The organism is Aeromonas sp. A04, assembly GCF_047780465.1.
Taxonomy (GTDB): Bacteria; Pseudomonadota; Gammaproteobacteria; order Enterobacterales; family Aeromonadaceae; genus Aeromonas; species Aeromonas bestiarum.
Genome location: NZ_JBLNHP010000002.1, coordinates 685,853 through 769,814, shown reverse-complemented (window position 1 = coordinate 769,814; position 83,962 = coordinate 685,853). Strand labels below are relative to the sequence as shown.

General features: G+C 58.9%; 69 protein-coding genes (1 of these 69 only partly in view). 30 read left to right on the top strand and 39 right to left on the bottom strand.

The window, feature by feature from the left end; all coding sequences use genetic code 11:
* The 7 genes from ACM3N8_RS11245 to ACM3N8_RS11215 all read right to left on the bottom strand — a co-directional run.
* On the bottom strand, positions 1-1,971 hold a 1,971-nt coding region (locus tag ACM3N8_RS11245), incomplete at its 3' end, for a retention module-containing protein (protein WP_416016122.1).
* Positions 1,972-2,238: 267 nt separating this feature from the next.
* Positions 2,239-4,164 (bottom strand): EAL domain-containing protein, encoded by a 1,926-nt coding sequence (locus ACM3N8_RS11240; protein ID WP_290064786.1) that lies wholly within the window; start codon positions 4,162-4,164, stop codon positions 2,239-2,241.
* A 3-nt stretch (positions 4,165-4,167) separates the two neighbouring features.
* Complete coding sequence (locus ACM3N8_RS11235) at positions 4,168-4,929, bottom strand: transglutaminase-like cysteine peptidase (protein ID WP_416016121.1); 762 nt, start codon at positions 4,927-4,929, stop codon at positions 4,168-4,170.
* 118 nt (positions 4,930-5,047) lie between these two features.
* Positions 5,048-6,376, bottom strand: a complete 1,329-nt coding sequence (locus tag ACM3N8_RS11230; protein ID WP_043139314.1) for a TolC family outer membrane protein — start codon at positions 6,374-6,376, stop codon at positions 5,048-5,050.
* 35 nt (positions 6,377-6,411) lie between these two features.
* A complete protein-coding gene (locus ACM3N8_RS11225) occupies positions 6,412-7,830 on the bottom strand; it encodes an HlyD family type I secretion periplasmic adaptor subunit (protein WP_043139311.1) in 1,419 nt (472 codons plus the stop codon).
* On the bottom strand, positions 7,823-9,967 hold the full coding sequence (locus ACM3N8_RS11220; protein WP_241280932.1) for a type I secretion system permease/ATPase: 2,145 nt from the start codon (positions 9,965-9,967) through the stop codon (positions 7,823-7,825). The genes ACM3N8_RS11225 and ACM3N8_RS11220 overlap by 8 nt, the downstream gene beginning before the upstream one ends.
* A 389-nt stretch (positions 9,968-10,356) precedes the next feature.
* Positions 10,357-11,292 (bottom strand): TIGR01212 family radical SAM protein, encoded by a 936-nt coding sequence (locus ACM3N8_RS11215; RefSeq protein WP_042866258.1) that lies wholly within the window; start codon positions 11,290-11,292, stop codon positions 10,357-10,359.
* Positions 11,293-11,892: 600 nt separating this feature from the next.
* On the opposite strand from ACM3N8_RS11215, the gene gltB reads away from it, so the two are divergent.
* Positions 11,893-16,350, top strand: a complete 4,458-nt coding sequence (gene gltB / locus ACM3N8_RS11210; RefSeq protein ID WP_416016120.1) for a glutamate synthase large subunit — start codon at positions 11,893-11,895, stop codon at positions 16,348-16,350.
* A gap of 12 nt (positions 16,351-16,362) precedes the next feature.
* Positions 16,363-17,778, top strand: a complete 1,416-nt coding sequence (locus tag ACM3N8_RS11205) for an FAD-dependent oxidoreductase (RefSeq protein WP_042866254.1) — start codon at positions 16,363-16,365, stop codon at positions 17,776-17,778.
* Positions 17,779-17,861: 83 nt separating this feature from the next.
* On the opposite strand, the gene ACM3N8_RS11200 is transcribed toward ACM3N8_RS11205, so the two are convergent.
* The 6 genes from ACM3N8_RS11200 to soxR form a co-directional block, all read right to left on the bottom strand.
* On the bottom strand, positions 17,862-18,623 hold the full coding sequence (locus ACM3N8_RS11200; RefSeq protein ID WP_290019588.1) for an amino acid ABC transporter ATP-binding protein: 762 nt from the start codon (positions 18,621-18,623) through the stop codon (positions 17,862-17,864).
* A complete protein-coding gene (locus ACM3N8_RS11195) occupies positions 18,620-19,276 on the bottom strand; it encodes an amino acid ABC transporter permease (RefSeq protein WP_240485632.1) in 657 nt (218 codons plus the stop codon). Before ACM3N8_RS11195 ends, ACM3N8_RS11200 begins: the two co-directional genes overlap by 4 nt.
* Before the next feature lie 58 nt (positions 19,277-19,334).
* The gene (locus ACM3N8_RS11190) at positions 19,335-20,108 is read right to left on the bottom strand and encodes an amino acid ABC transporter substrate-binding protein (RefSeq protein ID WP_103472860.1); all 774 of its coding nucleotides are present in this window, start codon (positions 20,106-20,108) and stop codon (positions 19,335-19,337) included.
* Positions 20,109-20,409: 301 nt separating this feature from the next.
* Positions 20,410-20,820, bottom strand: a complete 411-nt coding sequence (locus ACM3N8_RS11185; protein WP_103472859.1) for a nuclear transport factor 2 family protein — start codon at positions 20,818-20,820, stop codon at positions 20,410-20,412.
* Between the two features lie 11 nt (positions 20,821-20,831).
* Entirely contained in the window at positions 20,832-21,410 is a 579-nt protein-coding gene (locus ACM3N8_RS11180; protein WP_416016119.1) for an O-methyltransferase, read from the bottom strand.
* A 79-nt stretch (positions 21,411-21,489) separates the two neighbouring features.
* Positions 21,490-21,954: a redox-sensitive transcriptional activator SoxR gene (gene soxR, locus ACM3N8_RS11175; RefSeq protein WP_098983670.1), complete on the bottom strand. Its 465-nt coding sequence runs from the start codon at positions 21,952-21,954 to the stop codon at positions 21,490-21,492.
* A gap of 66 nt (positions 21,955-22,020) precedes the next feature.
* Here soxR and ACM3N8_RS11170 point away from each other — a divergent pair, with 66 nt between their 5' ends.
* Positions 22,021-23,004: a questin oxidase family protein gene (locus ACM3N8_RS11170; RefSeq protein WP_416016118.1), complete on the top strand. Its 984-nt coding sequence runs from the start codon at positions 22,021-22,023 to the stop codon at positions 23,002-23,004.
* Here the strand turns inward: ACM3N8_RS11170 and ACM3N8_RS11165 are convergent.
* From ACM3N8_RS11165 to ACM3N8_RS11135, 7 genes are all read right to left on the bottom strand, one after another.
* Positions 23,001-23,435 carry a protease gene (locus ACM3N8_RS11165; protein WP_290022649.1) on the bottom strand — a complete coding sequence of 145 codons (435 nt, stop codon included), beginning with the start codon at positions 23,433-23,435 and terminating at the stop codon, positions 23,001-23,003. The two genes, ACM3N8_RS11170 and ACM3N8_RS11165, sit on opposite strands and share 4 nt — an antisense overlap.
* A 51-nt stretch (positions 23,436-23,486) precedes the next feature.
* Complete coding sequence (locus ACM3N8_RS11160; protein ID WP_416016117.1) at positions 23,487-24,527, bottom strand: M35 family metallo-endopeptidase; 1,041 nt, start codon at positions 24,525-24,527, stop codon at positions 23,487-23,489.
* A 318-nt stretch (positions 24,528-24,845) separates the two neighbouring features.
* Positions 24,846-25,490: a DUF2913 family protein gene (locus tag ACM3N8_RS11155; RefSeq protein ID WP_043139275.1), complete on the bottom strand. Its 645-nt coding sequence runs from the start codon at positions 25,488-25,490 to the stop codon at positions 24,846-24,848.
* Between the two features lie 137 nt (positions 25,491-25,627).
* Complete coding sequence (locus ACM3N8_RS11150; RefSeq protein ID WP_042866233.1) at positions 25,628-26,923, bottom strand: DEAD/DEAH box helicase; 1,296 nt, start codon at positions 26,921-26,923, stop codon at positions 25,628-25,630.
* A 275-nt stretch (positions 26,924-27,198) separates the two neighbouring features.
* Positions 27,199-27,732, bottom strand: a complete 534-nt coding sequence (gene speG, locus ACM3N8_RS11145; RefSeq protein ID WP_043139271.1) for a spermidine N1-acetyltransferase — start codon at positions 27,730-27,732, stop codon at positions 27,199-27,201.
* Positions 27,733-27,845: 113 nt separating this feature from the next.
* The gene (locus ACM3N8_RS11140; RefSeq protein WP_043139268.1) at positions 27,846-28,496 is read right to left on the bottom strand and encodes a DedA family protein; all 651 of its coding nucleotides are present in this window, start codon (positions 28,494-28,496) and stop codon (positions 27,846-27,848) included.
* Between the two features lie 259 nt (positions 28,497-28,755).
* Positions 28,756-30,339, bottom strand: a complete 1,584-nt coding sequence (locus tag ACM3N8_RS11135; protein ID WP_290065328.1) for a CHASE4 domain-containing protein — start codon at positions 30,337-30,339, stop codon at positions 28,756-28,758.
* Positions 30,340-30,677: 338 nt separating this feature from the next.
* Here ACM3N8_RS11135 and ACM3N8_RS11130 point away from each other — a divergent pair, with 338 nt between their 5' ends.
* Together ACM3N8_RS11130 and ACM3N8_RS11125 are read left to right on the top strand one after the other, a co-directional pair.
* Positions 30,678-31,631 carry a hypothetical protein gene (locus ACM3N8_RS11130; RefSeq protein ID WP_103472854.1) on the top strand — a complete coding sequence of 318 codons (954 nt, stop codon included), beginning with the start codon at positions 30,678-30,680 and terminating at the stop codon, positions 31,629-31,631.
* A 366-nt stretch (positions 31,632-31,997) separates the two neighbouring features.
* The gene (locus ACM3N8_RS11125) at positions 31,998-34,637 is read left to right on the top strand and encodes an SIR2 family protein (RefSeq protein WP_416016116.1); all 2,640 of its coding nucleotides are present in this window, start codon (positions 31,998-32,000) and stop codon (positions 34,635-34,637) included.
* A gap of 47 nt (positions 34,638-34,684) precedes the next feature.
* Here the strand turns inward: ACM3N8_RS11125 and ACM3N8_RS11120 are convergent, their stop codons facing one another.
* The 5 genes from ACM3N8_RS11120 to dapB form a co-directional block, all read right to left on the bottom strand.
* Positions 34,685-35,869: a DUF1615 domain-containing protein gene (locus ACM3N8_RS11120; protein WP_290064802.1), complete on the bottom strand. Its 1,185-nt coding sequence runs from the start codon at positions 35,867-35,869 to the stop codon at positions 34,685-34,687.
* A gap of 230 nt (positions 35,870-36,099) precedes the next feature.
* Complete coding sequence (leuA, locus tag ACM3N8_RS11115; RefSeq protein ID WP_416016115.1) at positions 36,100-37,758, bottom strand: 2-isopropylmalate synthase; 1,659 nt, start codon at positions 37,756-37,758, stop codon at positions 36,100-36,102.
* Positions 37,759-38,310: 552 nt separating this feature from the next.
* On the bottom strand, positions 38,311-41,535 hold the full coding sequence (carB, locus tag ACM3N8_RS11110; RefSeq protein WP_042866219.1) for a carbamoyl-phosphate synthase large subunit: 3,225 nt from the start codon (positions 41,533-41,535) through the stop codon (positions 38,311-38,313).
* Positions 41,536-41,551: 16 nt separating this feature from the next.
* Positions 41,552-42,688, bottom strand: coding sequence for a glutamine-hydrolyzing carbamoyl-phosphate synthase small subunit (gene carA, locus ACM3N8_RS11105; protein ID WP_416016114.1), 1,137 nt, complete (start codon positions 42,686-42,688; stop codon positions 41,552-41,554).
* Between the two features lie 676 nt (positions 42,689-43,364).
* A complete protein-coding gene (gene dapB / locus ACM3N8_RS11100) occupies positions 43,365-44,177 on the bottom strand; it encodes a 4-hydroxy-tetrahydrodipicolinate reductase (protein WP_416016113.1) in 813 nt (270 codons plus the stop codon).
* A gap of 249 nt (positions 44,178-44,426) precedes the next feature.
* Between dapB and ACM3N8_RS11095 the strand changes: the two genes are divergently transcribed.
* From ACM3N8_RS11095 to serA, 5 genes are all read left to right on the top strand, one after another.
* Positions 44,427-45,395, top strand: coding sequence for an alpha/beta hydrolase (locus ACM3N8_RS11095; protein WP_416016112.1), 969 nt, complete (start codon positions 44,427-44,429; stop codon positions 45,393-45,395).
* 417 nt (positions 45,396-45,812) lie between these two features.
* A complete protein-coding gene (locus tag ACM3N8_RS11090; RefSeq protein WP_274453953.1) occupies positions 45,813-47,147 on the top strand; it encodes a Na+/H+ antiporter NhaC family protein in 1,335 nt (444 codons plus the stop codon).
* Between the two features lie 156 nt (positions 47,148-47,303).
* Positions 47,304-47,903, top strand: coding sequence for a 5-formyltetrahydrofolate cyclo-ligase (locus ACM3N8_RS11085; protein WP_241326706.1), 600 nt, complete (start codon positions 47,304-47,306; stop codon positions 47,901-47,903).
* A gap of 240 nt (positions 47,904-48,143) precedes the next feature.
* Positions 48,144-48,797 carry a ribose-5-phosphate isomerase RpiA gene (gene rpiA / locus ACM3N8_RS11080; RefSeq protein ID WP_043139230.1) on the top strand — a complete coding sequence of 218 codons (654 nt, stop codon included), beginning with the start codon at positions 48,144-48,146 and terminating at the stop codon, positions 48,795-48,797.
* 488 nt (positions 48,798-49,285) lie between these two features.
* Positions 49,286-50,518 carry a phosphoglycerate dehydrogenase gene (serA, locus tag ACM3N8_RS11075; protein WP_043139225.1) on the top strand — a complete coding sequence of 411 codons (1,233 nt, stop codon included), beginning with the start codon at positions 49,286-49,288 and terminating at the stop codon, positions 50,516-50,518.
* A 182-nt stretch (positions 50,519-50,700) separates the two neighbouring features.
* On the opposite strand, the gene ACM3N8_RS11070 is transcribed toward serA, so the two are convergent.
* Positions 50,701-51,081 carry a diacylglycerol kinase gene (locus ACM3N8_RS11070; RefSeq protein WP_043139224.1) on the bottom strand — a complete coding sequence of 127 codons (381 nt, stop codon included), beginning with the start codon at positions 51,079-51,081 and terminating at the stop codon, positions 50,701-50,703.
* A 153-nt stretch (positions 51,082-51,234) separates the two neighbouring features.
* On the opposite strand from ACM3N8_RS11070, the gene ACM3N8_RS11065 reads away from it, so the two are divergent.
* Positions 51,235-52,299, top strand: coding sequence for a 3-deoxy-7-phosphoheptulonate synthase (locus tag ACM3N8_RS11065; protein WP_241280960.1), 1,065 nt, complete (start codon positions 51,235-51,237; stop codon positions 52,297-52,299).
* A 10-nt stretch (positions 52,300-52,309) separates the two neighbouring features.
* Complete coding sequence (aac(6'), locus tag ACM3N8_RS11060) at positions 52,310-52,771, top strand: aminoglycoside 6'-N-acetyltransferase (protein WP_241280961.1); 462 nt, start codon at positions 52,310-52,312, stop codon at positions 52,769-52,771.
* A gap of 22 nt (positions 52,772-52,793) precedes the next feature.
* Here the strand turns inward: aac(6') and ACM3N8_RS11055 are convergent, their stop codons facing one another.
* The 3 genes from ACM3N8_RS11055 to ACM3N8_RS11045 form a co-directional block, all read right to left on the bottom strand.
* The gene (locus tag ACM3N8_RS11055) at positions 52,794-53,603 is read right to left on the bottom strand and encodes an ATP-binding cassette domain-containing protein (RefSeq protein WP_416016111.1); all 810 of its coding nucleotides are present in this window, start codon (positions 53,601-53,603) and stop codon (positions 52,794-52,796) included.
* 59 nt (positions 53,604-53,662) lie between these two features.
* Complete coding sequence (gene btuC / locus ACM3N8_RS11050; RefSeq protein ID WP_098983659.1) at positions 53,663-54,670, bottom strand: vitamin B12 ABC transporter permease BtuC; 1,008 nt, start codon at positions 54,668-54,670, stop codon at positions 53,663-53,665.
* Positions 54,671-54,773: 103 nt separating this feature from the next.
* Positions 54,774-55,505 (bottom strand): substrate-binding periplasmic protein, encoded by a 732-nt coding sequence (locus ACM3N8_RS11045; RefSeq protein ID WP_416016110.1) that lies wholly within the window; start codon positions 55,503-55,505, stop codon positions 54,774-54,776.
* Between the two features lie 113 nt (positions 55,506-55,618).
* Here ACM3N8_RS11045 and ACM3N8_RS11040 point away from each other — a divergent pair, with 113 nt between their 5' ends.
* From ACM3N8_RS11040 to ACM3N8_RS11025, 4 genes are all read left to right on the top strand, one after another.
* On the top strand, positions 55,619-55,975 hold the full coding sequence (locus ACM3N8_RS11040) for a DMT family protein (RefSeq protein WP_042866201.1): 357 nt from the start codon (positions 55,619-55,621) through the stop codon (positions 55,973-55,975).
* Between the two features lie 59 nt (positions 55,976-56,034).
* Positions 56,035-57,174, top strand: a complete 1,140-nt coding sequence (gene tapW, locus ACM3N8_RS11035; RefSeq protein ID WP_416016109.1) for a type IVa pilus ATPase TapW — start codon at positions 56,035-56,037, stop codon at positions 57,172-57,174.
* Between the two features lie 274 nt (positions 57,175-57,448).
* On the top strand, positions 57,449-58,720 hold the full coding sequence (glgC, locus tag ACM3N8_RS11030; protein WP_043139205.1) for a glucose-1-phosphate adenylyltransferase: 1,272 nt from the start codon (positions 57,449-57,451) through the stop codon (positions 58,718-58,720).
* 139 nt (positions 58,721-58,859) lie between these two features.
* Entirely contained in the window at positions 58,860-59,339 is a 480-nt protein-coding gene (locus tag ACM3N8_RS11025; protein WP_416016108.1) for a WbuC family cupin fold metalloprotein, read from the top strand.
* Between the two features lie 104 nt (positions 59,340-59,443).
* Here the strand turns inward: ACM3N8_RS11025 and ACM3N8_RS11020 are convergent, their stop codons facing one another.
* Genes ACM3N8_RS11020 through ACM3N8_RS11010 form a run of 3 tightly spaced genes read right to left on the bottom strand, consistent with a single transcriptional unit; the run spans position 59,444 to position 62,177 of the window.
* Entirely contained in the window at positions 59,444-59,686 is a 243-nt protein-coding gene (locus ACM3N8_RS11020) for a FeoC-like transcriptional regulator (protein WP_065401178.1), read from the bottom strand.
* Positions 59,683-61,953, bottom strand: coding sequence for a Fe(2+) transporter permease subunit FeoB (gene feoB / locus ACM3N8_RS11015; RefSeq protein WP_416016107.1), 2,271 nt, complete (start codon positions 61,951-61,953; stop codon positions 59,683-59,685). Before feoB ends, ACM3N8_RS11020 begins: the two co-directional genes overlap by 4 nt.
* Entirely contained in the window at positions 61,950-62,177 is a 228-nt protein-coding gene (locus tag ACM3N8_RS11010) for a FeoA family protein (protein WP_042866070.1), read from the bottom strand. The genes feoB and ACM3N8_RS11010 overlap by 4 nt, the downstream gene beginning before the upstream one ends.
* 119 nt (positions 62,178-62,296) lie before the next feature.
* Between ACM3N8_RS11010 and ACM3N8_RS11005 the strand changes: the two genes are divergently transcribed.
* The 7 genes from ACM3N8_RS11005 (at position 62,297) to ACM3N8_RS10975 (ending at position 67,830) form a co-directional block, all read left to right on the top strand.
* Positions 62,297-62,626, top strand: a complete 330-nt coding sequence (locus ACM3N8_RS11005; protein ID WP_043556561.1) for a translation initiation factor — start codon at positions 62,297-62,299, stop codon at positions 62,624-62,626.
* 244 nt (positions 62,627-62,870) lie between these two features.
* Positions 62,871-63,428 carry a TMEM165/GDT1 family protein gene (locus ACM3N8_RS11000; RefSeq protein ID WP_042866068.1) on the top strand — a complete coding sequence of 186 codons (558 nt, stop codon included), beginning with the start codon at positions 62,871-62,873 and terminating at the stop codon, positions 63,426-63,428.
* 240 nt (positions 63,429-63,668) lie between these two features.
* Entirely contained in the window at positions 63,669-64,607 is a 939-nt protein-coding gene (locus tag ACM3N8_RS10995) for a DUF2157 domain-containing protein (RefSeq protein WP_416016106.1), read from the top strand.
* A 36-nt stretch (positions 64,608-64,643) separates the two neighbouring features.
* The gene (locus ACM3N8_RS10990; protein ID WP_274453928.1) at positions 64,644-65,651 is read left to right on the top strand and encodes a DUF4401 domain-containing protein; all 1,008 of its coding nucleotides are present in this window, start codon (positions 64,644-64,646) and stop codon (positions 65,649-65,651) included.
* Entirely contained in the window at positions 65,648-66,151 is a 504-nt protein-coding gene (locus ACM3N8_RS10985; RefSeq protein WP_274453927.1) for a GDYXXLXY domain-containing protein, read from the top strand. Before ACM3N8_RS10990 ends, ACM3N8_RS10985 begins: the two co-directional genes overlap by 4 nt.
* Before the next feature lie 72 nt (positions 66,152-66,223).
* A complete protein-coding gene (locus tag ACM3N8_RS10980) occupies positions 66,224-66,970 on the top strand; it encodes a substrate-binding periplasmic protein (protein WP_416016105.1) in 747 nt (248 codons plus the stop codon).
* A 113-nt stretch (positions 66,971-67,083) separates the two neighbouring features.
* Entirely contained in the window at positions 67,084-67,830 is a 747-nt protein-coding gene (locus ACM3N8_RS10975; RefSeq protein WP_416016104.1) for a substrate-binding periplasmic protein, read from the top strand.
* 58 nt (positions 67,831-67,888) lie between these two features.
* Here the strand turns inward: ACM3N8_RS10975 and ACM3N8_RS10970 are convergent, their stop codons facing one another.
* Together ACM3N8_RS10970 and ACM3N8_RS10965 are read right to left on the bottom strand one after the other, a co-directional pair.
* The gene (locus tag ACM3N8_RS10970; RefSeq protein WP_416016103.1) at positions 67,889-68,899 is read right to left on the bottom strand and encodes a GGDEF domain-containing protein; all 1,011 of its coding nucleotides are present in this window, start codon (positions 68,897-68,899) and stop codon (positions 67,889-67,891) included.
* Positions 68,900-69,772: 873 nt separating this feature from the next.
* The gene (locus ACM3N8_RS10965) at positions 69,773-70,081 is read right to left on the bottom strand and encodes a hypothetical protein (protein WP_416016102.1); all 309 of its coding nucleotides are present in this window, start codon (positions 70,079-70,081) and stop codon (positions 69,773-69,775) included.
* Between the two features lie 1,019 nt (positions 70,082-71,100).
* Here ACM3N8_RS10965 and ACM3N8_RS10960 point away from each other — a divergent pair.
* From ACM3N8_RS10960 to ACM3N8_RS10950, 3 genes are read left to right on the top strand one after another with little or no spacing between them, the layout of a single operon-like run.
* The gene (locus ACM3N8_RS10960; protein ID WP_416016101.1) at positions 71,101-72,273 is read left to right on the top strand and encodes a dsDNA nuclease domain-containing protein; all 1,173 of its coding nucleotides are present in this window, start codon (positions 71,101-71,103) and stop codon (positions 72,271-72,273) included.
* Positions 72,263-72,712, top strand: a complete 450-nt coding sequence (locus ACM3N8_RS10955) for a three component ABC system middle component (protein WP_416016100.1) — start codon at positions 72,263-72,265, stop codon at positions 72,710-72,712. Before ACM3N8_RS10960 ends, ACM3N8_RS10955 begins: the two co-directional genes overlap by 11 nt.
* Before the next feature lies 1 nt (position 72,713).
* Positions 72,714-74,519, top strand: coding sequence for a DUF3732 domain-containing protein (locus ACM3N8_RS10950; protein ID WP_416016099.1), 1,806 nt, complete (start codon positions 72,714-72,716; stop codon positions 74,517-74,519).
* Positions 74,520-75,261: 742 nt separating this feature from the next.
* Here ACM3N8_RS10950 and cysS read toward each other — a convergent pair.
* Entirely contained in the window at positions 75,262-76,638 is a 1,377-nt protein-coding gene (gene cysS, locus ACM3N8_RS10945) for a cysteine--tRNA ligase (protein WP_416016098.1), read from the bottom strand.
* A gap of 226 nt (positions 76,639-76,864) precedes the next feature.
* Between cysS and ACM3N8_RS10940 the strand changes: the two genes are divergently transcribed.
* Genes ACM3N8_RS10940 through lpxH form a run of 3 tightly spaced genes read left to right on the top strand, consistent with a single transcriptional unit; the run spans position 76,865 to position 78,766 of the window.
* The gene (locus tag ACM3N8_RS10940) at positions 76,865-77,362 is read left to right on the top strand and encodes a peptidylprolyl isomerase (protein WP_043140873.1); all 498 of its coding nucleotides are present in this window, start codon (positions 76,865-76,867) and stop codon (positions 77,360-77,362) included.
* Positions 77,352-78,032 carry a DUF4269 domain-containing protein gene (locus tag ACM3N8_RS10935; protein WP_416016097.1) on the top strand — a complete coding sequence of 227 codons (681 nt, stop codon included), beginning with the start codon at positions 77,352-77,354 and terminating at the stop codon, positions 78,030-78,032. Before ACM3N8_RS10940 ends, ACM3N8_RS10935 begins: the two co-directional genes overlap by 11 nt.
* The gene (gene lpxH, locus ACM3N8_RS10930) at positions 78,029-78,766 is read left to right on the top strand and encodes a UDP-2,3-diacylglucosamine diphosphatase (protein ID WP_416016096.1); all 738 of its coding nucleotides are present in this window, start codon (positions 78,029-78,031) and stop codon (positions 78,764-78,766) included. Before ACM3N8_RS10935 ends, lpxH begins: the two co-directional genes overlap by 4 nt.
* A 98-nt stretch (positions 78,767-78,864) precedes the next feature.
* Here lpxH and nrfD read toward each other — a convergent pair whose 3' ends face one another.
* From nrfD to pdsA, 4 genes are all read right to left on the bottom strand, one after another.
* Positions 78,865-79,818, bottom strand: a complete 954-nt coding sequence (nrfD, locus tag ACM3N8_RS10925) for a cytochrome c nitrite reductase subunit NrfD (RefSeq protein ID WP_339014714.1) — start codon at positions 79,816-79,818, stop codon at positions 78,865-78,867.
* 45 nt (positions 79,819-79,863) lie between these two features.
* Complete coding sequence (locus ACM3N8_RS10920) at positions 79,864-80,532, bottom strand: 4Fe-4S dicluster domain-containing protein (protein ID WP_416016095.1); 669 nt, start codon at positions 80,530-80,532, stop codon at positions 79,864-79,866.
* Positions 80,529-81,161, bottom strand: coding sequence for a cytochrome c nitrite reductase pentaheme subunit (nrfB, locus tag ACM3N8_RS10915; RefSeq protein ID WP_416016094.1), 633 nt, complete (start codon positions 81,159-81,161; stop codon positions 80,529-80,531). Before nrfB ends, ACM3N8_RS10920 begins: the two co-directional genes overlap by 4 nt.
* 160 nt (positions 81,162-81,321) lie before the next feature.
* Positions 81,322-81,933: a periplasmic diheme shuttle PdsA gene (gene pdsA, locus ACM3N8_RS10910; RefSeq protein ID WP_416016093.1), complete on the bottom strand. Its 612-nt coding sequence runs from the start codon at positions 81,931-81,933 to the stop codon at positions 81,322-81,324.
* 247 nt (positions 81,934-82,180) lie between these two features.
* On the opposite strand from pdsA, the gene ACM3N8_RS10905 reads away from it, so the two are divergent.
* A protein-coding gene (locus ACM3N8_RS10905; protein ID WP_416016092.1) for an OmcA/MtrC family decaheme c-type cytochrome crosses the window boundary here: on the top strand, positions 82,181-83,962 show its 5' portion. Its footprint extends 333 nt past the window's final position; only the first 1,782 of its 2,115 coding nucleotides appear in the window; the start codon lies at positions 82,181-82,183; the stop codon falls past the right edge of the window.

Here is an 83,962-nt window from a genome sequence, read left to right as displayed (position 1 = left end):
CAGCAGGGCAAGCGTCACTTCTCCGGTGCTCGGGTTGATGGTCAGCGTGAAGTAGTCCACCCCACCGGCACTGCCGGTGATAACGTTGCCCACCTGATTCAGCACGATGGCCTCGCCCTGTCCAGCGGGAGCCTGCGGATCTACCGCAAACAGGCCGCTGACCACGTTGCTGCCGGTGAGCGCCAGGCTGTAACCAATCGTGCCCGCCCCATCGGCCCCGAAGGCCGGATTGAACTGGGCCTGCACGCTGGCAGCACTCAGGCTGGCACTGGCCACTCCATCGTTGCCTGCGCCACCCAGGCTGACCATGCTTTCGTCCACGAACACACTGCCCACACCTTCCGATCCAGAGGTGAGCGTGACGCTCGGTACATCATCCAGGATCACCACATCCAGACTGCCACTGGTACTATCACCATCGGTGTCCACCAGTACCACACCGAAACTCTCACCCAGAGCCGCATCATTGACAGGCTTGGTATGATTTTCATTGTCACTCAGGGTGTAGCTGTAATTAACGCTGCCTAACCCGGTGACCGGGTTGTAATTAATGCCGGTCACTACCAGCTGATTACCCAGTGGGCTGGTAATCGCCTGAGGGAACACCGTAATAGCTTGCCCATTACTGATCAGAGTGACACCGCCCAGAGTCAAACTCTGTACACCATCTGCCGCATTGAAGGTAAACACGCCACTTTGTGTAAGAGCTGTTGCATTCGGGTTGCTGCCATCTGCCAATGCAGCTTCATTTAGCGTCAGCTCACCGCCTTCCAGCTGCAAACCAGCCAGACCAACCGGCTCATCAACCGAAGTGATGGCAATAGAGAGCGTGGACTGAACCGTGTCTGTGCCGTCTGTGACGGTATAATTCACTGTCGGAACCGGCCCATCGTAATTAGGTGCTGGCGTGAACAGATAGCTGCCATCGGCATTGACCACCAAGGTTCCCACCCCAGTCAGGGTTACGGGAGTGCCCAATGCAGGATTGATGATGGAACCCCAGCTAAACCCGGTAACAGACGGAGCCTGCGGTCCATCATTGTCGATGGTATTGGCCAACAAGTTGCCGGAGATAAGGGTGTCTTCTGTCGCAACAACACTCTCATTCTGATCGGAGATATCATTGGCAGGAATAATTGTCAGTTCCAGTGTTGACTGAACCGTGTCAGTGCCATCGGTGACGGTATAAGTGGCAGGAGGTACAGCGCCATCATAGTTGGGGGCAGGTGTGAAAGTGAAACTGCCATCAGCGTTAATGACGAGGCTGCCGACACCATCAATTGTGACGCTGGTACCTACAACAACGTTGACGTTATCCCCCCAGCTGAAGAACAGCACAGACGCCGCATCAGGACCATCAGCGTTGACTGTGTTGGTGAGAACATTGCCATTCAGTACCCCATCTTCGGGAACGGTCAACTGCTCACCTTGATCCGCCAATTCGTTGGTCAGCAGTGGTTCTGCCAGCTGCTGAGTATCGACCACTGGCTCGGTCTGGTAAGTGGTGTCAAACCCGGCTGCGGCAATCGTTGCATCACCGGTTCTATCTATGGTGACAAAGCCGCCGTTACCACTGGCGCCGGCGACTCCACCAATTCCACCGCCACCACCACCTGCAGCAGGTGCCCCACCGGCGGCAGATGCCTCAAAGTTCTGCGTCGGGTCAACCCCTTGCAAGATCGATTGTTGCAATGCGGCAATATCGGGAGAGGTCGCACTCCCTGCATCCGGAGCCTGTGGCTGTCCCGGCACCGGAGCATCCGGGGCTACGGCATCTGGCGTGGCGGAAGCAGGAGAATCGTCATAGGGGGACAGTATCAGCTTGGCGTCATCTGCAATATTGAGTTTGGCGCCGGGCTGAAGGATTTCACCTTTCTGCAGAGGGCGACTGCTACCATCGGCCAGCAATATTTGAACGTTGCCTTCAACAGAAGAAACCACCACGGTTTTGTCGATTACTTGGGTACGCATATCCATTGCTCCAACATGACAGATCTTGATGTCTACACCATAGATGCCTGTCCGCCTCGCTTCCGTTGCAAAAATGTACAAGATGGGTTCAAACCGGGAGCAATGCTGCGCATTAAATCGAAGGGTCTTTTTTTATATTGTTGAATCAGTCACTTGATAGGGATTCGAGTAAGCCCTTATGCGATTCCTCAGCCAAAAGTCTTAATACTTATTTTTAATTCACATAAAAAAAGGGCCCTCATGGGGCCCATTCTTGGCGCTAATGGCTCAGGACAAAGGAAAAGCGGGGTGTACGAAGCCCTGATAACCATCGATATGCAACTTGGAGAGCAACTCGACCTGATGCTGATCCTCAACACGGGTTGCGATGGTAGTCACACCCGCATTGTGAGCGGCGCGGCAAACTGCGGCCAGGAAGGAGGTATCGGCCCCTGGCTCCATGACCTGACTGGTATAACCATGGTCAACCTTGACATAGGCTGGCGCCAGCTCCTCCAGATACCCCAGAGACTGGAAGTGACGACCATAATGATCGACCCCCCACTCGAACCCATGCTCCTGCAAGGTGTTCACCAAGGCGATCACATGTTCCTTGTGCTTCATGATGGCGGCCTCAGGTATCTCAAACAGCAACCTCTCCTTCAATTCGGCGTGAGTCGACAGATACCCCGTCAGCCAGGTCAGAAACTCATCAGAACAGAGAGAGCCTGCCGTGATATTGATGGCCAGCACCAGATCTGATTGCCGTTCAAACAGGGGCACGCAGGCATCCAGTACTGCCTGATCAAACTCGCTGCCCAGCTTGAACTGCTCGATGGCTGGCAAGAATTGGCCGGCAAAATAGTCGGTACCATCGCGTGAAATAGAGGCAAACAACTCGGCATGCAGTCGCACCCCATTGTCGAAACGGCAAGCCGGCTGGGCCTTGAAGCGCCACAAGTGCCGGACAATGGCATCTTGCACCAGATCGCGCCAGGCCAGACGCCCCATCAAGCCCTGATCGGTACCGCCTTCCATCACCACGGCACCACGGCGCTCATTGCGCGCCTTGCCCAAGGCGTTGTCGGCCTTGGTCAGCAAGGCCGAGAGATCGTCATTACCGTCACGTCCCGCAATACCGATGACGGAGAGGGCATCCCCTTCTCCCATGGGATTCACGACCAGGTCGGCAATACGAGCGTTGATGGCTTCAGCCAGCTCCTTCAGCTGAGCCAGGTCATCGGTAGGGCACAGTAGCGCATATTCCGTAGCGGAGATCCGTGCCAAAGCCGAGCCATCCCACCCCTTCAACTGTTCTTTCAAGGTCTGTGCTATCGACTTGACCATGTTGTCCCGCGCGGCAAAGCCCTCTTCACGGTACAGGTCATCCAGCATATCGACCGCCACCAGCATGACACCACCTTGCCCCGCTTCGGCAATCCATGCGTTGACCTGCCCGACAAAATAGGCCCGGTTACCCAAGCCGGAAACGGCATCTACATAGACACGCTCCCGCAATTTTTCGGCCTCTTCCGCTTGCTCTTTAAACTGCAGTGCCAGCTTGCTGGAGAGGGTGTTGATGGCCTGCACCACCTGTTTCAACTCGTGGGTCTTGGGTTCTGGAATGGCGTGGCCAAAGTGGTGCAGTTCAATCTCCACCGCCTGCTCACAGATCTGTTTGAGCGGCTTGAGCAGATAATTCAATGCTCTCATCAACAAAATGGTGGTGATCAAAAAACCGATCAGGAACCAGCTTGCCAGTTCACTCATCCCTCGCCACAGCTCGTAATAGGCCTGCCCCGGGTGACCCACTACTTTCAATTTTCCCAGTTGCAGCCAGCCTGACGTCAGAATTGACTCGTTGGATACCTCGGGAAACAGACCCAGACCAATGAACCATTGCGGCACACCCTGAATGTTATTGGTGTTCTCCTGCTCGATGACATCCTTGGAAGCCAGCAGATCCAGCCGGATCAACCGGTAATAACCACCATCAAAGATGGCCTGGATCACTGATTCAGCCCCCACCTTGTCACCGTTTTCCAAATACGGGGTAAGCGCCAGCCCCAGCGAAGTAGCGGTATTGATGACGGTGGTTTCCTGTTGCTGCGCCAGATAGGTTCGAGTCGAATTGAACTGCACCCAATAAGTGGCCGCAAACAACAATCCGAACAGGATCAACATGGTTGCCAATAATTGTCTGTAGAGCGTCATAGGTTAATCATCCAAATTCACCACAGGCTGAGCCAATCGCCCTGAAGTCATGCGATTGCGTAAATCACTCCATAATCCCAAGCGTGACGACTGCCCGGCCAGTTCCCCTTGACCACGCGCCTTCATCAACCACAAGTGACTACCGTTAAAGCTGTATATCGGCACCAGATCCCTGCGCTGACTGGCAGGGCGGATCGAACCGATCAAATTATCCAAAATCACAGGCACTGAGGAAGGCGTGTCATAGTAGGCAACAACCATATGAAACTGGTTATAATCCAATGCCTTGACATATACCATCCGCATTTTTTCATCCGGAATGCCAAGCTCCAGCAGGGTGAAATACTTGGAAATGCTGAAGTCTTCGCAATCACCGCCTGCCGCCCCCAAAAACTCCAGCGGGGTGGCCCAGTAATCTTTTTTGCGCCACAACTTGATGTCATCGATGAAGCGCATCTGATTGAAAAACTGGTTTACCTTCTCCAGCTTCTGGCGCTCGTTCAGCCCCGCTGCACGATTTTGCATGACCAGCGTACGCCAGGTCGTCACACGCTTGCCCGCCCTGACCCCATAGGTTTCCTGAGCGCGCAGGACCAATTTGAGATCTTCGGGTGTCAGAGGCTGACTGGCACAGAGCAGCAGCGGAAGTGAAACCAGCAGCAACCACAGCGAGTAACGCAACCAGCGAGCGCGTAAACGCCGGCCCAACCCTGAGGCTGACACCCTGCTGCAACCGCTTGCCTTCCACCACACAGTCACGCTCATCCTCTGGCATCCAATGACAGTCACTGCACCGGTCTAGGGTGACCGTGAGAGACAAGGGATGGCGGCAGCACGGCTGCAACCATCCCTTTCAATCGCATCAAGCCTGATGCGATCTCCATTACTGTTTAGCTTGCCAGTCAGCCGGCTGCTGGACGTTAAACGCGTTGAGCAGACTGCCTGTGGCGTTGAGGATGCGATAGTCAGCCAGCAGAGCGTCATACTCGGCGGTGATGTAGCTGCGGCGCGCCTCAAACAGTTCGTTCTCGGTGTTCAACACGTCAAGCAAGGTACGCTGGCCCAGACCAAACTGCTTCTTGTACGCCTGTACAGTGTCATAGCTGGCGTCAACGTGCTCTTTCAGGAAGGTCTTCTGTTTGGTCAGCGACTCCTTGGCGTTCCAGGCCAGGCGTGTTCCCTCTTCAACCTGACGGAAAGCATTCATGTGAATGTCTTTCGCCTGGGAGTAAAGGGCCGAGGTTGCCTTGCTTTCGGCCAGATCAGATCCACCACGGAACAGGTTGTAACGCATCCTCACCATGGCGGTCAGATCGTCGTTATGACCCTTGACCGCATCTATATCCTCGTTCCAGTTCTGATCCACTTCGAACGACACATTCGGATAGAAACCGGATTTGGAGCCCTCATGCTGGTACTTGGCCGCTTCGATATCCTGCAGAGAGGAGAGCAGAGTCGGGTGCACTTCGGTAGCCGTTTTCAATGCGGCATCCAGACTGGCGGGAACAAGTTCTCCATTGGGAACGGGTTGTACCAGATCCTTTGGCATCTCGTTGACGACACGAATGAACTCACTCTCGGCATCGCGGTAGTTGTTCTCGGCGGCAGCCTGGTTGGCATAGGCACGGGCAACACGACCATCGATCTGGGTCTGGTCTGCGGTAGAGCCCAGGCCCGAGTCGGTCCGCTTGCTGATGTCGCTGCGGATCTGCTCATGGGTTTCCAGGTTCTGCTTGGACAGCTCCAGGATCTCCTGCTGGCGCAGCATGTTGAGGTAAACCTCGGCCACACGCAGCGCCGTGTTCTCCGCCTCGGAGATCATGGCCAGACGTTGGGCGTTGGCTTCGGCATCGGTCCGGGCCACGTTGCTGCTGACATTGAAACCGTCAAACAGCATCTGACGCAGGCTGATCCCGGCCTCTTTGCGGGTCATAGAGTCATCAATGGTGGTCGAGTTGGCACCTGCTGCACGGGTGGACGGGCTGTCGGTCTTTTCATAACCGACACCACCGCGCAGATCTATGGTGGGGTAATAACCGCCTTTGGCGCCATCATGCTGATACAGTCGAGCCTGATAGAGGTCAAAAGCTTCCTTGATTTTCGGATGGGTAGCCAGTGACTGTGCCACTGACTGTTCCAGCGTTTGAGCCTGGGTAAGGCCCGGGAACAGCACGGCGCCACTTACTAACATGGCAACAATCGTCTTCTTCATGGTATCTCCAGTCATGTTGTTTTTAGATTGTTGGCTTATCGTTCTCTCAGTGCCGACTGCCTAGCCCGTAATATCGGCTTAAGCAAATAGTCTAGGACACTTTTTTTACCAGTAATAATATCTGCACTGGCTAACATACCGGGGATGATGGGAAGTGCGTTAAGCTCATCGCCCAAGTAACTTTTCTCGGTGCGAACTCGTACCAGGTAGAAGGAGTTCCCCTCCTCATCCTGGATGGAGTCGGCACTTATCTGTTCAACCTTTCCATGTAATCCTCCATAGATAGTGAAGTCATAGGCAGTGATCTTGACCACGGCCTCGAGCCCTGGCCGCAAGAATGCAATGTCTTTCGGGGAGACCTTGGCCTCGACCAGCAGGGTGTCTTCCAGCGGCACTATCTCCATCAGATCCATCCCAGGTTGCACCACACCCCCAAGGGTATTGATCTTGAGCTTCTTGATGGTGCCTTTGAGCGGCGCAATCACGCTGGTACGGTCGACCCTGTCCCGCAGCCCTACCTGCCCCTCGGAGAGCTGGCTCAGTTTCCCCTGCCGCTCGTTGAGCTCCGTCTGTGAGTCGGCCCGAAACTTCAACGCTATGTCGTTGCGCTTGGAGATGGTCTCCCGCAGCACTGAGTTGAGTTTGGGGATCAGCAGCCGGTTGCTCTCCAGCTCCCCCTGCATCTCGTTGACCTGACGCTCCAGCTTGATGAGCTCGACCTGAGGTACTATCCCCTCCTTGGCCAGCGGGCGGCTGATATCCAGCTCCTGACGAGCCAGATCCACGCTGCGCCCGACGGTTCTGATCTTGGCGTTGAGCTCTATGGTCTCCTGCTCTTTTTGCTCGATCTGCTGGCCGAGTATATAGAGCTGGTTGTTCAGGTTGTTGAGTCGCTCATCCTGTACCGACTTTTCACGCGCAACGTACTCGGCAAACACGTTCTCGAATCCATCAGGAAAATCGATCGGCTGCTTGTCAATGGCCACTTGCTCACGCCAGCCCAGATTGGGCGCGGTCTTGACCACCACACTCTGGATCTCGGCCCTTAGCCGGGCGATATCGCCCTTGAGGATCACCAGCTCCTGCTCACGCTCCCGAAAATCGGAACGGAAACGGGTGTCATCGATGCGCAGCAGCGGCTGCCCTTTCTCGACGATATCCCCCTCCTTGACGAAGATCTCCTTGACGATCCCACCCTCGAGGTTCTGGATCACCTGCAACTGACGGGACGGGATCACCTTGCCCTGCCCGACCGTCACCTCGTCCAGCTCAGCCCAGGCTGCCCAGATGATGGCGCTCATGAAGAACAGGAAGCAGGCCCACAGCAGCGCTCTGGCCCGGGTCGGGGTAGTCAGCAGGACGGCGGCGGCGCCATCGTCGACAAACTCCAGATGCTCGGGGGCAGGCAGCACAGTATCGGACGGCGACTTCTTGAACAGGCCAAATCTAGCCATTGGACGCCTCCTGCACTCGCACCTTGCCTTCCTTCAACTGTTGCAACACCACCTCTTTGGGTCCATCTGCCACTATCTGCCCCTGCTCCACGACGATGACCCGCGATGCGACATCGAGCATGGAGGTCTTGTGAGTGATGAGGATCAGGGTGGTCTCCGGTCCCAGTCGTGCCAGCTCATGCTTGACCTGCATCTCTGACTGGTTATCCATGTTGGAAGTGGGTTCGTCCATCACCAGAATGGGGGGATCGTTGAGCAGGGCCCGGGCCAGCAGGATTGCCTGACGCTGACCGCCGGAGAGCTGCCGCCCCCCTTCACCTATCTGGCGGTCCAGACCGTTCGGGTCCCGGTTGGTGAAGTTGGTGACCCCGGCCCGCTTGGCCGCACGCATGACCCGCACATCGTCCACCAGCGGGTTGCCGAGCATTATGTTGTCGCGCACCGAGCCAAAAAACAGGGTCACGTCTTGCGGCACACAGCCTATGTTGCGCCGGATCACGGATGCCGGCAGCTGATCCAGCTCGAACCCGTCGATGCGCACCGAGCCATCGGTCGGCCGATACAGGCCCATCAGGATCTTCTCGAGGGTCGTCTTGCCCGCCCCGATCCGGCCTATGATGGCCACCTTCTCGCCCGGCTCGATCCGCAGATTGATGTTGTGCAGTGTGCTGCTTTCCATCCCTGGGTACTTGAACGACACATTGTCAAATTCGATCCGGCCGGCGATGACAGGGTGATGAATGTACTGCTTGCCCTCCTCCTGCTCGCCCGGCGTCATCATGATCTTCTCCAGGATCTCCAGCGCGGATTTGGCCTGGTTGTAGCGGGTGGAGAGCACAGAGAGTTGCACCATGGGGGCGATGGCGCGGCTCGACAGCATGACGGCGGCAATCATGCCGCCCATGGTAACCAGCCCTTCCGATATCTGATAGACACCGACGATCACCAGGCCCACTGTCACCACCTGCTGGATGTAGCTGGCCAGGGACGACATTGAGTTGGTGATGCGGCGCGTCTGCACGCCCCAGGTCGATATATGGGATACCGCCTGCTCCCAGCGGTGCTGGAACATGCTCTCGGCGCCAAAGATCTTGACGGTCTCCAGCCCGGAAATACTCTCGATCAGGTTGGCATTTTTCTGGGAGGCAAGCCGCGAGCCCTCTTCGATGGACTGCTTGAGGGGCGCCTGGATATAGAAGCTGTAGGCCACCAGGATCAACATGGCGACGATGGGCACCACCACCATGACGCCGGCAAACATCCAGATGATAAAGAGGAAGAAGACCGCAAAGGGCAGATCGATAAGGGTAGAAACCGTCGCGGAAGTGAAGAACTCCCGCACCGATTCGAACTCCTGCAGGTGTTTGGCAAAGGCGCCGGTAGAGGCCGGTCTTGACTCCATCCGCATGCCCATTACCTTGGCGAAGATCTTGGCCGACAGCAGCACGTCCGATTTCTTGCCCGCGATATCGATAAAATAGCTGCGCAACTGGCGCATCACGAAATCGAAGGTAAACACCACCATGGCGCCCGCCGCCAGCACCCAGAGCGACTCGAACGCCAGGTTGGGCACGATTTTGTCATAGACGTTCATGGTGAACAGCGGGCTGGCCACCGCAAACAGGTTGATCAAAATGGAGGCGATCAGCACATCACGATAGATGCCACGGGATTCAAACAAGGTGCTCCAGAACCAGTGTCCATCACGGGTCTCCAGCACCTTGGGGGAACGGTCATCAAACTTGAACTGTTTTTTGACGAAGAAGAGCCGGCCCAGATACTCATCACCCAGCTGGGCTATGCCAAGCCACTCGGCCGCATCCCCTGCCTGAGGAAAAATCACCTTGCCCTGGGTTCTGTCTTCGTTCCACTCCAGCAGTATGCAGGCACCGCCGTTGCGCATCTGCAGCACGCAAGGCAACAACAGGGAGGAGATATCGGCAAGGGGCTGGATCACTTCCCGTGCAGACAGCCCCCCCCGCTCGGCGGCGCGACTGAACAGGTTCGGGGTCAGCAGGCCGGATACCAGCGGCAATCCAGTGGTCAGAGCATCCCTGCTGTTGGGTACGCCATAAAAGCGGGTCAGGAAGACCAGGCACTCCAACAACTCATCAATACGGTTAGTTTCTGCTTGCATAGCATCCTGTCACTGCATGATTAGGCCGACTGTGGTGGTCACACATCGCTGTCCGGCGAACGCGATCTCGTGGAATAAATAACCCGGACTCCACGGCAAGAGATCAACAGCCTGATTAACGTTAAAGCACAGGTAAATGACACTGGATGTCATCGTCAGACCTGAGAGGCATTACGCCCAAAGGCGGTACGGCATGATCGGCACTCGATAGCGACACAAGATGGCGCCATGTCCGATATATCCCGCCTAAATTGGAAATAACACAAGCTTATTGATAATGATATCTTTTTCAAGCCCACTACTATATCAAGACAATTTTACCGAAACTATACTGCAAAGACTGAATTTCATCTAATAACCCTCTGTTTTTTTTGACGAAATTTGATTGCTCACTCAATACATCCTGCGAGGGAAAAAGGTCGCCCCAGGCTGTGTCCCTGAGCGCCGGAGCGAGCCAGTTCACTAGCAATACCAGCCATGGCTGTCCAGCGATTCTCGCACCAGACCGGCGCCAACAGGGTCGGACGACGAGCCGAAGCTGAGATGCGGTGATAGACCACCTCGGGGGGCGTGTGCTGGATCATGGCCACCGCCGCCTCCACGTATTGCTCCAGGGTCAGAACTTCAAGTCGACCCGCCTGCCAGGCCTTGCCGAGGGTACTCCCCTCCACCACGTGCAGCGGGTGCAGCTTTATCCCCTCCACGCCCGTCTCCACTATGCGGTGCAACGTATTCAGGCTGTCCATGGGCACTTCACCGGGCAGGCCGACGATCAGATGCGCGCAAACCTTGATGCCACGCCGATGGGCCCGCTCGACCGCATCGGCATAGGCCGCGTAGCCGTGCCCGCGGTTGATGCGCTGCAAAGTCTTGTCATTGGCGCTCTGCAGCCCCAGCTCCAGCCATACCTCATAGCCACGAGCCTGATAGCCGGCCAGCAAGTCCAGCACAGCATCCGGCACGCAATCGGGGCGAGTGCCGACACACAAGCCCACCATGTCGCTCACCGACAGCGCCTCTTCATACATGCGCTGCAGATATTCCACCTCGGCATAGGTGCTGGTATAAGCCTGAAAATAGGCGAGGTAGCGCTTGGCACGGGTCACTTCATCCCGGCGCGCCAGCAGTTGTTGCACCACGGAAAGCTGCTGGGCCGACTCGTCGGCAAAAGAGGAGACATTGCAGAAGGTGCAGCCACCGCGGCCCAGGGTGCCGTCCCGATTGGGGCAGGTAAAAGCGCCGTGAATGGAGAGCTTGTGGATCTTCTGGCCGTGGCGTTGCTTGAGATCCTGACCGAATGTATTGACGAGTTCGTGTAACTGCATGACACCTCCGCTAAAGGAGCGCCATTGTACGAGCTTGCACAAACAGGGCGCTGAGCTGGATCAAGGGAGACGAGGGTCAGAAAACATATAAATATTCACCAATATTTGGATAAATATCTGCAAGTAGGTAGTTATTGACGCTTTCGAAACCCGTCAGCTAAAAACAGCGCCCAGGCCACAACCGAATAACGACCAGCTAACCACCTGTTGAGCAATGAAATTTTCCTCATAGCCCCATTGGCGACAAATGCAAGACACAGGGTGCGTAATTGTGATCGCCACCTCTCACTGGCCGGATTGATTGGTAAAATTACTACAAATCACCGTCCCCACTGAGTCAACCAACAAAACCCAAGATATCAGTATTAAATCCTGCAAAAATAAAAACAGCCAGAGCAATAGCCACTTCAAGCCCCATATACACCCGCACCCCGACATTTTGTTATGACTTTGTAATAATGAAAACAGCCGGGATGTCCAATTGACCTTGCCGAAAAATCCCATTAGTTTGGAGATTCGCCACGTCAGGCGGACGGAACCACAAGAGCCAATCGCAATTTATGCAGTTTGCGATGCAAGGCCGAGCAAGGGAGAAATGCAATGTCACTATATGATCCAAAGCTGGAGAGGGATAACTGTGGCTTCGGCCTGTTGGCCCACATGGAAGGTGAAGCCAGCCACAAGCTTGTCCGTCTCGCGATGTCAGCATTGGCTCGCATGCAGCACCGCGGCGGCATCTCTGCCGACGGCAAGACCGGCGATGGCTGCGGTCTGCTGCTGCAAAAACCGGACAGCTTCTATCGCGCGATCGCCGAAGAGAAAGGATGGCACCTGGGCCGCAACTATGCGGTCGGCATGCTGTTCCTGAATCCGGACCCCCTGTTGGCCCAGCAGACCCGCGACATCATAGACGAGGAGCTGGAAAGAGAAACCTTGAGTCTGGTCGGTTGGCGCAAGGTGCCCATCGATACCAATGTGCTCGGTCCCATCGCCAAAGCCTCCCTGCCCAGCATCGAACAGGTCTTTGTCAACGCGCCCCCCGGCTGGGTCGACAAGGATCTCGAGCGCCGCCTCTATATAGTGCGTCGCCGCATCGAGAAGCGTATCAGCGACGACTACTTCTATGTGGTCAGCCTCTCCAATCTGGTCACAGTCTACAAAGGACTGTGCATGCCGGTGGACTTGCCGCGCTTCTATCTGGATCTCGCCGACATTCGCATGCAGGCGGCCATCTGCGTGTTCCACCAGCGCTTCTCCACCAACACCAGCCCGCGCTGGCCGTTGGCGCAGCCGTTCCGCTACCTGGCCCACAACGGCGAAATCAACACCATAGCCGGCAACCGCCAGTGGGCCAAGGCGCGCAGCTACAAGTTCGCCACTCCGCTCATCCCGGATCTGCAAGAGGCCGCCCCCTTTGTCAACACCACTGGGTCGGATTCCTCCAGCCTCGACAACATGCTGGACCTCTTCCTGGCCGGCGGCATGGACCTGTTCCGCGCCATGCGCCTGCTGATCCCGCCTGCATGGCAAAAACACCCGAACATGGATGACGACCTGCGCGCCTTCTATGACTTCAACTCCATGCACATGGAGCCCTGGGATGGCCCGGCCGGCATCGTCATGACAGATGGCCGCTACGCCACCTGCGCGCTGGACCGCAACGGCCTGCGCCCGGCACGTTATGTCATCACCAAGGACAAGTTCATCACCCTCGCGTCTGAGGTCGGCACCTGGGACTACACCCCGGACGAGGTGCTGGAGAAGGGCCGGGTAGGCCCGGGCGAGCTGTTCGTAGTGGATACCCGCAACGGCAAGGTGTGGACCAGCTTCGAGATCGATGACGATCTCAAGAGCCGTCACACCTACAAGCAGTGGATGGACAAGCATTGCAAACGGCTGGTGCCGTTCGAGCAGATGGATGACGCCAGCACAGGCGCCCGCGAGTTCTCGGACGACCAGCTCAAGACCTATCAGAAGCTGTTTGGCTACTCCTACGAGGAGCTGGATCAAATCATCCGCGTGCTCGGCGAGAACGGCCAGGAGGCGGTCGGCTCCATGGGGGATGACACCCCGATGGCGGTGCTCTCCTCCAGCCAGCGTACCCTGTATGACTACTTCCGCCAGATGTTCGCCCAGGTGACCAACCCGCCCATAGATCCGCTGCGGGAAAACCACGTGATGTCGCTGGCCACCTGTATCGGGCGCGAGCAGAACGTCTTCAACGAGACCTTCGGCCACGCCCACCGGGTGCTGTTCCAGTCGCCTATCCTGCTCTACTCCGACTTCCATCAGCTGCTGGCGCTGGAAGGGGAACACTATCGTCATGCGGTGCTGAGCCTGAACTACCAGCCGGAAGAGGGGCTACAAGCGGCCCTTGAACGGCTGTGCAAGGACGCCGCCGACAAGGCGCGCGGCGGTACAGTGCTGCTGATCCTGTCGGATCGGGACGTCAGCGCCAATACCCTGCCCATTCCGGCTGCCATGGCGGTGGGCGCGGTGCAACGCACCCTGGTGGACAACAACCTGCGCTGCGACGCCAACATTTTGGTGGAGACCGCGAGCGTGCGCGATCCGCACCACTTCTCCGTGCTGCTGGGCTTTGGCGCCACCGCCATCTACCCCTATCTGGCCTATGAAACCCTAGCCAAACAGGTCGAGGAAGGCGTGCTCAAGATGAGCCTGCGCCAGGCCATGCTCAACTACCGCAACGGCATCAACAAGGGGCTCTACAAGGTGATGTCCAAGATGGGCATCAGCACGGTCGCCAGCTACCGCTGCTCCCAGCTGTTCGAGGCGGTGGGGCTCTCCAGCGCCGTGGTCGCCATGTGCTTCCGCGGCGTCTCCAGCCGCATCCAGGGCGCCGATTTTGCCGACATCCAGCAGGATCAGCTCAATCTGGCCCGTCAGGCCTGGTTGGCGCGCAAGTCCCTCACCCAGGGCGGCCTGCTCAAATTTGTCCACGGTGGCGAGTACCACACCTACAACCCGGACGTGGTGCAGACCCTGCAAACCGCGGTGCGCTCCGGCGACTACGCCGATTACAAGGAGTACGCCCGTCTGGTGAACGAGCGCCCTGTCTCCACCCTGCGTGATCTGCTCGCCCTGAAGAAGGTCGACAACCCGGTGGCGCTGGAGCAAGTCGAGCCTGCGGCCAAGCTGTTCCCCCGCTTCGACTCCGCCGCCATGTCCATAGGCGCGCTGGGCCCTGAGGCCCACGAGGCACTGGCGGTGGCCATGAACCGGCTCGGCGGCAAGAGCAACTCGGGCGAGGGTGGCGAAGATCCCAAGCGTTTCGGCACCGAGAAAAATTCGCGCATCAAGCAGGTGGCCTCGGGGCGCTTCGGCGTCACCCCCCACTACCTGATGAACGCGGACGTGGTGCAGATCAAGGTGGCCCAGGGCGCCAAGCCAGGCGAAGGGGGTCAGCTGCCCGGTGACAAGGTGACGGCCCAGATTGCCAAGCTGCGTTATTCGGTGCCCGGCGTGACCCTGATCTCACCGCCGCCGCACCACGACATCTACTCCATCGAGGATCTGGCTCAGCTCATCTTCGACATCAAGCAGATCAACCCGGACTGCCTGGTGTCGGTCAAGCTGGTGTCCGAGCCCGGTGTCGGCACCATCGCCTGCGGCGTGGCCAAGGCCTATGCGGACTTCATCACGGTCTCCGGTTATGACGGCGGCACAGGTGCCAGCCCGCTGAGTTCGGTCAAATATGCCGGCTCTCCCTGGGAGCTGGGCCTGGCCGAGACCCAACAGGCCCTGGTGGCCAACGGTCTGCGCCACAAGGTGCGGCTGCAGGTGGATGGCGGTCTCAAGACCGGTCTGGACATCATCAAGGCGGCCATCCTCGGCGCCGAGAGCTTCGGTTTCGGTACAGGCCCCATGGTGGCGCTCGGCTGCAAATACCTGCGTATCTGTCACCTGAACAACTGCGCCACCGGCGTCGCCACTCAGGATGAGAAGCTGCGCCGCGAGCACTTCACCGGCCTGCCGGAGATGGTGATGAACTACTTCCAGTTCATCGCCGAGGAGACTCGCGAGCTGATGGCTCAGCTGGGGGTGACCCAGCTGACGGATCTGATCGGTCGCACCGATTTGCTTGAGGCCCTGCCCGGCCTCACCGCCCGTCAGGCCAAGCTGGATCTCTCCGGCCTGCTGGCGAGCCCGGTGGCACCGGCAGGCTCCAGCCTGTTCAGCCAGCAGCACAACCCGACCTTCGACAAGGGTCCGCTCAACCTCAAGATGGTGGAAGACCTGCTGGAGGCGGTCGAGCACAAGTCTGGCGGCGAATTCCGCTATGACATCCGCAACACGGATCGCTCCGTGGGTGCCCGTCTCTCCGGCGAGATAGTCAAACGGCACGGCAACCAGGGCATGGCGGCCGATCCGGTGCGGGTTCACTTCAACGGCACCGCAGGCCAGAGCTTCGGCGTCTGGAACGCGGGTGGCCTCGAGATGATACTCACGGGTGACGCCAACGACTACGTGGGCAAAGGCATGACAGGCGGCAAGCTGGTGGTCAAACCCCACGTCGGCGTGGCGTTCAAGTCCCACGAGGCGGCCATCATAGGCAACACCTGCCTCTATGGCGCCACCGGCGGCAAGCTCTACGCGGCAGGCACGGCGGGCGAGCGCTTCGCGGTGCGCAACTCCGGCGCCCTGGCGGTGGTCGAGGGAATTGGTGACAACGGTTGTGAATATATGACAGGCGGCATAGTCACCGTGCTCGGCACCACCGGCGTCAACTTCGCGGCGGGCATGACCGGCGGCTTCGCCTACGTGCTCGACGAGTGCGGCAACTTTGCCAAGCGCACCAACCCCGAGCTGGTGGAACTGCTGGACGTGGCGGATCTCGCCATCCACCAGGAGCACCTGCGCGGCATCATAACGGCGCACCTCAATGAGACCGGCAGCTCGCGCGCCGAGGAGATCCTGGCCCATTTCGACGCCTATGTGCCCAAGTTCAAGCTGATCAAACCCAAGTCCAGCGACGTCAAATCCCTGCTTGGCCACACCAGCCGTTCCAGTGCAGAACTCAGAATCCAGGCGCAATAAGGAGGGAACCCTATGAGCCAGAACGTATTCCAGTTTATCGATGTCCAGCGGGTCGACCCGCCCAAGAAGCCGCTCAAGATCCGCAAGATCCAGTTTGTGGAGATCTACGAGCCCTTCAACCAGGCCCAGGTCGGCATGCAGGCGGATCGCTGCCTCGACTGCGGCAACCCCTATTGCGAGTGGAAGTGCCCGGTGCACAACTACATCCCCAACTGGCTGAAACTGGCCAACGAGGGGCGCATCCTGGAGGCGGTGGAGCTCTCCCACCAGACCAACAGCCTGCCGGAAGTGTGCGGCCGGGTCTGCCCGCAAGACAGACTGTGCGAGGGTGCCTGCACCCTGAACGATCGCTTCGGCGCCGTCACCATAGGCAACATCGAGAAATACATCACCGACAAGGCGTTCGAGATGGGCTGGCGCCCGGATCTCTCCAAGGTGATCAAGACAGACAAACGGGTCGCCGTCATAGGTGCGGGCCCCGCCGGGCTCGCCTGCGCCGACGTGCTGGCGCGCAGCGGTGTCAGCGCCGTGGTGTTTGACAAGTATCCGGAGATCGGCGGCCTGCTCACCTTCGGCATCCCCTCCTTCAAGCTGGAAAAAGAGGTGATGCAGCGTCGGCGCGAGATCTTCGAGGGCATGGGGATCGAGTTCCGCCTCGAGACCGAGGTGGGCAAGGATGTCACCTTCGCCGACCTGCTCGGCGAGTTCGATGCCGTCTTCCTCGGGGTCGGCACCTACAAGTACATGAAGGGCGGCTTCGACAACGAGACGGCCCCTGGTGTGTACGACGCCCTGCCCTACCTCATCTCCAACGCCAACCGGCTGCTGGGCTTTGAGAAGGCACAGGCCGATTACATCGACTTCGCCGGCAAGCAGGTGGTGGTACTCGGTGGCGGCGATACCGCCATGGACTGCGTCCGTACCGCCATCCGCCAGGGCGCCGACAAGGTGATCTGCGCCTACCGTCGCGACGCCGAGAACATGCCGGGCTCCAAGCGGGAGGTGAAGAACGCCCAGGAGGAAGGGGTGGAATTCATGTTCAACCTGCAGCCGGTCGGCGTCGAACTCGATGCCCATGGCCGTACCTGCGGCATTAAGGTGGTGAGCACCGAGCTCAGTGCGCCCGATGCCAACGGCCGCCGCAATCCTGTGGTGATCGCAGGCTCCGAGCAGGTGCTGGCCGCCGATGCCGTGGTGATGGCGTTCGGCTTCCAGCCCAACCCCCAGCCCTGGATGGCGGAGTACGGTATCGAGCTCGACAGCCGGGATAGGATCAAGGCCCCCGAGCAGGCCGAACATGCCTTCCAGACCAGCAACCCCAAGGTGTTCGCCGGTGGCGACGCTGTGCGTGGCTCGGATCTGGTGGTCACCGCCATCTACGAGGGTCGCAAGGCCGCCGAGGGGATCATGGACTACCTGGCCGTGTAAACTGCCGTCCAAGGCTTCCCCAAGCAAACAGCCCCGCATCTGCGGGGCTGTTTTTTATATGGCTGTCGTCCGGGCAAGCGCCGCTAGATGCTCCAGCTCTCCGGCAACCGCTCGGTCAGGGTGGAGATGTACTCGAAGGTGCGGGCCCGCTTGGGAGTGGTGAACATCTGGCGCGCACTGCCCGCCTCCACCACCTCGCCGGATTCCAGAAAGATCACCTGTTGCGCTATCTGGGATGCCAGCCGCAAGTCGTGGGTGGCGATCAGCATGGTGGTGCCTTCACGTGCCAGCTGGCGCAGCACGGCCACCACCTCCAGCGCGAGCTCGGGATCCAGCGCCGAGGTGGGCTCGTCACAGAGCAGCACCTTGGGTGACTGGGCCAGTGCCCGCGCGATGGCGACTCTCTGCTGCTGGCCGCCGGAGAGGGTGGCGGGCACAGTCTCGGCCTTGTGGCTGAGCCCCACCTTGTCCAGCAAGGCCAAGCCCCTCGCCACCGCCTTCTCCTTTGGCCACTTCAGCACTGTCACCAGCCCCTCAATCACGTTCTCCAGCACCGTCATGTGCGGGAACAGCTGGAAGTTCTGAAACACCATGCCGGTCTGCTGGCGCAGGCTCAGCACGCTCTGACGCGACAGATGGCGCGAGAAATCGAGCTCGCTCCCCCCCAGCACCAGCGTCCCCGCATCCGGCCGCTCCAGCAGGTTCACGCAGCGCAGCAAGGTGCTCTTGCCGCTGCCGGAGGGACCTATCAGGGCGGTGACGCTGCCCGCTGCCATGGCCAGATCCACTCCCTTCAGCACCTTCTGAGCGCCAAACTGCTTCTCGATGCCGCTCAATCGGATCATAGGGCAAGCTCCCGGGTCTCTTTGTGGGTCAGTCTGCGCTCCAGCCTGTCTTGCAGGGTGGAGAGCACAGAGCTGAACAGCAGGTAGATGATGGCCGTCTCGACATAGAGGATGAGCGGCTCATAGGTGACGGAGGCGAGTCGCTGGGCCGCCTGAAACAGCTCGGGCACAGTCACCGCCGCCGCCAGCGAGGTGTCCTTGACCAGCGAGATGAAGGTGTTGGAGAGAGGTGGCACAGCGATGCGCGCCGCCTGCGGCAGGATCACCCGCCACATCACCTGGGGCCAGTTCATGCCGATGGAGTAGGCCGCCTCCCACTGCCCCTTGGGGATGGCGGCCAGGGTGGCGCGGATGATCTCCGAGCTGTAGGCACCTATGTTGAGGGTGAAACCGATGACGGCGGCGGTAAAGGCATCCAGCACTATGCCGGCACTCGGCAAACCATAAAAAATCAGAAAGAGCTGCACCAGCAGCGGCGTGCCCCGAATAAGCCAGACATAGAAGCGGACCAAGGCGACCAGCGGAGCGGGACCATATAATCTTGCCAGTGCCACCAGGAAACCGAGCAATATTCCCAATACGAAGGTGATCAGGGTCAAGGGCACGGTAAAAATAAGCCCCGCACTGAGCAGGGGCCAAAAAGAGTCGATCATTAACTGCAACCAGGCTGGCACGTTAATTCCCCTTTATTGTTATTATTCGGCCAAGTTATTAATTCGAGACGTCAGTGCCAAAATATTTCAGCGATATCTTCTGATAGGCACCGTCTTGCTTGGCGGTGCGCAGCGTCTGATTGATGGCGGCCAGCAATTCCGGTTGTCCCTTGGCGAGCAGGGCGGCCGATTGATCCCCCTTCGGCTCGGTCGCCGCCACCTTCAACTTGGCATCCGGCTTCTGCTTCTTGAAGTCCAGGTAGGAGAGGCTGTCGTTGATGGTGGCATCCACCCGCCCGGTCAGCACCAGCTCAAGGGACTGGTTGAAGCCCTCGGTGGCCACCACCTCGGCCCCCGATTTTTTGGCCAGCTGGGCAAAGTTGCTGGTCAGGGACTGGGAGGACTTCTTGCCCTTCAGATCCGCGAAGCTCTTGATGGTGCCGTTGTCGCTGTGTACCACCACCACTGCTTTGGAGGTGATGTAGGGGTCTGAAAAGTCATATTTTTTCAGCCGCTCCGGGGTGATGGCCACTTCGTTGAGCACCAGATCGTAGCGCTTGGCATCCACCCCGGCGATGAGCCCGTCCCACTTGCCCTCGACGAACTCGGGCTTCACCCCGAGACCGCGTGCGATCAGCTCGCCAATCTCAACGTCAAAACCCACCAGTTTGCCGCTCTTGTCGTGGTAGGTAAACGGAGGATAGGCCCCTTCCGTGCCTATCTTGATCACCCCGGCACTCTGAATGGCGGCGAGGCTGGATTGGGCCTCGGCCGAGGTCATCAGAGCCAGCGGAAGCGCCGCCAGCAAAAACAGGGAACGTACTTTTTTCATGAATCACCTCGTTATATTTATAAATACCCAGAACGCTTGCCAAATAAAATATATTGGCGCCATGCAATTATTATTTTCCGAACCTGAATTCGTAGCGGGCCGATTGATATCATTCGCTGCAACATCACAGATTAATCCGGCTGACTATCGGCATGGACAAAACATAACGCGGGCCATTCCATTGCCAAACAATGAAATGTGGGGATATTTAGCGAAATTATGGATAACGAGGATAAAAGCAAGGTAACAAGACAAAATAATCATTCCCCCAGGGTGGCATGGCTCACCCTGGGGGCCGGGATCAGGCGAGTTGCGACTCCCGGGGGATCGGGGTCACCCAGGGTCGACGCCAGTGGGGGGCCTCGTAGAGATCGGGCCAGAACTCGGTCTGGTGCAGGATGGCGTCTCCGCGCACAGTGTGAAAAGTGATGGCGCGGGCCTGCACCTGGCCATCGGTGATCAACACCTCTGTCACCACCTCCCGCCCCTGCTCCAGCAGCCGGACCACCTCAAAATTCCAGGGGCCCGCCGCCGGATAGCGGCGGTTGATCTCGATGAAGTTGCAGCGCCCCGCGATCCGCTCGCCCGACTGCGGCCAGTCACAGACATAATCCTCGCACAGCCACCTGGCCGCCTTGGCAAAATCGTTGCTCTGCATGGCCTGCCAATAGGCCTCTACCACAGCTCTTGGTTCCATGGTCTTGAATTCCATGCTCACTCTCCCTACAGACGCACCACCAGCCACTCCCCCTTGCCCACCGGCACCAGCGTGCTCTGGAAGGCCGGATCGCGCTGCACCTCACTCATCCACTCGACCATCTCGTCCCGATGGGAGATGGCGTTGTCCACCACCAGCAGGCCGCGAGGGGCCAGCAGGCGCCGGATCTGCGGCCACCAGGTCCGATAGTGCTGACGATCTGAATCCAGGAAGATCAGCTGATAACCTTCCGTCGGCAGCTCGGCCAGCAGGGCCCCCGCCTCGCCCGCCAGCTGGCTGATCCAGGGGCCTAGGCCGGCGCGCTGGAAGTTGGCGGCCGCCATGGTCCGTTTGCCCTCGTCCAGCTCTATGGTGGTGACCCGGCCCCCCAGCCGCTTCACTGCCTCGGCCAGCCAGAGGGTGGAGTAACCGTTGGAGGTGCCTATCTCCAGCACGGCGTCTGCCCCCCTGGTCTGCACCAGCACCGCCAGCAGCTCGCCGGTATCGCGGGTGATGTTGAGCATCTTGCTGCCACGGGTCTGCTGCTGGCTGTCGTTGTATTCGCCAAACTGCTCCAATTCCCGTTTAAGCTGTTCCAGTGCCATGTCTCCTCCTTGACGGTTAAACGAGTCGGCCCTGTGCATGGCATGGCTGGGTCGACACTCATGTTCATCATGTTGCTGATCACTCGTCGGACGGCGGCGCATCCCCCAGCAGATAGCGGGGGCCGGCGCCCTGTCTTGCGGCCTGATCATCCGGGTTGTAAAGGGCGCAGTGCTCGAGCGACAGGCAACCGCAGCCGATGCAGGAGGTGAGCTTGCCCTTGAGCTGCAGCAGAGCCTCGATGCGCTGATCGAGCAGCCCCTGCCACTGGCTGGCGATCTGCTCCCAGTCGCGACGATCCGGTGTGCGGCCATCGGGCAAACCGGCGAGGGCATCGGCAATGTCGCCAAGGCTCAACCCCATCCCCTGCGCCACCCGGATGAAGGCGATCCGGCGCAGCGCATCCTGCGGATAGAGGCGCTGACCTCCATGGCTGCGCACGCTGCGAAGCAGCCCCTTCTGCTCGTAAAAACGCAAGGCACTGGCGTTGACGCCGGAGCGCCTGGCTATCTGGCCTATGGCTAACCACTTGCGATCCGTATCCATCCTTGACCTCAAGTTAGCTTTAACTTGCACAATCCTGTCTCCCTTAATGAAAGGAGTCAAACGATTATGCATCATCTTCATCGCCTGCTCGATGCCAACCGTGCTTTTGCCCTCAATGGCCGGGGCACCACCAACCACTGCCCGATGGCGCTGCACGCCCTGCACGAGATGGGCGCCAGCCCCCGCCAGCTGCAGCATTTCTTCGATCACTGGCAGGCAACCCATGCGCTGCCGAGCGGGGAAACAAGTCAGGGGGAGGATGAAATCAGCTTCGTTCGGCTGCGTCAGCAGCTGGCAAACCGGCTCGCTACCCAAGGCTGGCAGCCCACCTTTGAGACACTGCTGGCACGCCGACTCTCACCGGCGGGAGGGGCCTTTCACCCCCTGATCCGCTTCGCCTGCGCCCTGGAAAATGGCCATCTGGGGGAGCAGGCCGCGGCACTGGCCGCCTGGCAGTGCCGTCCCCTGATACTGCCTGCCGGAGAGGCCGCTCCCAGCCGGGATGTCGCCAGCCTGCTGGCCGGGCTTTCCGAACAGTGGGAGGGTGCGAGCTGGCAGGGCGAGTGGATCACGGGTCGATTGCAGCAGGTGGCAGAGGCGCCGCGCTGGCCGGGCACACTGCCCCGCTCACTCGCCGAGTCATCGGCAGTATTCGCCCAGCTGGCCGAGATCGCCCTGCAACTCTATTGGCAGACCGGCAATTTCACCGTGTTGCACATGGTGACCGGCAGTAGGGCCGCCGCCCTGGTCGCGCAGCAGTTGCCCGGCGAGTGGCAAGCGCCGTGGCAAACCCTGATGTGGCAGGCGGTGGCGGCGGCTTATATCACGGTCGGGGCGCCCGCGTTGCGTTCCCTGCACTGGCCGGACGCCACAGGGCTGGATTGGCAGAGGGTATTGCCACTGGCGCTGGCCAGCCTGGACGATCATGTGATCAAGCTGGTGCACTGCTGCTGGCGGGAGCGGGACACATCGCCTCGTTATCTGGCGGTGGCGGCCCGCGCTGTGGAGCTGCTGGATGCGAGCAGCGGCAAGGCGTGTCTGCCCGCCTAGGGCGTAGCCAGGCGACTGAAGCTGATGGCGGGGCAGCGCGGGGCAACCCCCTGGGTCAGGGTCAAGGGCTGGGCGCGATAATTGAGGTGATAGAGGCCTGGGCGCGACAGATCGTAGACCTGGGTCAGATCCGCATCCGCCTGGCTCTGCTGGCCCGGCCCCAGTATGAAGAAATCCTCGGCCGCGGGAGCACCACGCTTGGCGAGCGGCCCCTTGTAGGCCAGCGGCTGGTTATCCAGGGTAAGTTCGATGGCATCGGCAAACCAGCCCTCGAACGGGGTGAACCAGCTCAGCACCTCGAGCGGCCCCTCCCCCTTGTTGGTCAAGGTCATCACCAGGGGCAAGGGCTCGTCCACCCGGCTTTGTGCCTTGACCGACAGCTCGCACTGCAGGGGGGCGAGTGCGAGGGTCGTGAGCAAGAGTGTCATCATGGCGCCTCCTTCAACATCAAAAAAAGGGGCCTGGCGGCCCCTGTCAGCGGATCAATTTTCGCTCGGGGTATTTTCGGCGAAGTATTCGTGGTTGTCGGCGTTGTTGAGCGCCTTGACCGGCTCCGTCTTCGCCAGATTGCGGGCATTGGCCTGACCGTAACCCAGATCGTCGGTGCCTGCCACCACGGTGAAGTGGCTCAGCTCATGAACTATGGTGCCGGCACGGGAGTCGGTCCCGGTGACGGGCGCGGTCCAGAAGCTCTTGCACAGATAGACCTTGTAGGGCTGATCCGGGTAGACGTAGGCAAAGTAGCTCTGCTTGCAGCCGCAGTCGAAGGTGAGCGGCTTGTTGTCGATGGCATCCTTGATCTTGCTGAAGTGCCCCTCGGCCTGGTCCCAGCGGGAGGCGTCATAGGCGCCAAACCAGCTGCGATAACGCTGGCCATCGGGCTTGTCCACCGCCAGATAGCTGCTGGAGTTGTTGCTGATGCCGCTGGCGGCATCGAGCGCGGCCAGAATATCGCTCTTCTGGGTGTTGGTGCAGCGGCCGCTGAAGCTGACCGAGGCGGTGACGGCCTGAGGGTCGGCGGCGGCCACCTTGGCCTGAACTCGCTCATCGTTCACCCCCTCAACCCACAGGGTGATGGCGTTGGACTCGCTCGCCTGAGCCTGTTTGGCCTTGGTGGCCTTCGCCTCCTGCGGCAGGGTCGGCAGCTGATAACGGATGCTGTATTGACCCTGGGCGCTCATGTCATAGAGACCCGACACCTCCGCCTGCACCGTCAGGCTCTGGCCGGCCTTGAGCAGCTGGAAGTCCTTGTCGGTCGGCGCCGCCCGCTTGATCAGGGCCCCCTCGTAGCTGACCGGCAGGCCATCCCGTTCCACCAGGAACAGGGGCGCATCTTCGCTGCCCGGCAGTTGCCACTTGAGCAGGCGGATCGGCTTGTCGCCCGTGTTGGTCAGCGTCAGGTTGACGCGCACATCGTCTGTGCTGCCATCCACCAGGGTAAGTTGGGCATCGAGCCCTGCGGCGCAGAGCGGAGAGGCCAGCACACCGGCCAGCAGCAGGGCAATGGGAGTCGCTTTCATCATGTTTCCTCATTCATTGAGTATCGCCATCAGGCGGTTTGCTTCCTTAAGGCCCTCTTTGGGGCCAACCCACCCTAGAGCAGAAATTTTCCGCCACCATCCCACCATATGGGGGACGCCCCCCATCAGAGGGGGAAAGAGGAGGAAAGAGCCCGATGCGACAAACCATCCGCGACAAAAACGGGGCGAGCCAGTCCCGCTCCCCATCCCACTTGCCCCTGGCTCTCCTCGCCTCCCCGGCGCTCCCATCGCCGCTCGCCGCGCATAAAAAACCCCGGCGCCAGGCCGGGGTTTGGGAAGGACAGAGGAAGGGGCTCGCCGTCAGGCTTTCGCCTCGGCCAGCAGCGCCAGCGCGGGCTGCAGGTTGGCCGGCACCAGAGAATACGCCTTGTGGTGTTTGACAAGCGTGGTCTTCTTGTTGCCCTGGCTCAGCAGCAGACCATGGCGAAAGGCCGCCTCGGCCAGCTGGGTTTCGTCACAGCGCGCATAGAGGGTCAGCGGCTTGACAAGCTCCCCCTGGACCAGGTGCTCGCCATATTCGCGGCTGGAGATCACCAGGCTGGATTGGCCCTGCCCCTGCAGGCGCAGCTTGGCGCTCACCTCGCTGTCGGTAAACACCAACCAACCCGCGCTTTCCAGCTCGGCCAGCATGGCGGCCAGCCTGGTGCCGAGCTGCTGGGAGTCGGCCTGCACACGGGCGTACTGGAAGGCGATGCGCTCCAGCAAGCCCTTGAGATCGGCGCCGGCTCCCAGGGTGCGGCCCTGCTGGATCCAGCCTTTCAGATCCTCCATCACCAGCCGGGAGAAGCGCTTCTCCTTGAGGGAGTCCGCCATCCAGGTGCAGAGAAAATGGCTCTCCTGGGCCGGGGTGCGCTTGCCCGCCTTCTGCTCGGCGGTGCGCGCCAGCTCGGCAAGACTCTGGGTGGCCATGTCGAGCAGGGCCTGATTGTAGTTGGGAGGTGTCATCACGAGTCCTCAGAAAGACGGGCGGGCCAGAGGCCGGGTCATCAACAACATAAAGGCGCCAGTGGCGCCTTTATGTACTAAATCGCCCCTCCCGGCCTGCCCTGACAAGGGGAAGGCCGGGGCGGGGTTGGGCGTGCTTACTTCGGCTGACGCGGCTTCTTCATTGCCGCCAGACGCTTGAGACGCTGACCCTGCAGCTTGGCCTCGGCCATGGCCTGGGCGGCGGCGTTGTCATCGCGCTGGGGACGCTTGCCGAAGCGACGACGCTCCTGCAACTGTTTGATCAGCTCGTCACGGTTGCCCACCTGATAGCCCGGCACCATGACACGGCGGATCTTCTGGCCGATCAGCGCCTCGATCTCGAGCAGGGTGCGCTCTTCCTCGCGGCTGACGAAGGAGATAGCCATGCCGCTCTTGCCGGCGCGGCCGGTACGACCGATGCGGTGCACGTAGTCTTCGGCCAGGAACGGCAGATCATAGTTGACCACGTACTGCAGATCCGGGATGTCCAGACCACGGGCGGCCACTTCGGTGGCGACCAGCACCCGCACCTTGCCTTCGGTGAATTCGCGCAGGGCGCGGCGACGGCTGCCCTGGGCCTTGTCGCCATGCACCACGGCGGACTTGATGCCATCCAGGTTCAGCTCGGCCACCAGCTCGTCACAGCTTTCACGGGTACTGGCAAACACCAGCACCTGCGGCCAGTTCTGCTTGCCGATGAGCTCGGAGAGCAGCTCGCGCTTGCGCTTCTGCTCCACCGGATAGACGGTGTGGGTGACGGTGTCGGCGGTGGAGTTCTGCTTGTTGACGCTGATGATCTGCGGCTTGTCCAGCATGACGTTGGCCAGCTTCTTCACCCCGTCGGAGAAAGTGGCGGAGAACAGTAGGTTCTGGCGCTCCTTGTTGACCGCTTGCAGGATCTGCTGCACATCGGCGCTAAAGCCCATGTCGAGGATGCGATCCGCTTCGTCCAGCACCAGACACTCGACGCCGGAGAGGCTGAGGTTGCAGGCGGTCAGGTGCTCCAGCAGACGACCCGGGGTCGCCACTATGATGTGAGCACCCGCTTTCAGCTTCTTGGCCTGCACATCCTGCTTGCCGCCGCCAACGAGCGTCAGCACGGTAACATCCAGGTATTTGGCGAAGTCATTGATGTTGCTCGCCACCTGAGCCGCCAGCTCACGGGTCGGGGTCAGGATCAGCACACGGGCGTTGGACGGTTGCAGCTCGGCCGGCTTGTCCACCAGGCGCTGCAATATCGGCAGGGCGAAGGCGGCAGTCTTGCCGGTCCCGGTCTGGGCGCTGGCCAGCACATCGAGACCGCGACGTATGGTCGGGATCGCCTGGCGCTGCACAGGGGTCATCTCCTGATAACCGCAATCTGAGACGGCACGCAAAATCTCGGGGGCAAAATCGAACGATTCAAATCTCATAAATTGGGTTCCTGTGTTCCAGCTGGGCTGTGTTTGGCTTGCGGCTCGGCGTAGGCGAGGCGGAGGTTGATACCACCGGTGGCTGCGTCCGACATCAAGTCAGAAAGTGAGCCGGAAAATGGCGGGCGCGAAGTGTAACAGATAGGCATCACAAATTCTGCCTCAAATGACCTGAGTTTTTATCCTGCGGCCAAAACGCGCCGACCGGGGGAGAAGCCAGGCTGACACAGGCCGGCGCCGCCCTCCCCCCTGGGCACTCAGGGCGTCAGGCAACCTTAGTTCCGGTTTGCATCATCTGCCTTGAAATCACGCTGAAACAGGCACATGCGAATGGCGGTGCGATATTTGCCATCGATGAAGAACTCCTCTTTCAGCTCCCCCTCCGGCTCGAACCCCAACCCCTGATAGACGTGGATCGCCTTGGCGTTGTCCCGATCGACGATGAGATACAACTTGTGCAGGTTCAACACGTTGAAGGCGTACTTCATCCCCTTCAGGGTCGCCGTTCTGGCATAACCCAACCCCTGATAGGCGGGGGCTATGATGATCTGGAATTCGGCGCGGCGATGAATGCTGCGAATGTCCACCAGCTCCACCAGCCCGACCTGGGTGCCGGCCACCTCCAGGATGAAGCGGCGCTCGTGCTGATCGTGGATGTGCTTGTCATAGAGCTGGGCCAGCTCCATGTAAGCCTCGTAAGGCTCCTCGAACCAGTAGCGCATTATGCTGGCGTTGTTGTTGAGCTGATGCACGAATTTCAGATCCTCTCGCTCGAGGGGACGAAGGCTCAGGGTGTCATGACATGACATAAGGTACCTGCTTGAAGGTTGAGGGGCGACCCGAGCGGCCCGCTCGGGTCGCGCCAGGGTCAGGTGAATATTCACAAGAAATACGCGGGGCAGCCTTGGCCACCCGCAGCCGATCAGCGGATGCGGTTGGTCGGGCGCTTGAGCAGCCGGATGGCGATGGCCGCCATGGCGATGACGAACAGGCCGAGGGAGGTCACCAGCAGACACTTGGTCATCAGCTCGTGATACTGGGCAAACACGGGGGCCGCCATCACGAACTTGCCCACCAGACTCAACAGCAAGGCCCAGAGGAAGGCGCTGGCAAAGCTTGCCATCATCACCCGCGGCAGATGCAGGCGCGAGACCCCCATCAGCATGGGCGTCAGCACCCTGACGAAGGGCACGAAGCGGGAGGAGAACATGGCCCAGAAGCCGTAGCTGTGCAGCAGACGCGAGGCCCGTGGCAGGCTGCCGTCCGGGATCATCCGCTCCACATGGCCCATGAAGGAGGTGCCGTGCAGCGCATGGCCCTGCAGATAGGCGATCAGGCTGCCAAGCCCGGCAGCAAGCGGCATGTAAATCAGTGTGACTTCGGGGCCGAGCACCCCCATTCCCACCAGGCCACCGGCCAGCAGCACCAGACTGTCACCGGGCAGGGGCAAAAAGACGAAGCTCGATTCGAGAAAAAGGATCACCACCAGACAGGTGACGAGCAGGCCCACCGCCTGCATCTGGATCAATTGGTTAAAGTCCTGTTGCCATATGGCAAGCAGCATCTCCTGCATCTGGTGACTCCCATCAACATAGTGAGCATCCATAGTGGGTGACCCGAGGGCCACCGGTGCGGCAGACCCTCCCTGTCGCCATGCCCCTTCTCTCCATGAGGGAGGCCCGTTATACACCCTGCCAAGTGAACAAGAAATTAATGCAGGTCACGGATAGTGGAGATAATCGCTCTGGCGCGACGAAAGTTGCGCCTTGAGCCGTGTGTGCCTTGAGCATGTGTGCCTTGAACGCAAGGGAGGGCACCTGGCGAGGCGGCCCTCAGCTGCGCTTGAGTTGCTGCAATTTGGTGAGGGTGAGCAGGGTCTGGGCGGAGAGATCGCACACCGAGAGCACAAAGGCCGTCTCGTCCGGGTGCCACTCCTCCTTCAGACTGGCTCGTTCGGCGATGATGAAACCGAGCAGCTCATCCCCCTGCTTGAGGGGTGCCATCAGTATGGCGCCCGAGAGGGCATCGAGCCCGAGCTGGGCCAGCATGGCGCCAAACCGTGACAGATCATAGCGCTCGCGGATGATGAGGCAGGGGGCATGCTCGGGCTTGGAGACCTCGTAGCGGCCCTGGATCAAGGCATATGGCAGGTGAAAACCCTGCTGATGATGGCGCTTGGGCAGGAAGAAGAGATCCTGGCAGAACATGGATTGCTTGTCCTCGGCGCAGAACCAGACGCTGGCGCGGGCGGCCCCGGTGCCGGCGCACACCGCCTCGTTGATATGACGGGCGGCCTGCCCCGGATCCTCGCCGGTCAGCAGATCGCTCTTGGCCAGGTGGATCAGGGCCCCGTGCTGCAACTGTTGCCGGGTCCCGCTGTCGGCCTGCTGCTGACGCAGGCTGTCCAGATGATCGAGCATGCGATTGCAGTCGATGGCGACCTGGGAGATCTCGTCCTTGCCCTCCACCAGCAGCCGACGCACGGCGCCATCGTCAGCGATGAGGCGCAGGTTGGCACTCAACCGCTGCAGGCGGGCGGCTATGTAGCCGTTGAGGATCAGCAACACCAGAGCGGCAAACAGCAGGGTACCCAGGCTCAGCAACCAGAAGATGCGCTGCTCGATGGCCTTGCCCTCCAGCATCAGATCCCGTGGCAGGGTGAAGCGAAAGATGAGGGGTGACGTCTCCTGCAAGGTATCGATCTGGGCCAAGGTGAGCAGGCGATCCTCTTGCGGCAGGATCAGGCTGTCGCTGGCCATGAGTCGGGTCAGGGTCGGCGCCCCCAGGCTGGCGGCAAGCTGATCCGGGCTCAGGAAGGTGAGCGACAGGGCGGTGCGTTTTTGCAGCTGGCGGATGAATTTCGGGGTAAAAGCCTTGAACAGCAACAGGGTGCCGCGACTCGGCCCCTCCCCCTCACTGCTCAGGATCTGGGTGGCGGTCATCAGGTAATAGCGCTCGCCGTCGAACCAGATGCCGGCGTTGGGCTTGAGGGTGCCGTAGCGCATCAGGTAATCGGTCAAGGCCCCCAGCTGGGCCGGCGTCTGCGAGACCAGCTTGCCGGCCTGGTAGGCAAAGGCCACCTGCGGCTGCTTCTCCCTGTCGTAGAGTGCCAGCAGATCGATCCCCAGGGTCTCGAAGGTGCGCACGTTGAAGTTGGCATCCAGATAGGCCTGATCCCGGCGGGCCATGAAGGCATAGGTCTCGTCCCATTCGGACCAATCCTGCCCCAGCATGGTCAGCTGGCCCAGCTCGGCCTGCACCACGGCCCTGACCCGCTCGCGGTTGCGCTCCACGCTCATGCGCTCCAGCTCGCCGAACTTGTCGCTCACCACATAATGCAGGCCGACATAGCCAACCCCCTGCAACAGCAGCAGCGTCAGCACTATGGTCAGCGTAATCTTGCGGCTGATCTTCATCTCCACTCACACTCCCGAACAAGTGACCCATTGAGTTTAATGGATTTTTATTATCCGCCCGGACGCAGTGCGAAAAACCTGACCCGGCCGTCCGTGGCCCGCATCGGCAAACGGTGGCATCCACTCGCGCCCCACGAGCACACGGGCGGCACAACCAGGAGAGGCGCAGAGAACGCCGCCCGCCCTCGCCCGTTGCATCGCCAGCAAGCCGGCCCCTGATCTGGGGATCGCGTACGCCAGAAGAGTGCCATCCGGCTCATTATCCGGGCTGCCAAGCCGAGAAAAAATCGCTACAGTGTAATCGTGCCTCAGCCAACGAGGCTTCACGGGAACCCGGCATGCCCTCATACACCTCTCACACCAGCCTGCCCCTGCTGATCAGCCTGCTGCTCGGCACCAACGCCATGGCCGACGAGGACTCGCTGGTGCAGCAGCGCGCCAATGCTGTGGTGTCGCTGATGACCTTCACAGTCGTGCCCGACATCACCGCCAGCAACATCAATATCGGCAGCGGCACCAACCAGGCGGCGGCGCTCAACATGACCCAGGTCGGCGGCGGCGCCACCATGAGCGAGAGCGTGCCCATCTATCTGGAGGGGACCCTGGGCTTTAGCCGCTACGATCCCCAGTTCGTGGTGAGCAACGGCAGCGAGACCCGCACCATTCCCACCAAATGGAACAGTCTGACGGCCACCGGCGGGATTGGCTGGGACATAGGACTGCACCGGGACAAACACGGCGGCAACTGGGTGCTGCGTCCCCTCGGCAACGTCACCCTGGGCACAGTGGCCAGCGATCTGCGCATCGGCAACTGGCTGCTGGGCCAGTACACCGGCAAGAACCTCGACTTTCTCGATGGCGGCAGGCTCGATGTCTACGGTCTGGGCGGCGCCCTGATGCTCGACTATGAACTCTTCTCCCCAACCCAGGATATAGACGCCGAGCTGCGCTACTCCTACCAGCATCTGCAAAGTTTTGGCGGCACCTCGGCCAGCGTGACCGGCCAGGCCAATGCAGAAAACCTCGGCCTCTATCTGCGCCGCCGTGCCCCCATCGGCGATCTGACGCTGCTGAGTCGGCCGCTGCGCTACGTGATGGAAGGGGCTCGCACCGAATACCTCGGCGAGCAACGGGGCCTGCTCGGTTTCAACTCCCTCAACTCGCTGGGGCTCGGGATCGAGCTCGACAGCAGCAAGTACGACATCATAGTGACCCGCACCCGGCTGGTGGCCCGCTATATGTTCAGCCACAACACCAGTGGCTACGGCGTCGGGCTGGCGATGAGTTTCTAGTCCAACCTCGGTGAGCAAGCCCTGCCTCTCCTCCCTCCCTTCAGCCACTGTTTTTTGTACCGAACCCATAGGTGCAAATAAAAATTGCGGGATATGCAGTGGGCGGCATCCGTCACAATTTCTCATTAGGCAATCCGTTACAGTAGCTCAGTTTGGCGCCCATCCCCCGTATGACGCCACCAAAAACCTCACCCCGAAGATCAGCCTCTGTAGCCAAGGAGTGGCACCGGGGTTCAAAGGGGTTATTTGATAAGACTTGATCAAGTTCAGGCTCAAATTTATTTTATTTAATGGCCTATCAACATAAGCGCTGTAACTACCCCATAAAATAGATTACCTAAATTAAAATACAATGAGGCTAACAGAATGAAAGCGACCGAACTACTAAGGGATAAAGGTGAGTTGTCACATAAGTTACGGACAATTAATGACATTGTAAGGCATATTGGGACTAGAGAGGACAAAACTGCTAATTACAGCATTCTTCTCGGTGCAGGTGCATCAGTAACCTCGGGGATTTCATCTGCTGTTGACCTTATTGATACTTGGTTGATTGAACTTTACGAGCGATTTAATTCATCTATTGAACAAGATGCAAATAAAGCCAGGATATATTTTGAAAAAGAACATGCAAGTTGGTATAACCCGGCAAATCCATACTCCTCCCTATTTGAAAAAAAATATGATCTCCCATCTCAACGCCGCAGATTCGTTGAGAGTCAAGTTGATAAAAAGCTACCCTCCATTGGATATGCTTACTTAACGTCCTTGGTTGATGATGCATATTTTAATTCTATTTTCACAACAAACTTCGATGATCTAATCAATGAAGCCTTCTATCAGTTCTCTAACCAAAGACCGATACTATGTGCGCACGACTCATCAATACATTCCGTATCTATAACATCCAAGAGACCAAAAGTCATTAAGCTTCATGGCGATTACTTATTTGACGACATAAAAAGCACACTGCGAGAAACTGAATCCTTAGAACAAAACACAAAAGAAAAGCTAATTGAGTTCTGCAAAGAATATGGGCTTATCGTAGTTGGATATTCTGGTAGAGACCGCTCAATAATGGATGTGCTAGATTTTATTTCCAAGCAAGAAAATTATCTCAAGAATGGCGTTTATTGGTGTTTAAGACCTGATGACGAAGTTCCACATGCACTTAGAGACTTACTTTGGAAGGACAAAATATACCCAGTAATAATTGATGGCTTTGACTCACTCTTTGCGGAACTGCACGAGAAGCTTTCAAATAAGCCTCTAGGTATTGAGGTGAATATAAAGCACTCAAAGCTTCAGAGCACTATAAACAATATAATTGATGATAAATTCAACCTGTCATCCAATCCTATAATTTCATCTCAGATAGGTAAATTGAAATCAAGTAGAGAATCCCATGATTTCTCCTCCTTCTTCAATTCAATAATAAAAGATGGTGAAGATGCGTTAAAAATAAGTCCAACTGAATTGAAAAACATATTACAAATAGAAGCGTTGATATCAAGTAAAGAGTATGAGATAGCATATGATCTGTGTTTTGATTTTTATCAGAAGACATCTGACAGCAAAAATAAATCACACTATATTATAAAAATGATTAACATTTCAGAGTTAATAAATAATTCTACCCAGAAGTTATATTGGGCCGATAGGCTGGTCGAACTAGATTCGAATAATATAGGCTACCACCTATCAAAAGCAGAAGCTTTACCGTCAGAATTAGAAAAATCAAAATACTTATCAGATCTTCTATTACAATATGGACATAGCTATGATATTTACAACTCATTGATAAAAGCTAACCTCAAGCTATTTCAGACGTCACCAAAGAATCAGAAGTTAGACTACACGCTGTTACTTACATATTCAGATAAGAGTTTAAATTTAGATCCAAGTCTGTCAAATGAAGCATGGAACCTTAAGGTTTCCATTTATTTATTAACAAAAGAGAAGATTGATTTATCAGTTGAGTGCATAAGGGATATCGATGATAAATTAGATAAACATTTGGAGAAAGCTAGAGCTATAAACCCTGAGCACTCTAACTACTTCAGGTTGAAAAATAGAGTTGTCACCATAGATTATAATGCAGAGTCATTACGCCTTTTCATTTCTGAATTATATAACACCTACAAAAAATCATCCTTTTCAAAAAAAACAACCATAAACAACATAATCGATAACTGTCTACAAAGCAGCATGAATAATGACAGTTTTAATATGCAACAAGTGCGTGATATTTATGATGATTTCTATAATATTCACATGAGTAAAAACGACTATCAAGAGAGCACTAACATCTCTTTATCAAAGCTAAAACTTGATATTTCTAGCAAACATCACGATTCTGAACAAGCTAAAAAAACATTGGACTCATTAATAAATCGCCCTGATATGTTCAAGTCCATTGACGATGCAGTAACTATCTCTGCCATACTAGAAAACCATGAAATTGACAGTCTTGAAAAAATAGCCAATGAAAATAAAGAACGTCTGAATGACGAATACTATCATGAATGCTTATCTGAAATTTACACCGCAAGAAAAGAATATTCATTGGCATTAAAATCTTTAGAAGATGCCCTTAAAGAAGGAATGTCTATTGACTCCTATATTACGCATCGTTCTTACATACTCCTATGTGATAAAAAATATCAAGATGTTATATCACTAAATACAAGCCACCCTGGCTTACTTAAAGGTAAAGGATTTGAAACATTCTCTATCAACTACTTTTTTGCTATGAAAAACATCAATCCAGAGCAAGTAGATAAAACATATATCAGAAACCTAACTAGTAGCTCACAAAGTCGCGATGTGAGAATTTGTGCATTTTGTATTCTAAATAATAATAAAGATGCTCAACGATTGATAGACGAGGCTATTGAGTATAATTATTTCAAATTATATTCCTATCAGAAATGGCCAATTATACCAGATGATTTTTTAACAAAAAATATATATTCGAAAGAGGATAAATATCTATCCCTCGTGTGACTCCGTACATAGCAAAGGCGGCCTATTGGCCGCCTTTATTATTGCAATCACAGCGATCCCAGCCGTTTCAGGCAGGTCTGCTGGCGCCACTGCACCCGTTTGGCAAACCAGGCGGTGGTGAGGTTGCGGGTTATCTTGGGGCTCTTCAGGGAGATGCCCGGCAGCACGGCGCGGGGTTGCCGCTTGCCGGCCTGCTTGTCGGCCAGGGTAAAGACTCTGTGGTAGAGATCGCTCTGGGCAAATTCGGCGGTATCCCCCAGTTTCAGGCTCTGGTGAATGGCCTGCTTGCTCATGCTGAGGCGGCCGGCGACGGTATGAACCGCGAGCTCTGTCTTGCCCGGCAGCTCGGAGTCGTAGCGAATGAGATCCCCATCCAGCGCCAGCGGCTTGCCGCTCACGCGGCTGACCGCCGCCTGGAATGCGGCGTTGCGACTGGCATACCAGCCGGCGTTGAAGTCGGCGTAGCGGTAGAGGTGATCCGGATACTGGGCCGGGTAGTTGAGCAGATGGCGGGTGCCGAACCAGATGCCGCCGCGACGACTGAACACCTCGTGGCGAATGGACTCCTTGATCGGATAGGGATAGCCGTCGGTGTTGGCCTCGGCGAAGGCGATGCTGACCTGCATGGGGCCACCGGTACGCACCGGGTTCATGTTGCCGAACAGGGTCTTGCCCATGGGCACCTCCCCTATCATGTCCTCGAAGATCTCGCTCATCTCCCGCTCGGTGCGCAACTTGTCGATGCGCTCGGCATAGCTCTTGCCGGTGGGGGAATTGATGCTGAGCGCAGTGCGCACCACGAATTCTGGGATCAACAGCTTGCCGGCACGGGCGTTGATCTCCTGCCAGGCGATCTTGCCAAGGCCCGGCACCACGGGGTCTGCCTGGAAGGTGGACTCCTGCTCCGCCACCGCCAGCACGGAGCAGACGTTCTCGTCGGTCACCGCCAGCTCCTGTTTGGCGAGGGCCGTGACTATGTCCTGGGCCCAGCCGTTGCGATCCACGGTACGGGCCGGCAACAGCCGCACTATGCGCGACTGCATGCTGGCCGGAGCTCTGGGGATCTGGGCCTTGGGCAGGGGGGCGGGTTTGGTGATGGCCGGCCCCGTGATGGCCGCACTGCCAGGTTTGCGGGTATCGCCCTGGCTGGCCGGTTCGCTGGCACAGGCAGCCAGCAGCAAGGCGGCCAGCAGAGGCGCGACATGATGACGATAACGAATGAGATGATGCATGAAAGCTTCCCGATGGATGAGGCGCCGCTGGCTTGGCCAGACAAGCCCGGCCCCGGCAGCCAGGGCATTGTAGAGGATTGATCGGGGGATCAGAAGGCATGAGCATGGCCAGCCCGCGAGCGGCAGCCGCTGACACGACAAGGCCCCCGCCGGTTGGACGGGGGCCTTGCAGATGTATCGGGTCATGGCCAGGGGCAAAGACAGTGCCCGGCCGATGAGCTGGGGGCGGATCAGGCCGTTTGGCGCAGGGCCTGGATCTGGGCGGCGCCATTGATCACCGCCTGCAAGGAGGCGTTGACCACGTCGCGGCCGATGGCGACCCCGCACATGCGCTGGCCATCGACGCTCAGCAGCACATAGGCAGCGGCGCGAGACTCGGTGCCCGCGCTCAGGGCATGCTCCGAGTAGTCGAGCACGTCTATGTGCATGCCGGTCTGGCGCTCCCAGCCGTTGACCAGCGCAGTGATGGCCCCCTCCCCCTCGCCCCGCAGTTGCAGCGAGCCATCTGGGGTCTGCAGCTCGAGGTGCAGGCTCTCCTGGCCGTCGTGACCAAGCTGGAAGCGGCCGATGCGATAGCCGTGCACCGGCTCAAGATAATGTTGCTCAAACAGGGCGCGGATCTGCGCCGGGTTTATCTCGCTGCTGCTCGCCTCGGCCTGGGCCTGCACCCGACGGCTGAAGTCGATCTGCAGCCAGCGCGGCAGTTGCAGGCCAAGGTCGCGCTCCAGCAGATAGGTGACGCCACCCTTGCCGGACTGGCTGTTGATGCGGATCACCGCCTCGTAGCTGCGACCGAGATCGGCGGGGTCGATGGGCAGGTAGGCCACATCCCAATAGGTATCGGGCTTCTCGGCCGCCAGGGATTTGCGGATCGCATCCTGATGGCTGCCGGAAAACGCCGTGTAGACCAGCTCGCCTGCATAGGGGTGGCGCGGGTGCAGGGCTATCTGGGTGCAGGCGCCCACGGTCGCGACTATGGCATCCATGTCAGACAAGTCCAGCTCGGGATCTATGCCCTGGCTGTAGAGGTTCATGGCCATGGTGACTATGTCCATGTTGCCGGTGCGCTCGCCATTGCCGAGCAGGGTGCCCTCGATGCGATCGGCGCCCGCCAGCACAGCCAGCTCGGCGGCAGCCACACCACAGCCTCTGTCGTTGTGGGTGTGAATGGAGATGCTCACCTCGGGGCGCGCCTTGAGGTGGCGGCAGAACCACTCCACCTGATCCGCAAACACGTTGGGGGTGCTCACCTCCACCGTTGCTGGCAGGTTGAGGATCATGGGGCGAGCGGCGGGGCGCCACTCGTCGATCACTGCGTCGCACACCTCTACCGCGAACTCCACCTCTGTGCTGCTGAAGCTCTCGGGGGAATATTGGAAACTCCACTCTGTGCCCGGGTTCCTTGCCGCATGCTCCCGCACCCAGCGCGCCCCCTGCACGGCGATGGCCTTGACCCCCTCCTTCCCTGAGTTGAACACATAGTTGCGCTGGGTCGGGTTGACCGAGTTGTAGACGTGAACGATGGCGCGCTTGGCCCCCTTGAGGGATTCAAAGGTGCGGGCGATCAGATCTTCGCGGGCCTGCACCAGCACCTGAATGGTGACGTCATCGGGAATGAGATTGCGCTCGATCAGCTCACGCACGAAGTCAAAATCGGGCTGGGAGGCGGCCGGGAAGCCCACCTCGATATGCTTGAAGCCGACATGGACCATCAGTGCCCACATCTGCAGCTTCTGGGCCACCGTCATGGGTTCGACCAGCGCCTGGTTGCCATCGCGCAAGTCCACGGCACACCAGAGCGGCGCACGCTCCAGCACCCGGTTGGGCCATTGGCGATCGGCCAGATTAATCACGGGGGCTGGGCGGTATTTGCGATGATCGAAGCTCATATTCAGATTCCCTTGGCTGATGTCCTTGAGGTGCGGCGCCGTTGCGGGCTATGAGGGTGAGCAACGACGCGACTGGGCAGGCAAGCAGACGGGGTAAGGAGGGGGAAGCAGGCTGGCGCGGTAACGCTGGCCCTGACGGTTGCGCGGGTGGTAACCCCACAACCGGTTTCCTGTGGCCCCTCTGGGTAAAAGGGGACGGCCTTCGCTGCCGGATAAGCAACTGGCCCTGATCCTCGCACCCCGCTGTTGCGGGCGCAGACGACCTTATGTGATGAGAAACCAGTATATAGAGGCGGCTCGGGTGAGTGATTGCAAAGATTGCGAATAAAAGCCACCAAGGCGCAATCATTGTCAAATTTACACCACCAAAAGGGATGATATCGCTCTACATTGACCCTATTCCCTCTCCCCTGCGCACCTCACTCCCATGACAGAGGCTGGCCGGATCCGCCAAAAAACAAAAACCCCGCCATCGCTGGCGGGGTTTTTCAGGGTTCGCAAGTGTTGTGCAAAGAAGGAGAGAAAGACTCCCCTGCCCTTGTTACGCAATGCTTAGCGGTTTTTCACCTTCTGATGCAGCTCCTGCACCGAGTTCACGTTGGCGGTGGCATCCATGCTGATGGCCATGCAGGTGGCAAACGCCTCATTCATGGTGGTGGTATAAGCCACCTTGTGCTGCAAGGCGGCGCGGCGCAACTGCTTGGAGTCCTGAATAGCCACTCGCCCTTCGGCGGTGTTGACTATGTAGGTGTACTCGCCGTTCTTGATGCGGTCGAGAATGTGCGGGCGACCCTCGTGCACCTTGTTGACCAGACGCGGATTGATGCTCGCTTCACCCAGCGCCACTGCGGTGCCGTGAGTGGCATCCAGCTCGTAGCCCAGCTCCAGCAGCTTGGCAGCCAAATCGACCACCAGCGCCTTGTCGCTGTGACGCACCGACAAGAGCGCGCGACCCTCTTTCGGCACCGCATGGCTGGCACCCAGCTGGGCCTTGGCATAGGCCTCGGCAAAGCTGCTGCCTACCCCCATTACTTCACCGGTAGAGCGCATCTCTGGCCCCAGCAGCGGATCCACGCCCGGGAACTTGGCGAAGGGCAGCACCACCTCTTTCACCGAGTAGTAAGGCGGGATGATTTCGGTGGTAAAGCCCTGATCTTTCAGGCTCTGGCCAGCCATGACGCGGGCGGCAATCTTGGCAAGCGGCGCACCGGTCGCCTTGGAGACGAAGGGCACGGTACGGGCGGCACGCGGGTTCACTTCGATGAGGTAGATGTCATCGCCCTTGACCGCAAACTGCACGTTCATCAGGCCGACCACACCGAGTTCCAGTGCCAATTTCCGCACCTGCTCGCGGATCTCGTCCTGAATTTTCTTGGACAAGGTATAAGGTGGCAGGGAGCAGCCGGAGTCACCGGAGTGGATACCGGCCTGCTCTATATGCTCCATGATGCCGCCGATGACCACATCGGTGCCGTCGCAGATGGCATCCACGTCCAGCTCGGTAGCGTCATCGAGGAAGCGGTCCAGCAGTACCGGCGATTCGTTGGAGACGCTCACCGCCTCGGCGAAGTAACGACGCAGGTCGGTCTCGTCATAGACGATCTCCATGGCGCGGCCACCCAGCACGTAGGAGGGGCGCACCACCAGCGGGTAGGTGATCCGCTCGGCGGTCAGCACTGCCTGCTCCAACGCGGTGACTGTGCCGTTTTCCGGCTGCTTGAGCCCCAGGCGCTCGACGGCGGACTGGAAGCGCTCGCGGTCTTCGGCGCGGTCGATGGCATCCGGGCTGGTACCGATGATCGGCACGCCGTTCGCTTCCAATGCCCGTGCAAGCTTGAGCGGGGTCTGGCCGCCGTACTGGACGATGACGCCCTTGGGCTTCTCGATGCGCACGATTTCCAGCACGTCTTCCAGGGTCACCGGCTCGAAGTAGAGGCGGTCGGAAGTGTCGTAATCGGTGGAGACGGTCTCCGGGTTGCAGTTGACCATGATGGTCTCGTAACCGTCTTCGCGCAGGGCCAGTGCCGCATGGACGCAGCAGTAGTCAAACTCGATGCCCTGACCGATACGGTTCGGGCCACCGCCGATGATCATGATCTTGTCACGATTGGTCGGGTTGGCCTCGCACTCTTCGTCATAGCTCGAATACATGTAGGCGGTGTTGGTGGCGAACTCGGCCGCGCAGGTATCGACCCGCTTGTAGATTGGAAATATGTTGTGGCGGGCACGCAGTTTGCGCACCTCGCCCTCGGCCACGCCGAGGATCTTGGCCAGGCGCGCGTCGGCGAAGCCTTTGCGCTTCAAGGCGCGCAGGAAGTCGGCATCGAGACCGGCCATGCCGCGCTCTTTCACCTGCTCTTCCAGCTTGATGAGATCTTCTATCTGCACCAGGAACCAGGGGTCAATCTTGGTCAGCTTGAAGATGCCGTCCATGGAGAGACCGGCGCGGAACGCATCGGCTATGTACCAGATCCGGTCGCAGCCAGCGTCTTGCAGCTCGTGACGGATGCGGGTCAGGGAGTCAGGGGCATTGAGGTCGACCATGGGGTCGAAGCCGGTCTTGCCGGTCTCGAGGCTGCGCAGCGCCTTGTGCAGGGACTCCTGGAAGTTGCGGCCTATGGCCATCACTTCACCGACCGACTTCATCTGGGTGGTGAGACGGTCATTGGCACCGGCAAATTTTTCGAAGTTGAAGCGCGGCACCTTGGTGACCACGTAGTCGATGGCCGGCTCGAAGGAGGCCGGGGTACGACCGCCTGTGATGTCGTTCATCAGCTCGTCCAGGGTGTAACCGATGGCGAGCTTGGCGGCGATCTTGGCGATGGGGAAACCGGTCGCCTTGGAGGCCAGCGCGGAGGAGCGGGACACCCGCGGGTTCATTTCGATAATGACCATGCGGCCATCTTTCGGGTTGATGCCGAACTGGACGTTGGAGCCGCCGGTTTCGACCCCGATCTCGCGCAGTATCGCCATGGAGGCGTTGCGCATGATCTGGAACTCCTTGTCGGTCAGCGTCTGGGCTGGCGCGACCGTGATGGAGTCACCCGTGTGTATGCCCATGGGGTCGAAGTTTTCGATGGTGCAGACGATGATGCAGTTGTCGTTGCGATCCCGCACCACTTCCATCTCGTACTCTTTCCAGCCGATCAGCGACTCATCGATGAGCAGCTCCTTGGTCGGCGACAAGTCCAGACCGCGCTCGCAGATCTCGACGAACTCTTCGGTGTTGTAGGCGATGCCACCGCCCGAGCCGCCCATGGTAAAGGAGGGACGTATGATGCAGGGGAAACCGACCATCTGCTGCACGCCCCACGCCTCTTCCATGTTGTGGGCGATGCCGGCGCGCGGGCACTCCAGGCCGATGCTCTTCATGGCGATGTCGAAGCGGCGGCGATCTTCGGCCTTGTCGATGGCGTCGGCGGTGGCGCCTATCATCTCGACCCCGAACTCGGCCAGCACGCCGTGTTTTTCCAGATCCAGCGCGCAGTTCAGCGCAGTCTGGCCGCCCATGGTGGGCAGCACCGCATCCGGGCGCTCCTTCTTGATGATCTCGCGCACCACTTCCCAGGTGATGGGCTCTATGTAGGTGGCATCCGCCATCTCGGGGTCTGTCATTATGGTGGCCGGGTTGGAGTTCACCAAGATGACGCGGTAGCCCTCCTCGCGCAGGGCCTTGCAGGCCTGGGCGCCGGAGTAGTCAAATTCGCAGGCCTGACCGATGACGATGGGGCCGGCGCCGAGGATCAGGATGCTCTGTAGGTCGTTACGTTTTGGCATGGCTTCTCTTTTCCTCTTAAGCGCGATACTGCTTGATCAATTCAATAAAGTGGTCGAACAGACCGGCACAGTCGTGCGGGCCCGGGCTCGCCTCGGGGTGACCCTGGAAGCTGAAGGCCGGACGGTCGGTGCGGTGGATGCCTTGCAGGGAACCGTCAAACAGGGAGACGTGGGTGGCACGCAGGCAAGCCGGCAGGTTGTGCTCATCGACCGCGAAACCGTGGTTCTGGGCGGTGATCATGACGGTATTGTCATCGAGACTCTTCACCGGGTGGTTGGCACCGTGGTGGCCGAACTTCATCTTCATCGTCTTGGCACCCGAGGCCAGTCCCAGCAGCTGGTGACCCAGGCAGATACCGAACACAGGGGTGTTGGTATTGAGGAAGACCTTGATGGCCTCGATGGCGTAGTCGCAGGGCTCGGGGTCACCCGGGCCGTTGGAGAGGAAGATGCCATCGGGATTCATCGCCAGCACCTCGGCGGCCGGAGTCTTGGCCGGCACCACTGTCAGGCGGCAGCCACGGTCCACCAGCATGCGCAAAATGTTGCGCTTGACGCCAAAGTCGTAGGCCACCACGTGGTATTTGAGTTCATCGGCCGCCGGGGTGACATGCCCCTTGCCGAGCTGCCAGCTGCCTTCGGTCCAGGCGTAGGCTTCTGACACAGTCACTTCCTTGGCCAGATCCATCCCCTTGAGACCGGGGAAGGCGCGGGCCTGTTCGAGGGCATATGCCTCATCGACCTGCTTGCCCGCCAGGATGCAGCCGGCCTGGGCGCCTTTCTCGCGCAGGATGCGGGTCAGTTTGCGGGTGTCGATGTCGGCGATGCCAACTATGTTGTGAGACTTGAGGTAATCGGAGAGGGATTGCTGATTGCGGAAATTGGAGGCAAGTATCGGAAGGTCCCGAATGATCAATCCCTGAGCGTGGATTTGACTGGACTCTTCATCTTCGCTGTTGGTGCCGGTGTTGCCTATATGGGGGTAAGTGAGGGTGACTATCTGACGGGAATAAGAGGGATCGGTGAGGATTTCCTGATAGCCCGTCATCGACGTATTGAAAACCACTTCACCAACGGAACATCCCTCGGCGCCTATCGACACGCCTTTGAACACAGTTCCATCTTCCAGCACTAGCAATGCAGTGTGATTCAAGACAACCTCCAGTTATTTAGCTTTAAATTCAGCAATTTACCTGGGTGTTGCGGGTCCGGACGCTGTTTGAAACAGGGCTCAAACCCGGCAGATTTCTGGCAAATTGGGCGCATTCTACTTAAAAACGATCGCATTTCAACGTCTTTTCTCGTTTTAAATGCATCTAAATTCAATAAACAAGCAACATTACCCATTATCTATGCACTCAATCGCTTTGCAACCCCCTCCAGCAAAAGAAAAGCCAGAACCCGTGACAAAAGTGGCACCTTGTGCCACTCAAAGCACAAAAACCAACATTTAACCCTTTAAAAACAAGTAAGTGTGATTTATAAAAAAAACTAACCAGACATGAAAAGAGTCATTTAATGACAGATAAGTGACTTGCAAAAATAGAAAACGTTTTTCTTGTTTTGAATTTTTAGTCTTTTTTGTGACATGTGAAAAAATGCGACCGCAGGGGGTATAGAGGCCCAATCTCGTTACGCTTTGATGACATTTGACAGAAGGGGGCCAGGCCACCGTTCTAGAAAGAGGTAGTTTGGATGGTTTGGGTGAAAAAACGCGGCGTAATCACCATTTATACAAAAAAATACGAAAAACCCCGGCGAACCGGGGTTTGGCAAGGCAGTGGGTGCCCCTCGCAGGGGGAGCGATGACACCCAGGACGTCAGGCAGCTTATTTCAGACTGAGTACATCCTGCATGTCGTAAAGACCGGCACCCTGCTGGCCAAGCCACTTGCCCGCGCGCACAGCGCCATTGGCGAAGGTGAGGCGGCTGGAGGCCTTGTGACTGATCTCCACCCGCTCGCCAATGTCGGCAAACATGACGGTGTGTTCCCCCACCATATCGCCGGCGCGAATGGTGGCAAAGCCGATGGTGTTGCGATCCCGCTCGCCGGTGATCCCTTCACGGCCATAGACGGCGCACTCCTTGAGATCGCGGCCCAGGGTTTTGGCCACCACTTCCCCCATGGAAAGCGCTGTGCCGGACGGTGCATCCACCTTGTGCCTGTGATGTCCTTCGATGATCTCGATGTCGGTGTAATCCCCCATCACCTTGGCGGCCTGCTCCAGCAGCTTGAACACCAGGTTGACGCCGACCGAGTAGTTGGAGGCGAAGACGATGCCGATCTGCTTGCCCGCCTCTTTCAGCGCCGCCTTGCCTGCGTCATCAAAACCTGTGGTGCCGATCACCATCTGTTTCTGGTGGGCCAGGGCAAAGGCCAGGTTGGCCAGGGTCACCTCGGGACGGGTGAAGTCGATGATGAGATCAAACTCATCGCGCACCTTGTCCAGGCTGTCGCTGATGCTCACCCCAAGCTTGCCCAACCCGTTAAGCTCACCGGCATCCAGGCCTATCACGGCAGAGCCGGGCCGCTCCAGCGCCGCCCCGACCACCACGCCCTCGGCGTTGGTGATGGCTTCCAGCAGCACCTTGCCCATACGACCATTACAGCCCATCACGGCCACACGGATCGGATTGTCCATCTCCACCCTCTCATCTGTTTATTATGGAAAGAGACCGTTTTACCAGCCCGCGCCCCCTTTGAAAAGCCGTGAGACACCCTCTTCGGTTCAGGCTCGACAATGAACCGCTCAAAATGGCTGATCCACAGGCTTGCCACTTCTCCTCGCAGACTGACGGTTTGGAGTTTGCTAGATACAGCGCCATATGATAGATTTCCGCCAACCAAAAAGACCCAGTCGACACCTTTTTTTTCACCAGGAGATAAACATATGGATGCGGGATTGCTGTGCGTACTGGGCCTGATGTTGCTCGGCCTTATCGCGCTTGTGGCTGCGCTGCGGTTTGGCGGGCCGAGCCCTGCACCAGCGATGGCCAGCATCAATAACCCTTTCAAAGGGAATGACTGGAGCGGCATGCCGCCCCTCTCAAGGTACCCGGCGCGTGACGGCAAGCAGTTGGCCTACCGGCAATATGGTGCAACGGGCGATAAGGTCAGGGGCAGCGTGGTGCTGGTTCACGGCTCTTCTGCCAGCAGCCAGAGCATGCACAAGATGGCAAATGCCTTCTCACAAGCGGGATTCGATGCCTACGCCCTCGATATTCGCGGCCATGGCGAATCTGGCAGCAAAGGCACCATTGCCTACATCGGTCAGCTCGAAGACGACCTGGAAGATTTCATTAAGGCGGTGGCCCCCAGCAAACCAGCCACTCTCATCGGCTTCTCGTCAGGGGGTGGCTTCGTGCTGCGCGTTGCCGGCAGTTCGCGACAAACCCTGTTCGATAATTATCTACTCCTCTCCCCCTATCTTGGCCCCACGGCCGCCAACTACCGGCCCAACAGCGGGGGTTGGGTGCGCGTCGGCCTTCCTCGCCTGATCGCATTGAGCATCCTCAACGGGCTGCATGTCTCTGCACTGAACCATCTGACTGTGCTTAACTTTGCGCTCAATGAAGAAGCGAAAACTCTTCTGACCCCCTCCTACTCATTCAACCTCGCCTCGAACTTCCAGCCAGAGCGCGACTACCAGCAGAATTTGCGCAATGTAAAACGCCCCTGCGCCGTGATTGCGGGCACCGATGACGAGGCATTTAAAACCGACCAACTGGAACCCGAGTTAAGAGCGCTGGGCATTCAATGGCCCCTCACCCTGGTGCCAGATATAGGCCACATTCCCCTGACCCTCGATAAACGCGCCCTGGCTGCAGCCGTTCAGGCTGTAGAGAAAATGACGCAGTAACAGCGCCACCCTGACCGAATATCAACACCGCCTTGTGACCTGCGGATGCCAGTACGGCTTTCGTCATGCTCGGTATGGCGGCGTTGATGCCTTAATCCCACACGCAAAGCGCCCGGATATCCAGTACCACCAAATTCTCCGTCAGCCACACTCCATGTCTGTGAAAAACACACAGAAAACCCAGGGCACGACACGGAACAATTAACAGAGTTTATTAATTTTTCCGAATATACTTTTGATATTTTTACAGATACAGAATTGAAAGATAAAAACACCTATCCATCTGGACGTCTATCTTGACCGAGTGGCCCCGACTCACTACTGTAGGCGCCCCATAGCGGCAGGATGCCCGCCAGGTTCACCCCCATATCAGGGCTGGCTGCGACAGGGAGGTCATGTTCAACCACAGAGGAACACATGATCCAGACCCAACCCAGTGCCAGAGCCCTGCTGCCTCTTCTGGTCTTTCTCGCTCTCTTTATCGGTACCGGCACCTGGCTCACCCTGCAGGGGGTCGAGTTCGCCTTCTACCAGCTGCCCGCCCCCGTGGCCGCCCTGCCCGCCGTCATGCTGGCGCTGATGCTGGGGAAAGATGGGTTCAACAAGAACCTGGAGACCTTCTTCAAGGGGGTCGGTGACAGCAACATAATGGCGATGTGCCTCATCTACCTGCTGGCGGGCGCCTTTGCCACCGTGGCCAAGGCCACCGGCGGGGTGGATGCCACCGTCGCCATGGGTCTGTCGCTGATCCCGGGCTGGTTCCTGTTGCCGGGGCTGTTCCTCATCTCTGCCTTTATTGCCACCGCCATGGGCACCTCCATGGGCACGATCGGTGCCGTGGCCCCCGTGGCCCTTGGCGTGGCCCAGGCCGCCGGCATCGATCCGGTACTGATGGCCGGCACCATTCTCTCCGGCGCCATGTTCGGCGACAACCTCTCCATCATCTCCGACACCACCATCGCCGCGACCCGCAGCCAAGGCTGCGAGATGAAGGACAAGTTTCGCGAGAACTTCAAGATTGCCGCCCCCGCCGCCATCGGGGTGATCCTGCTCTATCTGACCCTGGGATCCGTAGGGGAGGCCCCCGCCACGACAGCCCATGCGGATCTGTTCAAGGTGATGCCCTACCTGCTGATCCTGGTGCTGGCTCTGTCCGGCATGAACGTCTTCATGGTGCTGGGCATTGGCATACTGGCCGCCGGCGCCGTGGGCATGGTCAGCGATTATCCGCTGGGCCAGTTCAGCAAGGACATCTATCAGGGCTTTACCGGCATGCAGGAGATCTTCCTGCTCTCCATGCTGATCGGCGGTCTCGGCGCCCTGATGGAACGCCAGGGCGGACTGGCCTGGATCAGCGAGCGGATCAGTGCCCTGATCGCCCGTTTCACCCGCCAGCACGATGGCGAACAGAACGAGAAGGCGGCCGAGCTCGGCATCGCCGGCGTGGTGGGGCTGACCAACCTCTGCACCGCCAACAATACGGTGGCCATTATCGTCGCCAGCAAGGTAGCACGGGAGCTGGCGGAGCATCACGGCGTCACCCCGCGCCGCGCCGCCTCCATGCTGGATATCTTCTCCTGCGTGGTGCAGGGCCTCATCCCCTGGGGCGCCCAGGCGCTGCTGCTGGGCTCCATCTTCGCCCTCTCCCCGCTGGCGGTGGTGAGCATGAGCTTCTATCCCATGGCCCTGGCGCTGGCGGCGCTGGTGGCCGTGTTCGTCAAGCATCAGATGGGCAAGACTGCTGACAAGTAACCCAATCCGCTGCCGGACGTGGCATTGAGTCCTGTCCGGCGGCCCATTCAAGCAGGGCTGGTGGCGCTGTTCATCCCCCGCCAGCCTTGTTAAGGTAACCCCAGCCCGTTGCGGCAACCCATCTGCACCACACGGGTGCACACCAGAGGAGCCCCCATGCCGGATGATACCCAGCCTGAAAGACAATCCCTGCGCCAACTCATCCGCCAGCGCAGAAAGAGCCTGAGCCAGGCCGAGCAGCAGGAAGCCGCCCAGCAGCTGGTTGCCCAGTTCAAGCAACATCCGGAGATACTGGCGGCCAGACGCATCGCCCTCTATCTGGCCAACGACGGCGAACTCAATCCCCTGCCCGCCATCCACTGGCTCTGGGCCCAGCAAAAGGAGGTCTACCTGCCGGTGCTGCACCCCTTCACCCCGGGTCATCTGCTCTTCTTGCGCTATACCGCCACCAGCCCCATGACCCGCAATCGCTACGGCATCGCCGAGCCTGAGCTGGACATGTCCCAGGTGGTGCCTCACAGCACGCTCGACCTTATCTGCACCCCGCTGGTGGCGTTCGATGCCGAGGGCAACCGGCTCGGCATGGGCGGCGGCTATTACGATCGCACCCTCGCCTGCTGGCATGAACACAGGCTGGGCCCCAAACCGCTGGGGCTCGCCCACGACTGCCAGCAGGTGGAGGCGGTGCCGCAGGAGGAGTGGGACGTGCCGCTGCCGCAGATCATCACCCCCAGCCGCTGCTGGCAGTTTCCATGACCATCAGGCAGTCGGCCCGCACTGACTGCCTGCTCCTCTCTGTCTTGGGCTTGGCCTGCTCCGTTTTGCGTGCGATACCGCCACTTTTGCACACACCCCTGCCTCGTCCGGGCGACAGGGCTCAATAAACAGGCAAACGATTTACATCTTGGGGATTTTTGGGCCGGAACGTGAGCGCTGTGGTCGCCCTGAGGGGGATGCTTGGATATAATGCGCCCGCTTTTTCCCAAAGGATCCATCATGACTCAAGATGAAATGAAGAAGGCGGCCGGTTGGGCTGCGCTCAAGTACGTGGTTCCCGGCACCATAGTCGGGGTAGGCACAGGCTCTACCGTCAACCACTTCATCGATGCGCTGGCGACCATGAAGGACGAGATCAAGGGGGCCGTATCCAGCTCAGTGGCCTCCACCGAGCGCCTCAAGGGCCTTGGCATCCAGGTGTTTGACCTCAACGACATCGATGCTCTCTCCGTCTACGTGGATGGTGCCGACGAGATCAACGCCAGCCGCGACATGATCAAAGGCGGTGGCGCCGCCCTGACCCGCGAGAAGATTGTCGCCGCCGTGGCCGACAAGTTCATCTGCATCATAGACAACACCAAAACCGTGGACGTGCTGGGCCAGTTCCCGCTGCCGGTGGAAGTGATCCCCATGGCCCGCGAATACGTGGCCCGCGAGATCAAGAAGCTGGGCGGCAATCCAGTCTGGCGTGAGGGTGTGGTCACCGACAACGGCAACATCATACTGGACGTCAAGGGCATGGCCATCGAGGATGCCAAAGGGCTGGAAGTGCAGCTCAACGCCATCGTCGGCGTGGTCACCAACGGCTTGTTCGCCCACCGCGGTGCCGATGTTGTGCTGATCGGCACGCCGGATGGTGTCATCACCCAATAAGGTTGTCTGCCAAGAAGCAGCTCAACGGCATCATGGTCGGCGTGGTCACCAACGGCCTGTTCGCCCACCGCGGTGCTGACGTAGTCGTTATTGGCACCCCGAGCGGCGTGATCGTCAACTAACCCCCGATGGGCTGGATGTGGTCACCCACGGTCCCAATCCCGCCCACCGCGGTGCCGATGTTGTGCTGATTGGCACACCGGACGGCGTGGTTACCCAGTAACACAGCTGGATGGGGGCAACTCAGTTCGGCAGCCACCGCAGGCTGATGCCCCAAGATTGCCCCCTGAATGAAAGACGGCGCCTGATGGCGCCGTTTTCATTTATCCCTCAATGAGTTGCAAACTGTGGTTTACAACTATCGTTGAAAACTTCAAAGAATTTGACTTTCGTCACAAATATTCCCTCTCCCAACCGTTTTTGTTACTTTACGGTTTTCTTCACACACCATATCTGCACTCATTCTTTGCATACATAGAGGGATCGTCATGACTGCCAAGTTTTCGCTGGACAAGGATAAGATCAAGGTGCTGCTGCTGGAGGGAGTCCATCCCAACACGGTGGAAACCTTTCGTGCCGCCGGTTACACCAGCGTGGAGTACCTCAAGACCTCCCTGTCGGAAGAGGATCTGATCGAACGCATTCGTGACGTGCATTTCGTGGGCCTGCGCTCCCGTACCCAGCTCACCGAGAAGGTGCTGGATGCCGCCGGCAAGCTGGTCGCCATCGGCTGCTTCTGCATCGGCACCAACCAGGTCGACCTCGATGCCGCCCACCTGCGTGGTATCCCTGTATTCAACGCCCCCTTCTCCAACACCCGTTCGGTGGCCGAGCTGGTGCTGGGCGAGATACTGCTGCTGCTGCGCGGCATCCCGGAGAAGAACGCCAAGTGCCATCGCGGCGTGTGGGAAAAACTGGCCAACCGCTCGGTCGAAGCCCGTGGCAAGAAGCTTGGCATCATAGGCTACGGCCACATCGGCACCCAGCTCGGCATCATAGCCGAGAGCATAGGCCTCAAGGTCTACTACTACGACATCGAGAACAAGCTGTCGCTCGGCAACGCCATCCAGGTGCCGAGCATGGTCGAGCTGCTCAACATGTCTGACATCATCAGCCTGCACGTCCCCGAAACCGCCTCCACCAAGGATCTGATCGGTGCCGAGCAGCTGCGCATGATGAAGCCGGGCGCCATCTTCATCAACGCCTCCCGCGGTACAGTGGTGGACATAGATGCGCTGGCCGACGTCATCAAGAGCGGCCACCTCTCGGGCGCCGCCATCGACGTCTTCCCGAGCGAGCCCAAATCCAACGACGAGGAGTTCCTGACCCCGCTGCGCGGCCTGGACAACGTGCTCCTGACCCCGCACATAGGTGGCTCCACCCAGGAAGCCCAGGAGAACATAGGGTTGGAGGTGGCCAACAAGCTGGTCAAGTATTCCGACAACGGCTCCACCCTCTCCGCCGTCAACTTCCCGGAAGTATCACTGCCGGGCCACAAGGGTTCCAGCCGCCTGCTGCACATTCACCGCAACCAGCCGGGCGTGATGAACCAGATCAACCAGATCTTCGCCGAAGAGGGGATCAACATCGCCGGTCAATACCTGCAGACCAGCAGCCATATCGGTTACGTGGTGATCGACGTGGAGACGGAGCACAGCGAGAAGGCCCTCGCCAAGCTCAAGGAGATCAACGGCACCATACGTGCCCGGATCCTGCACTGATGCCCTGAGCCCCGGCGCTCGGCCAGCAAAAAGCCCGTCATCTGACGGGCTTTTTTATGTCGCAGAGCCTGAACTGTGTCAGCTCCCTTGCTCCCTTTCCCCCTTGCAGAGAAGGGCTGGGGATCAGGGGCGAGAAAATACCTCCCTCACCCAGCCCTCTCGCAGAACAAAAGGCTACTGACTTACCACCAGCCCAGCAGATTGCGTCCCACCAGAGCGCCCCACACCAGGGCGTTGAGGGCCAGCGCGATAAAGACGGCGGCAGAGCCGAGATCCTTGGCGCGGCCCGACAGCTCGTGATGCTCCGAGCCCACCCTGTCTACCACGGCCTCGATGGCGGAGTTGAGCACCTCGACGATCACCACCAGCCAGCTGATGACGATGAGCAGCAGGATCTGATTGAGGGAATCCCCGAGCCAGAAGGCCAGCGGCATCAACAGCAGGATCAGCACCAGCTCCTGCCTAAAGGCCGCCTCGTTGATCCAGGCTGACTTGAGCCCCTTCATGCTGTAACCGGTTGCGTTGATGATGCGGGTGACCCCGGTTGCCCCTGGCTTTGCCACGCTATCTACCTCATTTGGAATCGTTTTAGGGCTCACATCCTATCAGAGCCCCTCAAGGTTTCAATCAGGGGGTTTTTGCTTTATTTTATCCCCTTGCATTTTCGGCACGCCGTCGAGCAACAGCCCACGCCACCCACTCGAGAATTGAGTCGTATGTCCATTCACACCGATGAATTGCGCACCCGTCGCCTGGAGTCCCTGATCACTCCGAGCGAGCTCGCGCACGCCTTCCCTATCAACGACACCATTGCCCAGAATCTGCTGGATGCCCGCCGCGAAGTGGAAGCCATTCTGGCCGGTGAGGATCAGCGCCTGCTGGTCATCGTCGGTCCCTGCTCCATCCATGATCCGGCCGCCGCTCACGAGTACGCCCGCCGCCTCAACGTCCTGCGCGAGCAGTACAAAGAGAGCCTCTGCATCGTCATGCGCACCTACTTCGAGAAACCGCGCACCATAGTCGGCTGGAAGGGGCTCATCAATGATCCGCGCCTCGATGGCAGCTTCGACGTCAACGAAGGGCTGAAACTGGCCCGCAAGCTCTTGGTCGACATCAACGAGATCGGCATGCCCACCGCCACCGAGTTCCTCGACATGGTGACCGGCCAGTACATCAGCGATCTCATCACCTGGGGTGCCATAGGGGCACGCACCACCGAATCCCAGGTGCACCGCGAGATGGCCTCCGCCCTCTCCTGCCCGGTCGGCTTCAAGAACGGCACCGACGGCAACACCCGCATCGCCATCGATGCGGTGCGTGCCGCCCGTCACAGCCACATCTTCTACTCCCCGGACAAGGACGGCAAGATGACCATCTACCGCACCGCCGGCAACCCCTACGGCCACGTGATCCTGCGTGGCGGCCACAGGCCCAACTACGACACCGCCAGTGTCGACGAGGCATGCGAGGCCCTGGCTGACGTGGGTCTGCCCGAGCGGCTGGTGGTGGATTTCAGCCACGGCAACAGCATGAAGGATCACCGTCGCCAGCTGCTGGTGGCCCAAGACATCTGCGATCAGCTGCGCCGCGGCCGCACCGGCATCGCCGGCATCATGGCCGAGAGCTTCCTGGTGGAAGGACGTCAGGACGTGGAGAACGGCTGCGCCGCCACCTTCGGCCAGAGCATCACGGATGCCTGCCTGTCGTGGAGCGACACCGAGACCCTGCTGGCCATGCTGGCAGAAGCCGCTCAGGCGCGTCTGCAACGCTGCGCGGTCTGAATCGGTGACAATGGCTCACACCGCCGTCTTTCAGATAGTGCCGCTGAGCCAGGCACAACTGGCGCAATGGGCAGCCCTGCGCCAGCAGCTGTGGCCCCATCATGACGCCTCTGCTCACCTGCAGGATGGTATCGACATGCTGGCCAATGCACGCCAGAGTGCCTTCCTTGCCCTCGATGAGCATGGACAAGCGGTGGGGTTTGCCGACGCTGCCCTGCGCCTGGATTACGTGAACGGCTGCGAGAGCAGCCCCGTGGTCTATCTCGAGGGGATTTATGTGCAGCCACAGCAACGCCGCCTGGGCGTGGCCCGGACCCTGATCTCCCATGTGGAGCGCTGGGGTATCGAGCATGGCTGTCATGAGCTCGCCTCCGATACCGCCATCGAGAACCTCGCCTCACAACAGATGCACCAGCAGCTGGGTTTCAGCGAAACCGAGCGGGTGGTTTTCTTCAAAAAGGCCCTTGGCTGACGCCAGGGGCCTTTCCTGTTAATCACAAGCTGGGCATAAACCAGACCCGGCCGGCCGCCTCGACGCGATCCGTCTTTATCTGGAACACCTGCTCCAGCAAGGCTTCGTCGATAAGCCCTGTTCCCCCCTCGCTCACCACCCGCCCCTGTTGCAGGCAGAGGATCCGATCCGCCCAGTCGATGGCCAGGTTGATGTCGTGGATGGCGAGCACCACCAGCAGTCCCTGTTGGGCCAGCGTCTTCAGCAGCCGCAACAACGCCAGCTGATGGTGCAGATCCAGCCCCGCCAGCGGTTCGTCCAGCAGCAGTACCCGGCCTGCCGGATTGAGACTGGGCCACAGCTGCAGCAGGGTGCGGGCGATCAGCACCCGCTGCTGCTCCCCGCCGGAGAGCCTGCTGAAATCGCGCGCCAGCAGCGAGCTCAGCTCCAGTGCATCACACAGGGCGTCGATGGCCTCGCTCTGGGCCTGCTTCACATCGCGCTGCGTGCCGGCCTCCACCCCGTCGTCCAGCCCTATGGCCAGCACCTGAAACACCGGAATATGAAACAGCTGGGGCTGGCGCTGGGGCAGCATGGCGCGGCGCCGGGCCAGCTCGGGCCAGCTCAGCTCGCTGACCGCCTCCCCGCAGAGCCGCACCCTGCCCGTTGCGGGCAGAATGCCGGCCAGGGCGCCGAGCAGGGTGGATTTGCCGCTGCCGTTGGGACCGAGCAGGGCCACCAGCTGGCCCCCCTGCCAGCACAGATCGAGCGGGGCCAATCGCTCGGGGATGGCGAGGGCCTGCGCCTCGATCAGGGGAGCCGGTTCAAGCGCAGAGGGATCAGCGGGCAGCATAAGCACCTTGCCTCAGCAGCGGGTAGACAGCTTGTGCACGTCGGCATTCGGGCCGGTATTTATGCGGTAGCATGGGCATCTTGTCTCAGCAGCAGGTAAATGAAGAGCGGCGCCCCCACGGAGGCGGTGATGACACCGATGGGCAGCTCGCCTGCGCTCAAGGCCGAGCGCGCCACCAGATCGGCACCGAGCAGCAGGGCGCCTCCTCCCAGCGCCGAGGCGGGCAACAGGAAGCGCTGGTCGCTGCCGCCGCACAGGCGCAGCAGATGGGGCACCACCAGCCCGACGAAGCCGATGACACCGCACAGGGATACCGCCAGGCCGGTGAGCAGACAGACCGCCAGCACCAGCCGCACCCGCATCCTGTCCACGTCCAGTCCCATCAGGCGGGCCTGGGTCTCCCCCAGCAGCAGTTGCTGCAAGGCCTTGCCCTGCCAGCAGAGCCAGCCCAGGGTGAGCGGCAGCGCCAGCCACCACCAGCCGAGCTGCTGACTGCCGTAAGCGAGGCTGCCCATCATCCAGAACATGTATTCGCGCAGGGAGCCGTCGTCGGCAAAGTACATCAGCCAGGTCATGGCGGCGTTGGTGAGGATGCCGATGGCCACCCCGAACAGCAGCAGGCGGGCATGGCCGAGCCGGGCCCGGCGTGCCAGCCGTATGAGCAGCATGGTCACCAGCAGGGCGCCACCGAAGGCCGCCAGCGACAGTCCCCAGCCCGGCAGATAGACACCGAGGGATTTGGCCACCGCCATCGCCACCATGGCAGCCAATCCCGCCCCGCTCGAGACGCCGAGCAGGCCGGGTTCGGCCACCGGATTGTGCAACATTACCTGCAGCACGGCGCCGCCACAGGCAAGCGCGGCCCCCGCCAACAGGGCCAGCAGGGCGCGCGGCAGTCGCAGCTCCAGCAGGATGCGCTGCTCTAGCTCCCCCATGGGTTGCCAGGGCAGCAGCACGAATTCGCCCCAGGCGAGGGAGAAGAGAAACAGCGTGAGGGTCAGCAGCGCCAGGCCGAGCAACCAGCCCCGCTGCCAGCGGCGCTGGCGGGCGAGCAGAGAGAGATACACAGAGGATCCCCGAACGTGAACAAGGCCCGGCGCCGATGCGGGATTGACCAGCCCGGCGCACAAGGATGAAAAACGCATGATAACAGCGTGTTACCACCCGAGGTCAAGGCTGGTAAGGCTTGGCCAGGGCCTGGATTTCGCCGCTGGCCACCAGCTCCTGCAACGCCAGCGCCAACGGCTGTCTGAGCGGCTGATGGGGTGAGTACTTGCTCATGCCCAGATAGAGCACCACTGGCTGGGGCGGCTGATAGGCCGCCTTGATGAGGTCGGCCTCGTTGTGCAGGCTCAGGGCATAATCCACCTGGCAGTCTGTGCCTATCATCAGCGGCAGGTGGCCCCGCTGCACCATGCGCAGCAGCTGATCCTCGGTGGGCACGCCGTGCTTGTCGAGCCGGTTGTCGGTATCAAACGGTTCAAAATAGACGGAATTGAGCACATAACCCACCTTCTGCCCCCGCAGATCGGCGTAGGTGCGCAGGGTCGACACCGCCGCGGCCTTGCCATAAAACGCAGGCCGGCACTGGTAATAGGCCGGTTGCAGATAATCGATGAACTGTGCCCGCTCCGGCGTCATGGCCAGGCCTATCATGAGGTCGACCTGGCCGGTCTGCATCTGCTTGAGCGCCCGTCCCCAGGGCACGCGTTTCACCTCGAACGGTATGCCGCTGCGGCGTTGCAGCCGTTGCAGAATGTCCATGTCCAGCCCCCGGAACTGACCGTCCGGTTGCGAGATCCGAAAGGGTGGCCAGACATCGGTGGCCACCGTCAGGGTCGGCGCCCCGTGCGCCAGGCAGGCAAACAGCAGACCAAGCACACCCCAGCTTGTCTTGCCCATCCCGTTGAACCTCGTGTTACCCCATCCTTGATGGGTTAAAAATACCCTGCTGCCCCACTTATGGAAACCCGTGGTTCAGAGATAAAATGCGATTGATTTTAAAGGAGAACCTAATGAACCCTATCATTGCCAGTATCGGTCTGTTGGTGTGCAGCAACGTCTTCATGACCTTCGCCTGGTATGCCCATCTCAAGAGCATGAACCACAAACCCTGGATCATCGCCGCCCTGGTGAGCTGGGGCATAGCCCTGTTCGAATACCTGTTGCAGGTGCCCGCCAACCGCATCGGCCATACCGTGCTGAGCGTGGGCCAGCTCAAGATATTGCAGGAGGTGATCACCCTGACGGTGTTCGTCCCCTTCTCGGTCTTCTATCTGAAAGAGGATCTGAAGTGGGATTACCTCTGGGCTGGCCTGTGCATCATGGGCGCTGTGTTTTTTGTGTTTCGCGAGAAACTCACAGGCGCCTGAGGCTGTACACTCTATGACATTCAATGTAATGGCATCTGCTTGATAGACGAGGCAAAACCATGGAATTGCGAGACATGCTACAGATCCTGGCCCAGCAGGACGGCTCCGACCTCTATCTGTCGACCGGCGCCCCCCCTTGCGCCAAGTTCAATGGCGGATTGCGCCCCCTGCTGGAGACGCCGCTCGAGCCGGGCGAGGTGGCGAAGATTGCCGCCGACATCATGGACGGCGAGCAGAAGCTGCAGTTCGAACGGGAGCTGGAGATGAACCTCGCCATCTCCTTGCCCCAGATAGGGCGCTTTCGGATCAACATCTTCAAGCAGCGCAACGAAGTCTCCCTGGTGGCCCGCAACATCAAGACCGAGATCCCCCGCTTCGAGGATCTGAAACTGCCCCCCGTGCTGCTCGACACCATCATGGAGAAACGCGGCCTGGTGCTGTTCGTCGGGGGTACAGGCTCGGGCAAGTCCACCTCGCTGGCGGCTCTCATCGACCATCGCAACCGCAACAGCGGCGGCCACATCATCACCATAGAGGATCCGGTGGAGTTCGTTCACCGCCACCGCAAGAGCATCATCAACCAGCGGGAGGTGGGGGTGGATACCCGCAGCTTCCACGCCGCGCTCAAAAATACCCTGCGCCAGGCGCCGGACGTGATCCTCATCGGCGAAATTCGCGATCGCGAAACCATGGAGCATGCGCTGGCCTTCTCCGAAACCGGCCACCTCGCCATCTCCACCCTGCACGCCAACAACGCCAACCAGGCGCTGGATCGCATCATCAACTTCTTCCCGGAGGAGCGCCGCCCGCAACTGCTCAACGATCTGGGCAACAACCTCAAGGCCTTTGTCTCCCAGCGGCTGGTCAAAACCACGGACGGCGGCCGCCGGGCGGCGGTGGAGATCATGCTGGGCACCCACACCATCCGCGACATGATCAAGCGCGGCGAATTTGGCAGCCTCAAGGAGGTGATGGAGAAATCCAAGGCCCTCGGCATGGTCACCTTCGACAGCGCCCTGTTCGATCTGGTGGTGGAAGGGGTGATAGAGGAGGAAGAGGCGGTGAAAAACGCCGACTCGGCCAACAACCTGCGCCTCAAGATCAAGCTGTGGAAGGAGAAGGGCCAGATAGCAAGCAGCAGCGATGCCACGGGTTGGAGTCTGGAGCCCACCAAGGATGAGAAAGACGAACTCTTCTAGTGCGGGTCACCCCCTCCCCCGTTAAACAGACACCCGCTTCGGCGGGTGTCTGTTTAAAAAAAGTGCTGTTTATTCAATATCATCTTCGCCCTCTCAGCCCGCTGACAACCTGACATCTGGTGAACTATCGCGCTGCCTGCGACAGTTTCTGTCACCACAAATGACAAAATCATCACTTCGCCCAAAAACCCTGTGCGAAGTGTGACTGAAAGCACTTTCAAACCAGCTTCAAAGGAGGCACTATCAAGGAGATGTATCAATAAAGGGGTATTCAATGTTGTTACAACCTGCCAATACAGCAAAATCCAGACAGTTGCTGAACGAGACCATGGCCTTGGTTCTCGCAGGAGGGCGGGGCAGTCGCCTCAAGCAGTTGACGGACAACAGGGCGAAACCGGCAGTACATTTCGGCGGCAAGTTCCGCATCATCGACTTCGTACTCTCCAATTGCATCAACTCGGGGATCCGCCGGGTCGGCGTGGTCACCCAGTACAAGTCCCACAGCCTGCTGCGCCACCTGCAATCGGGCTGGTCATTCCTGCGCTACCAGATGAACGAGTTCATCGACTTGCTGCCAGCCCAGCAACGGGTGGACGAGGTCAACTGGTATCGCGGCACCGCCGATGCCGTCTATCAGAATCTGGACATCATTCGCGATCATGGCCCCAAGTACGTGGTGGTGCTGGCGGGGGATCACATCTACAAGATGGATTACGCCGCCATGCTGCTCGACCACGTCAACATGGGCGCCAAAGTCACTGTGGCCTGCATCGAGGTACCGCGTACCGAGGCAAGCGCCTTTGGCGTGATGGCGGTAGATGAGGATCGCAAGATCAACGCCTTCGTCGAGAAGCCCGCCAATCCGCCGGCCATGCCGGGCAAGGCCGATACGGCGCTGGCCTCCATGGGGGTCTACATCTTCGAGGCCGAGTATCTCTACCAGTTGCTGGAAGAGGATCTGGCCAACCAGGATTCCCACCACGATTTCGGCATGGACGTGATCCCGCGAGTGGTCAAGGAGGGCACAGCCTACGCCCATCCGTTCAGCCTATCCTGTGTCGGCTGCTGCCCGCAAAAGCGCCCCTACTGGCGCGATGTGGGGACCGTGGATTCGTTCTGGGAAGCCAACATGGATCTCGCCTCTGTGACACCAGAGCTCGACATCTATGATCAGGAGTGGCCCATCTGGACCAGCCAGAACATGACGCCCCCCGCCAAGTTCGTGCAGGACAGAAACGGCCAGCACGGCATGACCATCAACTCCATGTTCGCCGGCGGCACCATAGTCAGCGGCTCCTTCATAGTGAGCTCTGTGTTGTTTACCAATGTGCGGGTCGACTCCTTCTGTACCCTGGATCAGGCGGTGATCTTCCCCGGGGTCGAGATAGGGGCCGGCTGCCGGTTGCGCCGGGTCGTGGTCGACAAGGGCTGCAAACTGCCGGAAGGCCTGGTGGTGGGGGAAAACGCCTGCGAAGACGCCCGCCGCTTCCACCGCTCCGAGCAGGGCATAGTGCTGGTCACCAAGGAGATGCTGGCCAAGCTGTGAGTGCCAGCCTCTGATGCCAACAGGGAGCCCGCGCGGCTCCCTTTTTACATTTGCTTACCGCTCCCCCCTTGCCTGGCAGGCACACGAGCATGCTACTCTGCCGACCCAAGCCTGCCTTCGTCTCATCATGGAACTGCATATGAAAAAACTGGATGTTGCCCGCCTTGCCAGCCTCGCCGACGAGGCCGCCCACTCCCCGCGCCAGCGCATGAACCACAATCTGCACGACGAGCTGGCCGACCCCATCCAGCGCCTCGCCATCGCCATGGAGCCGGGCACCTATATCCGCCCCCATCGCCACCTGCAGACCTGGGAGCTGCTCACCGCGCTGCAAGGCCGCTTCGTGGTGCTCAACTTCGATGACGAGGGCTCCGTCATTGCCCGCGCCCTGCTGGGGGAAAAGACCTCAGTGCTGGAGACCCCGGTCGCCACCTGGCATGCAGTGCTATCTCTGGATCCCGGCGCCGTCATCTTCGAGGTGAAACACGGCCCCTATGCCCCCTTTCGGGAAGAGGACTTCGCCCCCTGGTCACCGGCCGTGGATGACATCGAGGGCCAGCAGGCCCTGATGGCTTGGTATCGCCACGCCGAGGTGGGCCAGCGCTGGCCGGGGCGCTGAGCCCCTCCTCCGCCAGGCAGCCCCATCGCTGCCAGCCATAAAAAAGACCCGCCAGTGACGGGTCTTTTTTATCGACGAATAATGAAGCGGACGAGCGCGCAGGTTCAGCCCTTTTGCACCAGACCTATCTGGCCCGGCTCGCACCACTCGAACATCACCTCCTGGCTCTTGCCGCAGCAGCTGCCGCCGCACACCTGAGTCTCCCGCTTGGCGACCCGGCCCTTGCGCATCCAGACGCCGAGCATGGCCTCCACCGCATCTTCCGAGGTGTGGAAGTGGCGCGCCAGATCCCGCCGGCTCACCTTCTGCTGTGCGGCGAGATAGGCGCCGAGCTCCCGCAGGATCACAGGGCCACCACCTTGCGGGCGACTATGTCGCCGTGACGACGGCCCAGCCACCAGAGCAGCAGCAGGGAGAGGCCATAGCTGCCGATCCAGAGCAGGCTCTGCTCGGGGTGGGCGGCAAAGGTGGCTACCTGATAGAAGACGGTGGCACACAGGAAGGCCGTGTAGTTGCACCAGGCGGCGGTCAGCAGCGCCCACTGGCGACCGGTTTCCCGCACCAGGGCACCCATGGCGGCGGCGCACGGCATGTAGAGCAGCACGAACAGCAGGTAGGCAAAGGCACCGGCGGCACCGTCAAAGTGGGTCTGCATGTTGCCGTAAGTGGAGACATCGACCTCCTGCGCCTCGGCGGCGGCCTGCTGGTCATCCAGCTCACCGACAGCCAGCCCCATGGGATCGCTCGGGTTGATCTCCGCCAGATTGGTAGCAACTGCCTCGATGGCCTCGTGGAAGCTGGCAATCAGTGAAAACTCGCTCGCCTCCTCGTCGCCGCTCTTGCCCGCGTAGAGGCTGTTAAGGGTACCCACTACCGCCTCTTTGGCGAAGATGCCGGTGACGATGCCGACCGTGGCCTGCCAGTTGTCATCGCGCACACCTATGGGGTGCAACACAGGGGTGACCATTTGGCTGACCTTGCTCAGCACCGAGCTCTCCTGATCCTGATGGCCGAAGCTGCCATCGGTGCCGAGGGAGTTGAGCACGCTCAGCACGGCGACCACCAGCACTATGGTTTTACCGGCGCCGAACACGAAGGATTTGAGCTTCTGCCAGGTCTTGATCCCCACGTTGATGGGACGCGGCCACTCGTAATCCGGCATCTCCATCAGCATGGAGTCGCTCTTGCCCGGCAGCAGGGTGCTGCGCAGCAGCAGGCCGGTGAGCACGGCCACCAGAATGCCGATGAGGTAGAGACCGAACACCAGGTTCTGACCCGATTCGGGGAAGAAGGCCACCGCAAACAGGGCGTAGACCGGCAGGCGGGCACCGCACGACATGAAGGGAGCCATGGCGGAGGTCATCAGCCGCTCCCGCTCCGAGTTGAGGGTGCGGGTCGCCATCACAGACGGCACTGTACAGCCAAAGCCCATCAGCATGGGCACGAATGCCTTGCCCGGCAGCCCGAGGCGACGCATCAGGGCATCCACCACGAAGGCGGCGCGGGCCAGGTAGCCTGAGCTCTCCAGCACCGCCAGGAACAGGTAGAGACAGCCGATCACCGGGATAAAGGTGGCCACCGTCTGCAAGCCGACCCCGAAGCCGTCCGCCAGTATGGCCCCCAGCCAGTCCGGGGCATTGATCAGCCCCAGCAGGTGGTGCACGCCATCCACGAACAGGGCGCCGCCCATGATGTCGAAGAAGTCGATGAAGGCGCTGCCCACCTTGATGGCGAACATGAACATCAGGTACATCACCAGCAGGAAGAAGGGGATGCCGACCCAGCGGTTGAGCAGCACCCGATCCAGCCATTCGCTCTGGGCTATGGTGAGCTTGCCCTTCTGCTGACACGCCTGGCTGGCCCACTGGTGAATGTGGCCATAGCGGATATCCGCCAGTTGCAGATCTATGTCCTGGGCATGATGGGCGCGGGCCACCACGTTGGCGGCGGCGGCCTGCTGGCCGGGCAGCAGGGTCTCCTGCATCACGGCATCCTCTTCCAGCAGGCGCAGGGCGCGGCCACGGGCGGTGAGGTGGTGCGGGGCGAGCAGAGTCTCCAGCTCCGCCAGATCTTTTTCAAGATCTGTGCCGTAATCGAGCAGCAGCGCGGGCTGGGGCTGGCCGATGAACTGCTGGATCTGGAGCTTGAAGGCGGCGACCTGCTGACGGTTGTGGGCCGAGAGGGCCACTACCGGGCAGCCGAGCGCCTTGGCCAGCAGGGCTTCATCTATGATCAGCCGCCGCTTTTGCAATATGTCCATCTTGTTGAGCACCACCACCATGGGCAGCCCCAGTTCGCGCAGTTGCAGCGTGAGATAGAGGGAGCGTTCCAGGTTGGCGGCGTCGATGACGTTGAGCAGCAGATCCGGCTGCTGGCCCTGAACGAAGCGGCTGGCGATCTGCTCGTCCAGGCTCCCTTCCTGATTGGCCAGGCTATAGATGCCGGGCAGATCCATCAGCTTGTAGTCGTGCCCCTGGACGGAGAACTCGCCCATCTTCTTGTCGACCGTGACGCCGCTCCAGTTGCCCACCTGCTGGCGGGCCCCGGTCAGGGCGTTGAACAGGGAAGTCTTGCCGCTATTGGGGTTGCCGACGGTTACCAGGGAATAATTCATACCGGTTCGACCTCGATTTGCAGGGCAAGGCTTTTTTGCATGGAGAGACAGATCCCCTGACACTGGATCTGGAGCGGATCACCCAGCGGTGCCGCGCGCAGGAAGATGACTTCGGTCTGAGGCAGCAAGCCCATCACCATCAGCTTGCGCCGCAGGGGACGGGTCAACTGATTCATGTTCTTGATGCGAGCACTCTGTCCCGGTGACAACTGCGCGAGTACCATGACTGACTCCTGAAGTTAAACAATAATAATTCGCTTTCACTCGGGGCATTATAATCCGTGTTTCCCACGCTAATTTGAGTAAAATCAAACTCCGCTTAGCTAACTCACAAATAACTGCCATGAGTCACGACAACAACAGCCGCCTGGTCTACAGCACGGACGGCGGCATCATCAAGGAACAGACCCAGTCGCCATCCGCCTCCCCCTTCCCCGCCGACGGCGTGGTGCGCATCCGGCGCGAGACCAAGGGGCGCAAGGGCGCCGGCGTCATCAGCATCCACGGCGTACCGGCCGAACAGCAGAAGGCCATCGCCACCCTGCTCAAGAAGAAGTGCGGTACCGGCGGCGGCCTGAAAGAGGGGATCATCGAGATCCAGGGGGATAAACGGGACCTGATCAAAGCCGAGCTGGAGAAGGCCGGTTTCAGCGTCAAGCTGGTGGGCGGCTGACCCACTTGTCTGGCGGATGATTTTTCCCTAGAATGCCCGCTCCCATCGAGGGGGAGTAGTCTCGCAGCCCGATCCCAAACCGGTTTGCGACCCTGATCAACATGCTTGGTGCCAACTCACCATGGTCAGGGTGATCCATCTAATCCGTGGATTTGACAAGACCTTTGACGGGCCAGTGCCAATACCGGGGACGGATGGCGCAGGCTTGTCTCAGGTATAACAATTCCGTCCCCCGGTCATTTTTATGGAAGCCCTGTTAACCTCAACCCTGAGCGTGGCTATCGCCGAGATCGGCGACAAGACCCAGCTGCTGGCGTTGCTGCTCATCTGTCGTTTTCGCAAGCCCTGGCCCATCATAGCCGGCATGCTGGCGGCGACCCTGCTCAACCACGCCGGCGCCGCCTGGCTTGGCGAGTTCATCAGCCGCTGGCTGGATCCCAAGGTGATGACCTATCTGGTCGCCGGCTCCTTCATTGCCATGGCGGCCTGGATCCTGGTGCCGGACAAGATGGACGACGAGGAGAGCCCGCTCGACAAGTACGGCCCCTTCATGGCCACCTTCGTGCTCTTCTTCATCGCCGAGATAGGCGACAAGACCCAGATCGCCACCGTCTTGCTGGCGGCCAAATATGACTCGCTGGTGCAAGTCATCACAGGCACCACCCTCGGCATGATGCTGGCCAACGTGCCCGTGGTGCTGCTCGGCAAGCTGGGCGCCGACAAGTTGCCGCTCAAGGGGATCCGCATCGCCTGCGCCATCCTGTTTGTGGGCCTCGGGGTCAGCACCCTGATCTTCGCCTGACACAGGCCGGCCCGGAAGGCGGCGAGGCAAGCGTGAGCACTTGCCTACCCCGCCCAGTGCCGGTATCCGTGTAGTGTCATCCCAAGCCAGCCCCGCCTCTATTCAAACAGGCGGGGCTTTTTGTTGCCCGCCAGCGGCCGATGCCTGCGGCCCCCTGCCGGCTGTCGCACGCCCGCACACGGGGAGTGTCCCGCAGTGCCATGACGGTGGCATAATGCGGCAAACCTCATGGAGCATCCCATGCACTTCACCTCAAGACAGACGCTGCTCGACTGGGTCAGACGCGGACGCCTCGCCCAGGCGCAACTGCCCGCAGCCCTCGCCCTGTGCGAGCTGCCACCCGGCCCCGCCCGCTGGCAATGGTTGTTCGATCGCCTGCTGCTCTGGCTCGGCAGCCTGTGCCTGGGCGCCGGTCTGGTGTTCTTCGTCGCCTTCAACTGGCAGGAGCTGGGTCGGATCGAACGCCTCGCCCTGCTGGAGCTGCCCCTGCTCGCCATGCTGGTGCTGCTGTGGCGCAAGCCCCTGGCCGACACGCCCCGCCAGGCGCTGCTGCTGGCGGTGGCCCTCAACATAGGCGCCCTGCTGGCCCTGGTGGGCCAGACCTACCAGACCGGCGCCGATCCCTGGCAGCTGTTCGCCACCTGGGCCCTGATGCTGCTGCCGCTGGCGGCGCTCGGCATGAGCCCCTTGCTGTGGACCCTGAGCTGGCTGCTCGGCCAGCTGGCGCTGCTGCTCTACTGGCGACTCGGGCTGTTCAACTTCTTCTTTGCCTTCGATGAAGAGGGGCTGGGCTGGTGTCTGACCCTGCTCAACGCCGCCCTCTGGGGCCTGCTGTTGCTGGCACCGGCCCGCTGGCGCTTGATGCCAAGCTGGCTGCCGGGTCTGGCCGCCGGCCTCGGCGTCACCCTGCTGGCGTTGCTGGCGCTGTTTGATGCCGCCTCCCCCTGGGTCTGGCCCGCCTGGATCGCATGGCTTGGCGCCGCCTATCTGCGCTGGCACCACAGATTTGTCGCCGGGCTCGCCATGGGCTGCCTGAGCCTGATCGCCGTGATCCTGGCGGCCCTTGGCAAGTGGATGGAGCCCGACGTGGACGGCTTCCTGCTGCTGAGCCTGATTGCCATCGGCCTCTCGGTCGCGGCCAGTCGCTGGCTGCAACAGCAACGGAGGTCCCATGCATAAACAAGGCATCTGGCAAGCCCGCCAGGAGGAGGCAACATGGCTGATCTGACCCCCTGGCAGCGGCTGCAACAGGCCGAACTGGTGGAAGGGGACGTCCCCAATGATACCCAGCCCCACTGGTCGAGCCGCTTCCTGCTCGGCATGGTGGGCTGGATCGCCGCCCTCTTCCTGCTGTTCTTCCTGTTCATGTCGTTCTCGCAGCTCACCCGGGATGCCAACAGCGCCCTGGTGATGGGCAGCGTGTTGATGGCCATCGCCTATGGCCTCAACCGCTTCGCCCAGCGCAGCGATCTGTGGGACCAGTTCGTGCTGGCGCTGGCGCTGGCCGCCGATGCCTGGCTGCTCTATGGCCTCATCGATCAGATTGACCCGCACTCGGCGCCGCTCTGGCTGGGGCTGGCCCTGCTGTCGCTCGCCATCGCCGCCCTGTTCGAACACTGGCTGATCCGACTGTTTCACAGCTTCGCCGCCGCCATACTGCTCACCCTTGGGCTGGCTTGTCTCGGCCTGCAACTGCTGGCCCTGCCGCTGGTGATGGCGGCCGTCATCCTTTGCTGGCTGCAGGCGGAGCGTCAGCCCGTCCACCATCAACTCTACGAATCTCTCACCCTGGGGCTGGCGCTCTCCCTGCTGGTGCTGGGGCGCCTGCACCACCCGCTGTGGGACGGGGGCGCCAGCATGCTCGACGAGCTGGGCCACTCCCGCCTGCCGCTCTGGCTCAATCCCCTGCTCTGCGCCGCCCTGCTGCTCGGGGTCATGGTCCGGCTCAAGCTGCCGCTGCTGTATGGGTTGCCGCTGGTGCTGATCAGCGCCCTCATCCCCGGCATGGGGGCTGGCGCCCTGGTGCTGGTGCTCGGCTTTTATGCCGGTAGCCTGGGGCTGATGACGCTGGCAGGCCTGCTGCTGCTCGGCTTTGGCTCCCTCTATTACTACGATCTGGGGCTGACCCTGATGACCAAATCCTGGCTGCTGCTGGGCTCGGGCGCCCTGCTGCTCGGCACCCGCCAGCTACTGAAGCGCCTCAATGGGAGGACGCCATCATGAGACGGCTTGGACTCCTGCTGACCGGCCTCGCCATACTGGCGGGCATCAACTTCAGCGTCTGGCGCTACGAGCACGCCATCAGCAGCGGCGAGGTGGTGCTGCTCAGGCTGGCGCCGGTCGACCCCCGCTCCCTGATGCAGGGGGATTACATGCGGCTGAACTACGACATTGCCCGCCAGCTCGGTGCCCGTCGCGACAGCGAGCGCGCCAATGGCGGCGATACCCTGGTGATCCGCCTCGACGGGCAGCAGGTGGCCAGCTGGGTCGAAGGCGGCAAGCCGGCGCAACTGGCACCGAATGAGCGGCTGTTGCAGGTGCGCCTAAGCGACAACCAGTGGCTGATCGGGCCCGATGCCTTCTTCTTCGAAGAGGGCACCGGCGAGCAGTACGAGACGGCGCGCTACGGCGAGTTTCGGCTGCAAGCGGATGGAAAGGCGCTGCTGGTCGGGCTGCGTGATGAAGAGTTCAAGCTGATGGGAACCAGCAGGGATCGTTGGTAAGTACTGGCAATCTCAGGCTTTTTTACCCACACTTGCGCAGAGGATCGCCGGTTTCACGCCAAGGATGGGCTCATGAGGATAAGGTTGTGCTGTTATCTGCTGCTGATGTCGTGCCTGGGTTCGGCGCAGGCAGATCTCGCCAGGCTGGAGTACCTGACCGAGGAGTACCCCCCCTACAACTTCAGCGATGAGGCCGGCCAGCCCAGCGGGCTGGCGGTCGAGTTGCTGCAGATGGTCTGGCAACGCAGCGGCACGCCTGCCCAGCCCATCCGCATCCTGCCCTGGGCGCGAGGCTACTACCTGCTGACCCAGAAACCCAATGTGGTGCTCTTCTCCACCGCCCGTACCGACACCCGCGACCCCCTGTTCAAATGGGCCTGCCCCATCGGCTACTCCGAATACATATTGCTGGCCCACAAGCAGCGCCACATCAGCCTGAGCTCTGCCGAGCAGATGAACGCCTACCGGATCAGCGCGGTGCGGGCCGATGCCTCCGAGCAGTTGCTGCTCAACCGGGGCATGGATGAAACCCGCATCATACCGGCCAACCGGCTGAGCCAGGCCCTGCGCATGCTGGTGTCGGGCCGCGCCGATCTGCTGGCTACCAGCAAGCTGGCGGGCTATGACGCCATCAAGGCGCTGCAGCTCAAGGCCGGCGACTTCAATGTGGCCCTGGTGCTGGATGCCGAGGAGCTCTGCTACGCCTTCAGCCGTCAGGTGGACGACGGCGTGATCAAGCAGTTTCAGCACGCCCTGACCCAGGCGCTGGCCTCGCCGGAGTTTCAGCGCCTGCGGCTCCAATACCTGCCCGCCCCCTGACCTCAACGCGGCCTGGGTTCGCATCTCCTTGATTTAAACCCTGATCTGATTGGCGAATTATCACGATTTGGTAACACTTGAGGATGAAGCAACACCCCATCAGGATGGCCAAGATGAAAAAATGGATTGGAATAGCCGCGCTCATGTTTACCGCCATCACCCAGGCCAGCCCTGAACTTGGCAAGCTGCACTACCTCACCGAAGAGTACAAACCCTACAACTTCTCCAACGAAGCCGGCGCCCCCACCGGCCTCGCCGTCGAGCTGCTGCATCAGGTGTGGCAGAAGACCAACACCCCGGCCCAGACCATCACCATCATGCCCTGGGCGCGGGGCTACTACCTGCTGACCCAGAAACCCAATGTGGTGCTCTTCTCCACCGCTCGCACCGAAGCGCGGGATCCGCTGTTCAAGTGGGCCTGCCCCATCGGCTATGCCGAGATAGTGCTGATGGGGCTGGCCAAGAGCCCGCTCACCCTCAGCAAGCTGGAAGATGCCCAGCAGTACAACATAGGGGCGGTGCGGGCCGACGTGGGGGAGCAGTTGCTGCTCAACAACGGCTTTGACGAGCAGAAGATCATGACCGCCAACCGCCTGCCCCAGGCGCTCAAGATGCTCACCTCCGGCCGGGTCGACCTCATCTCCACCAACAAGACCACCATGATGGATCTCATCGCCACCCAGCAGCTGGATCCCGCCCAGTTCAAGGTGGCCTGGATGCTGAGCTCGGAGCAATTCTGCTTCGCCTTCAGCCACCCGGTCAGCGACGAGCTGGTCAAGGAGTTCCAGAACGGTCTGACCCAGGTGCTGGCCAGCAGCGAATTTCAGCAGATCCAGGGCAAGTACTTCCCCGCCCGCTAACCGGGTTGAGCAAGACAAGGGGCCCAGCGGGGCCCCTTGTTTTTGCCGGTTGGCGCCGTCAGATCTGTGTGCGGCGCAGACGCTTGACCGCATACATGCTGGCATCGGCCAGCCGCAGGGCCTCGTCGATCGAGGTATTGGCCGGCTCTATGGCCACGACTCCCACGCTGGCACCGGGATAGTGCAGCACGCGGGAAGGCAATGGCAGCTGCACCTGGCTGCACTCGCACAAGCGGCGCTGAAAACCCTGCACCGCCGCCTGCGTCTCTTCACCGCACAGCGGCCCCACGCCCACGGCAACAAATTCGTCGCCCCCCACCCGCGCCAGCAGATCACCGTCGCGCAGCACGCTCGAGAGCGCCCTCGCCACTGTCTGCAACAGCAGATCACCGGCAGCATGGCCGTGGGTGTCGTTGATGGCCTTGAAGCCGTCGAGATCGATAAAGGCGAGCAGCAGCGGATGTTCGACCCGCTCCGCGACGGAAAACAGGCGGTTGAGCTCGTGCATCAGTGCCCGCCGGTTGGGCAGACCGGTCAGGGGATCGCTCAGCGCCTGGCTCGACAGCTCCTTGTTGGCCCGTTGCAACTGCAAGAGCAGTTGCTCCCGCTCCACCAGCTCGGCGATCAGCCGGGCAAAGAAGGCAAGCAGATGATCCGAGCCTGCGACCAGCGGCTTGTGCTCGGCGCTGGCGGCGCACAGGGTGCCATAGAGGGAGCCGGAGGGGGTCAGCACGGGACAGCTCAGATAGGTACGAATGCCGAGCGCCCGCGCCGCCTGGGAATCCCCCCAGCAGCTCGCCACATCGTCGGTATAAAAGCGCCCCTCATCGAGGGCCCGGCGGCAGAGGGCATCCCCCCAGGCCACCGAGCCCCCCTCGGGGATCTGCAGCTCGGACGTGTTGTGGGCATAGCGGATATGTTGGATGTCGTGACCCAGGTCTATCTCGGTCAGATAGGTGGACTCGAGCCCGGTGACCGTCTCTAGCATCTCCAGCAGCGGGCGGGTCAGACTCTCCAGATCCCGCGCCTCGGTCACCTGCAGCGACAACGTCTGCAATATTCTGTCCATGCACACCTCCCTGCTTGCATGTCGATTACTGAAACGATAGCCAACCCCTGGGCCCCTTCACAAGCAAGGCCGGGGCCTGATGCCGACTAAATGTGCCACCCTGCTCGCAGTCGTCGCCAGACGGCGCCAGCGGGCAGCCAGACCGGCCGCATAAGAGCCCTCTGCCTTGCCATGGGGTGAGCAACAGACCGCCGAGGGGCCAATGCACCAGATGCCCTCTCCTGCTCCCTTGCCCAGCCCGCTGCTTGGCTTGGCTTGGCTTGGCTTAGCACGGATGGTGGTGCAGATCTCGCGCACCCCGGCAGCGCACGACCACCGGCCAAACACCACAGCTTGGCGACGCGCCAACACTCACGTCACTCGCCGCCCTGGGGTCAAGGCTGCACCGCAACCTTGAGCCGGCTCAAAAAAACTATTCAATTCTGACACTTGCATCACTAATTCAATGGAATTCCATGGATCGGGCCGAGATGGCTCCGTAAGATAACCAAGGTGCCTGTTGGCCCCCTGGTTGCCTCTGATGGTCAACAGCGCATTGTGGTAGCGACAGCCAGGGGCGGTAGCAACTGTCGCGGATAGAGAGGGAGTATGTGCCTGCGAGGTGAGACCTCTGGCAGAAGGGGGCAACGGCGGCACAAGCCCGCCGGGTGATAGCGCAGTCCATTGCGCCGGGGGAATAACCCCGCCTGTCGCAGTAAACACAGGGCCCTGCAAGCAAACGGCATTGCACCGGCGGCATAGCCCCGCCTCAGCGCAACAGAAGGGTGATGACGACCGGCATTGCGCCCCACCGCGGGCCGCAAACAACCACCCGGTCACTGGCTTACCCTATGCCGTTTGACTCAACACCCGTCGCCACTGGCACGCTCGGAGTTATTTGACCCGCATCAGGCGATGGCGGATATCACCCAGCTCGAACTGGATCACCTGAGAACGCTGCATGGCATCGACCCGCTGCAGCATGTCGGTGTCGTACTGCTTGCGCCGCATCCACTGCATGGGCTCCTCGAAGCTGCCTTCATTGACGATAAAGGTATCCGTGTAGGTGTCGTTCACTATGCTGACCACCCAGATCCGCTGCTGAAACTCCGAGAGTTCGGCAAAGAGCGCGGCCCCGCGGGTCGCGAGCCAGCGCCCTGCCCGAGTGATCCTGTTTTTACTGTCGACGAGCCGGTTTGCCATAACTGATAAGGGTTGGATAAGAGGACGGTTCGGCATCCTAGCATCCAGGGGGATGGGCACCAAGCAACGGGAGGGGTTGCCCCTCCCCCTTCGGGCAAGACGTTGGAAGCAATATGCACGTAGGGTGCAATAAGCGGAGCGCATTGCACCACGGTAAAATCCCCTCTCCCCTTGCGGGAGAAAGGTAGGGTGCCAATAAGCGAAGCGCATTGCACCGGGGAACGATCCCCTCTCCCCTTGTGGGAGACAGGTAGGGTGCCAATAAGCGAAGCGCATTGCACCGGGGAACGATCCCCTCTCCCCTTGCGGGAGCAAGGTAGGGTGCCAATAAGCGAAGCGCATTGCACCGGGGTAAATGATCCCCTCGCCCCTTGCGGGAGAGGGCTAGGGTGAGGGGTCACTCGCCTGATTGGCATGGCTTCGCCATGCAGGACGCGAGGACGCTGTCCTCGACGGGGTTTCGCCGCCGCTACGCGGCTGGGCGAGTGACTTTGGAAAGACCCAAAGTCACCAAAAGTCTTCTCCCCCACTTGTTCGCCCTCCTGCGTCGGGTGCCCTCGGTTCAGGCAAAAGGTCTGGCGGAACGACGCAGACGGTACATCCCTGTACCGCCTGCGTCTGCGCCGTCGTCCATGACGGCGCTCCTGACCTTGTGCCCGCACCTCGGCGAACAACAGGGGGCAAAAACCCGAATCCTCAACTCCGAGGCCAGTTAACCGAACCCAATGTATTCGGGACAATGATCGGGAGGGTTGTTATCTCTGATCCAGCCCCTCGCCCATCCCATGGCAAGGCCAAATTGTCGCACCTATGCAACAAGCACAATCGACATGGCAAAAATTAATATGAGCACAGCAGCAAGCGGTACACCTTCCAATCGAGGAACGACCTTATATTAAAGGCCCGATAGTGAATTCTTCATAGTGATAACTACCTTATTTCTCGAACGTCCGATTACGCTTCACCAATCGGACCTAAATCCATAATGAATATTGAAATTATTGACATAGGATGGACCAATGAACAACACATTGGCTGACAAAACCGAACTTGGCTTTGAATACCAAGACCTTGTTTTTCTTAATTACTTACTAAATATGAAACCATCTGAGAAAGTTGGTCTTGAAGTAATTGATGATATACACATTGATTCAGTATCAAACACACTCGACTTAATTCAAGTCAAACACTCAATTAATAGCAAAAATCTTTCTGAAAAAGACATTGATCTCTGGAAAACACTGTATAACTGGGATGAATTAATTCGTAACAACCATCAGTATAAAGATAAAAATATAAAATTCATTATCTTTACAAGTAAAGGCATAAGTAATCAACCATTAATGCTAGAACTGAAAAAAGAAACTAAGGATATAGAGCTTATTCTTAAGGGAATAAATAGAATATGTCATGAAGTTGAACTATCCGAACAAAAAAAAGACTCTAAACAAAGCCCAAACCCGATTTATAAATATACAAAGCCATTATTCTCATTATCTCAAGAAAATTTACGATTCATCATAGGCCGACTTTATATTGAAGAAGATAATGACACTATTTTAAATGACATTGATATTTCACTATCTTATTATGCGGTCCCCAAACAAAAATTAAACTTTATACGTGACCATCTTCTTGGCTCAATAAAAACATACAAATTTGAAAAAATTCTGTCAGGACAAAAAGTAGAAATAAGCTACGAAGAGTTTCGAAAAGGGTATATCAACTTTAATCTTCTTCTTCAAGAAATAAGAACTCCAGATATTAATATAAAAAGATTTTATAGCTATGAAGTACCAGAGAATATTTCATTTGTTAAAGGGATTTATGTATCGCAATTAAAAGATATCGATATCACTGAAGAAGATATTAACAATTACGGAATGTCATACATCCGCTCTTACTGCTTTCTTAGAGAACTGATAGATAATGGTGAAATGCTAGAGTTTGAAAACAATAACTTAGATAGCGAATTGAAAGCAAAATGGAGAAAAATTTTTAGGAAAAATCAATACAACAATCTATCTGAATTAGAACGCTCACGCTGTATTTTATTCGAGTCCATGGATATAGATTCAAATATAAGGTCAACAATCTTACCCTCCGATATATCGAATGGAAAACTAATTGAATTATCTGATAAACCAGAAATAGGGTGGCAGGAGAACTGGGAGTCAAAATATGGCCATTGATAACATCCTTAAAAATGAATTGCTTGGAAGCCTTTTTTTAACTGAGCTTCTTAAAGCTACGGAAAACAAAAAACTATCCATATCAAAAGCGACTCTATCACTTGTACTCACCTATAATAATAAAACGAGAGCGTCACTAAAAAGAAAGAGAAAAATAAAAAGCCTACAAGACTTCATTCTTTCTAATCCGACCATCTTTTATGATTTCACACTTATATACAGAGATGAAATAACAAGAGCAGTTAATACAATTATCATGTCTCATGAATTAGAATGCATTAACATTAAATCTGGTTATATCTATCTAGATAAATCTTTAAAGATTAAAAAAACAAACAATGGTCATCTATTTAAAGAGTATATGACCAGTGCGGTTAACATTTCTCAATTTATTGATCAAGATGAAAGTGAGTTATATCAACTTTTAGGTGTTATTTAATATGAGCAGCATTCAACTCGAAAATATAATTCTCTGGCAACGTGACGGTTCAATACGAAACTTAGAATTTAAGAAGAATAAAGTAAACGTCATAACAGGTGATCCTGGAAAAGGGAAGTCATCAATTCTTTTTATTGTTGACTATTGTTTACTGTCATCCTCTTCAAAAGGAATATCCAAAACAAATATTGACTCCAATGTATATTGGTATGGCATTCGGATAAATATCCTTGGCACTACAGTAACTATTGCCAGAGGGGCCATTGGAACCTCTGGTGAAAACAGTATATATTACAATGCTCATGGTGAAATCCCGTCACAACCGATTGAGAATATAACAATGGCCAACCTAAAGGGGCTACTCAATCGGTTATTTGGCATTGATCCAAATCTAATAATTCCATATGGAGGGAGAAATATCAAGGCAGGCCAAAGAGTCTCATTTAGAAATTTTTTATCATTCTGTTATCAGGATCAAAATACAGTCACATCGCCTAGCTATTTATTCATAAAGCCAGAAGATGAGCGTTTTCAAGAAACCATTCAAAGAGTTTATCGAATGGGGTTGGGTGTTGAAGATGCAAAAACATCTGTGGCCAAAAGCACTTTAGCTCAGCTGATAAAAAAAGAAAATGAAATAGAACAAAAAAAGGCATCTTATGAGAAAAATCAATTTATATTCTCTGATGAAATAAAAGCCCTTGCTTATGAGGCTGAGCACCTAGGATTACTAAGCACACAGGATAAAGACGTCCCATCCCTCTTTCGTGAACTATCAGAAATAACCGAAAAAGCAGATCTAAATGGTAATGATGAAACCTCCTTTATCGATTTAAAGTCTCAGCTATATCGTTTAAAATCAAAGCAAAAGAAATACATTTCATTTTTAGGAAAAACGAACCTAAATAATAGAGCGAAAATCGAGGATGCATTACTTCCAACAGCCAACATCATTAAGCATAATATCTTTGACTCAGATATTGCTACAGCTGTGGTTGAGGAATTACACTCACAGCTTTTAAAAATAAGAAATGAAATTGATAAAAATAATGTTGCCCCCTTTATCATTGAACTTCAATCTGAAATAGAACAAAACAACAAACTCATAGAGGAAGTTGAAGATAAAATATTAGCTATTTCCCCCATAAAAATTAAAAATGCAAAAGACTTCTATCTCTTTATGGGTCGCTTAGAAGAACGGTTGAAACGCCTAGGAAAACAAGAACACAATGATTTCGAAAGCCAACTGAAAGCGATTAAAAAGAAGATAAAAGATGTCCAATCTTCGATAAAGACAGATGTTAAGTATCAGGTTTCAGAGAAGAAACTAAACGAGTTAATAAATCAACACTTATCAAGAATGAAACTAAAGGGGTATGAAGGATTTACAGCATTCTATAATGAAAAAGAACGAGTTATCAATTTATTTAACGAACTAGAAAACAAGTTTGAATTTATGCCTGATATAGGGAGCGCGTCAAACTACATGTATATTCATCTTGCGTTTTTCATGGCATTCCATCATGTTGCAAGACTGAACAATACAAAATGGCTACCATCTTTTCTTATCATAGATCAACCTAGTTCACCATACCTTTCGAGTAATGACAAACATGCTGTTGATACAATTAGTTTAAATGCAGCATTACAAGAACTTAATGACTTCGTAAGCGAAATGAATCATTTAGGCGGTTTTCAAATCATCCTTCTTGAACACATTAAAGAAGAGGATTGGAAATCTTTACAGCTTGAAAACTTTACTTTGGTAGATAAAGAGTTTAGGGGAGACCATGGATTAATAATCTGAGTCAACGACCTGATTTAAATAAAAATCGCAGCCTGGGACTGCGGTTTTCATTTATATTCCCCAAACATGCTTCTACCCCAAATAAAGCACTATTTAGCCAACCCCTTGCACAGCTCTCCTCCTACGGCGTAATAAACAGTCGACCAGAAAGATAAAGCCACGGGCGGGCACGGTATTGGTTCCCCCTGCAAACCGCCGAGTCGAGTTCAACGGGTCAGGAGCGCCATCATGGATGATGGCGCAGCCGCTGCCGGCATATGGGCCAAATCGGATCAGGGCGAGCACAGCTCGACCCCGATTTGGCGCGAGAACAGGGAGGTTCGAAGTGGGCTTTGGCCGAAGCCATGGATGGCGTAGGTCAAAGTGCCGTCTGCGGCGCTCCGTCCGGCCCGTTGGACGAGACGAGGGAACCCGCGAAGCGGGCGGTTTGCCGGGGGAAAAGACTTTTGGTGTTATTTGCCAATAAAGAGCGGGTCTTTCCAAAGTCACTCGCCCCAGCCCGAAGGGCGGGCGAAACCCCTTCGAGGGCAAGGCCCTCGTCTCTTTGACGCTGAGCCACATCAGCCAGACTGGCGAGCCAAAGAGGTTAGCGGCCCCTCACCCTGGCCCTCTCCCACAAGGGGAGAGGGGATCAGAGCGGAGGCAACCGAGGCATAAAGGGAAAAGGCACAAACAAAAACCGCAGCCCTAGGCTGCGGTTTTTTATTGGGTCAAGCTGTTGGCACCAACAGCGCCACCGGCCTTAGGCACGGCGCCAGCTGGTTTTGCCGGCGCTGTCTTCCAGCACTATGCCCATCTCGGTGAGACGGTTGCGGGCGGCGTCGGCGGCGGCCCAGTTCTTGTCGGCGCGGGCCTGGTTGCGCTGGACGATCAGTTGCTCGATCTCGGCCACTTCGTCATCGGCCTCATTGCCCTTGAGGAAGGCGTCCGGGTCTTGTTGCAGTATGCCGAGCACGGCGCCCAGCTCACGCAGGCGGGCACCCAGGCCAGCGGCCACGCTCATGTCTTCGGCCTTCTGGCGGTTGATCTCGCGCACCAGATCGAACAGGGCCGAGTAGGCTTCCGGGGTGTTGAAGTCATCGTCCATGGCCTCCTTGAAGCGAGCCACCTGCTCGTCACCACCGGCGGCGGCAGCCACCGGCAGGTCGCGCAGGGCTGTGTACATGCGCTCCAGCGCGGCGCGGGCCTGCTTGAGGTTGTCTTCCGAGTAGTTGAGCTGGCTGCGGTAGTGACCTGACATCAGGAAGTAACGCACGCTCTCGGCATCGTAGTGAGCCAGGACGTCTCGGATGGTGAAGAAGTTGCCAAGGGATTTGGACATCTTCTCTTTATCCACCATCACCATGCCGCTGTGCATCCAGGTGTTGACGTAGTCGCCACCGTGGGCGCAGCAGGACTGGGCGATCTCGTTCTCGTGGTGCGGGAACTGCAGATCGGAACCGCCGCCGTGGATGTCGAAGTGGTTGCCAAGGTGCTTGGAGTTCATGGCGGAGCACTCTATGTGCCAGCCAGGACGACCCGGGCCCCAGGGGCTGTCCCAGGTCGGCTCGCCGGGCTTGGACATCTTCCACAGCACGAAGTCGAGCGGGTTGCGCTTGGCATCCACCACGCCGACCCGGGCACCAGCTTGCAGCTGCTCCAGATCCTGTCCGGAGAGCTTGCCGTAGTCGGCGTAGGAGTCGACGATGAACATGACGTCGCCGTTGTCGGCCACGTAGGCGTGATCCTGCGCGATCAGGCTCTCAACCAGCTCGATGATTTCACTGATGTGCTGGGTGGCGCGGGGCTCGACGTCCGGGCGCACCATGCCGAGGGCATCAAAATCCTGGTGCATGTCGCCGATCAGGCGCTCGGTCAGATCGTCACAGGTGACGCCTGTCTCGGCGGCGCGCTTGATGATCTTGTCATCCACGTCGGTGACGTTGCGCACGTAGTTGAGCTGATAACCGCAGTAACGCAGGTAACGGGCCACCACGTCGAAAGCGACGAAGGTGCGACCGTGGCCGATATGACAGTGATCGTAGATAGTGACGCCACACACATACATGCCCACCTTGCCCGGGTGGATAGGTTTGAATTCTTCTTTTTGACGAGTGAGTGTGTTGTATATCTTCAGCATCTTATGACCACTGCCTGTGAGTAAAATGGCCTGCCATTCTACCCGCATCCGGTGGAGAAAACGAGGCAGAAAACAGGGCGGATCCGGCCTCACAGCCATGTCAGCCCTATGCCAGACGACCACTATGGGCTAGAATTGCCACCACTTTATGCCATAGCCCATGCAACAAGCTGCGAGCCGCTTATCTGCCCGCGCAACTTTTGCCCAAAGAATGAAAGGACATATCATGGTTACTCTGCACACCAATCACGGCGACATCACTCTGACCCTGAACGCGGAAAAAGCCCCGGAAACCGTGGCCAACTTCCTGCAATACTGCCGTGACGGTCACTACGACAACACCATCTTCCACCGCGTCATCGACGGCTTCATGATCCAGGGCGGCGGCTATGCCCCTGGCTTCGAAGAGAAAGATACCCGCGCCTCCATCAAGAACGAAGCGGCCAACGGTCTGTCCAACAAGATTGGAACCGTCGCCATGGCCCGCACCATGGAGCCGCACTCTGCCAGCGCCCAGTTCTTCATCAACGTGAACAACAACGACTTCCTCGATTTCAAATCCGCCACCACCCAGGGCTTCGGCTACTGCGTATTCGGTGAAGTGACCGCCGGCATGGACGTGGTCAACAAGATCAAGGGCGTCAAGACCGGCAACGCCGGCCGCATGCACCAGGATGTACCGGTAGAGGACGTGGTGATCACCAAGGTGACCCTTGCTGACTGATCTCTGCCTTCTGCGAGATGAACTGACTGCGGCCCCGGCCGCAGTTTTTCCATCTGCACTTGCCACGAGTCCGAACTGGCGCCGCCTCGACTATCTGGCCCATGGCAACGAGCGCCAGCGCGCGGCCCATGCCCTGCTCACCGGCACGCCCCTGTGGGGTGAGTTGCAAAGCCAGTGTCTGGACGTGGCGCTGGTGAGCACCCTGGCCATAGGGCTGGACAGGCCCGGCAGCGATCTCGACATCCTCTGCCAGCATGCAACACCTTCGGTGCTGGCCGCCCGATTTGCCGAACTGGGCTGGCAGCGCCGCGCCCTGGGCAGCGACATCTGGCTGCTGGAGCAGACCCTGACCGATGCCGATGGCCGCAGCTGGCCCATCGAGCTCTATGTCACCCCGGCGGGGATCGAGACCCTCAACGGCTGGCGCCACCTCAGCCTGATGGCCGCCCTGATCGAACACTTTGGCCACGACTTTTACCGTACCCTGCTCGCCCTGCGTCTGCAGCAAGGGCTGAAGGGGGAAGCGGCCATCTGCCGCCTGCTGAAATTGTCCGGCGATCCCTATCAGGCGCTGTTGACCCTGGAAGGCCGCAACCTTGACCAGCTTGACTGGCAACCTCACCCTATGACCCATACAGCCAGAATCGGGGCCCCTCGCACGCCATCATGAGCACCCTCTTTATCAGTGACATTCACCTGTGTGCCGACCGGCCCGACATGACGGCCGCGCTGGTGTGCTTTCTGGCACACGACGCCCCCGGTGCCGACGCCCTCTATGTGCTGGGAGATCTGTTTGAGTTCTGGATTGGCGACGACGATCCCAACCCGCTCCACCAGCAGATCGCCGAGGCCTTTGCGGCCCTGAGCCAGCAGGGAGTGCCCATCTATTTCATCCACGGCAACCGCGACTTCATGCTGGGCCGCCAGTTTGCCAAACGGGCCGGCATGACCCTGCTCGGCGACCCTTGCGTCATCGAGCTCTATGGGGAGCGGGTGCTGCTGAGCCACGGCGATCTGCTCTGCACCCTGGATCTGGGCTATCAGAAGTTTCGCCGCATCACCCAGCTCAGGTGGCTGCGCTGGCTCTTCCTGCGCCTGCCGCTGGCCCGCCGCCTCGCCATCGCCTGCAAGATGCGCGGTCAAAGCCAGATGGAGAACGTGCAAAAGAACCAGACCATCATGGATGTGACGCCGGCAGCGGTGGACGAGATGCTGCGCCAGCACGGCTGTAACACCATGATCCACGGCCACACCCACAGGCCCGCCATTCACGACTTCAGCCTCGACGGTCAACCGGCGCGGCGCATCGTGCTGGGGGACTGGTTCGAGCAGGGATCCGTGCTGGTGTGCCGCCCCGGCGAGCAGCGCCTCGAAGTGCGGGCCCTGCCAGGGGCCAGTGCCTGAGCGGCCACTGACCAACAACGCCGGCAAACGGCCATGAAAAAGGCGGGATCATCCCGCCTTTTTGCTTTTTCTCTTGCGCCAAGGCAGGGCCGAGCGCGTTACATCACCGTCATCTGACCGGCATAGAGGATGAAGTAACGCAGCAGCAATATGCCCACCAGACTCAGGCTGCAGATCAGCGCCAACCGGGCAGGCTGGTGCGCCCGCGCCTTAGCACCAAACAGCCCCAGCAACTGGGGTAGCACTATGCCAAGGCCTATCACCCCGAACCAGAACACCTGGGACCAGAAACCGCCGCCAAGCGCCGCCCACATGGCTGCCTCGCGCTGACCACCACCGAAGTAGAGGCCGGTGAAGAAACAGACCAGCAGGAAGATCTCGATGGCGACGATGGGCCGCTCGAACCTGTGCACGAAACTCACCCCCTGGCTGTGGCCATCCTCCCGAAACAGGGTCACCGCCAGCAAGATGGTGGAGGCGATGCCCGAGCTGATGCCGGACACCAGAAACAGTGCAGGCAGGATGGGATTGTTGAGCATGGGGTAGGTCTTGAGGGCCGAGAGCAGGAAGCCGGTGTAGGCCCCGAGCAACACCGCCAGCAGCAACAGCAAGGGGCTGAGCAGCCGTTCGAGCTGCGCCAGCTTGCCAATCAGGGTGTCGATAAAGGCGAACTTGTCCCCTAGCCACTGCCGACGCAGCGCCCCGATCTCGGCCCTGAACACCACGGCCAGCCAGGCGAACAGCACCGCCATATAGACCTGAAACAGCATGACCCCCATCGACATGACGGAGTCGAACTGGTAGTGGAACATCAGCTTCCAGAAGGTCCAGGGACGAGCCAGGTGGAAGATAAGGATCAAGAGCCCCAGGATCACGCTGAGCGGCGCCAGTATGGCGGTGGCCCTGATGATGCCACTCTCGCTGCCGGCCCCCTGGCGCCGCAGCAACACCGACAGGGTGGTCGACCCCGCCGAGATGCCAAGCAGGAACAGGTAGATGGCGATGGGGCCGTCCCACACCAGGGAATCGAAATGAAATGCGTCATGCCACATGGTGTATACCTCCCATCAGACAGAGACCATCAGACCGATGTGCGCTCATGATGCCACCTCCCCTTTGGGCACCCGGTACATCTTGGGCGAGGTGCCGAGGAACCGCTTGTAGCGATAGGTGGTCTCCTGCACCAGCCGCCTGGCGATGGGGCTCTGGGGGTCATCCAGATTGCCGAACACCAGCGCCTTGGTGGGGCATGCCTCCACGCAGGCGGGCTGCTTGCCATTGGCCAGATTGGTCTTGCGGCAAAAATCGCACTTGTCGGCGACGCGGGTCACCGGGTTGATAAAACGCACCTGATAGGGGCAGGCCGCGAGGCAATAGCGACAGCCGACGCAGAGATCGGGATTGATGTCGACTATGCCATCCTCGGCCCGGATATGGGAGGCGCCAGTCGGGCAGACGTGCACGCAGGGGGCATTGTCACAGTGCTGGCAGGATTTGCGAAAGAAGTGGTACGCCTGATCCGGATACTCCCCCACGGGGCCACTGCGCAGGATCTCCAGCCGGGAGACCTCGGGTGGCACCTGATTGACCTCGCGGCAGGCATCCATGCAGGCGGTGCAGCCGATGCAGGCCGTCTCGTCGTGGATCATGCCGTAGCGTACCCCCTCTATGGTCATGCTGTTGGCGAGGGCGCGGGGCGAACCTGTCATCAGGATCAAGGCGCTGGCACTCATCCCCACCATAAACTCGCGACGGGTCGTGCTCATGCGCCCTCCTTGACGGCAGCTGGCGGCTTGGCCTCATGCTGCTTGCTGTGGCAGTCGACGCACAGCTTGATGCGGGACTTTTCGGGAATGCCGACCATGGGCTCCTTGGCCGGGTGCAGCTGGTGGCAACTGGTGCAGCTCACCCGGGTGGCGTGCACGTCGTGGGCCCATAATGCCTTGCGCAGATCGTCCGGCTCATGGCAACTCATGCAGACACCGTTCTGCTGGCTGAGGGGAAACGCCTCGTCACCAAAACGCATCACATCGACCATGCCGCCGCGCTGTTTACGGTGATCGGCCGACGCATTGCCGTGACAGTTGGTGCAGGTGACCGCCTCATTGGTGTTGGGGTTGGTGACGCTGCCGTGCTTGCCGTGCATCCCCTCCTCCCCATCGTGGCACTTGTCGCACTTGGCAAAGCGGGCAGCCGCTTTTCTGGCGGCGGCCTTTTTCTTCTCCGCCTTGGCCTGACGTTCGGCCAGGGTTGACTGATCGGCTGGCGCGGCGGTGGATGAGGCCTGGGTGTGGGTGGTCGGGGTATCGATCACCGGGGCCACCTCGGCCCTGGCAAACTGGGTTGTGCCCAGGCAGAGGCTGCCGAGCAGCAGCCACTTAATGACAGCGTTCATAAAAACTCCGGATCAGGGACACCCGGTGGGTGTCATCTCCCCCAGTGCGCAAAAAAGGAGCGGATAGCAGCGCCTTTGACGGTCATGACCGGGTAGCAGGAGCACACCCCGCCGGCGGGCGGCGAGGTGGCTGCGTCAATGGGAGCGGGTGCGGCGACGGTTACTGCTGGCTTGCGTAATACTCAGCCAGCGCCTTGAGGTCTGCATCGCTCATGGCGATGAGCGGCTTGTTCATCTTCTCGTCGTTGCTGCGCTTGCCGGCCTTGAACTCCTGCAGTGCAGTCAGCAGGTAGCCCTTGGGCTGACCGGCGAGGATGGAGGCTTCATCTTCCGCCACAGAGCCCCCTTCCGAGTGGCACTTCTTGCAACCGGACTCTTCGTGCAGCTTCTGCCCGGCCTTGGCCAGCGCCGCATCGAATGGCTGCTTCATCGGCTGGTAGGGCAGCTCGGCATAATGGGCCGCCAGCTCGTCGATCTGCTCGTCGCTAAGGCCCTTAACTATGTCGGTCATGTTCCCCTGCTTGCTGGTGTCACCGGTGACATGATTAACGGTCTTGGCAGGGCGCCCATCCAGGTAGGTGCGCAACTGCTCGCTGAGGTTGGCCTCTGCCAGCCCGGCGATGGTCGGGATGTCGTTATGGGTGCTGATCCCCTGACTTCCATGACATGAATTACATGTCTCCACCAAGGAATCCATGCTGGCATGTGCGGTGCCAATGGAGCCCAACAGTAACGACAATCCCAGCATTTCCAGTTTCATACTGCGTTTCATTTCTCATCCCTCGTGCAGAAAAGACCTAAAAATCTCAATCGAAACAGACATTTTTTTCTCTCAGCTTACTTTGAGATCCGTTTTTGAGACTTCGGTCAACGCCGGTTAATATATAAACCTTACAATTAAGATGGAAATTATTTATACCGTATTAAGTCCTCGTTTGACCCTTAAGTAGTATGTTTTTGGGAATTTTTTGACTTGGCTCATACATGGAACAATAAGTCCGATAAAAAAGGATAAAACAATGAAATACTGGAAAGTATTGGTGGCTGCAGCAATGGTGTTCGCCCTGTCGTCCTGTGGTGGCGGTGGCGACGGAAACGACAAGACAGATCCACCGCCCCCCCCGCCCGGTACCCCGGACTCGCTGATCATCTCGGCATCCACCCCCCAGTTAAACGAAAGCGGCCAACTCTCGGTGCAGTTCAGCGTCACCGACAAGCAAGGCAAGGGCTATGAGCTGGGAACCACACTCCCCTCCTTCACCCTGACCAAGGTGATCCCCGGCCGTGACGCCGCGCGGCAAGACCCTGTCGTCTGGAAGAGCTTCATCTACAGCACCAAGAACAACCGGCCGACCGGTGAAAACAGCGGCAAGCTGGAACCCCTTGGCAGTGGCCAGTACCGCTACACCTTCTCCTTCAATGCCACCACGGTGCGCGACCCTTATCCGAGCGATTCGCTGGACAACAACGGCTTGATCCGCTGGGATGAGGCAGCGACTCACCGCCTCGGCATCTACTTCGGTGGCAGCAACGACATTCCGGTCACCGACTATGTGCTGGACTGGGTGCCCGCCGGCACGGCGCCACTGCTGACCCGCGACATACTGGAGCAGAAAAGCTGCGACAGCTGCCACATGAAGCAGCCAATCCACCACAGCAACCGCGCCGATCCCAAGCTCTGCGTCACCTGCCACAACGAGAGCGTGCCCGGCAGCGGGCGCGGCGATCTGACCACTCTGGTGCACAAGCTGCACGGCAATCTGGACCCGACCGCCACCAAGCTGGTAAGCCACTTCCCGCAGGATCCGCGCAACTGCGACACCTGCCACAAGGGGGTCACTCCGACCACGCCGAACGCCAACAACTGGCAACATGCCCAGGAGAAACCCTGCGGCGCCTGCCATGCGGACTCCACCACGACGACCGGCTACGTCAGCCACATCAACGGCAAGATCAACAGCGGCACCCTCTGTACCCAGTGCCATGCGGAAGAACCGGGCAACACCAAGTCCCCCAGCAGCGTGCACATGGGCTATCTCGCCAATGAAGCCGCCGGTCGCGACAAGCTGGTGTTCAAGTTTGACGACGTGCGCTATGCCGCACCCAACATAGAGGTCGAGCTGACAGTGACTGCCGATGGCAGCCCGGTCGAGACCATGGACGGGGTGCTCAAGTACATCAAGTACGGCGATCTGGCCAAGGCCCCCTACATCCTGGTCAACTGGGATCAGGGCAGCGGCTACGAGCTGGCCTACACCAACCCGCAAACCTTCGTCACCGGCAACAAGATTGACTTCACCAAGTGCGAGAGCCAGGGTGGCGGCAGCTTCCTGTGCCGCAAAGAGGTGGGCAACGAGGTCACCGGCACCCTGGCGGCCACGGTCGCCGAGTTGCAGGTGTGCGTGGCCCGCAAGGCGGATCGCAACGGTGCCTTCGCGGCCGGGGATCTGCTCCCCTGCAGCAGCACCGCCAGCGCCCTCTCCTACGTGGCCATCAACCCGGCCAAGGCCTACTTCCGGGTCGAAGGCGGGGTCGACGGCAGCTATGTGCTCAAGGCGGGCGCGGATCTGACCTCCTGCAACGGTTGTCACAAGGATCTGGCCATCCACACCAAGGGGAACGCGGGCTCGGCCCACGCCTCCAAGGACTTTGCCCAGTGCACCAGCTGTCACAACGCCACCCGCAGTTCCTTCTACGCGGGCGTGCCGGGTGATCTCAAGTACCACGTCCACTCCTTCCACGCCTACGGTTCCCACCGCAGCGGGGATGCCACCTTCCCGGGCAAGCTGAACAACTGCGAG

Excerpts from the sequence above, each read along its gene's own strand:
- ACM3N8_RS11140 (WP_043139268.1), bottom strand. The coding sequence starts at position 28,496 with ATGCAGGAGATGCTGCTTGCCATATGGCAACAGGACTTTAACCAATTG.
- ACM3N8_RS11025 (WP_416016108.1), top strand. The coding sequence starts at position 58,860 with ATGAAAAAACTGGATGTTGCCCGCCTTGCCAGCCTCGCCGACGAGGCC.
- ACM3N8_RS11135 (WP_290065328.1), bottom strand. The coding sequence starts at position 30,339 with ATGAAGATCAGCCGCAAGATTACGCTGACCATAGTGCTGACGCTGCTG.
- soxR (WP_098983670.1), bottom strand. The coding sequence starts at position 21,954 with ATGGATACGGATCGCAAGTGGTTAGCCATAGGCCAGATAGCCAGGCGC.
- ACM3N8_RS10980 (WP_416016105.1), top strand. The coding sequence starts at position 66,224 with ATGAGGATAAGGTTGTGCTGTTATCTGCTGCTGATGTCGTGCCTGGGT.
- feoB (WP_416016107.1), bottom strand. The coding sequence starts at position 61,953 with ATGAATTATTCCCTGGTAACCGTCGGCAACCCCAATAGCGGCAAGACT.
- ACM3N8_RS11200 (WP_290019588.1), bottom strand. The coding sequence starts at position 18,623 with ATGATCCGATTGAGCGGCATCGAGAAGCAGTTTGGCGCTCAGAAGGTG.
- ACM3N8_RS10955 (WP_416016100.1), top strand. The coding sequence starts at position 72,263 with ATGGCCATTGATAACATCCTTAAAAATGAATTGCTTGGAAGCCTTTTT.
- ACM3N8_RS11010 (WP_042866070.1), bottom strand. The coding sequence starts at position 62,177 with ATGGTACTCGCGCAGTTGTCACCGGGACAGAGTGCTCGCATCAAGAAC.
- pdsA (WP_416016093.1), bottom strand. The coding sequence starts at position 81,933 with ATGAAACGCAGTATGAAACTGGAAATGCTGGGATTGTCGTTACTGTTG.
- ACM3N8_RS11180 (WP_416016119.1), bottom strand. The coding sequence starts at position 21,410 with ATGGCACTGGAACAGCTTAAACGGGAATTGGAGCAGTTTGGCGAATAC.
- ACM3N8_RS10975 (WP_416016104.1), top strand. The coding sequence starts at position 67,084 with ATGAAAAAATGGATTGGAATAGCCGCGCTCATGTTTACCGCCATCACC.
- ACM3N8_RS11130 (WP_103472854.1), top strand. The coding sequence starts at position 30,678 with ATGCCCTCATACACCTCTCACACCAGCCTGCCCCTGCTGATCAGCCTG.
- ACM3N8_RS11225 (WP_043139311.1), bottom strand. The coding sequence starts at position 7,830 with ATGGCTAGATTTGGCCTGTTCAAGAAGTCGCCGTCCGATACTGTGCTG.
- gltB (WP_416016120.1), top strand. The coding sequence starts at position 11,893 with ATGTCACTATATGATCCAAAGCTGGAGAGGGATAACTGTGGCTTCGGC.
- ACM3N8_RS10920 (WP_416016095.1), bottom strand. The coding sequence starts at position 80,532 with ATGAGCACGACCCGTCGCGAGTTTATGGTGGGGATGAGTGCCAGCGCC.
- cysS (WP_416016098.1), bottom strand. The coding sequence starts at position 76,638 with ATGCTGAAGATATACAACACACTCACTCGTCAAAAAGAAGAATTCAAA.
- ACM3N8_RS11220 (WP_241280932.1), bottom strand. The coding sequence starts at position 9,967 with ATGCAAGCAGAAACTAACCGTATTGATGAGTTGTTGGAGTGCCTGGTC.
- leuA (WP_416016115.1), bottom strand. The coding sequence starts at position 37,758 with ATGAGCTTCGATCATCGCAAATACCGCCCAGCCCCCGTGATTAATCTG.
- glgC (WP_043139205.1), top strand. The coding sequence starts at position 57,449 with ATGTTGTTACAACCTGCCAATACAGCAAAATCCAGACAGTTGCTGAAC.
- ACM3N8_RS10960 (WP_416016101.1), top strand. The coding sequence starts at position 71,101 with ATGAACAACACATTGGCTGACAAAACCGAACTTGGCTTTGAATACCAA.
- speG (WP_043139271.1), bottom strand. The coding sequence starts at position 27,732 with ATGTCATGTCATGACACCCTGAGCCTTCGTCCCCTCGAGCGAGAGGAT.
- nrfB (WP_416016094.1), bottom strand. The coding sequence starts at position 81,161 with ATGAACGCTGTCATTAAGTGGCTGCTGCTCGGCAGCCTCTGCCTGGGC.
- ACM3N8_RS10965 (WP_416016102.1), bottom strand. The coding sequence starts at position 70,081 with ATGGCAAACCGGCTCGTCGACAGTAAAAACAGGATCACTCGGGCAGGG.
- ACM3N8_RS11150 (WP_042866233.1), bottom strand. The coding sequence starts at position 26,923 with ATGAGATTTGAATCGTTCGATTTTGCCCCCGAGATTTTGCGTGCCGTC.
- nrfD (WP_339014714.1), bottom strand. The coding sequence starts at position 79,818 with ATGTGGCATGACGCATTTCATTTCGATTCCCTGGTGTGGGACGGCCCC.
- ACM3N8_RS11190 (WP_103472860.1), bottom strand. The coding sequence starts at position 20,108 with ATGAAAAAAGTACGTTCCCTGTTTTTGCTGGCGGCGCTTCCGCTGGCT.
- ACM3N8_RS11045 (WP_416016110.1), bottom strand. The coding sequence starts at position 55,505 with ATGGGCAAGACAAGCTGGGGTGTGCTTGGTCTGCTGTTTGCCTGCCTG.
- ACM3N8_RS11055 (WP_416016111.1), bottom strand. The coding sequence starts at position 53,603 with ATGCTGCCCGCTGATCCCTCTGCGCTTGAACCGGCTCCCCTGATCGAG.
- ACM3N8_RS11085 (WP_241326706.1), top strand. The coding sequence starts at position 47,304 with ATGCCGGATGATACCCAGCCTGAAAGACAATCCCTGCGCCAACTCATC.
- ACM3N8_RS11155 (WP_043139275.1), bottom strand. The coding sequence starts at position 25,490 with ATGACACCTCCCAACTACAATCAGGCCCTGCTCGACATGGCCACCCAG.
- tapW (WP_416016109.1), top strand. The coding sequence starts at position 56,035 with ATGGAATTGCGAGACATGCTACAGATCCTGGCCCAGCAGGACGGCTCC.
- ACM3N8_RS11240 (WP_290064786.1), bottom strand. The coding sequence starts at position 4,164 with ATGACGCTCTACAGACAATTATTGGCAACCATGTTGATCCTGTTCGGA.
- ACM3N8_RS11040 (WP_042866201.1), top strand. The coding sequence starts at position 55,619 with ATGAACCCTATCATTGCCAGTATCGGTCTGTTGGTGTGCAGCAACGTC.
- ACM3N8_RS11065 (WP_241280960.1), top strand. The coding sequence starts at position 51,235 with ATGTCCATTCACACCGATGAATTGCGCACCCGTCGCCTGGAGTCCCTG.
- ACM3N8_RS10990 (WP_274453928.1), top strand. The coding sequence starts at position 64,644 with ATGGCTGATCTGACCCCCTGGCAGCGGCTGCAACAGGCCGAACTGGTG.
- ACM3N8_RS11095 (WP_416016112.1), top strand. The coding sequence starts at position 44,427 with ATGGATGCGGGATTGCTGTGCGTACTGGGCCTGATGTTGCTCGGCCTT.
- ACM3N8_RS11235 (WP_416016121.1), bottom strand. The coding sequence starts at position 4,929 with ATGAGCGTGACTGTGTGGTGGAAGGCAAGCGGTTGCAGCAGGGTGTCA.
- ACM3N8_RS10985 (WP_274453927.1), top strand. The coding sequence starts at position 65,648 with ATGAGACGGCTTGGACTCCTGCTGACCGGCCTCGCCATACTGGCGGGC.
- ACM3N8_RS10940 (WP_043140873.1), top strand. The coding sequence starts at position 76,865 with ATGGTTACTCTGCACACCAATCACGGCGACATCACTCTGACCCTGAAC.
- ACM3N8_RS11165 (WP_290022649.1), bottom strand. The coding sequence starts at position 23,435 with ATGATGACACTCTTGCTCACGACCCTCGCACTCGCCCCCCTGCAGTGC.
- ACM3N8_RS10950 (WP_416016099.1), top strand. The coding sequence starts at position 72,714 with ATGAGCAGCATTCAACTCGAAAATATAATTCTCTGGCAACGTGACGGT.
- carB (WP_042866219.1), bottom strand. The coding sequence starts at position 41,535 with ATGCCAAAACGTAACGACCTACAGAGCATCCTGATCCTCGGCGCCGGC.
- ACM3N8_RS11000 (WP_042866068.1), top strand. The coding sequence starts at position 62,871 with ATGGAAGCCCTGTTAACCTCAACCCTGAGCGTGGCTATCGCCGAGATC.
- lpxH (WP_416016096.1), top strand. The coding sequence starts at position 78,029 with ATGAGCACCCTCTTTATCAGTGACATTCACCTGTGTGCCGACCGGCCC.
- ACM3N8_RS11090 (WP_274453953.1), top strand. The coding sequence starts at position 45,813 with ATGATCCAGACCCAACCCAGTGCCAGAGCCCTGCTGCCTCTTCTGGTC.
- dapB (WP_416016113.1), bottom strand. The coding sequence starts at position 44,177 with ATGGACAATCCGATCCGTGTGGCCGTGATGGGCTGTAATGGTCGTATG.
- ACM3N8_RS11170 (WP_416016118.1), top strand. The coding sequence starts at position 22,021 with ATGCATCATCTTCATCGCCTGCTCGATGCCAACCGTGCTTTTGCCCTC.
- ACM3N8_RS11185 (WP_103472859.1), bottom strand. The coding sequence starts at position 20,820 with ATGGAATTCAAGACCATGGAACCAAGAGCTGTGGTAGAGGCCTATTGG.
- ACM3N8_RS11005 (WP_043556561.1), top strand. The coding sequence starts at position 62,297 with ATGAGTCACGACAACAACAGCCGCCTGGTCTACAGCACGGACGGCGGC.
- ACM3N8_RS10970 (WP_416016103.1), bottom strand. The coding sequence starts at position 68,899 with ATGGACAGAATATTGCAGACGTTGTCGCTGCAGGTGACCGAGGCGCGG.
- ACM3N8_RS11195 (WP_240485632.1), bottom strand. The coding sequence starts at position 19,276 with ATGATCGACTCTTTTTGGCCCCTGCTCAGTGCGGGGCTTATTTTTACC.
- rpiA (WP_043139230.1), top strand. The coding sequence starts at position 48,144 with ATGACTCAAGATGAAATGAAGAAGGCGGCCGGTTGGGCTGCGCTCAAG.
- ACM3N8_RS11215 (WP_042866258.1), bottom strand. The coding sequence starts at position 11,292 with ATGCAGTTACACGAACTCGTCAATACATTCGGTCAGGATCTCAAGCAA.
- ACM3N8_RS11120 (WP_290064802.1), bottom strand. The coding sequence starts at position 35,869 with ATGCATCATCTCATTCGTTATCGTCATCATGTCGCGCCTCTGCTGGCC.
- ACM3N8_RS11205 (WP_042866254.1), top strand. The coding sequence starts at position 16,363 with ATGAGCCAGAACGTATTCCAGTTTATCGATGTCCAGCGGGTCGACCCG.
- ACM3N8_RS10995 (WP_416016106.1), top strand. The coding sequence starts at position 63,669 with ATGCACTTCACCTCAAGACAGACGCTGCTCGACTGGGTCAGACGCGGA.
- ACM3N8_RS11125 (WP_416016116.1), top strand. The coding sequence starts at position 31,998 with ATGAAAGCGACCGAACTACTAAGGGATAAAGGTGAGTTGTCACATAAG.
- ACM3N8_RS11230 (WP_043139314.1), bottom strand. The coding sequence starts at position 6,376 with ATGAAGAAGACGATTGTTGCCATGTTAGTAAGTGGCGCCGTGCTGTTC.
- ACM3N8_RS11160 (WP_416016117.1), bottom strand. The coding sequence starts at position 24,527 with ATGATGAAAGCGACTCCCATTGCCCTGCTGCTGGCCGGTGTGCTGGCC.
- serA (WP_043139225.1), top strand. The coding sequence starts at position 49,286 with ATGACTGCCAAGTTTTCGCTGGACAAGGATAAGATCAAGGTGCTGCTG.